This is a genomic window from Rhizobium sp. 01L419 (assembly GCF_056400025.1).
On the sequence record NZ_JBFTSM010000013.1, the window covers coordinates 1 to 115,343 of the forward strand.

Consider the following 115,343-nt stretch of genomic DNA (forward strand, 5'->3'; position numbering starts at 1 on the left):
ACCTCATGTCCGAATGAGGTGAGCAGCCACCTCATGTCCGAATGAGGTGAGCAGCCGTGCCCAATGATGCGAACCACCACAGGCCTCGATCGCGACCAAAGTTGGCGGGCAGGTCGTGAAGAAGTCGATCATCTCCTTGCGCCGCATTTTCTTGCGCAAGACTGGTTTCTCTCCAGCATTCACGCCATGCAACTGAAAAACATGCTTTGACGTATCCATGCCAATACGAATAATCTTGTCCATGGGCGGCCCCTTCGATTGAGATCTTAACAGCTCATTCTGGCACATTTCGATGCCGTTCAGGGGCCGTCCACTCCAACATCAAGAGCGTCGCGAATTGCGTAGCGGCCAGCGATGCAAGCTGGCCGCTACGCGCCCTCATCCCGGTCATTCAATTGTGCTGTCGTCGATGCCGGCAGCTATCGTTCGCGGTTGTTTGGTGTAGCGTGGCCTGAAAGATCGGGTTACAGGTGACGATCCCGACACGCGACTCACTGGAAGGCATCCTCGCGCATCGTCATCCACGACATCGCCAGCATGGTCGAGAAATTGACGACGCCCTGATCGAAACTCGCTACAGGCTTCCAAGCGTAGCATTCGGTCGTCGGGGGCACCAATTGATGGGGAGAGGATAGGTCTGTTACGCGACCGCTCCCTACGATATTCTCGGCGGATGAAACTCAGCCAGACCATACGGTTTTGTACCTCCGCAGACGGCACCCGTATTGCCGTCGCGTCTTGTGGACAAGGCCAGGTGATCCTGCGGGCGGCGCATTGGCTCAGCCACGTCGACTATGATCTCGAGAGCCCGGTCTGGCAGCCCTGGCTCCGGGCGATGTCTGCCCGGAACCGGTTTGTACGCTACGACCCGCGCGGCTGCGGCTTGTCGGACCGACATGTATCCGACCTTTCGCTCGACGCGTGGCACGCCGACCTTGATGCCGTGGCTGCTTCTATTGAGGAGCCGCGTTTCGTTCTCCTCGGTCTTTCACAGGGCGGCGCACTCGCTATCGTGTATGCGCTGAGGTATCCAGAGCGGGTCTCGCATCTGGTTCTCCTAAACGCGTATGGCCAGGGCGCCAGGACGAGAGCTCAGACTGAAGCCGAGCGGCTGGAAGCCGAAACACTCGTCAATTTCGTTCGCATCGGCTGGGGACGAGAAAATCCGGCATTTTGTCAATTTTTCACCAACCTCTTCATCCCCGACGGCACACCTGAACAGCATCGCTGGTGGGGTGATTTGGAGCGCCTGACTGCAACGCCTGAAGTTGCAGCGCAATTGCTTTGGCAAATGCAGGGGATCGATGTGATGCAGCTTGCGACGATGCTTCGCGTACCGACGTTGATCGCGCATAGCCGTGGCGACATGCGCGTGCCGTTCGATCAGGGCCGCAAGCTTGCCGCTGCAATTCCGGGCGCCAGCTTCGTGCCGTTAGAGAGCAAGAACCACGTGCTCTTGCCAAATGAGTCCGCATGGAGCGTATTTCAGGCAGAACTCGCTGCTTTTCTCGGGCAGGACAGCCCCGTACGACCGCGCGCCGTCAGCGAGGCGGATCTCACACCCGCGGAGGCGGCCCTTCTCGACCTCGTGGCGGAAGGACTCGACAACCGTGCGATCGCAGAACGGCTTGGCAAAAGCGTCAAAACCGTACGAAATCAGCTGTCGGTGATCTTCAGCAAACTCGGGGTGCACAGCCGCTCGCAGGCGATCGTCATCGCGCTCTCCAATTAGTCCCCGACAGTTAGCTACTCTCGGTGCGGCGGACGGGACTTAAGTCCCTCCAATGAGCGGGATTGTTCGCCGCGGCGGGACGATCGCATCATGCTCCTGGAGTCGACTTATTTCATCCTCGACATCACGGATGGCAAGACGCCGTCCACGGATGAGGAGGAATGCGAGATGGTGGAATTCAACGAAACAGCTCTCAATGAGCTGGTGGGCAGGGTCCTCGGCGATCTTGGCGGGGCGGTCAGCGTGCCGCTGGTGCGTATCGGAGATGCGCTCGGGCTATATGCGACCCTCAAGGCGATCGGCCCAGCGAAGGCCGACGAACTCGCCGAGGCTGCGGGCGGTGCGCCGCGCTATATGAGCGAGTGGCTGGCAGCCCAAGCCGCCTCCGGCTATGTGCATCACGATCAAGGGCGGTTCTCGCTGACGCCCGAGCAATCTCTCGTATTTGCGACACCGGACAGCCCGGTCAATCTGATCGGCGCGTTCGATACCGCAGCTGCGATGGCCGAGAACCAGCCGAAAGTACAGGCCGCCTTCAAGACCGGTCGGGGCGTGGCCTGGGGCGATCAGGCCGGCTGCATGTTCTGTGCCGTCGCGCGGCTCTTCCGCCCTGGTTACGTCAATGCGCTTGTGCAGGATTGGCTGCCGGCGCTCGATGGCGTCGTCGGCAAACTCAAGAAGGGGGCGAAGGTGGCCGACGTCGGATGCGGGCATGGCCTATCGACGATCTTGATGGCGCAGGCGTTCCCAGGGTCGCGGTTTACAGGCTACGACTTCCACTCGGGCTCGATTGCCGCTGCGACTGCGCATGTCCAGGCGCACGGATTGACGAATGTCCATTTCGAGGTCGGCCGGGCGCAGGATTTCGAGGGTCGCGAGTTCGATTTTGTCACCTGCTTTGACTGCCTGCACGACATGGGGGATCCGAACGCGGCGGCGGCTCATATCCGACGTGCACTGAAGAACGGCGGCACTTGGATGGTAGTGGAGCCCATGGCCGGAGATACGCTGGAGGAGAATATCAATCCAGTGGGACGGCTCTATTACTCCGCCTCGACGATGATCTGCGTTCCGACCTCGCTTGCTCAGGAGACAGGTCTCGCGCTTGGTGCGCAAGCAGGAGAGCAACGTTTGTCGGACGTGATCCGGTCCGGCGGTTTCACGCATGTTCGACGGGCGGCCCAGACGCCCCTCAACATGATTCTCGAGGCAACTTAATTTTTGGGTCACCGTCCACGACCTTAAGGACGCGCAATCTCGTCGTTAAAGCGATCGATCTGTGATCAGCCCGGATATCCGGGTGTGTAGCTCTTTGCAGTCGCTCTCGTAATGATCCAGGATCATTTTGTGGTCTGCGCTGTCGGTCTGCCACTTCGCTCTCGATTTAAGTGCCTCGCCATATGTTTCGATGATCTCGGTCCACCGATGGGCCATCGACGCATGTGGCCGGAGTTCTGGGTGCTGTTCAAGCAGAGCCTTTAGGCCAAACTGAAAACTGTCAGAGCCGGGTTCTTAAACGCAACTTTCCCTATAAAGCTGCACTTTTCGCTCATTTTCGGAGGCAAGCCTGAATGCAGGATGAAAAGTCGGATAATGGTGCCGGCCCCGGCCTCTTCTGGCTGGCGTGGTTTGGCGGTCGCGCTGGGAGGAAGGGATTCGAGACCGGCAGAGGAATTTGACAAAATGCGCGTTCTTCAGGCAAGTCAGCAATAGGATGCGTTTGAAAACGCTTTGTTCACGTTCGAGATTTCCAAGATGATACAAACCCTTTATGGATCCTCCTCCTCCTCTCGCCAGGCGTGAGCGACGAGGGCGCCAAAAATACACGCAAAGATCAGGACCAGCATATAAACCAGATATTTCATGTTGATATTCAACCAGTCGTAGGCAAAGAGAAACGCACTTACAACCAATGCCGATGTAACGATATACTTCATAAAAATGTCCCTAACGTGCAGATCATGACCATTGGATTGCACTTGGACAAGCTGCGCTGCAGTATCGGTGTGCCTTTTTGCGCGAACAGGACATTGGCATAGGTTCGTAGCTCGGTGAGTGCTGCGAATGTTGATTGCACAAGTTGACCCGGCAATGCCGGATATGTCGTGCTTACCGATAATGCAATGTCGGTCACTCCATTGCTCCCTATTCTCATCGAGAATTGCTCCCGTATCATCATGGAAAAGCCCTTCGGCACGGACCTCGCCAGTGCCGTTGCACTGAACAAGAAGCTCCACGAAGTGTTCGATGAGAAGCAGATATTCCGCATCGACCATTTCCTGGGCAAGGAGCCGGCGCAAAACATCCTGGCCTTCCGATTTGCCAATGGCCTGTTCGAACCAATCTGGAACCGCAACTTCATCGACCATGTGCAGATCGACGTTCCGGAGACGCTCGGCCTTTCCACCCGTGCCGCCTTTTACGAGACCACCGGCGCCTACCGTGACATGGTGGTGACCCACCTCTTCCAGATCCTCGGCTTCATGGCGATGGAGCCGCCTACTGCCCTTGAGCCTGCGCCAATCTCGGAAGAGAAGAACAAGGTGTTCCGCTCCATGTTGCCGATTGAGCCGCGGGACGTGGTGCGCGGTCAATACATCGGCTACCGTAATGAGCCTGGCGTCGATCCTGAGAGCGACACTGACACCTTCATCGCTCTAAAATGTGCCATAGACAACTGGCGCTGGGCTGGCGTGCCCTTCTACCTGCGTACCGGCAAGCGCATGGCCGAGGGGCAGCGCATCATTTCGATCGCATTCCGCGAGCCCCCGAAATCGATGTTCCCTGCCGGCTCTGGCGTGGGGGCACAGGGCCCTGACCACCTCACCTTCGACCTTGCTGATGCCTCCAAGGTCTCGCTTTCCTTCTATGGCAAGCGCCCTGGACCGGGCTTCCGGCTCGACAAGCTGTCGCTGCAATTCGCCATGAGCGAAACCGGCCTGATTGGCGAAGTTCTGGAGGCCTACGAGCGTCTGATCCTCGACGCCATGCGCGGTGACCACACGCTGTTCACTACGGCCGAGGGTATTGAGCGGCTCTGGGAGGTTTCCCAACCTCTCCTCGATAACCCGCCGCCCGTACGCCTCTACGACCAGGGCGGCTGGGGGCCGAAGTCGATCCACCAACTCATTGCCCCGCACGCTTGGCGCCTACCGTTCGAGCGCGCCTGGAGGGATGCGGCAAAGCGTGATTGACGGTCAGTAGTTGGATCGATGCCTGCGACCAGAACGGCACCGACCAATTGCGAAAAATCCTAATACGGTGACGTTGTCAGAGATGTGCAGGAAACCGAGTTTCGACCGCGAATGCTCCAGAGTGGCATTGGTGCGTGGGAGCTGCATTTGTGCGGAATTCGGTCTTTGACATCTTTAATTTCGTCGCCGCGGTCGGGCCTTGCAGCGAACGGATCTCGGGCGTCCGCAGGCGGGTATTCGGTTCAGTATTGCGACGCCGATCACACAGCCTTTGTTTGCTGAGCGGCGAACGAGCTATGCAACCCGCTGCGACGTCGTCCTGACAAGCGCTCGCTCCAGAGCTTCGATACAGGCCGGATCGTGCAAATGCCCACCCCCGAAGGATCACTATCGCCTTGTTGATTGGCTGATACCGCCGGTCCGCCGCCTTGGTAAATTGGCTGGGCTGTGGTGATCGCATCAGGACTCAACGATTGGGATAGCGGTCAAGAAGAATGGTTTGGTACTGTGGATTAGCGCTTTTCTCTTCCAATCAGTGGGTTGCAAGAAGTTTTCAGCGTTTCAAGGCCGTGATAGAGCGAGTGATGGGTGCGGCCCTCATATTGCTCGGAGGCAATGCCAAAGCCTGGCAAGGGAGAGCAGGCGCGCCTTGCGACAATCGTCGCTGCCCCGCAAGCCTGAGAGGTAGATTAATGAAGGCTCTCAGGATGCAGTGATCGGCCCATTCTAGCTTTCAGGGCTTTAATGCCGGTCCAGTCCGCTCCCCTCTCAAGGATCTCTCGAGTGAAGAAATTGGCATGATGGAAGCCCTTATCGGAAAGCATCAGCGCTAGTAACCTTTTCAGGGGCCGCCGTCTTGAGATAGGCGGCCCTTTCACCGATCGGATCGAGGACAGATTATGACCGTCGATCAGAATCTCATTGCCGGTGAATGGACCGGTACCAATCCCGCCGAGAATATCAACCCGTCCGACACGAACGAGGTCGTCGGCGGATAAGGTCGGTGGCCTGAGCGTCATCGTCGAACGCGCCTTCCCCATACTTGCGCACCCAAATCCGGATCAAGTTGCGCGATACGCGGTGGCGCTTTGACAGAATATGTAGCATCTCGCCCGCGAGAAACTCCTGCGCGACCTGCCGTTTGAATCCATATCGTGATGCGATGTTTTGCCATGGGTTCCACTTTCGAAACCCGAAAAGCCGGTCAAGTCATCAAGCCCATCGGTCCGCCGAGGGGCCCACTCCGGTCAATTAATATCGCAGGCGTGAACATTGACTCTTGGATCGAGCTGGCAGACAAAGCCGCAATACACAGAGGACGAACAATGGCTGACGAAGAGATTCAGATCCCGCCCGTCGCTACCGGCGCGGCCGAAGCTGGACCCGCTGCTCCGAAAAAAGCTTCCAAAGCAAAGAGCGTAAAAGCGGAAAAACCCCGCGCCGACTCGTCCAAACCGGCGAAGCCGAGAACGCGTGGTCTCAGCGATCAGGAAAAACTGGAAAGGATCGCTCAGATCGAAGCTCAGGTCGCTGGCGGCGCCACCTTGAAAGACGCGGTTAAAATTGCAGGCATTTCCGATGAGACCTATTATCAGTGGAAGAAAGCCGCCGCTCAACCCGTCACACAGGCTTCGGTCGCATCAGTTGCTGTGGATGATGAACTCGCCGAGTTCATTCAGCTCGAGGAAGAAAATCGGCGGCTCAGAAAACTGCTCTCTGAAAAGCTGCGTGCCGAAAACGCTGATCTGCGCAAAAGACTCGGAATGAGCTAGCGGCTTTGGGAAATCCCTCGCTATACTACCTTCAAACGCATCCCACAGTGAAGGCGTGCCTTCGAAAATTGCCACGCGCTCTACTGCGCGCTATCATCCAATCCCAATTCTCCGGCACATGAGAACACCAAGATCCAATTTCGTCGTCGAATACAAAACGAACAGACGTCAAACCAAGGCGCGCCCAACGTCGATCTGGGGCAATCTGGATTTGCAGGCGGTGGCCCGTGCGGTCGAGGCCGACGGCGCCATGCCGGCAGTTGATCTGCCCCAAGTCTCTTCAGTCATGAAGAACGTCGCCGCGATTAAACTTGGAGAGGCCGCCTCGGATGTTCAGGTCGATGCTGACGTGAGTTCTACTGCGATTGCGCCGCCGCTTGAGACTCTCATCGAGCCTGTCACTGTTGAGAGCAATGGGTTCAACGCTGAGTCGTCCGCAAAGAAGCAGCCGGCTTCAACGCCAGCGCGGGCTTCGAAGTCTCGAGCGAAGCCGCAGACGAGGACGCAGCACGCGCGCATCCCAGAACGTCCGGCAATGCTCGATCATCGTCGAGATCCCTTCGGGCCTTGTGGTTCGGAGGAAGAGCTTGACGCTCTCGAGGCGGAAAACCATCATCTGAAACGCCTCATGATCGTGAGGCTCCGCGAGGAGAACGACAGGCTCAAGGTCATGCTTCGACGGTTCGGCGGCGCCTGAGCGCCAGAAGTGCAGAGCCCACGAATGCCGGACCTCAACGTCATACCGACGAGCCCTCGTTTTTGTCCGGAAATCACAGCGGCAATGCGAGCTGCGGCATCTCTGGATGTCGACGAGGCTTCAGCGACGAACACGCTGTTCCAAAGAGCTGGATCTCTTTTTGAACCGGAAAGGTCGGTTGCGGCGGCAGGCTCAAGCTTTTTTTCGTTCGGAGCTCTCCTATTGAAGCGAACGTGCCGGTGTCGTCTTGCTGCGGGTGAACTGTCGAAAATCGGAGTATTTGATCTTCACTCTGACCGTTTCGGCCGGGGTCGACTTAGACTCGCAAGAACCACGGATCCTTTTGATCAACGGCTGAATGCCCTGGAGGTTCTGATGGACGTCGCCCCTGAAGATGTCTTCAGCGCCAGCGAACTTCTCGCGGCTGGTTTTCGGGAAATGTTCGAAACGAATTTTTTCCCGAATCGGATATTAGCAAGGGCTATGATGAGCAAACAACGGCGCCTTGCGGCGCAAAAGGCCTTTGATCGTGTCCGTCGCGCGGGATTGCAGACGGAGGAGGATCCGCGTTTCCTCGGTTGGATCGAACAATGGATCCTGGGCGAGATCGACATGCAGGAGCTTCGAGAGCGATATCTCGGCCTGCTGCGGGAGCGGGCTCTCGAACGCAATACCAGTTCGCTTGCCGACGTCGCCAAAGCGCCTTTCGATCCACTACCCGAACCTCCCACGACAGAGGAAACCGACGAATTCCTGAGCGGGATCGCCGATGGTTAATCGACCGTCAGATTATTGGACGATGCCAGCGCGGTAGTTGCCGAAGATGACTGCGCTGGGATCTAGCTGGCGAGCGGCGTAAATTCCCGGCAATGCCGCGTTGAAGACCTCAAATGCGTTGGCGATGGCAATATCGCCGGTACATCAGGTCACAGCTCTGTGTTTGCAGCTACATCGCGAGCTCGGTGATTGGGTCGCCTTGATTTCCTTGGAGGTGAAATGCGTCAGCTTCATCGTCGGAGACAGAATCGTCATGCCATCGGAAAGCTGACGCCCTGGTTTGTAGAAGCCGGAAGTCGGGGCTTTCTCGGATTTCATAGCAGGGCTGGAGGCGCCTCGTTTCGTCATGTTCTCTACATGACCCTTCCCTTTCGCAAGGTGCTCGCTCGCTACAACGGTGAGCTGAGCAGACCGTTCTCGAGACAGTTCTTTAGATCCTCGCAAACCGAAAAAGAGGGCCGCCGGAAGACCGGGGCCCTTTAAGGTGTGAAGGTCAAAACCTCCAGAGGGGAACAGCCAACGCGATGGCTCTGGGAGGACGCCATCAAATGCATCAGCTGATGCACTATATGCCTGTGTTTTGCCCGGTGCGCAATTATTTATTGTGCATGGCAGCTATGCGATAGGCAGGATGTCCCTTTGCAGCCCAGCCTCAATCATTACCGTGGACTGCTCCTCAATACCGGAGCTGTCACCCGAAATTGATTCGCCCTCATCGACGTTAACTACCGACAAGGCGTCATAATAAGTGCGGATCTCAGTTGCTTGCGAAAGCGCTCAGCTTCTGCCGAATTTCCTCGGAGATCTCGAATTGACGGGCTGTCCCGCGTCCCATGGAGTTCTTCACCATCGTTTCCTTGAGTATTCCACGCCTAACAAGAAGATCCACCGTCTCCTTCGCACCGCTCCGGGTCAGTTCTGTAATTTCGACGATGTTTGAGAGAGTTAACGTCTGATGGGCTTGGGTCATTGTGTAGAGGATCGTCATCATGCCGATCTGCTTCAACCGCGCCTGCGGGGTTTCGTCCTCAAGCGGGTGATCAAGGATCTCGTGAAGAATGAGTCCGGAGAAGGCAAGGTTGTGCCACTGTGTCTTGAGCGCTCTTGTCATGTCATTTAACTATGTTATATACGTCAGTAAAATGGCGCTTCGCTGGAGCTGGACACTGCTTCTGGAGAGGGCCGTCATCGTCTCGGAGGGTTCTGTCCATGAAAAGCCTTCTGCCGAATATCCTGCTTTCGATCTTGTGCATGTTACCACCCTACCTGATTTCCGGCACCAATGCGCGGGCTGATGATTGGGGATGCCGGGTCATCCTGTGCCTTTCCAATCCCGGCGGGCCGAGCCAGTATGCGGAATGCCGGCCGCCGATCCAGAAACTCTGGAGTGAGCTTGCAAAGGGCCACTCGTTTCCAACGTGCAGCGGCGTCGGCTTTCACAGTTCGCGTCCGGGCTACGAGCCCTATTATTGCGATGCCGGCTTTCGGCTGTCGGGGCGCTACGGTCCCCGTGGAGAGCAGGCAACCTGTGTCTCGACCTCCCTGCAGCGTGTGAGCAATTTGTATTGCTCCTATGATCGTGACAACGACGGCAACGACTCGGCCTCGGTCTTGTCGCCGCGTTGGCAACAGGAGGGCGGCCGTCTTCAATGCATGGGCTATCCGATCGCGCGCCCGAGTATGCGGACGCAACCACATTATGTCGACGTGACCATCGACGGTGTCGGCCAGCAGCGCGTGTGGTACTGATCCATGGCCGCCGCATTCGTCGACATCGCACAGACCTGCGCACCGATGATTCAGGTCGAAATGCTGGCCAGCGTCGTGAGCCTGGAGAGCAAGTTTCTCCCCTTCGCCATCCGCATCGATAGCGGCTCACCACTCATCCAGCCTGCCAGCAAGGCGGAGGCGATCGAGCTCGCTACATCTTTGATCACCGAACACCAGGATATCCAGCTCGGCCTTGGTAGTCTCGGTGTGGAAGAACTCCGCAAACTGAAGCTCTCTGTTTCGGATGCGTTTGATCCTTGCCAGAACCTCAAGGCCACCGCGACCCTTCTCGACGGCTACTATCGCCTTGCCCTGCGCCTTGGCGCCGATCCGGCACAGGCGGAGAAGGTGATGCTGCAGTCCTACTATGGACGCAATGATCCCTCCGTTGGTGCGATGGTCAAATACGACGAGCAAGTGCGGCGGCAGGCAAAACGGCTCTCGTCGAAACTCGCTTCCATCACCATCGCGGGGCCGGACGATCAAGCCGCTCCCGTTGATGACCCTCGGGATCAAGTAGAACAACCGATCCCGAGACAGCACCCCAAAACCGAAGAATCAGCATCGTGGGATGTGTTCACGTCCAGACGTCGATCCTGGGTTCTCGTGTTTCAGAACAATGACTGATCGGAGCAAAGCGAATGATCTCCAAAAACCGTATCCGCCCTTTCGCCGCTTCCGCGTTCATGGCGGTCGCCATCGTCGTCTGCATGGTTGAGCCGGCCTTTGCACAATCTGCCGGTATAGAAACGGTGCTGCAGAATATCGTCACCATGCTCACCGGCAACATTGCCAAATTGCTTGCGGTCATTGCCGTGATCATCATCTGCATCGCCTGGATGTTCGGGTACATGGACCTCCGGAAAGCCGGCTTCTGGATCATCGGCATCGGCGGAATTTTCGGTGCCACCGAACTGGTCAACACCATTGTCGGTGGCTGACCATCGATGGCGAGCGCTCCCACTCTCGAAGAAGACACGTTGTTCCTGGCCTGCACGCGACCGGCGATGATTGCCGGAGTGACGATGGAGGCGATGGGGCTCAACATCATGCTGACGATGATCCTCTACATCATCTCCGGATCGATCGCCTACGCGCTCGTCGGTGTCGTCTTCCATCTCGTATTCCGGGCGATCGTCAAGCATGACCACAACATGTTCCGCATCCTGCTCGCCTGGATCGAGACCCGCGGCCGCTCGTGCAACGCCTCCTATTGGGGCGGCGCAACACTCTCACCCTTAAAACTTGTCCGGCGCTACGACGAAAGGGACCTGAGCCTTGCCTAGCATAGCGACGCTGCAGTCCCGTGAGCTCGGGCCAGAGACCTTCATCCCCTATGTCCGCCACGTGGACGAGACGACCATCGCGCTCGATTCCCGCGCGTTGATGACCGTGCTCGTCCTCGAAGGCGTTTCCTTCGAGACTGCCGATATTTTGGATCTTAACGGCCTGCACCGGAGCCTGAATACGCTCTACCGCAATATCGCCGACGACCGATTGGCGCTCTGGACGCATGTCGTCCGCAGGCGTGACAACGACTATCCCGAAGGACACTTTGCCAATCGCTTTTCCGATGGCCTAAATACCAGATATCGCGAACGCATGGTGCGTGAGGACCTGTTTCGCAACGACCTCCATATCACCCTCGTCTGGTATCCGAGCCGGGAACCCGCCGAGAAGGCCGCCAATCTTCTCTCCCGCCTGCGTAGGGCGCGCCGATCCGGCTTCGAGCTGGACGAAACGGCGCTCAAGCACCTGCGTGACAAGGTGGTCGACGTCACCGCGGGTCTGAAGCGCTTCGCCCCTCGCGCATTGTCCCTCTATGACCGTGCCGGCCTCCTGTTCTCCGAGCCGAGCGAGTTTCTCCACCAGCTGGTCGGTGGGCGCCGAGAGCGCTTGCCCCTGACGGAGGGCCGAATTTCATCGGCGATCTACTCGGACCGGGTGATCTTCGGCCGCGAGACAGTCGAAATCCGCCACGAGGCGCAGAGCCGCTACGCCGGCATGTTCGGTTTCAAGGAATATCCGGCGACAACCCGCAGCGGCATGCTCGACGGCATCCTGACCGCGCCGTTCGAACTCATCCTGACGCAGTCTTTTGCTTTTACCTCGAAGGCTGATGCCCGCACGATCATGGGCCGCAAGCAGAACCAGATGGTGAGTGCCGGTGACAAGGCAGCATCACAGATCGAAGAACTCGGTGACGCGATGGACGATCTGGAGTCCAACCGCTTCGTCGTAGGAGAACACCATCTTGGCCTGACGGTCTTTGCGCCGTCGGTCAAGGAGCTGACCGACCATATGGCGAAGGCACGCGCCCATCTCACCAGCGGCGGCGCCGTCGTCGCCCGCGAGGACCTCGGGCTCGAGGCCGCCTGGTGGGCGCAACTGCCCGGCAATCTGCGCTATCGGGCGCGTTCGGGAGCGATTACCTCCCGCAACTTCGCAGCACTCTCGCCCTATCATTCCTATCCGACCGGCCAGAAGGACGGCAACGAATGGGGATCGGCGGTCGCCATGCTGAAGACTGCGTCCGGTTCGCCGTTCTATTTCAATTTCCATCACAGCGATCTCGGCAACACCTTTGTTTGCGGCCCTTCGGGCGCGGGTAAGACCGTGCTCCTGAACTTCATGCTTTCGCAACTCGAGAAGCACGATCCCCAAATGGTTTTCTTCGACAAGGACAGGGGCGCCGACCTGTTCGTTCGCGCCGCAGGCGGCACCTATCTTCCGCTCAGAAACGGCGTTGCAACTGGCTGCGCGCCGTTGAAGGCGCTCGACCTGACAGCGGAGAATAGGATCTTCCTCGCACGTTGGGTCGGCAAGCTGGTGGGAGCGGCCACGCGGGAGCTGACCGTCAGCGAGCTGCGCGACATCGCGACGGCCGTCGACGCTCTGGCGGACCTTCCTGTCGAGCGCCGCTCAATTGGCGCATTGCGCACTTTCCTCAACAACACCGATCCTGAAGGCATCGCCTCGCGGCTTAGACGGTGGGAGAGGGGAGGGCCGCTCGGTTGGGTGTTCGACAACGAGGCAGACGATATCGGGATCGGCGCCAAGTTCATCGGCTACGATATGACCGACTTCCTCGATAACGAGGAAATCCGCACGCCGCTAATGACCTACCTTTTTTATCGGATCGAGCAGCTGATTGACGGTCGACGCATCATCATCGTCATCGACGAATTCTGGAAGGCGTTGCAGGACGAAGGTTTTCGCGATCTCGCCCAGAACAAGCTGAAGACGATCCGCAAGCAGAACGGCCTCATGCTGTTTGCGACCCAAAGCCCGCGCGACGCGATCGTGTCACCGATCGCCCATACGATTGTCGAGCAATGCCCGACGCAGATCTTCCTGGCCAACCCCCGGGGTGACCGCGCCGACTATGTCGAGGGCTTCAAACTGACCGAACGCGAATTCGAGCTGATTTCACGCGAGCTGTCTGTCGAAAGCCGTCGGTTCATCGTCAAGCAGGGCCACAACAGCGTCGTCGCCGAGCTGAACCTGAACGGCTTCGACGACGAGCTCGCCATCCTGTCTGGGCGGACGGCAAATGTGGAGTTGGCAGACGCCATTCGCGTCGAGCTCGGCGAGGGACGCAAGGACTGGCTTGCCGTGTTCCAGGAAAGAAGGAGGAAAGCATGATTCGCAAAGGTAGCATCCGGCTCTGTCTGGCATCGACCGCCTTTCTGGCAGCAGTCGGTCTGGCCTTGGCGCAGGGCATTCCCGTTATCGACGAGACGTCGATCGCTAAACAGATCGAGAGCATCACGCAGCTCAAGTCTCAGCTCGACGCGCTGAACCAGCAGCTCCAGCAGGCCCAGCAGCTCTACGGTTCGCTGAACAAGGTCACCAACATGGCTGATGTCGCTGGTTTGCTGAACGACCCTTCGATCCGCAAGGTGCTGCCGCAGGACTTCGACGCCATCGAGGGTCTGTTCAAGGGCTCGGGAACTGGTGTCTTTGCCGACTCCGCCTCGAAATTCCTGCAGGACAATTCCACCTATCGAACCAGCGCGAACGATTTCTACGCGCAGGAGCTTTCACGCATCCAGAACCAGAACGCCGGGCAGATGAGTCTCGGCCAGCAGATCTATGATGTCGCCACCAAGCGCATCGATGGCATCGACCAGCTGCGTCGGCAGATATCGAGCGCAGCCAACGCCAAGGACATCGCCGATCTCCAGGCGCGCCTGCAAGCCGAAACCGCCTTCCTGCAAACCGACGTGCTTCGCATGCAGGGCCTGCAGATGGTTCAGCAGGCCCAGGTGCAGGTCGATGACCAGCGCAAGGCCGAGGATTGGCGCCAGCGCATGGACACCATGGGAGCGGCGCTCAAATGAAGTGGTTTTCTTTCGGCGTCGCGATGCTTCTCCTGTCCTCCTGCTCCCCGCAGACAGAGAAGGTCTACACCGTTGATGAGCCGGTCGCCGACGAGGCGTCGCTGACGAAGATCATCGGAAAATGCCGAAACAATCCCGGCGAGCTCCACGATACGCCCAATTGCCGCAATGCCGAGGCCGCCGGCGGCAAACTGCGCCTCGAACGTATGCGCAAATCGCTCGGAGGTTGATCAATGTATGAGGTGTTCAGCTTCGTCGACGGGCAGTTCAAGGCACCACTGGAGAACTTCATTTCATCCGGGACTTCGAACATCGCCAATTGGATCAGCGGCCCGCTGACCGCGGCGCTCACGCTCTATGTCGTGCTCTATGGCTACCTTGTGCTTCGCGGTTCCGTGCAGGAGCCGATCCTCGAATTCGCTTTCCGGGCGATGAAACTCGCGATCATCGTCATACTGGTGAGGAACGCCAGCGACTACCAGTCCTACGTCACCAATATCTTCTTCGATACGCTGCCCCGCGAGATATCGCAGGCGTTGAACTCCGGGACCGCGCCGAGTGCCTCCACCTTCGACAGCCTGCTGGATAAGGGTCAGAAATGCGCCTATGAGATCTGGTCCCGCGCCTCCTGGCCGGTCGACATCGTGACCGGCGTCGGCGGCATGCTGGTGATCGGCGCGAGCTTCCTCGTCGCTGCGATTGGCTTCATCGTTTCGCTTTACGCGCGGCTGGCGCTTGCCATCATTCTGGCGATCGGGCCGATCTTCATCGCACTCGCCATGTTCCAGCCGACGCGCCGGTTCACCGAATCCTGGATCGGCCAGCTTGTAAACTTCGTCATCCTGCAGGTGCTTGTCGTTGCAATCGGCTCGCTGTTGATCACCTGCATCGACACGACATTCACAGCGATCGAAGGCTACCGCGACGTCATGATGCGCCCGATCGCACTCTGCGCTATCTGCATCGCCGCCCTCTACGTCTTCTATCAGCTGCCCGGTATCGCGTCGGCGCTCGCCGCCGGTGGCGCATCGCTGACCTACGGCTATGGCGCCGCCCGTGACGCGCACGAGAGCACGCTGGCCTGGGCTGCCTCACGCACGGTCAGGGCGGTTGGCCGCGGGACCCGCGCCGTTGGCCGGCGGCTGACACCGAACCGCGCGGAATGACAGCCTCGCTATTCATGAAATTGGACAGGTTATTTTTAGATGATCCGTATGTTTTTGTCGCTTTTGCTGACCTTAAGCCTCGCCGGCTGCGCTTCGATCTCCCATCCACTCCCAAAATGTGATGGCTATTCTCGCCGGCCGCTCAACCGCTCCATGTGGCAATGGGAGAGCGATGGTAAAACGGACCAGTCGACCACCGGAGTTATCTCCGCGGACCCGGCGAGGCATGTTGCTTCCTTTGCAGACCAACCCGCCCCCGTGACGCCTGTTGCCTTCACACATTTCGATATCGCCGGCTCCTATCGTCCCTGCGAGGGCAAATGACATGGTGAGCACGGATAGTCTGAAGAACTATTTCGAGAAAGCCCGCCGATTCGATCAGGACCGGTTGATTCAGGTTGAGCGCTCTGCCCGGATCGCCTGGTGTGTTGCCATTTGCGCCAGTATTATCGCCGTCGTCTCCGTCTTCGCCATCGCCTGTCTCACGCCGTTGAAGACGGTCGAGCCGTTCGTCGTGCGGGTCGACAATTCAACGGGGATCGTCGATGTGGTCTCTGCGCTGACCTCGACTGCCGGCACCTACGACGAGGCGGTGACCAAGTATTTCGCGGCAAAATATGTGCGCGCCCGCGAAGGGTATGTGTCGAGCGAGGCCGAAGACAATTTCCGAACCGTGGCGCTACTGTCAACCCAGCCCGAGCAGACCCGGTTTGCCGCCGCCTACCGCGGCAGCAATCCGGATTCGCCGCAGAATATCTATGGCAGGAGCGCAACCTCGCGGATCAACATCATCTCGATCTCGATGATCAACGCCAGTGTGGCTTCCGTCCGATACATGCGCACCGTCACGCGCGGCGACGATGTGCGCATCACGCATTGGGTGGCGACACTCACCTTTTCCTATGTCAACGCTCCGATGTCTTCCACAGACCGGCTGGTGAATCCCCTGGGCTTCGTCGTCAGCGACTATCGCGCCGATCCGGAGGCCATCAATTGAGACTGCATCTCCTCATTTCCATTGCCCTGGCTGCTGGAGTTTTTTCGCCGGCGCTTGCGCTCGACACGCCGCGCCGCGCGCAGCAGGACAGCCGCATCCGCTTCGTCGATTACCAGCCCTATAATATCACCAGGATCGTCGGTACGCTCAGATCATCGGTCCAGATCGAATTCGCTCCCGATGAGGAAATCGCCCACGTGGCGCTCGGTAATAGCGTCGCATGGGAGGTGGCGCCGGCCCGCAACATCCTGTTTCTGAAACCCCGCGAAAACCAGCCGGTGACGAACATCTCTGTTGTGACGACACGACGGGATGGCTCGACCCGTAGCTACCAGATGGAACTCACCGTCCGGGACGGAAGCGTCGAAGCCGGGCAGAACACCTACTTCTATGTAAAATACCGCTATCCAGCCGATGAAGCGGAGCGGCGAAAGCTGGAATCCGCCGCCCGCGTCCAGGCCGCCCAGGCAGGCGAAGCCGATCGCGTCCTTTCCCTGCACGAGGCCTATGGTCCGCGCAACTGGCGCTATTCGGCGCAAGGATCCCAGGCTCTTGACCCACAAGCCGTCTACGACAACGGCAAGGTCACGACCTTCGCGTTCGTCGGTAACCAGGAAATGCCGGCGATCTATATGGAAAATTCCGACGGCACCGAAAGCCTGGTCCCGAAGTCGGTCGATGGCAATCTCGTGCTGGTCCATGCGATCAGCCGCAAATTCATTTTGCGCAGAGGCGGCGATGTCCTCTGCGTCTTCAACGAGGCCTACGATCGCGTCGGCATCAATCCCGAGACGAATACGACGTCACCATCGGTCGAGCGTGTCGTCAAGACAGAGCCCCGCGCTGCGCAATAGGAGGTGTCATGGCCGATGAAGAAATCACCCGGATTCCCGGCGAGCGCGCCGAGACGTCGACCGGTCGCCGGCTCGATAACAATCCGTTCCTCAAGCGCGGCGCGGTCGCCGCGGCAATCGTTGCCTTTGTCGCTTTCGCTCTTTGGTCGATGCGCGGGCAAAACAAGCCGTCTGATAGCGTTCAGCCGGAGCGGGTCGTCATTCGTCAGACATCGGATTTCGAGCCGGCTAAGGAGCCGGTCCAGCCCGTGACGACGCCAAGAGAGGTCCAGCTTCCGACACCCGTCGTCACCGAGAAAGCGCCCACCGATGATGACAAGTTACTCGACGCAGCGCGTCGCGCTCCGGTCATGGCGTATGGTGCAGAGAAAACGCCGACCGCCAGACGACAGCAGGATGATGCGAACACCGACGCCACCTCGAACTACGTGCCTCTGGGAAACACGCCTGGCAGCTTTACCGGGCAGGGCGAGAACGAAGACCAGCGCTTCAACCGCATGCTGACGCCGACGCAATTGCAGGGATCCCGCGCCGGCACGCTCGGCAATCGCGATTTTATTGTCGCGATGGGGAGCTCGATCCCATGCGCGCTTGAGACAGCGCTTTCTTCTGATCAGCCAGGGTTCACGAGCTGCGTCATCAGCCGGGACGTCCTGTCCGACAACGGCCGCGTCGTGTTGATGGAAAAAGGCACGCAGGTCGTCGGCGAATATCGCGGCGGTCTCCGTCGCGGCCAGAAACGTCTGTTCGTGCTCTGGAGCCGGGCGAAAACCCCAGAGGGTGTGATCATCACCCTGGCGTCGCCGGCGACCGATGCCCTTGGTCGTGCTGGCGTCGATGGCTATGTCGACACGCATTGGTGGGAGCGTTTCGGCAGCGCCATCTTGCTATCGATCGTTGGCGATGCGACCTCCTATGCTAATAGCCGGCTGCAGGACAGCGACGTCGAGGCGCAAAACACGACGGGCGCCGGTCAGCAGGCCGCGGCGATCGCCGTGGAGCAATCGATCAACATTCCGCCGACGCTTGAGAAGCACCAAGGCGAGCTCGTTTCGATCTTCGTGGCGCGCGATCTCGATTTCTCCAGCGTTTACCGGCTTCGCGTCACGGAACCAAGCAATCGCATCTACGATCGCGCGGTGCTCGGCGACTTTCGTCCAGCTTCAACACTTGTGACAAAGTAGGGCTGAGATGACTGAGGCTGCAGATGCCGGTGTGGTGCGAGAATTGCTGCAGCCGCTTTCGCGGTTCCTTCGCGACAAGACGCTCTATGAGGTCATCGTCAACCGGCCCGGCAAGGTCGTGACAGAAGGAGCAGACGGATGGCAGACCCACGACATGCCGGACCTATCCTACGACAGGTTGATGCGCCTCGCGCGAGCGGTCGCAAGCTTCTCTAGTCAATCGATCGATGAAACCCACCCGATCCTGTCGGCGACCCTGCCCGACGATGAGCGTATCCAGTTCGTGATCCCGCCGGCGACGACGAAGGGCACCGTCAGCATCACCATCCGCAAGCCCTTGTCCGTCTCTCTCAGCCTCGACGATCTCGACCATGGCGGCTTGTTCGCCGACGTCCTGCGGACCGAAGGGGATGGCAACCAATCGGACCAGAGGCTATTGGAATTATATCGGACCGGCGCCCACAAGCAATTCCTTAGGGAGGCGGTGCTGGCGCGGAAGAATATCATCATCTCCGGCGCGACCGGATCGGGCAAGACGACCCTATCCAAAGCGTTGATCCGGCACATTCCGGAGAACGAGCGGATTATCTCCATCGAGGACACGCCGGAGCTGGTGATCCCGCAGCCGAACCATGTGCGGCTCTTCTATTCGAAAGGTGGCCAGGGAACGGCAAAAATCGGCGCCAAGGACCTTCTCGAATCCTGTCTGCGCATGCGGCCTGACAGGATCCTGCTGCAGGAGCTTCGCGACGGGACGGCCTTCTACTACATCCGCAATGTGAACTCCGGGCACCCCGGCTCGATCACGACTGTCCATGCCGACTCCGCTCGTTTTGCCTTCGAGCAGCTGACATTGCTCGTCAAGGAGTCGGAAGGCGGCGGAGACCTCGAACGGCACGACATTCGCGAGATGCTGACGATGACGATCGACGTCATCGTTCAATGCAAACGGATCGACGGACGGTTTCGTGTGACCGAAATCTACTACCGGGATGCTTACGAGGCGGAAAAATAACGCGGTCTGATCGACGGTTAGTGTGTGGCTACAATCTTTGTCGTATTGTAGTATTTTCGAACATGCTGCCTGTCCTCTTGGATAGGTTCAAATCCAAGTCGGTCACGAGGTTGCGCGCATCGCCAGGAGTGGCTTTGTGTTTGGTCGCCACCACGTCGCTCTATAGTTCCTGGAGGGGAATACTCGTTTGACGCACGGTCCGAGCAATTAGCTTCGGTCCGCAAGCTCCTTCTTCGAAAGCGTCTTCAAATCGGCGAAACGCTTTCGGAAGGTTTCACCGTCCGGTCTCGCGCTCGAAAGATCGTCTTCGACACTCTTCATTTTGCTTCGCAGGTCGGCTTTTGTGTTGGCACGTTGAGCGATTGACTGCGCCTCCTGCCAAAACGACAACCAATCCTGCTCGACCTCATCTGAAACATACAGGAGGTGACTACTTGCCGCGATCATGAGGATTTCAGCCTTGTCGAGTTCCTTTTCTTCCCATTTGTGAATGGCTGCCGAACGAAGCGCGTAGAAGTATTGTGCAGCTGCGCCCATGATTTCGCGATTGGCTATCGCATTGAAGTCAAGTGATCGTTTGAGCCGCTCTAGAGATGAGTCTGACTTTTCATCCATGGTCTTAATTTGTAGGCTTAACGTGTGCTGGAGTTTCGCCAAATCTTCAGTGGAAGTCTTTCGCGACATCTCGATACGCGAAGAAACCTCGGCCTGCCGGTTCACTGTGTAAAGTGCCCCGAGCGCTGTTAAACCGGTTCCCACGACCGCTATCAAAGCGCCGATGGCCGCTTTGTCGAAATCGGAAACGCTCGTTGCAGTCATCGCCCCTTTCACAACAACATACGCAAAGGCGAGCGTCATTCCGATATAAGCGATTAATGCCAAGAACAGTAACGCGTTGAATATGCCCAGCAATATTGTGCGGACCCACATCACCACGTTCTCTTGCATTCACCGGAGATGCATCGGCACGCGGGGTTGACGCAATCGTTGTCGGTTCTACAGAGGCCGCCGGATTTTGCTTGGATCAAAGTGCGGCCGTCCTGGAAGCTCTCGGGAACCCATCGGTAGGCGTCCACGTTGCCTCGCGGCAAGGTGTCCAGATCGCCTGCAATCTGTTCTGCGTCCTCCCGTTTGATGTACGGTACGAACAACTGACGCATTTTTCCGCTGCCATCAGTAAACCAGTAAATGCCAGTCCCGGATGCCTGATCGGTCGCGCCTTCGAGCGTTCTTGGGTTTGTAATGTCGACTGCCGGTTGGGTCATAAATTCCTCCATTGCGACGTCGGTCAAATCTGCCTGATCAAAAAGGGGCGATCAGTTTATTCGCCTCGACCATGAATCCTCCACCGAGTGCGGCGATGGAAACCATACTCGGGGTCCATTCGATGCGTGCTCAGCATCATGGCCGCTGCGTCGAGTTCTGCACAGGCTCGCTGTACGCCGGATCGAGTGCCTGGTTTATCAGATGTCCCAGCCGAAACCCTGCCCGACGCACTCGTTCTTGGGCGATGTCCTTGAAAGCGTCCCGGTAGTCCTGGCGGATGTCGACGGATCGTTTTGGCTGGCCTTGTTTGTAGACAACACGATCCTGCGAATATTGGCAGCTGTCGCCAACCTCGATGCAGTACATCACGTCGGGGCGCAGGGTGATCTGAAAGGACTCGTTCGCCCACTGCCACGGGTCTCCGCCGACGATGCCCTTTTCGGCGGTAAGCGTCGTGTTCGCCTGAAGACTATCTACGGCTCGATAGGTGATTGTACGCTTTCCCCAAGTTTTCTTGAAGTCGGCACGCTGTCTGACGTGTTCGAACAGACCGGATTCCAGCAGGCAATTATCCCACACGGCGTGAAGGTTGTCGGGCTTCGGGGAAGTTCCGCCACACTTTCCCTGCAGGTCGACCACGATCCAATTTCCACCGCGGTCATCGGCAAACGAGATATGTAGGGGCTGGTGAATGTCGCCGACCCAGTGGCCGATCGCCATCAGCGCAAATACCCTTTCCTCTTTGGATTTCGACGTGTCCTTGAGAACGTCTAGGTCTCGCTTGATACCTGAGAGCACGCACTCGCCGTTTGCCGGGCAACTGCCGTCCACGATCGACTTTGTTGATCGCTCGACGTTTATGAAGTGATCGTCAGGATGTTGGCGAGGCATCTCATCTTCTTCGAGGCATCCGAGATTGAAGCTTGTATAGTGGCGGTCGGGGAGCTTTCCGCGCCCCTCGACGTCGATGCCGCCTTTGTCGATCTCAAAAAGCGTGCGGAGTTCCTTTCGTGTCGCATCGGTGAAATTGCGATATGCTAGATCGCATACCGTCAGGTGACCGAATTGACCCCAGGCTCGTGCGGGCGCAGTGACCCCGAACAGTGATGCGGCGAGGATGCAGGCTCCCGATATCAAGTTGAAAACGCGCATGTTTACTGATCCCTCATGGTAAGAACAGCAAGCATCAAGCGCCGCGCATAAAAATGCTCGGTGCGTGGGGTCTCAATTGAATTGTAAAACCGAAATGTACGTGTGTAATGCCGTATAACTCGTATCACGAGTGCTGAAGTTGTCAATGCATCCTGTTTGTGGCGCTGAAATACTTGAGGTATTCGGAGGAATACTCGGGCTGCGGTTTGATTGTGGACAATCGCGTCTGCTTCAATTCGCGTACCCCCGCCAAATCCATCGCCGCCGGGATTACATGATCGAAGACCCGAGGATATCTGCAATCCGCGGAGATACCCGGACGAGAGTTCATTTTCTTCTTTCGCCAGTGGAGTTGTTGTCACAATCTAGGCGACGACGCTGCCAGCATCTATCTAGCCTGGACAGGCAGGCAGAAACCCAGGCCCTAGTGCTGACCGGGCCCTCCCATTGCGACCTCTACGTCACGTTTTGTCCGTCAATGCCCAAGTACTCGTCCTGACCCGATGCCCAGCGTATTGACTGCTGTCGCAAAAAAATCGAGTAATTTACTGTGGATACAAGAACAAAGCAAGAATATTAGCTGGCGCGGACGCGTGGGAATGGCTACGAAAATCGACCAACAGATGAGGCTCTGCATTGGTCTATCGTTTCATCCACACCGCCGACATTCATCTCGATTCCCCGCTGAGAACGCTGGCCCTACGTAATGCCGAGCTTGCCGAACTGATTGGCCTGGCGACCCGGCGTTCGTTTGTTCGGATCATCGATCTTTGTCTAGAGGAACAAGTAGACGCGTTGGTCATCGCCGGCGATCTCTACGATGGCGACCAAACGTCGATGAAGACGGCGCGGTTCCTAGCCGAGCAGCTTGCGCGCCTGCACCAGGCAGGCATCAGGGCGTTCATCATCCGCGGCAACCATGATGCGCTTTCTAAAATCACTGCCGAACTTGTAATGCCGGAGACGGTCAAGGTGTTCGATGCCGTGGCTGAAGCCGTCGCCATCGACCGCGCACCGGGCCATTTCCCCGTCGCAATACACGGACTGAGCTTTGCCAAGCCGCAAGCGCCCGAAAGCCTCCTTCGACACTATGCCCTTCCTGTTCCGGACGCAGTGAACATCGGGATCATGCATACCAGTCTCGGAGGCTCGGCGGGGCACGATCTATATGCCCCGTGCAGCGTCCCCGATCTACGGCAAGCAGGGTTCCGGTATTGGGCTCTTGGCCACATTCACAAGAGGTCGTCAGTTGAAGATGCGTCTTGCGCGATTGTCATGCCCGGCATACCTCAGGGGCGTGATATAAACGAGGATGGTCCCAAATCCGTCTCCCTGGTGACAATTAAAGATGACCGCTCGATCCTCATCGAGGAGCGCCAGACAGCCGTCGCCCAGTTCGGGAGACTGGTCGTGAACATATCCAAAGCAGGTGACTGGAAGGACGTGATCCTTCAAGCCAAAGGCAGATTGGAAGACTTTTCTTCCGCGGTCTCGGCCGACCATCTTGTCGCGCGAATCGAAGTCACCGGGTCGAGCGAACTCGCCTGGCGTATTCGACGGGATACCGATCTCCTGCGGGCTGAGCTAGACACGCACGGTGCGGCAATCGGGAATGTCTGGATCGAAAAAGTCGTGACATACCCAGTTGCGCCCCTGCGACCGGATGCACGACCGGGTGCGTTGGATGAACTTGCCGCGATCATCGACAGCGAAGTCCACGGCTCGACCGAATATCGCGAGGAGGTACGCTCGATCGCCGACGAACTGCGGGGTCAGCTCCCGGCAGAACTCCGGGATATCTTCGGCAAGGACGAGGCGTCTTTCGAAAACCTCCTAGCGCAATCCGCCCAAGACGGTGTGTCGCAGGTCTTGGCGCGTTTGCGTGGAAGCGAAGGAGAGTAGTGTGCGCATCAATCGCCTCGACCTCACGCGTTATGGCAAGTTCACCGACGCCGTCATCGATTTCGGATCGTGTCGGGTCGGATCGCCCGACCTCCACGTCATCTACGGTCCGAACGAGGCGGGGAAATCAACCACGTTCGATGCGATCCTCGACCTGATCTTCGGGATCGGCAATACGACGAAATACGGGTTCCTGCATCCCTACAATACCATGCGTATAGGGGCGAACGTTCACGTGGCAGGTCAGGACAGAGACTTCGTTCGCATCAAACGGCCGCAGAACAGCCTGCTCGATCGCGAGGAACGCAGTCTGGCCGACACGGAGATAAGGGCCGACCTTGGCGGGATCGACCGCGAAGCGTTCTCGACGATGTTCTCGCTGGACGACATTACGCTCGAAAAAGGTGGCGAGAACATCCTTGCAAGCAAGGGCGATCTCGGCGAACTGCTTTTCTCTGCCAGCGCGGGCCTTTCCGATCTCAGCCGTCAACTCGTGGCGATCCGCGGCGATGCGGATAGCTTTTACAAATTTCGTGGACGCAGTAGCCAACTGAGCGATCTCAAGGCACGATTGACTGAGCTGAAGCATAAACGCGAGGCTCTCGACCTCCAGGCCACCGAGTATCGTAAAAGGTTGGCTGAACTGCATCGCCTGGACGGACTCTACGATCAGGCATTAGTCGAGCGCGCGAACACCCAGCGGCGAGCTGACGAGATCAACCGTATCCTTCGTGCGCTTCCGACGATGCGGAGGATTACCGGGCTTCGAGGACAGCTCGACGCCCTTGAGTCCGTGTCCGATCCACCGGGATCGTGGAAGCTCGAGCTCCCGGTGATCCGCAAGGACGAAATCGAAATCCGCGTCAAGCTGGACGAGGTTGCCCGCACCGTCGCGGAGATCGAATACGAGATCGGCGAGATCACTGATGACGCCCTTGCTCTCGGCCTTGCGGCGCGCGTCGGAGATCTTACGAAAACGCTGGAGCCAAGATATCTTACGGCACAGGCCGACATCCCAAAGCTTCGTGGTCGGGTTGCGGAGCTCTCAGTCGAAACCCTTCTCCTGCAGCTTGGCAAAACCAACGAAAAAATGCCAGCGCGGCTCGTCCTGGATGCAGCCACCGTTGGCAAGTTTAGAGCGCTCATAAGCTCCAAATCGGGTATCGACGCTCGCCGGACCTCTGCCGCAGAAGAACTTACCCGAGCTGAGCGCGCACTTCAGGAGGAAGACGAAAACATCTCCCGCTTCGAGGAATTCCGTTCTCCGGCGCGGATCAAGGCGTTCGAGATTCTTTCCGTGACAGTCAAAGCGCTGCCGAAATCTGACGACGAGGTTGCGCTCCGTTCCCTGATGCGGCGACGCGAAAACGCGAATGTCGTATTGGCGGAAAGCCTGGCGCAGCTTGCCCCTTGGCGCGGTAATCCGGCCGACCTCGCGGCCATGAGTCTACCGTCGGGCGCAAAGCTGGACGATTGGAAAACACGATACAGGGAGGACCGGGACCGGTCGAAGACGGCGCGCTCCGAACTCGCGCGGCTGGAGCCGCACGCTAAGCGGATGGACGCGGAGATCAACGTCCTGCGCGCGCGGGCAGGGGAGATCGATGAACCTTCGGTCGCGGCGAGCCGGGCCGCTCGTGAGAAGGCATGGATTTCGCATCGCCAGATCATGGACGCACAATCGGCTGACGCTTTCGAACATGCCATGAGAGCCGACGATCAACTCGTTTCGCAGCGGCTTCTGCACTTCGCGGAAGCCAGCAAGTTGGCGCAGTTGATGCTGACCCGAGCTTCCGCGGGTTCTGATATCGAAGCAGCCCACGAGCGCATTGAACAGGCCGCACGTTCACTTTCGGAGCTCGGAAGCGAGATGTCCGCAACGTTCGCGTCGATTTCTTCCAGCGCCGATTTCGGCATTGATCCGACAGAGCTGGAAGAATGGCTGCGCAGGAGAACCGTCGCGGTGAGAGCCCGGGACGACATGTCGGCCATCGATCAAGAAGTCGCAGATATTCAGGATAGGGCTCACCAATCGAAGAAACAGTTGCTTGCCGCCGTCAAGGGAGCAGGACTGACGGTCAGCAGCGACGCCGATCTTGCAACGCTGTTTGCCGTCGCCGAGGAAGGACTGGATGCCTTCTACCTAGCCATGGATCAAGCAGACCGTCTGGAGCGACTGAAAGAAGATAGCGTCGCTCGCAGACGCGCGATGAACGATGCACTGAAAGCCGCGCACGAATGGGACTCAAGCTGGTCCGAACTGTGCAGCGGTTGCTGGCTGGGGGAGGCATCCGCATTTCCGAAGGTCGATGCAGTCAACGGAATCCTCCACGTTCTCGAGAAGCTCGCGTCCGCGATCGAAGCCAGAGACGGCTTGGTCGATCGAATCCAGAAAATGGAGAAGGATAGCGCCCTGTTCGAAGCTGCGGTCTTCGAGCTGTGCGATAGACTGGAAATCCAGAAATCCGCCTCCCTCACCGAGCTTACCCGGATGATCTCAGACAGGGTCAAGGCGGCCGAGCGAAGCCAGGAGCAGCGCGAAAAGCTCGCGCGTGATCGCGATAAGAAGCACCAGGAAGAGCGTGCAATTCTGGTCGGCAAGGACGTACTCGGTATCCAGATAGGGAAGATGACAGCGTTCTTCGGCTGCACCACCCTGGACGAAGTCGAAACCTTCATTGAGCTGTCGTCGAAACGGCAGGCGCTGCGGAATTCCACAGCCGAGCTGGAACAGGAACTGGTCGAGATCAGTGTTGCGAACGACATCGGCGACGTCGAGGAACGGCTCGCATCGGCGGATAGAGAGGACTTGGAAGGTCAACTCGCACTGTTGACACCAATCCTGGAAGACCAGGACAGAAAATGTCACGACGTCTTCCATGAGCGGTCCACTATGCAGAAGGCACTCGATGCGATCGGAGGGGACTCCGTCGTCGCGGAAATCGAAGAGCAGCGACGCACCATTTTGCTGGAGATCGAGGAGCGAGCCGGTCGTTACCTAGAGCTTCGCGCGGGGATAACCGCTGCCGAGCAAGCATTGAGGCTCTACAGGGACCGCCATCGAAGTGGGATGATGACAAGAGCCTCGGAGGCTTTCCGGATCATCAGCCGCGGAGCCTACACAGGTGTCGCCGCGCAACCCGGTAAGGATGGCGAAATCCTGATCGCGATATCTGCGAGCGGAGGTTCGAAGGCCGCCGACGAACTATCCAAGGGCGCGCGCTTCCAGCTCTATCTTGCGCTGCGGGTGGCCGGGTATCACGAGTTCGTGGCCAACCGTGCTCCCATTCCTTTCATCGCAGACGACATCATGGAAACATTCGATGACTTCCGCGCCGAGGAGGCCTTCCGATTGTTTTCAGAGATGGCCGGGCACGGGCAAGTGATCTACCTTACCCATCATCAGCATTTGATCGATATCGCCAGAAAGGTTTACCCAGGTGTCCGGCTGCACGATCTGGCGACGATCCAGTCGGCATCGAGGCTTGGCGGGATTGCGGCGGAGTAGCCGGTCCTTTGACACAAGCCGCCTCCGTTTAGGGATCCGTCGTCAGAAGGTCCAACAACTCCGCATTCTCCGGCCTGTGCAAATCCTGGTCGAGGGGCTGGCGTGAGATGAGCGCTGTCAGCTCGCACGTTGACCACGATGCTCTATGCCGTTTCGAATAGTGTCGCCATCTTGGGGACGGAAATGCGGCTAACGGTCTTCCCCTGGTGTTTTTGTCGACATCGCGCATCCAGTCCGATCGACGTCCACTGCATGGCCGTCAGCCGTTCATCCAGGACAAAAGCGGCGACGATCGCGGCGATGGTAGTGCGCGCCGGCTTCGCGCTGGCTACCTTCATCTGACTAGAACTTTGGTTGGCTCGATCCATTCTGCGCTTTATTCGCTGTGTTGTTGTCGCCGACGGAGGCGGCACTGGATCACGACTTCATCGCATCGATATACGAAGCAGCTGTCGTGTGCCCGAACTCTGGAAGGGGCGGGGCTTGCTGGATCAGTTGGCGCGCCGCAGCTACGCGCATGACGCCGTGCTGATGAGTGTTTCGCCTGACCGCGATTTCCGATGGATTGGAAACGACTCCGCCATTCCGAAAATGCACGTTTATATCGAGGAAGGCTGGGGCGCCAAGAACCCCGTACCTGCTGAGTGAGCAACGAAACCGGAGATTTTCCGAACCGCGCCTTCTTATGGACACCGACATCATGACTCAAGAGGAAATGATGGCGAGCGAGTACTATCAGGGGTTCATGCGTCCCCACGGCTGCTTCTGGCACACCGGACTCAAGGGTCATGGCAATGCCGGTCGCAAACGGTAAGAGCGGTGGGTGTGGCTGGAGGGAGAGGGGGAGGGGTGTTCGTGGCGGGTTGAGGTTGTCGGAGAGAGGCTCTGGCAAGCCCGCCACGGACAAACGATATGGCACAGCCCATTCAGAAAATCACGCTCAATGCCGGACGGGACATCCCTTTCAATAAGCTCGTTCTCAGCCAACAGAACGTGCGCAAGACCAAGGCGGGCGTTTCGATCGAGGAACTTGCCGAGGACATAGCCCTTCGCGGGCTGCTGACCAGCCTGAACGTGCGCGCCGAAGTCGATGGCCACGGCAATGAGACCGGCATCTATCGTATTCCGGCGGGCGGTCGCCGCTATCGCGCGCTGGAGCTGCTGGTCGCACAGAAGAAACTGTCGAAGACGGCGGCCATTCCCTGCATCGTAAGCAAGGGCGACACCCTCGAAGTGGAGGATTCGCTTGCCGAGAACGTCATGCGCGTGGATCTTCATCCGCTGGACGAGTTTCGGGCCATCATGACGCTCCGCGAACAGGGGCTCGACGAGGCAGAGATCGCCGCCCGCTTCCATATGTCGGTCGCAACGGTCAAGCAGCGCCTGCGGCTGGCTTCGGTCTCGCCGCGTCTCCTCGAGCTCTACGCCAACAACGAGATGAAGCTCGGGCAAGTCATGGCGTTCTCGATCAGCAATGATCACGTTCGACAGGAGCAGGTCTGGGACACGATCTCGCGGTCGCACAATCAGGATGCCTACTATATCCGCCGGATGTTGACCGAAACCGCAGTCCGAGCTTCCGACCGCCGAGCGGTCTACATCGGTATTGACGTCTATGAGGCAGCCGGCGGGGTCGTCATGCGCGACCTGTTCGAACAGGACAATAGCGGATGGCTGCAGAATCCGGCGCTGCTCGAACAGCTCACGCTCGAAAAGCTGACCATTGAGGCCGAAGCATTGAAAGCCGAAGAGGGCTGGAAGTGGGTCGATGCGGCGTTCGATTTCCCCTATGGCCATACCTCCGGTCTTCGCCGGTTCTACGGCGAACGCGCCGACTATAGCGAGGAAGAGCTTGCGCGGCATGGTGCATTGAAGGCGGAATACGACAGGCTCGACGCAGAATACGCCGAGGCGGAGGAGCACTCCGAGGAAACCGAGATGCGGCTGGAGGAGCTCGGTAGCGAGCTGGACGCCATCAACGACCGGCCCTACGTCTTCGATCCGGAAGACGTTGCCCGCGGCGGCGCCTTCGTCTCGCTCGCCGCCAACGGTGAACTGCAGATCGAACGTGGTTTCGTGCGGCCCGAAGACGAACCCGTCGCCGAGCCGGAAAGCAGTGATATCGGTGACGGCGCCGGTGATGGTCAAAGCGACAATGACGCCGTTGCGGTCTCGGTAAACGGCGCCATCTCGATCAACGGCAAGCCTGTCGGCGTCGAAGAACCGGAGGAGGACGACGATAGGTTTCGTCCGCTCTCCGACCGCGTCATCGAAGATCTAACGGCCGCCCGCACCGTTGCGCTGCGCAATGCGCTGGCGAACGATCCCGTGATGGTCTTCATCGCCGCCCTGCATGTCGCGGTCCTGAAAATCTTCTACAGATACGGGGCTGACTCGTGCCTTGAGATCACGCTCCAGCACACTGCGTTCGGCCAGACGCAGGGGCTCGGCGACACGGTCTGGGCAAAGGAGATCGAACAGCGGCAGGAATCCTGGGGCTATGATCTTCCCGGCAACGCCGACGAGGTCTGGAACTATCTGACGGCGCTCGACCAGGATAGCCGTATGGCGATGTTTGCCCATTGCGTCTCGCTGTCGGTGAACACAACCGTGCAGGCGTGGAACCGGCGCGCCAAGGAAAATGTCCACGCCAGGCAGCTTGCCCATTCGCTCGGCTTCGGCATGGTCGCGGCCGGCTGGACGCCGACGGTGGACAACTATCTCGGCCGCGTGACCAAGGCGCATATCCTGCAGCCGGTCCGCGAGGCGAAGGGCGAGCAGTCGGCGCAACTCATCGATCATCTGAAGAAGCCCGACATGGCGCGCGAAGCCGCCCGGCTTCTGGAAGGGAGCGGATGGCTCCCCAAAGTGCTGCGGCTTCCAATGGATCAACTCCCCGCAGAGGCAAAGGTCGATGCGGCGGCGATCGACGCCATTGTCGATGACAATATCGCCGAAGTCGCCGCGGTCGATCTGCCAGCCTTCCTGACGGAAGCTGGGGAAGCTGAGGAAACGGTCACCGACCCGATCGGGGACGAAGACGAACATCTCGAGGCCGCCGAATAGCCACCCCACCCTCGCTCGCGAAGCCCGGCCGCTGCGCCGGGCTTCTCCGTTTTCAGGAGCAGAGTGACGCCTGCCTATGCAATTGCAACGACCTAAACCTGCCAACAGGGCGACGACCCGCCGTCCGCATCAATCTTCCTGCGCGGCCGGCAGGGGGACGGATGCGGCCAGCCAAAAAGGGAGAGCCGGGCCGGGGAGAAGGGCGAGCCGGTCGGTGGAGAGAGAGCTGCTCGGCCTCAACTCTGTTGCCTCTCTGGAGAAAGATCGATGTCGATATCCGAAGTCACACCCCAAACTGCTTCCATCGTCCCCGACGAGCGCCGCCTGGAATTCCTGCCAACCCTCTTCGGGCGCTCGCTCCTGATCATCGGCGAGAACGCGGTCTACAGCCTCATGGAGCAGCTCAGCCCTCTCGACTATGGCGGCGGGTTCTGGGATTTCTACGAGCGTGAGGGCAAGCCGCTGTTTCTGGCTCCGAGATCCAAATCGCGTTTCAGGATCACCGGCGAAATCACCGGGTTTCAGGGGGAAGTCTCGGCGGAAGCTGCCGGGATTATCGCCACGCTTTTTGCCTTCTCGCATCTCTCCTTCCAGCATCAATCCGAGCATCTCTCGGAAGGTTATGGCCGCCTTTACTCCTATTCGGCTGACCACCCCGAAGCCGCGGAGATCTTCCAGGCGATCGATTGACCAGTGCCCTGCGTCGCCCTCCGCCGGCGCGCTTGTTTGTCCAGCCCGGATTGCCCTGTCGGCCAGGTCTTACAGCCGCAATCCATCATCCACCTCACCAGCTCGGTTGTAGCAAGAGCGGTCAGCCGGGCTCTTTCGTTTCAGGAGACTTCATCATGAACACCGTGATTTCCTACCCGCCACCGGCATCGTCTGGATTCAAGGTCGATATTTCCCGCGGCGAACGCATCAGCCGTGTTTCGTCGGAATGGTTTTCGCGTCCTGACGACGAGCGCTATCTGTCGCTTTCCGATCTTCATTGCGCAGTCAGCGCGAGAACGGAACGCGCTCGCGTCCGCACGGTCGGGGCCGCCGAAATCCGCGTCGAGGCAACCCGCGACAATGCCGAACGCTTGTCCTTGGTCGTTCCCGGCGAGCGCGAGCCGTTGGCACCGACGCACTGGAGCTACGGTCAGCTCTGCAGCCTGGTTGGCGCACCTGCGAGCTATATGCGCCAGCTGCCCGCGCCGCTGGCGGCGATTAATCTCCAGCACGGGCTCCTCAATCATAACGCCGAAATGGTCAAAACGCTCGAGATGGACGACGGCCGCCTTGAACTGCGGGCGGTGACCGGTCCGGAATATGGTCGCATCTGGGATAGGGATTTGATCGCCGCGATCATGAACATTGCCGGGAACGGCACAGGCGACACGATCTGGAAAGTTCCGGGCCTGCTCGACTGGTCTGCGATGACCCACAATCCCTTCGTCGACATCGCGAAGGACACGACGACGCTCTACGCCAGCGATCGCGACGTCTTCGTCTTTCTTTGCGATGACACCCATCCGATCGAAGCCGGTCGATTGGCGAATGGCGAACCTGATTTGTATTTCCGCGGATTCTATGCCTGGAACTCAGAAGTTGGTTCGAAAACTCTAGGAATTGCAAGCTTTTACCTGCGAGCAGTGTGCGCCAACAGGAATCTCTGGGGGACCGAGAATTTCGAAGAAATCACCATCCGCCACTCAAAATTCGCGAGCCAGCGTTTCGCCCACGAAGCGGCGCCGGCGTTGACGAATTTCGCCAAGTCCTCGCCCGGGCCGTTCGTCGCCGGCATTCGTGCCGCCCGTGAGCGCATCGTCGCTCGAAACGAAGACGATCGCTTGGAGTTCCTGCGTAAGCGCGGTTTCTCGAAGGCCGAAACCGGCAAGATCATCGAGACTGTTCTCAGCGAGGAGGGGAGGCCGCCCGAGAGCATTTTTGATTTTGTTCAGGGTATCACTGCGCTGGCACGGGGAAAGTCGCATCAAGACACGCGGCTCGAACTCGAAGGCAAAGCGAAGAGACTGCTCGAAAGCGCCGCCTGACTGCCGGCTCGGCCGCATGCGAAGCAGGAGGCTTATATCGCGCGCCGCAAGGCGAAGCGACATTTCTACATGGATGGATGGGTGGTTCTGAAGCCGGTGTATGACGTGATCAAGCGCTGATGTCGGCGCCGCTCTTTTCCGCCACCGCTTCAACGCCGAGCAGGCGTCGGGGAATCATCCTCTCCGATCGCCTGTTCGGCGGCGACTTGGTCGCCGGCCGCTTTCAGATCAACCTTTTCCCAGATTGACGGTTCTAGCCGGGACAGGTGATGCCGGTTCTTGATCTCCACAGCGAACGGTTTCTTCTCATGTCATAGCAATCCACTGCACAGAGCTTGAAAAGGTCGAGGTGCTCTTATTCGCTCCGTTCTGTCAACGCCCTGCCAATCGGCGCATTTCCGGCATATGGAGCAAACGGCGGCGTTTCCCACCGCTCGCCGTTGCCGGAGACAAGCAAATTAAACATGTGACACCCCCGGGCTTCACGCCGCCTTCTCCATGGACCACTGCACGCGCGCGGCGAGAAACGCGGCAAACGTTTTCACATTCATATTGCCGCTCGCCTCCTCCAGCCCTGCGAGATAGGCCTTCCTGTCATCGACTCTGACGACGGTCCAGGGATAGCCGCCCGACGCCAGCATCGCGTTCATGAGGAACCGCGCCATTCGCCCGTTGCCATCGGGATAGGGGTGGACATAGCCTACAAGCCAATGCCCCAGCACCGCACGCACTGACGCCTCATTCTCTGCTTCCAGTAGGTCGAACAGCCCATTCATGCCATCGGCCACCGCTTCGGTACGCGGCGGCACGTGCTGCGAGCCGCGCAGGTACACAGGGTGGTTGCGATATCCCGCAAGCGCGCTGGCCTTGAGGATGCCGGCCGTCACTGATGGCGCGAACAGCTCCCGGTACCACTCCCGGTGAGTGTCCCGCGTCAACGTGCCGGCCGGCTTGCCGTTGATGATCGCGGCAACTGAATCTTTGACCTTTTGGAATGCGAGGTAGTAGCCACGCGCGGCGAGTGCATCCCGGTTCTTGCGGTCCTCTTCATCGATCTCCGGATTCCAGCTCCCCTCGCGCACCCGGTCAATGAGTTCCGGGGTGACGCTGTACCCTTCTATCGAGAGCGAATGGTAGGCATCGTTCTGATAGATATCCTCGACGAACTTCATGTAGGCGTCTTTGTCCGCCGGCAACCCCGGCGCTTTCGGGAATATCTCAATCACGGCTTCGCGCTGCGATTCCCATATCGCGCGCAGGCGGGCCGCCAGCGGGGGTACTCCTGCTGCAATGGTTGTCACGCCCGTCTGCCCGGCGAAGGGGTCTGACTCGCGAACGTCGTACCCGGTCGCTTTGAAGGCCGCCAGGATTTCATCGGCAAAAGCATCGCGCCCGACGCGGCGGAAGGCGCCCGCAAGCCGTCCCGCCACGGTAGAATGGCCACCATCAAGCAGCAGGGCCAGCACGGTTGATACGTCGCGCACGGACGCCATGGCGACCTGCATCTCGATAGGCGCGCGCTGAAAGAACGCTTCCGGCACTCGAATAAGGGCGGCCTCGACAGTGAACACACGCTGGCCGTTTTTCTCTGTCAGTTCGGCTGGCATCTCCTTGACCTTGAGGTCATAGAGCGAAGTGCCGAACAGCAGGTCGATTTTGTTGTTCGTGCCTTTTGGGGTGTTCACCACCACCTGAGGCGGAATAGTGGGCGCTTCCGCGTGCAGAAGCAGCGACTGCTCCGGTGACAGGAACCAGTCCTTGCCAAACCGATCATTGCAGTAAAGGGAGCAGAACTTCCAGAAGCTCGCATACCAAGGGGTGGTGTCCTGCTGCTGTGCCTGCGGGCCGGTCGACATGAGCCAGCCCTTGATGACATCGCGCAGGAACCCGTTCTGCAGCAGCCGCTCCCGGTGGACCCGGGTCAGTTCATCTGACTTGAATATGCGCCGCCCGCCGCCCTGCAGCGCTTTGAGGACGGCCAGTGATTCCGCGAGTTTTTCATGGGGCTTTGCCATGGGCCGTGCCTTTGCAAGTTTTCAGCGTTGTGTATTTACAAGTATATAGTGCTGATACGTGATAAGTCAATGATGATGTGTATTTGCAAGTTTTTTAAGTCGTGAGACAACAAGTTTTTTATGCGATAATCGAAAATGTCACAATGAAATTATAACTTTGATAGTGTTTCTATAGCTAGTTCTGCGCGAAGGATCGTCACCCTTTCGGCGTAGCCTCCCAGCGGAGCAGAAGCTCGGGGCAGAGCCTAGAGCCTGACCCTCTGAAGCCCTTGCGAAGAGGGACGCGCCTCTTTGAAAAACTGTCTCTTTGTGCACCGTAGGTACCCGCAAACGAGAATTCTCAAAGAAAAGACGCGCCCTACCTCTCCCTTCCGCCACTATCATTCCTGCCACGCCCCAGATGCTCTTTGCTCACCTCAAACGCATTCTACGAATGGCCCGTCTGAGGCTGAGAGGACCATGCGGTGCGCGCGACGAATTCCTGCTTGCAGCAGTCGCTCAAAACCTCAGGATGCTGGCGAAACTCAGGCCCCAAAGGTCGCCGCACCCCGTCATAGCGGCATGGCTCAACACCTTGCGCTGGGCGTAGGGTCAATAACCGATAGCTACTCACGAAAAGACGTCCGCACAGTGCGACGAGCGAATAATCCGCCGAGTTTTCAACGATATCCGCCGAGAGCGGCAATGTGCAGTGCGCGCCCCGCATTCATCGACGACCGCGCGCCCGTCGGCCAATGACCGCAAAGGGTGCCGCAAGCGGTCGTTGGTGGCAATTGCTACAAAATTCCGCGCATTTGCGGATCAAGGCAGGCGGGGGATTTCGCCTTCGGCCACCCGCCAGACCCAAGGTGTAATCTCGGGCCGCGCCTCGATCATGTCCGCAAGGGCTTGCTCATAGTCGTCTCCGGCGCTCGCCGGCACGATGAACATCGCGATGGGAGCGGGTTTCTGTTCCGGCAATGTCACCGACACGATCGGCGCGTCGCGCGGCAGATTGAAACGCAATCCTTTGACGCTCTTTCGCTTGAGGTGGCTCAGCTTTTCCAGAAGCCGCAGCTCGTGAATATCCTCGAACGGCAGCCATTGCTCGTTGACCACCATCAGCGCGACCTCTTCGACTCCCGCAATGCCGGCGGCCGAAATGCCAAAGGTGGCGATGACAATCAGATGGAACACCTCGTTCGAGCGCCACAGTTCGAGCTCTGCCTCATGGCGCGCGGCGAGCCGTCGCCATGCGCTCTCCTCGATCATCAGTGGAAAGGGCATATGCCGCACGACGATCCTTTGGCCCTCGCGTGCCGCGGAGAACTCCTTTACCTCGGCCACGATCATCATCAGCTTGCGTGGACCGGAGCCGGTCGCCTGTACGCCCTTGAGCGCCGCAGCGCGCCGGACGGCGATCCCATCCTTGTCGTCGGCATGAAACACTTCCGGCACGAAGAGCATTTCGCTCAAGATCGCGCCTCTTGCCGTCATTTGAGCGGCCGCATTGCAAAGGCTTGACCGCACCCGACCCCAGCCACGTTTGCCCGACCAAGTCGAACGCCATTCGGTCAGTTCACCCGCTTCCCAGAGATAGTGCAGCATCGCCCGTAGCGACAAATTCCTCGGCTCGCTGCGAATGCTGTGTTCAGACGATTCCGCCGGTGTTCTGGGGGTGGCACGAGGCCCGCGCTTGGTTAGCGAAAAGTCCAGTTTCAGGTTGGCCTTGCCGTTCGCATCGATCTGGATCGCGTTCCCGACCAGTGCCCCAAGGCCGGAAAGCTCGTAGGGGGGCTCATAGGAGTGGCAGGCAGGATCATGACCCCGTCCCGATAGCGGCATCCGCTTGATGAGATACAGGTCTTCGACCCGCGCTATATACATTGGCGCTGGCGGCTCCCTGCACATGCACACCGGACGCAGCCGCTGCTCGTAGGCATGCGAGAGGAAACCCCGCAAATCGGGCGAGGATTCCTCGATCACCCGATCGCCAATCTTGAATGTTCGCACCTCTGTTCTCTCCGTTCCTTCGGCGAAGCTACACGGCCATGACGCGTTTTACTATCGGAAATTCGTCAGTAAAATGTCGCGATGTGGGTGAGGCCTGCCTAGGGATGTGGCTTCCGCCTGCGCAAGGCGATGAAGGAGACACATTGGAGCCCCGCGGCGGAGAGTGAGAGATTGGCGAGGAGCGGGCCGGGCCGGAGGGGAATCTTTCGGGGCGCCAGCCGCAGGGTTCGTACCGATGGCGCGAATTGATCGTCCTTTTGCCCTGCGCAAGCCGGGCTTTTCCCGTTCCAGGAGGATAGAATGCCAATACCCAGTATGACGCGGCCAACTTCGATACCCTACAGTGCGCAGTTGCAGGCGGCCGCATGACGGTGAAGAACCGACGGCTGGTCTATACCCATCCGCTCACCGGGGCGCAGTCGCACCTATTGACCATCGAGCGCATGGACGGCAACCAGCCGATGCAGCTCCCTGACGCGTTGTGCGTCCGGGTGATGAACGACTATCGGATCGGGCTCGTCGGCTTCAGCGACGGTATGCGCGACAGGCTGCGATCCCTCGGCCTGTTCTCCGAGATGGTTGCCTGGAAGGTCCGGTTGTTCGTCCTGGCGTCAGATGACGGGCAGGCGGCGCTGGCGCGCCTCATCGAATGACATCGCATCATCGATGTCACCGGCCGAGGTTGACCGCCATGCTGTCCGCGTCTGAACTGGCGGATCGTCTCGCGCATCATGCGGAGGCGGTCTGCCGTCATTACCTCTCCGCCGGCCGTAAGGCCGGCAATTACTGGATCGTTGGTGACGTCGTCAACAGCAAGGGCAAGTCGCTTATGTCCATCTCACCGGCCCTCGCAGGGGCCGGTGGACGGACGCTGCGACGGCTCAATACGGTGACCTGCTCGATCTGGTGCGCGAGACCTGTGGACTGGTCGATTTCCGGGACGTCGCGGAGGAAGCGCGTCGCTTCCTTTGCGAACCCAATCCGGCGTCGCCCGAAAAGGGCGATACTCTGACCGACCAGTCCATCGACAGACCGGCGGCGGAACGCGCAAGACGCCTGTTCCGCATGACGCTGCCGCTCTCCGGCACGCTGGCCGACAGCTATCTGCGCCAGCGCTGCATTCTGCGCGCGCCGCTGCATTCCGCGCTTCGCTTCCACCCGTCTTGTTACTACCGGGATCTCGTCAGCGGCAGCACTAGCACCTACCCGGCGCTAATCGCCGCCGTGACCGATCACGCCGGCACGATCACCGGCGTGCATCGCACCTGGCTCGACCCAGATGGCGAGGGAAAGGCGAAGGTCGACGATCCCCGCCGCGCGCTCGGCGGGCTGCTGGGTAATGCCGTGTGCTTTCGCTTTCCCGTCCATGCTTCCGTTCCGGTAATGGCCGCAGGCGAGGGGCTCGAAAGCATCCTGTCCCTCTCACACGTGATGCCCGGTATGCCGATGGTCTCGGCGCTGACGGCCAATCACCTTGCCGCCTTCCGGCCGCCAACCGGGTGCCTGCGCCTTTACGTCGCCGCCGACGCCGATGCGGCCGGCCGGCACGGCATTGAGGGATTGAGCCGCCGTGCGCAGGTGCTCGGCATCCTGCCGCTCGTCTTGACCCCGGAACTTGGCGATTTCAACGAGGATCTACGCCGGCTTGGCCCTGACCGGCTCCTTGCAAATCTCCGCGCCCAGCTCGCGCCCGAAGACGCGCAGGCCCTCCTGCCCGCGTGTGGCGGGCGTGAATGGAGGACGGGTGCGGAGGCGCCGTAGTGGGAGCGCTGGTGCCATGACGATCTCGGTTCCGGTGAGGCGCGCGCCTGCGGGCCTGCCGAGAGGCGACCCTTACCAGGCGGTTGTCGGGCCTTCAGCGGGTCGGTCAGGTTTCTTCCCCGCGCCGGCCTTTTGCTCCTCATCGGCTGCTGCGAAAATCGGTTCCCGCTTTTCGGCCGATGCGGGAGCCGGCGCTCCTCGCGGCCCAAGAAACCCGCCCTCAGCCGCCCGGCGCTCACGCTGGGCCACTTCGCTACGCTCGCGGTTCCGGCCCGCCCGCCGCCTGGACAGGGATCGCCGTCAGGCCGCGAGAGGCGTGGCCCAAACCGACGGAGATCATCATGAACCTGACGCTTCCCATCGACGACACTTTCGAACCCCATCACGCGTCTTCGCCCACCGACCGCTTCATCTACGAGATGCAGATCTACGGCCACCGTCCGTTTCAGGACGAGCCGGACCCGCGACCACTGCCCGAGGAGCCGGTCGTGCAGTCGGCGCTGACCGCGATGTTTTCCGCCATGTTCGAGATGCTCGGCGATACGCGGCTGGAGCCCGATCTCGAAGACCTGCTCTGGTCGACGGTCAACCTCTTCCACCGCGCCGGCGAGCGCATCCAGCGCGAGCTTCAGCGCAACGAGGATGCTCAGCGCACGGGTCAGCGCGAGCAGGACGGTTCCGAGGTGAAAAGCGTTGAGCTTGAACGCTATGTCGCCGAAGGCATCACGCTCCTCGAGCGCCGCAACGCCTTCGAGTTCATGCGCGACTATGCAGCCGATCTCTTCGAGGCTCAGACCGGCTCGGCATGGCGGCCGCGCACTGGCTCCAAGGTCAACCACGCCAACATGACCGCGGCGATGATCGCCTCCAGAGATTTCCTCTCTGCCCGCCGGCACGCCGAAAACACAGTGTTGATCCCGGCTGGTACCAAGATCGCCTTCGGCGGCGGCATGGACTACAACGATCACGACAGGATCTGGGCCGCCCTCGACAAGGTCCATGCCAAGCACGCGGACATGATCCTGCTGCACGGCGGCTCGCCGAAAGGCGCCGAACGCATCGCCGCCTGCTGGGCGGAAGCCCGGAAGGTCACTCAGATCGTCTTCAAGCCCGACTGGAACAGGCACGCCAAGGGCGCTCCATTCCGGCGCAACGACGAGATGCTTTCGGTTATGCCATCAGGCGTCATCATCTTCCCCGGTTCCGGCATTACCGACAACCTTCGCGACAAGGCCCGTCGATTGGGCATCAATGTCTGGGAACTCAAAGGAGACGGCGCGTGAGCGCTGTTTTCTTGCAAATCTGGATATTATGGAGATGGATGAAGGAGCAAGGTTATGAGGCAGTTCACAATAGGCGATTTCAACAAGCAGGTGGGCGACGTCACCGACGCCGCTGCCCGCGAACCGGTCGTTGAGTTTGCGGAGAACCATGTGCCGGGAAGCGGCTGCCGCCTCCTCAGGCTTATCATAGAACTCGATCATCTGCCGACCCCTTGTTCCGATCCGGCAGCAGTTGCGCACCAGAGAACTGCTGCCGAACAGCGTCGGCTGGATCGAGAGCCGATAGAAGCGGGCCATGTTCCGTGTCGGGTCAATTCGGTAGAGTAGTGTGATCTCGGTTTGTGCGTCCATGGCTGGATCATGGCTTCGTGCCATTTGGTCGTCCAACGACTTTCCTGAATCGGCCGCGCTGGATCGATTCATGTCTGTGATCGATCCACGCTCGCCTCTCCGCCTCAAGCCAGCGGCGACCTTGTGGTCGCTGCCTGCCGTGATCATCGAAAGGGAAGGCCGGTCTCGGGGATCGTGACAGCCTGCATCGTGCGGGTTCGTCCGAAGCAGCTCACTGTTCGCAGGCCAACTGCCTCCGACAACGGCACGCGTTATCGAAGGAACCGCACAGAAGCAGTGGTTTCCGGTCTTCAAAACATGCTCGCAGAGGGATGCGGACGAAGCGGCTTCAGCGGCAATTCGGCATGGTAGGTCTTTGGAGGATGACGCCGGTCGGGTGCAGCGCTCGCCCGTTGGCGGAGACCAGCGAAGGCGACGTTACACGGATCGTGCCAGCTGCCGGTTGCAGGTACTCGCGGCGCCGGGTGGCAATCGGATGGCCATGAGTGGTTCTTCCGTTTCGGCCGCGGTTCGGGACCATTCCCGTTCTCTTGTGTCGCCTTTCTAAGGGACCGGCCGCTATCAGCGTCAACCCGCAAGGGGTTCCCCTCCGCTTCGCTCCGGTGACGCCTGCGGCACGGCCCCTTCTTCGGGCGCCATCGGGAATGGTCCCGAGCAACCGAAGGAGAAAGTCCCATGGCCACCACGATCGCAACCCTGACCACCAAGACTGACGGCACCCTCGAAGGCGTGTTCGCGACGATCCGGGTGAACGCCCCCATCGCGCTCATCCCCAATGCCAACAAGGCAAGCGAGGAAGCCCCCGACTACCGCATCATCCATCGCCGCACCGGCTTCGAGATCGGTGCCGGCTGGAACCGCATCGCTCGCCAGACCGGCGAGGAATACCTCTCGGTGAAGCTGGAGGCGCCCGAGATCGGCGTCATCTTCGGCAACGTCGCTCCGGCTCCCGGCGGCGACCCGAACCGGAAGGTCATCCTCTGGAACAATCCGGCCTGATCCAAGCAGCCGGCTCCGATCCCCGGGGCCGGCTTTCCCTTTCGATGATCAGAACAGGCGGCGGGCTAGACCCACCGCCTGTTCTTGTTCCGGTGCCATACGAGACGTGGGCTGTCTGCTCAGATTTGCAAAGTCTGCCGTGAGGATCGGGCCGCATCAAGGTCACGCGGCCCCTCCAATTTTGCCTCCGCTGCGTTTCACGCCACTCCGGCAAAATCGGTTCCTCCGCGCGCCGGCTCCGCCGGTCGCGTTCCGCGAACCTTGACCCGTCCCGATCCTCACGACCGCCAGCGTCATCTTTCACGTCAACCAGGAGATGACGACGATGACGAACGAACACTACTTCAACATTGCCTGCACCATCGAGGAACTTCGCCGTGAAGCGAAGGAGGCGCAGACCACGGAAGAGCGCCTGGAGATCGAGGTGCAGATGGAAGCGCTTCGGGCCGAGCTTACCGAGCATGCCAAGGAACAGGAGCTGCCATGAGGCAGCTCTTTTCTCATCGAGGGCGAGCCAGACCGACCGGATATCATTCCGTCGACCCTGTCTTCTCCTGTGCAGTCTTTCTGGTGCTTGATGCCTATCGTTAATTCCTTACAAAGCGGTTGGGCCTCGCTGCCCCATCCATGTCTTTCCGCCGGAAGTAGATCGCACGCCCGCAGCGGATTGGGCTATGCCCCTGCACGATGATGATCTGCTCGTCCTTGCGCATCGATTGGGTGATCTCATGCGGCATGATCAGTGGTCGCCGTTGGAAGTTGACGTTCTCCGACTTGCGCGATGCGCCGTTCTTCGCATCCCAACCGATGTTGCGTGAGCTTCCCTTCACCTCGACCGTCATCTCGCCGCACTGCGCCGACACGTTTCGGGCGGTGTCGAGCGCCTTGATTGCCGCATAGGAGGCGAAGGCGCAGCCGTCGATCCATGAGGTCGCGCCGTCCCTTCCGAAGTGCCGCTCCAACTGCCCGACCGACTGGTACATGAGCATCATCGAAATCCCGTACTTGCGACCGCGATCGCGCGCCTCTTCGAGAACCCGCATGTAGCCGAGCAGGTCGCCCTCATCGAGCATGAAAAGCGCCCGGCGCCTGAACCCGCCATCGGCTTGGATCATCGCATTGATCAGGGCGCCGATGATGACCCGGCCGATGCCGGGATAAGACCGCAGGATCGATGCCGGGATATTCAGAAAAACGTCCTTCCTCCCGCTGACGATGTCGCTGGACTTGAAGGCATTGCCGCAGACCAGTGCCGCATAGCTGTCGAGCGAGAGCCATTGCGTATCCTTCGACGCGGTCGAATAGACGCCGGAGAACGTCTGTTCGGTCATGTTCGTGAACACACCCAAGGTTTCGCGGATAAAGGCGGACGCGGAATTCTCCTGAATGTCGCGCAGCATCGCCAGTACCGACGGCTCGGGCTCGGAAACGATCAGGCGCAGGCTGCGCAGGTTTCGCCTTCCGGCATAGTCCGGTGACAGCATGACGTGGGCGAGCAGCCCCGTCAGCAGATTGTGCGCCTGGCTCTGGAAGTAAGAGCCGGTCGAGCTTTCGAAGCGCATGCTTTCCGACAAGAGCATGTGGGCGACACCGACGATGTCTTCTTCTTTCTGTTTCGACGTCTCGATCCCGTCGAGCACGTTAAACCCCATGATCGGGTTCGTCGGATCGAGCACCATGACCTCGCGGCCGAGCACGCGGGTGCGATGTTCGACTACCATCGGCGCGACCTCGGTGGAGGGGTCGAGGCAGATCAGCGGCCCGGTATAGCGTAGCGCCGTCGGCACGACATTGCTGGTGGTCTTGTAGCCGCCCGATCCGGCAAAGAAGAGCATGTGGGTGGAATCGAAATCCTGCCCATAGGTGAGCAACGGGGCCTTGCCACCTTGCCCCCATGTCGAACTATCGTTCGGATCGAAGGGTAGATCATGGACGATTTTCTTGTCGACGCGATAACGCTCGCCGACGACGATCTCACCATCCGGTGGAAACAGTTTTCCGGCCGCTGACATCGAAAGCCAGTCCGCATCGCCGAAGGTCGCACGCCGCGCCCGTTTGACTTGTTCAGGAACGATTGTGGAAGTGCGGGCCGAGACTGCCACGGCCATGAAGCCGCACAACGCGCCTATCACGACAACCATGTCGAGATAGGAAAGAGCATAGTTCCAGGTTGCGACGCCACGCTGAACAGACGGAGCAAGCCGCCTATACTCTCTGAGGCTGTAGAAGCCGACCACAGCCAAAAAGCATAACAGGCTTGTCATGGCGACCGGCCGGCGGCGGTGCATCGGTAAGGCCCAAACCGCCAACAGTCCGGCGAGCGGCCCGAACAAAAGCATGGGCATCGGCGCCGCACGCAGAAACCAATATTCGGCCTTGCCCGACATGCCGGCAGCCAGTCCCGACCATCGCCAGCCGACGATGTAGACGGTGATCGCCGTCACAGCGATTGGCACGAGGACGAGCACCAGGCTCGGATGCATTTTTCCCTTCAATGCCATTCCGCCATCTCCTTGATGCACGCTGTCTCGCCATTCGCGGAAGGCGTCTTGAACGCCTCTACGCCGATATCGCGCAGCCGCCGATGCTCCGGCGAGCCCATTACCACTCTCGCCAGTTCGAGCAGGCCGCCGAGCAGGAACGCCCGGTCGGCCATCGACAGGCCTGTTTTGACGACGATGCCGCCGAGCAGGAATTTTTCCCGCGCCTCCCGTTTGCGGTCAACCGTCATTTGAAACCGCCTCCGGCGTTCCAGTCCCATTATCCGTTGATCGACGCGCCGGAGCAGGTACGCCACCAGACCCCTTCTTCTCTCGGCTGCGAAATCGCGCCGCGATCTCTTCGAAGATCCGATCCACCTCATCGTCTGAGATCTCCATCTCCGCCAGCCCCGACTTCGTGGCGGCTTTGGCAAAGCGCTCGGCGGATTTAACTATCAGAAATCGTCTGCGCTCCCGAAGTTTTTCAATCTGGGCATTGAGATCAGAAATCGATGACTTTGCGGCCATTGGCGATTTTTTCCTCTAGCAAAAATAACCTCAACACGCCGATTATACTAACTAGTATACGGTAGTTAAATAAGCTATTTTGCATTACCCTAAAAACGTCGCAGCCGGAAGTCTTAGCCGTGGCCGTGTTCCGGAAAGGCGGCATCGGCCCTTCGGTCCGATCGGTTTTGAGGGCGCAATATACGTCGCTGTCGCGACGTGCTTGGTCGATGTGGAGACGGCAGTGGCGATCATGTTCGTCAGAGCGCAGGTGATCAGCAGGGGAGCGGGACGCAGTATCGTCTCGGCGGCCGCCTATCGCCATCGCGCCCGGATGATGGACGAGCAGTCCGGCACCTCGTTCAGCTACAGGGGTGGGGCAACGGATCTCGTGCACGAGGAGCTGGCACTTCCTGAGGGTATACCGGTCTGGCTGAAGAGCGCGATCGACGGAAAATCCGTCGCCGGCGCCAGCGAGGTCCTGTGGAATGCGGTCGATGCTTTCGAGACGCGCGCCGACGCACAGCTCGCGCGGGAGCTGATCATTGCGCTGCCGGAGGAGCTGACGCGAGCCGAAAACATCGCGCTGGTGCGGGAATTCGTCCAGGACAATCTGACGTCGAAGGGCATTGTTGCCGACTGGGTGTTCCATGACAAGGACGGCAATCCTCACATCCACCTGATGACGACGCTCAGACCTCTGACGGAGGAGGGGTTCGGGCCGAAGAAGGTGTCTGTCCTGGGTCAGAATGGAGAGCCGTTGCGGGTCGTCACGCCAAATCGTCCGAATGGTAAGATCGTCTACAAGCTATGGGCCGGCGACAAGGAGACAATGAAAGCCTGGAAGATCGCCTGGGCGCAGACAGCCAATCGCCATCTGGCGCTTGCCGGCCATGAGATCCGCCTCGATGGCCGCTCCTATGCCGAACAGGGCCTCGACGGCATCGCGCAGAAACATCTTGGGCCAGAGAAGGCCGCGCTCGCCCGCAAGGGGATCGAGATGTATTTCGCCCCGGCCGCTCTCGCCCGCCGGCAGGATATGGCCGACCGCCTGTTGGCCGATCCTGAGCTTCTGCTGAAGCAGCTTTCCAATGAACGCTCCACCTTCGATGAGCGCGATATCGCCAAGGCGCTGCATCGCTATGTCGACGATCCCGTCGACTTCGCCAATATCCGCGCACGGCTCATGGCCTCGGACGATCTGGTGCTTCTGAAGCCGCAGCAGATCGAAGCCGAGAGTGGGAGGATATCGGAGCCGGCGATATTCACCACGCGGGACATCCTGCGCATCGAATATGACATGGCGCAGTCGGCGCGCGTGCTTGCGGATCGCCGAGGGCTCATTGTGGCCGGCGAGCGTGTGTCCAAGGCAATCAGCAGTGTCGAGACCCAGGACCCGGAAAGGCCGTTCCAGCTGGATCCGGAGCAGGTCGATGCTGTCAGGCATGTCACGGGCGATACCGCCATCGCTGCCGTCATCGGGCTTGCGGGCGCCGGCAAGTCGACCCTGCTCGCGGCGGCACGCGTCGCCTGGCAAAAGGAAGGCCGACGGGTAATCGGTGCGGCGCTGGCCGGCAAGGCGGCCGAAGGGCTCGAAGACAGTTCCGGCATCAAGTCCCGGACACTGGCCTCCTGGGAACTGGCGTGGGCCGGCGGCCGCGAGTTGCTCGAACGCGGCAATGTGCTTGTCATCGACGAGGCCGGCATGGTGTCGTCGCAGCAGATAGGTCGCGTGCTAAAAATCGCCGAGGACGCCCACGCGAAAGTCGTCCTGGTCGGTGACGCGATGCAGCTTCAGCCGATCCAGGCGGGTGCGGCGTTCCGGGCGATCACCGAGCGGATCGGCTTTGCGGAACTTGCCGGCGTGCGCCGCCAGCGCGAAGAATGGGCGCGCGATGCCTCGCGGCTCTTTGCCCGCGGCGAGGTCGAGAAAGGTCTCGATGCCTATGCACAGCACGGCCATCTCGCCGAGGCAGCGATGCGAGATGAAATCATCGGGCGGATTGTCGACGACTGGACGGAGGCGCGTCAACAGGCGGTCCAGAAGTCAGCCGCGGCAGACAATGGTGGCCGTCTTCGCGGTGATGAGCTTCTCGTGCTCGCCCACACCAATGATGACGTGAAGCGGCTGAACGAGGCGCTGCGATCGGTGATGACGAGAGAGGGTGCGCTGGGGGACAACCGCTCTTTCCAGACGGAACGCGGCGCGCGGGAATTCGCCGTCGGCGACCGGATCATCTTTCTTGAGAATGCCCGCTTCGTTGAACCGCGGGCAAGGAGCTTCGGTCCGCAATATGTGAAGAACGGCATGCTCGGCACTGTCGTTGCCACGGGCGACAAACGCGGCGACGCATTGCTCTCCGTGCGTCTCGATAATGGCCGCGATGTCGTCATCAGCGAGGACAGCTATCGCAATGTCGACCACGGCTATGCGGCGACCATCCACAAGTCTCAAGGGTCTACCGTCGACCGGACTTTCGTGCTTGCCACCGGCATGATGGATCAGCATCTGACCTATGTGTCGATGACCCGTCATCGTGATCGCGCCGACCTCTATGCGGCGAAGGAGGACTTCGAGGCGAAGCCGGAATGGGGGCGCAAGCCGCGTGTCGATCATGCGGCTGGCGTCACCGGCGAGCTCGTTGAAACCGGGCTGGCGAAGTTCCGCCCCAATGACGAGGACGCTGACGAAAGCCCCTATGCGGATGTCAAAACCGACGATGGCGCTGTTCATCGCCTCTGGGGTGTCAGCCTGCCGAAGGCGCTCGAAGAGGGCGGCGTGTCGGAAGGTGACACCGTGACGTTGCGCAAGGATGGCGTCGAACGGGTCACGGTGACTGTCCCAGTCATCGACGAGAAAACGGGCGAAAAGAGTTTCGAGGAACGGACGGTTGATCGCAATGTCTGGACCGCCAGGCAGGTCGAATCCGCAGAAACCCGCCAGGAGCGGATCGAACGCGAGAGCCATCGGCCGGAATTGTTCAAACAGCTTGTTGAGCGTCTTGGCCGATCCGGTGCCAAGACGACGACGCTCGATTTCGAGAGCGAGGAAGGTTACCGGGCGCACGCGCAGGATTTCGCGCGGCGCCGCGGTATCGACACGCTTGCCGCGGTCGCGGCCGGGATGGAGGAGGGTGTTTCGGGGCGGCTGGCGTGGATTGCGGAAAAGAAGGAGCAGGTGGCGAAACTCTGGGAGCGGGCGAGCGTGGCGCTAGGTCTTGCGATCGAGCGCGAGCGGCGCATTTCCTACAATGAGATCCAGAACGAAAGGCTCGCATCCGAAATCCCGGTCGACGGAAAATATCTGATCCCGCCCACGATCATGTTTGCCCGCAGCGTCGACGAGGACGCGCGTCGCGCACAGCTCGCCTCGGAGCGGTGGAAGGAACGGGAAGCTATCCTGCGTCCGGTGCTCGAAAAGATCTATCGCAATCCGGATGAAGCGCTGGTCGGCCTGACCGCGCTGGCATCGGACGCGGCGATCGAACCCCGCAAGCTCGCTGACGATCTGGCTGCCGCACCTGATCGGCTCGGACGCCTTCGTGGTTCCGATCTCCTGGTCGACGGTCGTGTTGCTCGCGACGAGCGCGACGCGGCCACAACTGCCCTGTCGGAGTTGCTGCCGCTTGCGCGTGCCCATGCTACCGAGTTCCGCCGGCAGGCAGAGCGGTTCGGCATCCGCGAGGAGCAACGCCGCGCCCACATGTCCTTGCCGATCCCGGCATTGTCGAAGTCGGCAATGGCGCGCCTTGTCGAAATCGAGGCCATTCGCGAGCGCGGTGGCGACGACGCCTACAAGACCGCCTTCGCCTGCGCCGTCGAGGACCGCCTGCTGGTCCAGGAGGTCAAAGCCGTCAACGATGCCTTGACCGCACGCTTCGGCTGGAGCGCCTTTGCCCCGAAGGCCGATGCGATTGCCGAGCGCAACATGGCCGAACGCATGCCGGAAGATCTCGTTCCGGAGCGCGGCGAAAAGCTCGACCGCCTGTTCACTGTCATCAGGCGCTTTGCGGAGGAACAGCATCTGGCCGAACGGCAGGATCGCAGCAAGATCGTTGCCGGCGCCAGCGTCGAAGCCGGAAAGGAGGCGGTGTCCATGTTGCCGATGCTTGCCGCCGTGACCGAGTTCAAAACGCCGGTGGACGAGGAGGCACGAACACGTGCAACCGCGGTCCTGCACTATCGTCACTATCGCGCCGCGCTCGCCGAGACAGCGACGCGCATCTGGCGCGATCCCGCCGGTGCGGTCGCAACGATTGAGGAACTCCTCGTCAAGGGTTTTGCTGGCGAGCGGATCGCTGCGGCTGTCAGCAATGATCCCGCCGCCTATGGTGCGCTGCGGGGCTCCGATCGCATCATGAACAAGCTGCTCGCCGCAGGGCGGGAACGGAAGGAGGCACTGCTGGCGGTGCAGGAAGCGGTCGGCCGCGTGTGCTCGCTCGGCGCGTCCTGGATCACTGCCCTCGACACGGAGATCCAGGCCGTTACTGAGGAGCGGCGACGTATGGCGGTTGCCATTCCCGGTCTGTCGACACCAGCCGAGGACGCGCTCAAACAACTGGTGACCGACATGAAAAAGAAGAGGAACAAGGACAGGGTGGCGAAAGTCGACGTTACCGTCGGCACACTCGATCCGCGCATCCAACAGGAGTTCGCTGCCGTCAGCTGGGCACTCGACGAGCGTTTCGGCAGGAACGCGATCCTGCGCGGCGAGCAGGATGTCGCCAATCGCGTGTCGCCGGCACAGCGCCGCACCTTTGAAGCGATGCAGGGGCGGTTACAGGTTCTGCAGCAGGCGGTGCGGATGCAGAGCAATGAAGAGATCATTTCGGAATACCAGCGGCGCGCCATCGATCGTTCTCGCGGTCTCACCCGATAGGCAATTTGGGGAAGCGAAAGGAAAAGTACTCCTACGATGCGGTCGTCCGCGCCGAGATCGCGATAGAGATCCTCAACCAGGCGCGTGCGATCGTTACACCAGCATCAATGAACTCGAGGATACGGACGCCCAAGCGGCGGAGCGCTGCGCCGGCGGGATCTCATCGGGGCGTGGGGATCGCGCGTTCAGGATGAAGCCCGCTGCTGGGCGGAGTCCTGATCATGGTCGAGGCGCGATCCGGCCCGGGTGTGCCGGAGAGAACCGCCCTTTCCTTGCTGGATGTCCCCAGGCGTCCCTCAGACCCAAAAGCAGGAGGGGTAACTGGGTCCAAGGAGGCCCGTTTTTCAAGACGGGTCGATCGAGCGCGGCATGATGATCAACTCTCGAGCGGCCGTCCCATTGCTATGGCGCCGATCGTGTAGTTCAGGTCCACGCCCTCGAAGGCAAAGCCCCTGAATATCTCGCGGATGGAAAGCACGAAGCGGCTTTTCAGCTGCGCCAGCCTGTTAGCGATCTTTGTGAATGCTCTCGGCAGAACAGAGCCTTCCCGTAGTCCCCTCGCAGCCGAAGTAGGGTGGGTCAAGATAGATAGCGTGCCAGGCCGATCGTAGCGGTCTATGAAATCTAGCCAGTCCAGGTTCTCGATAACGACAGGCCAGCCGTTCGTGGACGTCCTCAAGCAACGGCGCCAGGCGCGTCAGGTTAAACCGTGCGCTTCCACTGTGCTAAACGCCGAAGTTCTGGCTCCCCCGCGCAGGCGGAAGGTAAAACCGCTCACGTGCACTGCGCTTCACGGCCAAGGTCGTTCGAAAGCCAAAATAGCCGAAAGGCAACGATCTGATCGGAACAACACTTCCTCGTAGCTGGAAAGCGGTGCGACCCGCCGATCTGCGAAGGAAGGGCTGCCCGATAGGGCAAATGATCCTTGGTCTTCCCGGCGTACCTTGGAAGCTAATCTTGGGAGTACTCCCAAGGATTCCCACCACCACAGCCCGCTCGCTTAGCCGAGGCGCGCTTTGTCGTAGCCAGCATTGGTGGTGGCCGGGATGAATGCGTTACTGCCGTTGGCTAGTGCGCCGCTGATCGACGATGCGCCCATCTCTTTGACGGACCCCGATCTCGTAGCGCACCCCGTTGCGGACTGCGCGATAGGTAAAGTACCTGCCGCGGCAATTAACCTGACGGACACCGCGAAAGCCTCGAGTACGAAGCAGCCTCGCGCCCTGAGGGCAGGATATACCTCGTCCGTGGTTTAGGCTGCTGCCGGAGCCGATGATAACCTGAGCGCTGGCCTCCGCGGGAACAGCGATCGGTGAGACGAAGACTGCCAGAGCAAGCGTACATGAGAGAAGCGAAGATCCAAGTAGAGCCTTGACACCCATAATCAACCTCCGGGTTAGCCCGCCAGAAAAGTCAGGGCATGAGAAAATCGCCTAAGTTGTGGATCAATACAAGAGGTGAACGTCATGCGGTCGTATTGGCTCGCTGACGGCGTCATCCAATTCGAGTCGCGTGCACCACCATGAACCACCCGGTCGAGATCTGTGACGGGCGCTTTGACAGAGCATCCCAAGTGCTACTGCACGGACTGACCGGTCGTAAAGAACACCAGGTAGGCCACCGCGACAATCATCGCGATGACGAAGATGGTCAGCACGAACTTGATCATGCCGTTGCTGGCTTTTTGTTCTGTGTTGCTCATTCTGCATGCAACATGATTTGAACCAGTTTGTTCCAGGCTTCTTCATGATGGAGTACGAATCGGCACCGATCGCTCTGCTGACCTTTACGAACTCTGCCGCGGCGAGGCGCCTTTAACCAAGCTCAAATTCTGAAACGAACGTTTGGCGCTGACCGATCCGCTGGCCCAGCTCGGCTTGGGGAACATCCGCGCCTTTTCAACGGGATCAGCCGAAGCTGAGATGTTGAACCGCTATTGAGGCGAGAACCGACAAAATAGTTGACAGCAAAAGAAATACCAGATGTTGCGAACAGCCAGACTGTCGCGCCTGGCTCGTGTACAATTCCAGCAACATGACCGATGAGAGAGGCAAATGCTGCTGCCATCGCGATTACGGTTGCCGCACTAAGTAAAATAATGACGGCTACCAAGCCATCAAGAACAACTTCAATAAGGGGGCAATCGTTCACGATTGAACCTTCACGCTCGACGCGTCATATGTCGCCACGCATTCTCCGCGAAAATTTTACAAGCTGCAACCCCCGGTCGTCAGGCTGGTGTGGTACGGCCGATGCATCATCGAGGATCATTCGGCACGTCTTCAAATTGCGCGCGCAACCCAGCAATGGCTTCGGTATCTCCACTGATCGATGTCATTTTGTTGGTGACATCAAGCCGGAAAACGCAGATGCAATGGACTCGCGACACTCGCCAGTTTTGCTGTCACCCTCTTCCCATCCACGGGTGTGAGGTGCCATTTCGTCCACTCGTTGCTTGCCGACACGATGCTCTCCTCTTCCGATCATGGCCGGCGGGGAAGACGGGATTCGAACCCGCGAAACGGCATCTTGGATCAATTCATGGATGATAGGGAACGCGCGTTCCTGAAGCATGGTGCGCCCTCCTACCGCCGTCGACGGCCGTACAAAATCGGGGGCACCTCAGGGGCAAGGTCACCAGGCCTGCTCACCGCGAAGTTACTCCGTTTTGGGAGGCTGGGCCTTTGATAAACGCCCCATCCGCCCGGCATGCCGGTCAGCCGCGCTGCTGGACATGCAGCATGCGCTCGCGCGTCGCGAACCATTCCTCGGCGTAATCGTCGTTCCTGTATTCGTCGAAATAGGGTCCGCCATCTGTGAAATGCACGATCTTCGCGTCATCGCGCTTGTCATATTCGTTGACGAGATAGTTCCAGGTGACTGACAGCTCGCCGATCAGATCGTCGCCGTCGAGCCACTTGAATTGGTGCAACTGCAGCCCGGTTGCGGTGTTGACATAATCAGGCGTCAGCGCCCTGCATTTCGCGTTGTTGAAGAGGATCAGGCTCGACCAATTCTTTTTTTCATATTTCGTCTGCACCTGGCCGAGAAACTTCGTTTCGACCTTCGGCTGGTAATCGTGCTTCACGCACATGACGGAATAGCGCTCATCGCGCAGCGCCCAGAGCTCGGCAATATCCGTGCGCGCCAGCATGTCGCAATCCATGAAGAGGCTCCATCCCTCATACTGGCTGAGATAGGGCGTCAGGAAGCGCGAGAAGGAGAACTCGGTCGACTGCAGGGCGTTGCGTTCACGCGTAAACGTGTTTTCGATATTGTACAGGTAGATCGGCGTGATTCTCACCGGTACGCTCGACTTTTCCAGAATACTTTGGGACAGCACGTGATGGGCGACAACTTCTTTTGAATCAAAACCAACGTAGATGTTGACGATATCGGTCATATCAATCTCTCCTTGGCACAAATTATGTATTGCATTCAGGAAGCTTGCTTCTTCTGGGAGTCGAGCGCGCGCTGCTTGCGGGTCTTTGGCCGCGCCTTGCGGAAGGCCTGATCGAGTGCCCGCTGCCATTTGGTTAGTGACATCAGGCCGTCGATGAGGGTCAGCGCATGATCGAGCCGCGTGGAGAGCGCATCGTTGGTCGCCGTCTGGATCTCCTCGCATTTAGCATCCGGAAAATGCTCGGTCAGAAGATCGAAGCGTGACGGCCTCGCATGTTCGGCGCTGGTGATGATACCCCTTCGCACCAGAAGCCTGAAATAGATACGCTCGAATGTCCAGTCATGAACGTCGAAGACCTTCCAGCGCGCACTCCGTTTCCCGGAAAATCCGGCGAGCACGATCTTCGGCGTCACCTGAAGCTCCCGCATCCACGCAACCAGCGCAAAGCCGCTCGTCGGGATCTTGTCCGGTGGATAGTGCCCCGACATCAGCGTCTCGAGGTCGCTGTACATGACTGTCGCCCCGTTGAATGCTTCGACGGGACTGAAGCGCTCCTCGGGTGCGGTACGGATATTCAGAACGCCGAGGAACTTGTCCGAAGTGAAGAATTTCAGGACCTCATCCACCTCCCGCCGATGGACGATATTGGCGCCCATCATGCCGCTGCGCGCCACAAGAATGGCATGCCCGGGGAAACTGTTGTCGAGAACCTTGTAGACCTTGTTGAAGAAGACGAACAACGTATCGCCGGGAAACTCCGTCCGCATCGACTGCGGGTCGAGCGCCTCGCTATTGGCGACAAGAACGATATACGAAAAGCGATTGAAGAATGTGCGCCAGACATCGGCCCTCTGTGTATGAAAGACGTGGCTTCCGGAGCTTTCAGGTCTGGGATTCCTTTCATCCATTGAGACCTCACTCGAGCCAAAATATGCCTTCAGCTGTTGGGAGCGGCCCATTGCGCCGGCGCGCTTGCCAAGCGACAGAAGATAATCGGCCGCCTTTCGGGAACGACTGCGACGGCTGACAAATCCCGACCACGACGTTTTCGAGAGCATGCTCGAATAGATCTCGGCATAGACCGACTGCCCTGTCTGCACCGACAAATGCCACGGCTTGCGACGTCCAGTGAAATGCAGCAGCACAGGATTGCGGATATAAGGCATGGTCCCGGTCTGGACATTCCACCGGTTGTCCAGCCGCTGCCACGTCCCATGAAAGGCGATATTGAGAATATCCTGGTCGTTAGAGGCAAAGCATCGCCCCGATCTGAGCAGCGAACGCGCCGTTTCGAAAAAACCGCCGGCCCGGATGACGGCGCAATCCAACAGAAATACCCCAGCGTTGAAATATCCCGCGCCCCGGTCGAGGCCGAGTTCCTGCTCCCGCTGTCTGATTTTCTCGGGGAAGGCAACGACGTAGTCGTTAACGGCACCGATCGCCTTGCCGTTGAGATCGACATCGAAGAGCGGGCAGACATTGCCGACAGCCAATATATCCGCATCAAGGTAAAGAACCCGCTCCAGCACCTTGCCCATCAGCTCGTCGAGATAGAGGCGCGCAAGCGTCGATTTGTGCCAGCGGCCTGCCGTTCCAGGTGTATCGGCGGGAAGGGTAAAATCGACGACGTCGATATCGATGCCGTTCACCGCGTTGAAGGTAGCAACGCCAGCTTTCTGGTCCTCAGGCAAATCGATGCCGACGATCACCAGCTTGATGTCGTTCTCTTGACTATTACGTGCAACAGATAAAAGCGTGCAGCATGCTGCCGGAAGCATTCGCGCATCTGTGCATACGTATATGGCTTTGCTATGTATGCCAACCGACATCCCATCCCCCAGAGAAATGCAGTATTGAACGACGACAGAAGCCTGATTTATCTTGGTTGTTCAGTGAAAATGCAGGAAAATCCATCCGCACTCAACTATGTTAACGATTAGACATTGCACGCGAGAGTTTTGTCAATGCCATCAGGGATTTTTACTTTTGGGCATTCGCCGTAATGTCACTGACGAGGCGGCGCGGTGTGGAACGTCAGGCCCGTGAGTTCAGGCGTCGGCCACCGACGCCCACGTCAACCCCTATTCCCCTCACACAAAAGCGAGGGCGGCGATGACTGTTCGTTGGCCAAGCTCTTGATATCGCCGGCAATCGAAATATTGTCTCTTCAGGGTTGCGGAGTCCGCCTTCGATTGTTGCCGCCTCCTCGGCTTGTCTTTTCATCCGATCGTCCATTTCATGGACCATGCAATGGACGCCATCGGCATAACAGCCTTCAGCCCCGCGACGATCTCGTCCGTCTCGATCGCGCCCTTGCCTTCAGGCTCAATTTCGCTCCGCTCTTCCTCGTCAGCACGAACGAAGAACCGATGATCGGCGCCCGCCACTTCTAACGAACTGGCCATCTATAGCGGGCCAGTTAGAGTGTCATCACAGTCAGGTCCGCACAAAGTAAGGTGACTGCACGAACGCTACCAGCCTGACGCTTGACGACAACCTTTCTTTAGAGCTTTCTGAAGTAATCCACAGATGATCGACCGACCCCGTTCCAAACCCCTTCTCGCCGACGACCGGTCGCTAAAAGGACTCGTTCGCGGAAGCACGATCCCGCGCAGCATATGCGGGCGCTCCATCACCGGGTCGAGCGCCCTTCGGGAGGCGCAGCTTCGGCAAGCTCTTCGGCATGCGCGCTTGCCCTATCGGGCACTCCTCACGCAGACGCGCGCGACCTCGATCTCAAACACGCGATCAACATGAAATTCAGCAAAGCCCTGCGCCTCTCGCTGTCCGGTCCAGCTCCTCGCGAAAATCGGGGTGCGCGAGCCCGATCAGCGCTCTAGCCCGCTCGGCCACGGACTTGCCCTTAAGGTCCGCCCATCCATACTCGGTGACGACGATATGCGTGTCGTTGCGCGCTGTTGTCACCGGTCCGGTTAACGCCGGAACGATCCGCGAGAGCGTGCCTTTTGCCGCAGTCGAATGACAGGCGATGATCGATCGTCCCCCACGCGAGGCATAAGCGCCACGCACGAAATCAACCTGGCCGCCGGACGCGCTGAACTGCCTCCCGTTCATGAACTCGGAATTGCACGCGCCGTTTAAATCAATCTGCAGCGTCGCGTTGACCGAGACGACGCGATCATTTCGGGCGATAACGAAGGGATTGTTCACATAGTCGACGGGATAGGCCTCAACCGCCGGATTGTTGTTCAGGAAATCATAGAGCGCCTGATCTCCAAGCGCAAAGGTGAAGATGGAGCGTCCGGTATGTGTCTGCTTGCGGCTATTGTCGACCACGCCCGCCTTGACGAGGCTGGCGAGACCCGGCGTCATCATTTCCGTGTGGATACCAAGGTGGCTGTGCCGGGAAAGCCCGGAACACACTGCGTCGGGCAAAGCACCGATCCCCATCTGCAGGCAGTCGCCATCCTCCACCAGACCGGCAATGATCGCGCCGATCGCATCATCTACCTCATTGCGCGCGGCAGCCGGCAACACGGGCAGGCTGATGTCGTTTTCGACCAGCGCTGTCACGCTCGACAAAGGGATCATGCAATCGCCCCGCACATAAGGCATATTGCGATTGACCTCGAGGATGAGGCGGATTCCAGGCTTTCGCGATACCGTCAGCGCATAGTCGGTGCTGGCGCCAAGGCTGAAATTGCCATCGGCGTCCATTGGCGACACAGTCGCAATCAACGTGTCCACGCCAACATGCTCGACCAACGAGCGCGGCACCTGACTGAAATGACAGGGCACCAGCTCGACGGCGGGCATCGCTTCCGCCAATCTTCTCTTGTCGAGCGCACGCTCCACGCCTGAATGAAAGTAGCTCATCGGGACAATCCGGTCGCGCAGCTCGAAATCGAACACACTGGTGCCTGCAACGCCCGTGCAGAGAAGATAGTAGAGCCGCACATTCTCGATGGCGCGCGCGCGGGCCTGTTGCGCAAGCGCGGCAAGGACAGCCGGTGGCTGACCGGCGGCCAGTGGCATCGCGACCTTGGCCCCGGACGGAACCATTGCGACCGCCGTGTCTGCAGATGTCAGCCGCTCGCGATACAGCCTCTGATGGATCGTGGTCATTGGGCCCTCCTCCCAGTGCACACAGGACGCACGATTTGAACGCACGCCTCCGCAACGCCATTATGCGCATTGTCCACCACCAAAGCGAGAGCGTTCATCGCATGACAATGCCGATCTTTCAGTTCGGCTTGATATGTTCCGATCTCGTGGGCCTGTGGGGTAGAAGCAAAAGCGGCGCAAGCCATCGGGCGCACGTTCAGACGATGAAGCGACGCCGGTTTTGTTCGATTGCCCGCCAGCTGGACGCTCCTAGACAGCAAGTGTTGTTGCGAGGACCGGACCGCTTCAAATGTAAGCTCACCGTATGCAGTTTGACAACCAGCATAGACAACCTGACGAAGTCTGAAACCGCTCCCATCGCCGCGATCGAAAGCGGCGTTCCTTTGCTCGTCATGGCTCGCGATATCATCGCAGACTTCCATCTTGTGATCCGGTGCAAGGCAGAAAATGAGCTCACGCCGTGGATCGACCGCGCCCGTGACAGCCTGGTTTCCTCGTTTGGCAATGGAGTGGCGAAAGACATACAGGCTGTCCGGGCAGCGATCGTCTCACCGTGGTCCAACGGACAAACCGAGGGGCAGATCACCAAGCTCAAGCTGGTGAAGCGCCAGATGCACGGTCGCGGGAAGCTTGATCTTCTTCAAGCCCGCCTGATCGGTGCGACATGAGAGAATTGCACCAAACCCGCGTCAGTCAATATTCCACGCCGAAGCACACCAGCGCCTACGCCGTGGTCAACCAATCCCATGCTCGGTGCGGCAATACAGTGCAGCTGGGCAGCTCAAAAGAAATCCGAGAAAGCGCGTGGTTTTCATCGCGCATCCTACCGCTCCATTATCAAGGGCGTTGTGCTGACCTTACCTCGGAAACAAAGAAGCCACCGAGGGGTGTCGGCGGCTTCTCAGGAGAAAGTGGGTGAAGGGCTCACTCTCGAACGAAATGATGCCCTTCTGCTGAGTTTGCAGCATCAGCAAAAGGAGCTAACCACGGCAACAGTCACCAGTCGCGTGAAAAAGGCGTGACAGGGGCAGAGGCCCGATCCCTCGTGCTGACCGGGCCTCCCCATTGCCACCTCGTCAAAGCTGAGCATGGCGGTGGGCCACGTACCTTGATCATAATTCGTCGTCAATCACTGGCCGCTGTTCGGGCGGCTTTCGCATGGGCATAGCATTCGCGTTGGAAGGGCAGGGCATAAAAAGGATGTCGGACGATATGAGCAACAACAGCGATGCACGCCGGCCTGTACAGATGCCATCACTGCCCAGCTCGGCTCTGCATCGCAGCTTCCGTCATCTTCTGGCTGTGATTAACGAGTCCTAACCCTAGACGGGTTTCTTGCTTGTCAAGCAGACACATATAGGCCGCCTGAGCTGGTTCGGGAAATTTGAACAGCGGGGATAAGTGGAATTTCTGCCTGGCTTCGGCTTAAATGCCAGGAACAGGAGATACCATGACGAAATGACCGCGCGGGAACCATAGCCCGGCTGTCCGCTAAACGTTATGGATCGAGCGCACGTCGATTGGCAATCGAGATCAGATCCTTGAAGTGAACGAGAATCTTACCTTCGCGACTGGCGTCCTCCACTTCCCAGCCGAATTTCCATGCATCGTGACGTGCAAGCCAATCTCCGAGAGCGCTGGTATCACCACTAGGCATCCTATGGGCCGCGAGGTATGGGTTCTCGTGAACCTTCAGTCCGAGCACCCGCCCCCTTGAGCCTGCTTCCTGCAAATCTATCAATTCTTCGATTGTCATAATGCGCCCCCACGGTGTCGGCGACGGTAGCATCGTAGCTGGCGCATGCAAGTGAATGCTAAAATATGGGTTAACTTGGCACAGTTGCGGGGGGGGTGACCGCTCCTGGCTACTGTTCGTCCTATCTGCAGGACGACAGACCGCCGCATTCATATGCATGCCGGACTGGTAGGCCTAGCGCCGCGTCCGGCGATTTCTGACTCACTGAAATCAACGTTTGTCGACCCTTATCGGCAAAGATCATCATATTGATTTTCAGATGTAATTTAAAACCTCGGGAGGTCGTGGCCAGCGCCGATTATGACCCAAAGCGCTAAGGCCTTCCACTGGGACCCTCGGCGACTTTCGAATCCGTAGTGGACGAATACCCAGTGTGGCGAACGTCGCCGATCTGCGAGGAGTACGATGCTCCAGAAGGTATCCGGTGGCCCGTCCGATCAACTACCGGCTTTGTCCCGCTTTCGTGCATTTGAAGGCGTCTCGCCGACGCGTAATCCCACAACTCATGCTCCAGAAGAGATCGCGATCGCCAATCCGTCGCCACGTGGATCATGCGCGCCCGTCGCCATGCCATCCTCGTCGATAGTGATTGCGCCGGCCTGCCCCGCAAGCGGGCTCTGCGCCTCGATCGGTGATAGTACATGGCCTCGTGCGGCCAGTTCGGCAAGAACCGCTTCGCCGGCATCTCCTTCCAGTTTCAGGCTGTCGCGGGTGTCAGAAAAGGTCTTGCCGAGAAGGAACCGCGGGCCGGCGAGTGCTGCTGCCGGCTGTTCGCCAAAATCGATCAGCCGGGTCAGTAGCATCGCCAGTGTCTGCGGTTGGCCGTCGGCGCCCTGCGTGCCATAGAGCAGGGCGGGCCTGCCGTTGCGCAGACCGAGGCCGGGGTTCAATGTATAGAAAGGCCGTTTGCCGGGGGCGATGCCATTGACATGCTTGAGATCTGGCGAAAAGGCTGCACCACGGTTTTGCCAGAGAATGCCCGTATCGCCGACGACCACGCCGCTGCCCCAGTCGAAATAGGTGCTCTGCAAGACGCTGACGCTGCCGCCCTCGGCATCGGTTGCGGCGAAGAATACCGTATCGCCATTGCGAAAGGGTGCCGGCCATTCGAGCGCTCGTGCAGGATCGATGGATGCCGCCGCCAGTGCAAGATGCCGCATGCTCAGCCATTCCTCCACCGGCTGCGGCGCGACATCGGGGTCGGCAATGTCACCGCGGTCGAGGAAGGCGCGTTTGACGGCTTCTACGCAGAGATGCAGATGGTCGGCGCTGCCGGCTGGATAGGCGGCGAGATCGAAATGGGCGAGAATGCCCATGATCGCAAGTGTCGACAGGCCCTGTGTTGGCGGTGGCGGCGCAAGCAGCTCGAAATTGCGATAGGAGAGACTGATGGGGGCGACCTCGCGCGTGCGGGTGGCCTTGAGATCATGGCTGGTCAGCGGAGAGCCCGCAGCCTGCAGCCCCGCAGCAATCCTCGCACCGAGTTCGCCCTCGTAGAAGGAGCGTGGCCCATCGTGGGCGATCAGCGAAAGCGACCGTGCCAAGTTCTCCTGCCGGAACAGGCTGCCTGTTTTCCGTGCTGCGTCGTTCGGCATGAAAAGGGCGGCAAAACCGGGCCAGTTGGCGGCTTCCGCCTGCCGGAAGGCAAGCCAGAAACTTTGCGAGCGTGTGATCGGAAAGCCCTCTTTCGCATGACGGATCGCATCGGCAAGCAAGACAGGAAAATCGATCCTTCCGCCCCAGTGCCGCGCGGAATAGTCATGCGCGTGCTGCCAGGCATCGACGGCGCAGGCCGAGGTCAGTGCGGAAAGCGGTCCGCGTAGCGGAATGCGTCCGTCGAAATCCGGCAATTCTCGTGCCGCTTGGCCGATGCCGAGAAAACATGTTTTCCGCCCGTTGCGATCGGCAACGATCCAGACGGAGTCGCCGCCGAGCCCGCAGAAATGCGGATAGACGACGGCAATCGTGCTGCCGATGGCGATCGCAGCTTCCAGCGCGTTGCCGCCGCGCCGCAGGATTACCGCACCCGCCTCGCTCGCCAGAGTATGCGGAGACGTCACCATGCCGCCGCGTCCGACCGCCTGTTTTGTGGAGTTCCGGTTTTCCGCTGTCACCAAGCTCAAATCCCGACCCGTCTATGGTCTGTAAAGCGCACGATAGGTCCGATAGCCCTTAGCATAAATCGCCGCATTGTCAGGATTGGGTACGATCCTTTCACCTTGGCCGACAAAGGCGGTCACGCCGGACCAATCCTCGGTCAGTCCGGCGCCGATTGCCGCCGCCCAGGCGACGCCGAGGCAGGAGCCGGGATGGCCAGTGAGGCCTTGCAGCGGCTGCTGGAGCACATCGGAAACGATCTGCATCCATATCCGGCTCTGTGAACCCCCGTCTGAAACGATGAAACGCGTCGTCGGATGGCCGATGTCGTTCAGCACGTCGATATGATGACGCAGCGCATAGGCATAGGCTTCCAGCATCGCCCGCCAGAGATGGCCGATATGATGCGATAGCGTCAGTCCTTCGATCAGCCCGCGCGCGCCGGCATCGTGGATAGGCGTCTTTTCGCCGAGAAAATAGGGCAGGATCGTTAGCCCATCCGCGCCAGGGCCGCATCCCGCGGCCAGCCGGTCGAGATAGCGGTGCACGGATATTCCCTCCGTCTTCGCCGCGATCTCCTCGCGTCCGGCGAAGGTGCTAATGAACCAGTTAAGCGCCGAGCCGCCGGTCGACATGCAGCCGTTCGGCATATAGAGCCCCGGAACCAGGTGATAATCGAGGAACATGCGTGGATCCGGTCGCACGACATTGGTCGCCGTCAGGATATCCACCGCGCCCCCGAATTTCAGCAGCACGTCGCCCGCCTTGTTGATCCCCGCGCCGAAGGCCGACGCGATCATGTCGGCCGCCCCGCCGATGACGGGCGTTCCGGGTGCGAGCCCCGTCACCTTGGCAGCTTCGTCCGTCACAGCGCCAAGAATCTTATGCGATACGGCCTTCCCAGGAATGGCGTCCCGCCGAATTCTGGCGAGCCGGATCAACTCGTCGTCGAGCATGTCGGTATTGATATCAACAAAACCCGCTTCAAGCGCCCAGTTCTGCTCGATGGCCCTCTCGCCGGTCAGTTTCCAGTTGATGAAATCGTAGGACCCCATGACCGTGGCAATACGCTCGAAAACAGCAGGCTCGTGCCGGGCGATCCAGCGAAGCTTCGCTGTCACCAGCTGCTGATTGATGCCGTTTCCCGCTCTGGCGAGAAAATCCGCCTCATCCCACTCGGCCCTAAGTTCCTCGACCTCCTCGCCGCAACGCCCGTCACTCTGCTGGATGCTGGGCCTCAGCACCCAGCCGGCGTCGTCAAGCAGCACGACGGCCGGCAGCATGCCGGTCACGCCAATGGCCGAGATTTGCCCGGCCTCAATCCCGCTGGTTGCAATCAGTTCCCTGGTGATCTTGCAGACATTCGCCCACCATTCGGCCGGGTCTTCCTCTGCCCAGCCATGCTGAGGCGAAAGAAGCGTCGAAGGCCGCGAGGTGAGCCCGAGCACGCGGTTCGGCAGCTCGATCAAGATGCCGATGGTGGAGGTGGTGCCGATATCGAGACCGAGCGTGATGGACATGGCGGCTCCTGTCGTTCAGCGCAGCGTTTCGACGATCTCCATGAAGCGCTTTACCCGGTCGCTGTCGACAGGGTTCCACGTATTGCCGTCAACCTTGAAATGCGTGCCGATGATGACGCCGCTGGCAACGCTCAATATATCGCGCACATTGTCTTTATTGACGCCGGTATTGGCAAAGACGGGAACATCCTTGGCCGTCTCGCAAACGCGCCTGAGGTCCGATTGATCGACGGCTTGTCCAGTCAGTGGTCCCGAAACCAGGATGGCATCGGCGAGCGACGAGAACACGGCGCTCTTCGCCCTGAGTTCAATCGGTCGCTGGTCCAGCGAATGGGCAAATTCGGCGTTAATGTTGAAGAGCATCTTCATGTCATCGCGGCCGAGGCTATGTCGCAGCCGTGCCGCCTTGGCGCAATCCGGCTGCCAGATGCCCATGTCTGATGCGAAAACGCCGGTGAAGATCTCGCGAACGAAGCTCGCGCCCGTCACTGCCCCGATCGCAACGCTTGCAGAGGGGTCCCAGAGATAATTGACGCCGAACGGCACGGTCAGATGCGGCTTCACCCGCTCGACGATCGAGGTCATCGCCGCCAGCCCTTCCGGCGGTGCCTGGAAGACGTAGGGCCGGTCATTCTCGTTGCCGAACATGATGGCGTCGACACCGCCCGCCTGCAGCTTCTCGATATCGGACAGAACGTCGTCGACGAGCTTGTTCAGCCCGCCGGCGGCATTATAGGCGGGCGAGCCGGGCAGGGCGCCGATATGCGCCATGGCGATGACCGCCTTCTTCTTGACGCCGAAAAAATCGAAAATCATGCGGAAACTCCCTGAAGCCGAATCTGTGGGACGTGCATCCGTGGGGTGGATGCGGGAAGGGCACATCAAAGCAGCGGCTGCTCCTCGGGCGCGATACGCAGCTCGACGCCGGCGGCGGCGAGCGCATCGGCAAGGTCGGCCGGTGGCATGGCGTCGGTGATCAGCATGTCGAATTGCTGCAGCGGCGCGATATGCACCAGCGACATACGCTTGAACTTGGTAGAATCGCAAAGCACCACCTTTTGCGTGGCGCGGCGCAAGTAGACCCGCTTCATGTCGGTGTCCTCGAAGGAATAGTCGTAGATTCCCTGCGCTGTGATCCCCGACACGCCGACGAAGGCGATGTCGAACCAGAGTTCCTCGAATTGAGAAACGGCCGACTGGCTACTGATCGCCATCTCCTCGCCACGCATGCGCCCGCCGGGCAGGTAAACCTCGCCAAAGCCGGTCCCTAGCTGCACTGCGTTGCGCACGCTGTTGGTGAAGATCTTCGTATGCGGCTGGTTGATCAGCAGGCCGGAAAGCAGATAGGTCGTGGTGCCGACGTCGAGCGCCAGGGTGCGCGCGCCGGCGGCAATGCCTGCCGCGGCCATCGCAATGGTCCGCTTCGAGCCGGCATTGCGCGTCAGCCGGGATTCGAAAGTCGGTTCCTCGCGGTCGACAGCCTCACTGGCGATCGGCTCGAAAGTCTTGCCGCTACGCACTGCGCCGCCGTGGGTGCGCACCAGTCTGCCGTCCTTTTCGAGTTCGATCAGGTCGCGGCGGACAGTCATTTCCGAAACGGCAAGCTGGGAGGCGACGTCACTGACGGAGACCGCGCCCTTGCGCGCCAGTGTCTCCAGGATGCGTGCATGCCGCACCTGGGCCAGAACTTTCGGTTTTTCCGCTGTCGCGACCATCTGATGTTCTGCGTCCATGATGCCGTTATTATCCTCCCGCGATCGCAACTCGTGGCTACGATTGTCTGATTGTTGCTTCCTGTGTATCGAATAATACGAACAAATTCAAACACAAATTTTTCTTGTTGTGTGGGATTTTGTTGATATATGATCGATGGTGTTTCCATTCCATGAGGGCGGGCAATGCAGTCTCCGAGCTTTCCAGAACTGTCCGGTAAGCGTGCGATCGTAACAGGCGGGGCGACAGGGATCGGGCGTGCAATTGCGACCGCTCTCTCTCGCCAGTCTATCCAGGTGGCGATCTGCGACATCAACCTGGCTGCGGCCGAACGGACGGCGGCCGAGATCGGCAACGGTGCCACCGCGCATGCGATCGACGTTCGCAGGCGCACCTCTGTCGAGGCGACCTTTTCCGAGGTGGTCGAGAGGACGGGCGGCTATGATATCCTCTGCGCCAATGCCGGTGTCTCCACTATGCAACACGCGCTGGAACTGACCGACGAGGAATGGGACTATAATTTCGACGTCAACATTCGCGGCATCTTCCTGACCAATCAGATTGCCGCCCGCCGCTTCACGGGCATGGGCACCGGTGTCATCGTCAACACCGCGTCACTTGCCGCAAAGATCGGCGCGCCGCTGCTGGCGCATTATTCCGCCAGCAAGTTTGCCGTGCTCGGCTGGACGCAGGCGCTCGCCCGCGAGCTTGCAGCTTCGGGCATTCGCGTCAACGCCGTCTGCCCGGGCTTCGTCAAGACTGGCATGCAGGAACGCGAGATTGCCTGGGAGGCGAGCCTGCGCGGCGTCACGCCCGAACGCGTCGTTGCGGATTATATCGCCCAGACGCCGCTTGGCCGGCTGGAAACGCCTGAGGACGTCGCCGATGTCGTCGTTTTCCTCTGCTCTAATTCGGCTCGCTTCATGACCGGGCAAGGCGTCAACGTCACCGGCGGGGTCTACACCACCTGATCCGTCCAGAATCCGCGACTGGCCTCCCGTTCAGCAAGGAAAAAGCATGGCTGAAATCGTCTTCGACCGGATCCGCAAAAGCTATGGCGATGGCTATGTTGCGATCAGCAACCTGAACATGACTATCCGCGACGGCGAATTCCTGGTTCTCGTCGGCCCCTCCGGCTGTGGCAAGTCGACGGCACTGCGCATGATCGCCGGCCTCGAAGAGGTCACCGATGGCCGCCTGACGATCAACGGCGTCGTCGTTAACGACCTTGCTCCGCGCGATCGTGATATCGCCATGGTCTTCCAGTCCTATGCGCTTTACCCGCATCTGACGGTCGCCGAGAATATCGGCTTCGGCCTTCGCGTCCGTGGCCTCGACAAGGCCGACATTGCCCGCAAGGTGCAGGAGACGGCGAAGCTCCTGGAGCTCGAGGACTATCTCGCCCGCAGGCCCGCCCAGCTCTCCGGTGGCCAGCGCCAGCGTGTCGCCATGGGCCGGGCGCTCGCCCGCAGCCCTCATGCTTTCCTGATGGATGAGCCGCTTTCGAACCTTGATGCCCGTCTGCGCAGTCAGATGCGCGCCGAAATCGCCCGCATGCAGAAGATGTCGGGCATCACCACAGTCTATGTCACCCATGACCAGGTCGAAGCCATGACCATGGGCGATCGCGTCGCCGTCATGAAAAGCGGCCTCCTGCAGCAACTCGGCATGCCGCGCAGCCTCTATGATCAACCGGCCAATCTCTTCGTCGCAAGCTTCATGGGCTCGCCGGCGATGAACCTGCTGGCGGCCGACCTCGTCGCGACGGAAAATGGACCCGAAGCCCGCTTCGGCCGAACCTCCATCCTTTTCTCGGGCGACGTGCTTGCCGAGCGGCCGCGGATCGCCTCCGCCGCAGGCCGTGCTGTCGTACTCGGCATCCGACCGGAAGCCTTCCAGCCGATCGATACCGGTGGTTTGGCCGGAACTGTCGCCATTGTAGAGGATCTTGGCGCCAACCTGCTCATCCATGTCGATGTCGAGGCAGCCGACCGGCTGAAATCGCTGTCGGCGGAGGAGGATGACGTGGCATTGTCTGCTCCGCGCCTGCGCGTCATTGTTGACGGCACCAAACGCGTGAAGATCGGCGAGCGCCTGTCGCTTGCCGCCGACCCCGCCCGCATCCATGTCTTCGATGCCGCGACGGAAGCGGCCATTCGCGGCTGAGGCGTGTCTCTTTAACGCGCGTCGCGCCGAGTCGGACTCATACGACGCGCTTTAGATCTTTGCTTTTATGCATGTCGTTGTCCCAAAACCGCTGCGCTTTTGGGCGACATGCATTAGTGAATGCCCTTCGTCAGGCCTTGCACGAAATAGCGGTTGAGGAAGAGCACGATCAGCACGATCGGGATCGTCGAAAAATGCGCCAGTGCGCCGAGCGTGCCCCATGTGATGTCCTTCGTTCCATAGGCTGAAAGCAGCGCCACCGAGATCGGCTTGGAATCGAGCCGGGTGAGGAACATCGGGTAGAGGAAGTCGTTCCAGGAAAACATCAGGCAGAACAGCGTGGAGGCGACGACCCCTGAGCGCACCGCCGGCAGCGCCACGCGCCAGAAGGAGCCGAACAGCGTGCAGCCATCCGTCAGCGCCGCCTCTTCCAGCTCTTTCGGCAGGCTGCGGAAATAGGAAAACATCATCCAGGTGACGAAGGCCGAATTCAGCATCGCGTTGATGAGGACGACGGCGACCCAGCTGCCGAGCAGGCCGATGTCGCGCATCATCAGGTAGAAGGGGATGAGTGCTGCCACAGCCGGCACCATGCGGATCGCCATGAAGAAATATGCAACGGCAATGGCGTAGCGGCTGGTCGAACGCGCCAGCGCATAGCCCGCCGGCACACCGAGCAGCAGCGACAGGATGACGGAACCGCCGGCGATCAGCAGACTTGACGATACGAGACTCCAGACGTCGAACAGGCGGAAGACAGTCGCGAACTGTTCGAAGGTCGGCACGAAGGTCAATTTTGGCGGGATCGAGAAGATATCGCGCGACGGCTTGTAGGCGGTCGATGCCAGCCATAGGAATGGCAGCAGGAAAAAGGTGAGCATGACAAGGATGAAGGCACGCTGGCCGATGCGACTGAGGGTGGGTGTGCTCATCGCCCGTTTGCCTTTCTGTCCGCCTTGCGTATCAAGAGAATGAAGCCTGCCGCGATCACGGCGATGCAGATCAGTGTCAGGTTCGAGATTGCCGAGGCTCGGCCGATATTGAAGAATTCCAGCCCCTGCTTCACCGCATGCAGCATGAGCGTGTTGGTTGCATTGCCCGGACCTCCGCCCGTCGTCACGTAGACGCTGTCGAAGACCCGGAAGGTATCGATGGTGCGCAGCGTCAGCGCCAGCAGGATCGAAGGCAGCATAAGCGGAATGATGATGATCCTCAGACGCTGCAGCGCTGTTGCGCCATCCACTTCCGATGCTTCGAGAATATCGCCCGGCAGCGCTTTCAGGCCGGCAAGCAGGATCAGTGCCACCAGTGGCGTCCATTCCCAGATGTCGACGAAGATAAGGGTCGCCAGTGCCGAACTCGGATTGGCGAAAAGCCCGCGCGGATCGGAAAGCCCGAACTCGGCCAGATAATAACCGATGAGCCCATAGTCGGCGAGCAGCAGCGCCCGGAAAATCAGCCCGACCACAAGCGGTGTGATCGTCACCGGAATCAGGATCAACGCCAGGCAGATCCGGTTGAAGCGGTCGTCGCGCCAGAGCGCCAGCGCAATGGCGAAACCGACCAGCAGTTCGACGGTCACGGCGCCGACCGTGAAGATGACGGTATTGATGAAAGCCCCGCGCGTCACCGTGTCGGAGAGAAGATCGACATAGTTGCCGAGCCCGACGAAGTGCGTCCGTGCCGGCTTCAGCAGATTGTATTCGTAGAGGCTGAACCAGATACCCTGTGCCAGCGGCCAGACGCCGATGACGAGCACGTAGAGGATGGCCGGCAGCGTCATCAGGATGAAGAACAGCCGCCTGCGCTCGAGATAGGAAATGCTCAAGGCCGGAGAGGGCTTCAGCGCGGAAGTGAGGGATAGGGTCACGTCATGTCCATCAGGTTCCTGGTTCGATGTCCGTCCCAGAGGGTCGAGCCCAGGGCTCTCCCGATCATGAAGCCGGAGGCGCATCGGATCAATGGTCTGGAAACGGCAGGGGCCGCGACATAGGCCGCGGCCTCTGGGATAACTGACTGGCGGCAACTACAGTCAGAATAGCTTCACAGCAGCTTCCTGGGCGGCATCGAGCGCCTTTTTAGGGTCGGCGTTGCCGACGAGGACGTCGCTGACGGCGGTGCCGAGCAGATCCTGAATCTCCGGATATTGCGGGATGCGCGGGCGATATTCGCCGTCGCCATGCTCGAAGGTCTCAGCGATGACGGGCAGGAAGGGGAACTTCGCGAGTAGATCGGCATCGGTCATCTCGCTCTTGCGCAGGAAGCTGCCGGCGCCCATCATGTTGAATTCCTTGTGCACCGGCGGGCTGACCAGCCACTTGATGAAGGCCCAGGCGGCTTCTTTCTGAGGCTCCTTGATGCCGGCGTTGATCGCCATGCCCCAGCCGCCGATGCCGTAGAGCTTCGGCAGGCCGGCACCGCGCGGCGCCGTCGTGATCGCCACCTTATCGACGATCTTCGAGATTGCGGGATCGTAGTAGCCAGGGGCGCCGACCGACCATGTCTGCATGGTCGCGGCAATGCCCTGGCGGAAGCTTTCCTCGCGTCCACCCCAGTCGTAATTAACGGCACCTGGAGGAGCCGCTTTCATGAATAGATCCTTGTAGACGGTCAGGCTCTTGATATTGGCTTCGGAATTCAGTGCCGGCTTGCCGTCGGAGCCGAGGATCGAACCGCCCATCTCGGTATTGTACTGCATCCAGTCCTGGGCGACCGCCGGGCCTTTCTGGCCATTGGCGACGAAGCCATAGGTCTTCTTGCTGGGGTCGGTCAGCTTATATGCCGCCTCGATCATTTCCTCCATCGTCGTCGGCGCCTTCAGGCCGGCGGCGTCGAAGAGATCCTTGCGATAGGCGAGCACGTTGGCATAACCGGCAAAGGGAAAGGCAACCTGCTTGTCACCCCAGTGGCCCAATGCGTTGAGAAGTGTCGGATAGATGTCATCGAGTTTCAGTTCGGCGGCGTCGCGTTTCATCCACTCGGTGAGGTCGACGGTGTATTTGTTTTCCGCATATTGGCCCGCCCAGACGATATCCATCGTCACCAGGTCATAGCCGCCGGTGCCGCCGACGAAATCGGTCGTGGTCTTGGTCAGCAGCGAGCCGTAGTCGAGAATGTCGACTTTGACGGCGGCGCCCGTCTCCTCAGTAAATTTGGGGGCGATGGCAGCCAGAACGGCTGCGAACTGATCGTTCTGCGAGGCAAGCGTGAGGGTGATGCCTTCATATTTCCTGTCGGCGCCGATGGCGGAGCCCACAAATGCGACGGAGACGAGGCTCGCGATCGCCAATTTTCGTGTGACACTGCTGAGCGATTTCATGTCTGCTCCCCTTTTTTGATTGCTTTGAGGCACTATACATCAAACAAAATCGCACTCAAGCGCACTTGACAAAAAATCGTAAACATTAAAAATCACAAATTAGAACATATTCGCGCATAAATGTCCATATTTTATGCGCGTTGCATAAAAAATAGCAGGGAGCTGATCATTCCCTGCGCGTTTATACTGTCCTGTCCAACGCGCGTGAGCTGCATATTCATGACGACCCCACCGGATGAGCGCCTGAGAGAGCTGGAACGTCGCGCCCATGATGAAATGGCGCGCATCGAAGCGCTCTGCGCCGACTGGCCGAAGCTGGGCGATGAAGACCGCAAAGACCTGCATTCGGTTGTGATCTGCGGCGCCGGCCTCTCCGGTCTCTCGATCGCCTTCGCCCTGAAGCGGCGCGGTATCAGGTCCGTTCACGTGATCGATCAGCGCGAGGAGGGCCGGGAGGGCCCTTGGATCACCTGCGCCCGCATGCAGACCCTGCGTTCGCCAAAATATCTCTCGGGTCCGGACCTCGGCATCCCGAGCCTGACGCTGCGCTCCTGGTACGAGGCACTGAATGGTGGCGACGCCTGGGATGCACTCGACAAGATCAGCCGCCAGGACTGGATGGCGTATCTCATCTGGTTTCGGAGGACTGTCGGCATCGACGTCGAAAACCGCACGACGCTTTCCTCGATAGATCAGGCGGAGGGCGGACTTGCTCTCACCTTGACGAACGCTGGCGGCACCAGCCGCACAATCACCTGTCGTCATCTGGTAATGGCGACCGGTATCGACGGCTGCGGCGGGCCGCGCATACCCGCGATGGTCAAGACGCTGCCGAAATCCACCTGGACGCATAGCAACGAGCCGATACCGATCGATTTCCTCAAGGACAGGAATGTTGCGATCCTTGGCGGTGGCACGTCGAGCTTCGACTGGGCGGTGGCGGCGCTCGAAACCGGGGCTCGGGACGTGACGATGTTTGCGCGAAGCGCCGATCTGCCGCGCACCGAGGTTCTTGCCTGGACAAACTTTCCCGGTTTTCTCGGCCATTTCGCCGACTTGCCGGATCTGGAGCGCTGGCGCTTCGCAAATCTCTACTTCAACTTCAAGGTGCCGCCGACCCAGGAGCAATATGACCGGGCCTGCCGCCACCCCGGTTTCACGATGCAGCTCGGCTGTGGCGTCCGCGAGCTCTCGATGGACGGCGGCAGGATCAAGCTGACGACCGAAAATGGCATCTTCCATGCCGATCACCTCCTCCTCGGCACCGGCTATGAAGTTAATTTCGCGCTCAGGCCCGAGCTTGCCGGCCTCGTCGCGACCGCTGCGCTTTGGAAGGACTGTTTCCAGCCACCGCAGGGAGAGGAGAATGCCATGCTTGCCGGCCATCCCTATCTCGGCCCCGGTTTCGAGCTCACGCCCAGATATGCCGAAGCCAGCTGGGTCTCGCGCATCCATATGTTCAATGCCGGCGCGCTGGCGAGCCTCGGCCCGATCAGCAACGGCGTCACCGGTCTCAAATACGGCGTGCCGCGCATTGTCGACGCCCTGGTGAAAGCGCTGTTCATCGGGGATTCCAACCGGTATCTTGCAGCATTGGCCGCCTATGACGAACCGCATTTCGATCCTGGCATAGACGAGGACGCCACGACACCAAGGGAGGTTTTGGCATGAGACAGGCTGCCGCTATTCAACTTTCGGGATTGGAGACCATCCTTTTGCGGGCACGCGAGGACAGCGTCGAATTTCCCTATCTGCTGGCCAACCACGTTCCGATGGTGCTGATCGCGCTTGATCGCCTCGGCGCCTCGCCGGAACGGCTGGAACAATGGTACGAGCAGTACCGTGAGAGCCATGCACTCCCGCCTGTGCCGCCATCGGTTGCCCCGATTATCGGGGCAGCCTGGACCGAGGCGCTCGGCGACCGCACGCGTGAGGCGGATTACCGTGCCTTCTTCATCGGCGAAACCCGCCGGCTCGGCATCGATACGGTTATCCGCACCTATCTGGCCGCCATGGTGAACGGCCTTGCCGGCAGCGCCATGCATCCTCTGATGCGTCTTGCCTATGGTGTCCTCAAGAAGGACGACGAGGAGGTCGGCACCGCGCTCGGCTACTGGGCGGCCTGTTATCTGCCGCTGCCATCAGCGACCGGTGCCGCTCCCGATACGGACGATCCGGGAAAGATCCTTGCCGATGTCGGCAATATCGAAGGCATCCGCGATTATGAGCCTGAAACCGATCTGCTCTGGCATAATATCCGCGCCGTCGCAGCACTTCCGGGCTTCCGTCCTGTTATCGATCGCCTGGCTTTCGGCGCCGATTCACCGCGCCGCATGGCCGCGACCTCGCTCGCGCTCTTTGCCGGAACCATGGATTTCTCCGCACTTCATTCCGTCACCGGCATGCACTGGCTGCGCCTCGTCTCTCCGCACCTCGAAAATGCCGAGCCGTTTTATCGCGCCTTCTGGCAGGTGATCGCCTCGCTGGTGCCGAAGATCGGCTTTCCGGCACTCCCCACCGCCGAGGCGCTGGAAGAAATGCGTAGCCGACAGGCGCCCGCCTGGGCTGAGATCAAACGCGCCGCGGTTTCCTCGGACGACGAACACGATGTTAGCCTGGTCTTTTCCGCCCTGCAGGAGGAAGAGGTGTGGAAGGATCCGCTCTATCGCGTCGTCGCGGCGCGCAGGGTCGGGCTGATTGCATAGCGAATGATGGAAGAATTGATGACGCCGCGCCTCGTAGTCGAAAACGCCAGGACCGAAGCTGGCGAGATCGTCTCACTCGTTCTGGAGAATGACCGGATCGCCGCGCTCGGTCCGAATGCGGCCGCCGGCATCGACCCCGCAGTGCCGCGTTTCGATGCTGCCGGCGGCCTGCTTTGCCTTCCCTTCGTTGACGGTCATATTCATCTCGACAAGACGCTGATCGGCTTGCCTTTCATCCCACACATCCCCGGCGATACGGTCGCCAAGCGCATCGAGGCGGAAAAATCCCTGCGGCGCACGGTGGCTCTGCCGGTCGAAGCCCGCGGCGGCGCCCTGCTGGAGAAACTTGCAGCCTATGGCACGCTCTCCGTGCGCAGCCATGTCGATATCGATACCGAAGTTGGCCTGAAAGGCCTCGAGGCCGTGCTTTCACTGAAGCAGAGCCATGGTCATCTCGTCGACATCCAGACCGTTGCCTTCCCGCAATCCGGCGTGCTGCGCGATCCCGGTACCGCGGGGCTGCTCGATGCGGCCATTGCCGCCGGCGCCGATCTCGTCGGCGGCCTCGATCCGGCCGGCATAGACAATGACGTGACCGGCCATCTCGATGCGATCTTCGCCGTCGCCGGCAGATACGGCGTCGGGCTCGATATCCATCTGCATGACGGGGGCGCACTCGGCGCCTTCGAGCTTCGCCAGATCGCTGATCGCACGGCCGCACTCGGCCTTGAAGGCAAGGTGGTTGTCAGTCACGCCTTTTGTCTCGGCGAGTTGGAAGATGCCGATTTCGGCCGCACGGCCGCCGCACTCGCCAGGTCGGGCGTAGCGATCATGACCAGCGCGCCGGGACCCGTGCCCATGCCGCCGATCAAGCGGCTTTCCGCCGCAGGCGTCCGGCTCTTCTGTGCCAACGACAATATCCGCGACGCCTGGTCGCCTTTCGGCAATGGCGACATGCTGGAGCGTGTCGGCATTCTCTGCGATCGCCAGGATTTCCGTTCGGATGAGGATCTGGCTGCGGCCTTCCGCCTGGCGACGCAGGCGCCGGCCGAAATCCTCGGCCATGCCGTCGGGCCGCTCCAGGCCGGTTCGCTCGCCGATTTTGTCATCCTGCCTGCCGCGTCGCTGGCAGAGGCCGTCGCTGCCCGTCCCCTCGATCGTACCGTCTTCCGCGGCGGCGCCATCATCGCCCGCGGCGGCCGGCTCGTCGTCTGACTTTTCCATTCACGCATGGCGCATGGGAGCATCGCTGATGAAGGGCCGACTCTGGATACAATCACCGCTCGCTATCATGGCCGAGGACGCTGGAGGCGGCATTGTCATCGAGAATGGCCGCATCATCGAGCTGGTCGCGGCGGGACGGCAGCCTGCTGCCTCGGTTGATGCACGCTTCGACGCCAGCCGCCACGTCGTCATTCCGGGTCTCGTCAACACCCATCACCATATGTTCCAGACGCTGACGCGCGCCCATCCGGCGGCAATCAACAAGTCGCTCTGGCCGTGGATCCGCGCACTTTACCCGATCTGGGCGAAGAGCATGACGCCCGAAGCCTTCCGTCTTGCCGTCCGTCTCGCGCTGACCGAGCTGCTTCTCTCCGGCTGCACCACCACCTCGGACCATCATTATCTCTACGCAACTGGCCTCGAAGACGCGATGGATGTGGAGGCCGAGGAGGCGGCCCGTCTCGGCATGCGCATTACGCTGACGCGGGGCAGTCTCAACATCAAGGATCAACAGGGTGTCATTTCGCCCGCCAATGTCGTGCAGGATGACGACACGATCCTCGCCGACAGCGAGCGCGTGCTCAGGCGCTATCACGACCGCTCCGAAGGGGCGATGACGCAGGTGGCGCTCGCGCCCTGCGCGCCGTTCGACGTCACGCTGGAATTAATGCGCGAAACGGCGGCGCTGGCGGAACGCTACGATTGCCGGCTCCACACCCATCTGGTCGAGACCAAGGCGGAAGCCGAATTCTGCCGCAGCAAATTCGCCTGCACGCCGGTGGAATATCTCGACCGCTGCAATTGGCTGAACGCCCGCACCTGGCTCGCCCACGGCATCCATTTCGACGATGCCGAGATCGCCGAGCTCGGCCGGCACGGCGTCGGCATCTGCCATTGCCCGACCTCGAACATGGTGCTGGCATCGGGCATGTGCCGCACCTGCGAGCTGGAGGTTGCCGGGGCGCCAGTCGGTCTCGGTGTCGACGGTTCGGCCTCCAACGACAATTCCAACCTGATGGAAAGCGTGCGCCATGCCCTGATGCTGAACCGCCTGACCTATGGCGCCGAAGCCGTCACCCATCTCGACGTGCTGCGTTGGGGAACCGCCGGCTCGGCAAGACTGCTCGGCCGTAACGACATCGGCACCATTGCGCCGGGCCGCCAGGCGGACCTTTCCTTCTACAAGCTCGACGAATTGCGTTTCTCCGGTGCCGGCGATCCGCTGGCTGCCCTGGTGCTCTGCGGTGCCACCACGGCCGACCGCGTCATGATCACAGGCGAATGGCGCGTCACCGACGGTATGCCCGCGGGCGTCGATATCGAGGCGCTGATCGCCGATCACAACCGCGTCGCCCGCAATTTCCTTTTGTCCGTCTAAGGAGGCTTCATGGCAATCGACTTCGTCATCCGCAATGCCCGAATGGCCGGCTTGAGCGAACCGACCGACATTGCCTTCGAGGTGGGCCGCATCGCGGCGATTGCGCCTCGTTTCGTCTGCGATGCGCCGCACTATGATGCCGAAGGGAAATTCGCCTGCGCAGGCCTCATCGAAACCCACATCCATCTCGACAAGGCCGGCATCATCAGCCGCTGCAACCTCCGCGCAGGAACACTCGCTGAGGCTGTCAGCGAAACCTCCCGAGCCAAGGCCCTCTTTACCGAGGAAGACGTCTATGCCCGCGCTGCTGCGGTCGTCGAAAAGGCGATCCTCAACGGTACCACCCGCCTGCGTACCTTCGTCGAGATCGACCCGCGTGCCGGTTTCCGCTCCTTCGAGGCGATCAAAAAACTGAAGGCCGACTATGCCGCCCTCATCGACATCGAGATCTGCGCCTTTGCCCAGGAGGGCCTGACGAACGATCCCGGCACGGAGGATATGCTCGAACAGGCGCTGAAGGCGGGTGCAGATCTGGTGGGGGGTTGCCCCTACACCGATCCAGCGCCGGTCGAACATATCCGCCGCATCTTCGATCTCGCCATTCGCCACGACGTTGCCGTCGATTTCCACCTCGATTTCGACCTCGAGCCCGCTGGCTCCAACCTCCCTGTCGTCGTCGCCGAGACCCTCGCACGCCGTTACCAGGGGCGCGTCTCGGTCGGCCATGTCACCAAGCTCTCTGCTCTGCCGCCGGAAGAGCAGGAGCCGATCGGCCGTCGTCTTGCCGAGGCCGGCATCGCATTGACCGTCCTGCCGGCCACCGATCTCTTCCTGACCGGCCGTAATTCGACCCATCTCGTCCCGCGCGGCGTGACACCCGCTCACCGGTTGGCAGCACTCGGTGTCGTCACGACCATCTCCACCAACAATGTCCTGAATCCGTTCACGCCCTTCGGAGACGTCAACCTGATGCGCATGGCCAATCTCTTTGCCAACGTCGCCCAGATCGGCACCGCCGATGGCTTCGACACTGTCTTCACCATGATCACGACGCAGGCTGCCACCCTCCTGGGAAGAAAGGGTTACGGTATTGCGATCGGCAGCGCGGCAGATATCGTCCTCTTCGACGCCCCCTCGGCTGTCGACGCCGTCGCGACAATCGCCCCGGCGAGCGCCGGCTGGAAAAATGGTCGCCAGAGCTTCCTTCGCCCGCGGCCGCAGCTTTTCCTGGGACAAGGCTAGCACCGCACACGCTTCGCGTTAGGCGTCCGGAAGACCATTGGACAAAAGGCCGGCGGTCCCTGGACTGAAACCTGGCCGCGATCGCTCGACAGCGGCTGGCAGGACGGCGCACGGAACGCTTTCGCGCCCTGGCGCGAGGGCGACATGGGCAGATCAGTTGCGGTCCGGAAACCCCCGCGGGTGTTCAGACCTTGTCGCGATAGGCTTTTAGCAGAGCGATGTTGGAGGCGTGTACCTCCTCGTAGGCGGGAATGTAGATCAGCGCGCCGCTCTTGACGTCCTGGCCAACGGCCTCGGACAGGGCCTGGTTCCAGATTTCCGGTTCGGTAACATCCTCGTTCATCGCCTCGACGTAGCGGATCGTCGCGTCGATGAAGGAAGGCTCGTAGCCGCCGGCAAGGATGCGGTCCGGGTCGCCGTGGCAGGGAAGGATTTTTGCGATGGGGAAGGAGCTCAACCGCCTCAGTTCATCCAGATGTACCGGTAGGGCGGCGGGATCTGTCATATAGGTAACGGTGTCCTCCAAAGTATCGCCTGCAAACAGTAGTCGTTCTTCCGGCAGCCATAGGACCGTCGCGTCCGGGCTGTGGATGTTGAATTCATGAAGCTCGACCACGCGGCTGCCGACTGTGATCATCAGGCTGCCGTCGAACAGGGTGTTCGGCATGACGACGGGTTCGATCTTCGGCAGGCGGTTAGCGATCCGCGGCTTTTCCGCTTCGAGAAGGCTTTCAGTCGCGCTGTTGGCGACAATTTCGCAATCGGCAAACACCTCGTTGCCGGCGATATGGTCGTTGTGGAAATGACTGAGGACGACGGTAATCTTCGCCACACCCAGACCTTCCAGATGAGCGCGAATGGCGCGGGCGTGGTCAAGGCTGATATGGGTGTCATAGACCAGCGCTTCGTTTCCATCGACGATCGCATAGGAGGCGATGCCGAGGCTGAAGGCGCCGTCATCCAGCCAGTTCGGCCCTTCCGAATAAAGCCGCTTGCCGGCGATACGGCCGTCATAATAGGCAAAAATGCCCGGATAGGGTTCGAATATCCTGAAGTCGTCCAGCATTCCCGTCATTCGATCCTCTCCTTATATCGGCTCCAAGCTCTGATGACCGGGGCACCTATCGCGCCCAGGTCGCATCCCAGAAGGACTGCGGGTCCTTTGCCAGCACGTCGGAAATTGTCGGTGCCGGTCCGGTAATGTGTTTGCCGCCGGTACGTTCGGTGAGTTCCGCCTTGGCGGCGGCGACCGTTTCCGGCGATACCAGCAATGTAATCGCGGCCATGGCCAGCGCTTCGGATGCCATCAGCGGGCCGGGACTGCTCGACGAATGCCCCGACAGCGCCGTCCAGGCCCAGTGATGGATCGGCACATTGTCCGGATAGGCCCAGTTAACCCGGCCGAGCGGGATTTGCCAGCTGATGTCGCCGTCGTCCTGGCCGTAATAGTCGATGCCGGTGTCGAAATATTCCAGCTCGCGATGCAGCTTGAATGGCTTGCCGGGATCGCAGGCCGCGGAGAGTTCCTCCATCCATGCGATGTCCGCATCGGTCCAGCGCGGCGGGCCGAGTTCCCGAAGGCATTTATCCAGCACGCGGCCGACCGTGTCATTGCCGAGATAACCGCGGCAATTGGCGATCTGCTCGGATACCAGCTCGACACCCTGTTCGGCGGCGATGCGGCTATAGGTGTCATGCATCAGCTTGTAGCCCACCTGCACCATGTCGAAGTCGTAGTGCCGGACGGAAGACCAGAGGCGGACTTCTTCGGGTGTCACGCCGGGCGTGATACCGGCAAAACGATAGACATGCTTCAGCTGCAGGTCGGGCACGTCCTGGCGCAGGCGGTCGAATTCCGCATAAGCGGCTTCGGCGGCGAGCAGTGCATTGCGGGTGGCGGTCTTGCCGCCATGGGCACTTTCGCCAATGAACTTGAACTCGCCGCTTGCCATTGCATGACAAGGCCTTGCAAGTGAACCGTTCTGGTAATCGCCATGCGAGGTCAGCACGAGGTCGAGGCCGTCGAACACGCCGGCGGCCTGAAGCGCCAGCTTGCCCCAGCCGATCTCTTCGGCCGGGCAGCCGATGATGACGATTTCGCCCCCAAGGCCAAGCTCGACCATCGCCTTTGCCGCGGCGATACCGGCGCCGGTATTGGCCGGACCGATATGGTTGTGGCCGCAGCCATGACCGGGCTTGCGGCGGTTGCCCTGGCGATAGGGAACCGCATCATTGTAGAGGCTCGGCAGCGCGTCATATTCGATCAGGATGCCGACCTTCGGGCCTTCGCCACTAACAATGCGGGCGATGAACGCCGTCGGCACACCGCCGACACCCCGTTCGACGGTAAAACCGTGCCGTTCGATGAAGTCACAGAGGATCGCCTGCGACCTATATTCCAGTGCCGGCAGTTCCGGCACTTTCCACATTTCGGCAAAAAGCTCTTCGATCTCGGCGGCAAGGCCGGACCAGATGCGGCGAGTTTCCGTCGTCACGCGATCTGGCATATCAGGCTGCCTTGCCTTGCTTGAAGGAAAGGAAGGCCTCGTTGATCTCGGCTGCCGTGCGGCGGGCGCCGTGCTGAAGGTACTCCATGTTGGCGAGGGCTGCGTGATGCGCCTCGATGGAAGACCCGGCGACGCAATCCTCCACAACGCGGCAATGGTAATCCGACTGGTGACCGTCGGCGAAGGTATAGTGCACGCAGATATTAGTGAGGCCGCCGACGAGGATCAGCGTATCGGCTTTCAGTCCGCGCAGAAGGATCTGCAGGTCAGTGCCGATAAAACCAGAATAACGGCGCTTGACGATGACGTAGTCGTCGTCGCGCAGGCCGACTTCCTCGGCGGCGATCGCCGTGCCCGGCCAGTCTTCGCGCAGGTGCATGTCTTCGTCGCCATCCATCTCGCGGCCGTAATCGACGCCGCTCTTGCGGTGGCTTTCCTGCAGGAAGATGATCGGCACGCCGCCTTCGCGCGCTGCGTCGATGACGGTGCGGGCCATACGCATGCGCTCGACTATGCCCGGCATCAGGGGAATGGAGCCATCATCGTCGAAACCGACCTTCTGGATATCGACGACGATCAGCACCGGCTGGCCGACGATCATGGGGTTTTGCTTCTTTGGCATGGGATGCTCCTTGATCTTAAAAACGTGCACCGAGAAGTTTCGGAAGATTGCCCAGGCGGGCGACGGTGATGAAGCCGAGAAGGCCGATCAGCATGAAGAATACGGCGCCGACGCACATGGTCGGCGAGAAGCCGGTGCGCATGCTGGAGAAGATCTTGACCGGCATGGTCTCGGCGGTGAAACCGGCCACCATGAAGGCGATGACATATTCGTTGAGGCTGAAGATCGCGACGAAGATGAAGCTGGACGCGACGAAGGGCAGCACCATCGGTATCGCGACGGTTCTGAGGATGTCGTTGTCGCGGGCGCCCATCGTCCGGGCCGCCTCGACAAGCGACTTGTCGATGCTGGAGAAACCGAGCGAGATCATCACCAGCGGCACGGCAACGAAGGTGACGGCATGGCTGATGACAATGTTCTCGATCTGGCCGACATGCCGGACCGTGCCCCAGAAAAGCAGGAACAGGACGGCGATGACGACCGGCGGCAGGATGAAGGGAACGCCCGCCATTCCCGCCAATATCTTTGCGAAGCGCGAATTGGTCTTCCACTGGCTGTAGGCGATCGGGAAGGCGACGCTGATTGTCAGCAGCGAGGCGGCGATGGCGATGCCGACCGAGCGCATGAAGGCTGTGGTCCAGGCCGGGTCCTGCATGAAGGCAGAATACCAGCGCAGGCTGATATTCTGCGGAGGAAAGGTCATCTGTGCCGTGCTGTTGAAGCTGACGCCGGCGACGATGATCAGCGGTGCCGCCAGGAAAAGGGCCAGGCAGACGAGGAAGATCTGACGCAGGGTTTTCTGGATGAACCGGCTCATGACCTATACCCCTTTCCGCCGACCTTGCCGATAATGAGGATCATCGCGCCCGTGACCAGCATGAGGAGAACTGCGATGGCTGCTGCCTGCGGCAAGTTCTGGGCGGAATTGGCGACTTCGCTTATGATGACGCCGATCGTCCAGTTGGCCGGACCGCCAAGCACGAGCGGCGCGACATAGGCGCCGATCGCCATTACGACGGTCGTCAGATAGGCGGTGGCGATCGGCTTGCGCATCAGCGGCAGGAGCACGTTGAAAAAGGCCTGGATCGGCGTGGCGCCCATGGTAGAGGCGGCTTCCATATAAGAGGCATCCATGCGCGACAGGCCTGGATAGATGGTCATCACGTTGAAGGGGATGACGACATAGATGAGGCAGCTGACGACGCCGTAAAAGCTGGGCGTCAGCGAAACGGCCTTGTCGAGCAGGCCGAGGAAGACGGCGATATTCGAGATGCCGACCCGTTTAGAGAGGATGATCTGCCAGGAGAAAGTGATCAGTACCTCCGAGAGCGCCAGCGTCGTCAGAAGGCCGATCAGCCAGACGATCTGCGCCTTGCGGCTCATGCGGGTAATGAAATAGGTCGCCGGAAAGGCGATGATCATGCTGAACGTTGCGACCGTCAGCGCCAGCCAGAGCGAGAACGTGAGGCCATTCAGCACCATGGGCTGGAACAGGCTTGCCATCGCCTCGAGCGACCAGCCGCTTCCCTGGTAATAGGCGGGATCGACGCGGGCGACGCTGACGCGCAAGAGCAGCGCGAAAGGTACGCCGAAAAAGGCGACGATCATGAAGAAGGGCCACGCGAGTCCGGTTGCCACGGAGAGGCGCCGACGGTTCAAACCTTCTTGTCCCGAAACGAGCGACATGGTCAGTCCTCCAGGACTGTCACCGAACCCGGTGCGAAGGAGACAGCAAATTCTCGTACGTCTTCAAGCTCGGCCCAGGCAGAGGGCGCGAGCGAGGCGACGACCTGCCGGCCGTTCCTGTCGAGAAACACCTCGACGCTGGAGCCGAGGTCGCGCACGAAAGTGACGGTTGCGTTCGGTGCGGTGCCGCCGGATTGCTGTCGCGACAGGAGCGTGCTTTCCGGGCGGGCGCAGATCGTGATCTTGTCGCCGGGCTTGAATTGGGAGGGCGCGAGGCAGATGGCGACGACGTTTTCGCCGATCCTGACATGCTCGCGGTCGACGAGAACGCCTTCGGCAAGATTGCTCTGACCGATGAAGTCGGCGACGAAACGGTTGACCGGCCTGCGGTAGATCTCCACCGGGCTGCCGACCTGCTGCACCTTGCCATGCGCCATGATGACGATCTGGTCGGCGATGGTCATCGCCTCGCGCTGGTCGTGGGTGACGAAGATCGTGGTGATCTTCAGCTTCTGCTGCAGCTGCCGCAGTTCGACCTGCATATGGTCGCGCAGTTTCGCATCGAGTGCGGAAAGCGGTTCGTCCATCAGGAAAAGGAGCGGCTCCTGCGCCAGCGCGCGGGCGATCGCGACACGCTGCCTCTGGCCGCCCGAGAGCTGGTCGACCCGGCGCGACTGCATTCCGGGCAGATCGACGAGCTTCAGAAGCTCGTCGATCCGTTCCTGCTTATGGTGCTTCGCCATCGTGCGATAGCGAAGGCTGTAGCCGATATTGCCGGCCACATCGAGATGCGGAAACAAGGCAAGGGCCTGGAACACCATTCCGAAGTTGCGTTCGTTGGTCGGAACACCGGTAATGTCGCGACCGTCAAGCCGCACCGTGCCGCTGGTCGGTTGCTCCAGACCGGCGATGATGCGCATCAGGGTCGTCTTGCCGCAGCCGGACGGACCGAGGAAGCAGACGAACTTGCCCTGTTCGATCGCAAGCGAGACGTCGGAGACGACCGTATTTGCGCCAAAGGACTTCGTGAGGTTTGAGATTTCCAGGCCTTGCATCATTGCGTCCAGACTTACTGACCAAGCATCTTGAGCATTTGCGCGGAGATGTAGTCGGCGTGCTTCACCTTGGCGTCGGAGGCGACGACGATCGGCTTGCCGGTGCCAGACACCGCGTTGAATTCGTCAGCGGTCAGGTTGAGCTTCGACTTTTCGATCAGCGGCGCGGCGCCGACATTGCGGGCGATCAACTCGTGGCACTCGGGCGTGGCGCTCCAGTCAAGGAAGGCGATGGCAGCATCGCTGACGTCGCCGACCTTCGGCACGCACCAGGCGTTGTAGCCGAGGACTGCGCCCTCCTTCGGGAAGATCGAGGCGACGTCGGTGCCTTCCTTCTTCATGATCATCGAGACGTCGTGGAAATAAAGGCCGCCGACGACTTCGTCGTTCTGGTAGGCGCTCTGCATCGAACCTTCGTCGGTCCACCACAGTTTCGCATTCGGCTTCAGTTCGGCGATCTTGGCGATGACTTTGTCGATACCTTCCTCGGTGTCGAGCACGGACGGGCCGCCGAAATAGACGGAAGCGACGATATCGAGAAGCACGCTGTTGCCGCCGCCCTGCAGGCCCCAGGCCGAAGCGCGCTGCTTCCACAGTTCGGTCCAGCTGTCCGGCAGCGTTTCGAATTCAGACGGGTTGGCGATCAGGGTGATGTACCAGGCCATGGCGCCGACGCCGTCGACCTTGCCGGCGTCCTCATAAAGGAAGCCGTCCATCAGGTTGCCGATATTCTTCAGCTTGGACTTGTCGACGCTTGCCCAAAGGCCGCGCTGGCGGCCGCGGATGACGTCGGCCTGGCCGGCGCAGCAGATATCCATCGGAGCCGAGCCTGCCTGGATCGCCTGACCGAGCTGGACGAGGAACTGCGCGCTACCCGATTGCGCAATCGACTGGACGGCGATGCCGGTCTGTTTGGTAAAGGCCGGGTAGACGCTCTTTGCAAAAGCTTCCTCGAAAAAGCCGCCGAAGTTCGAGACCCTGAGCGTCGTTGCGGCATAGGAGGGGCGCACGAAAGGCGCGGAAACGAGCGTCGCCGCGGCAAGGCCACCGGCGGCCTTCAGGACCGATCTGCGCGATATCAACGAGTTCATGTCCTGGCCGAAAGGCGCGGAGGGCTTCCTGGATGCCATGCTGTGTTCTCCTTTGCTGTCCCCTTGAGTGGATGCTGAAGATCTATGCAACGACCATGCCAGTTTTAAAAAAACATTAAAAAACAGTAATTTAATGGTGCAGTTGTGATTTGCTGATTGCTGAAAGTCGACCTGAAATCTAAGAAGTAATAGGCATATGCACAAATTATGATCGTATTGTATGCAATATTGCATACTGTACTCTGTCGTGTATAACGGAGGCGGTAAACGCCACTCCGACCGGATTTGATGACGGAGAAAGACGGAGCGGCGGCCGTGTTTATCGATAAGCAAGCGAGTGTAACTGATGGCTGGAAATCCGATCGTCCCGAAGCCCCTGATCGTCGGGCGCGCCGCCCTGATCGTCGTTGATATTCAGAAATCGGGCTTCATGCCCCGTCCGACGACGTCCCGTCTGGAATTCATGGGTGACCATATTGAGCGGAACTGGCGCGCGAAGTCGGTGGTCGATGCCGCACGCAAGGCCGGCATTCCGGTCATCTTCGTGCAGGAAGCGCATCGCGACAGTCTGATTGATTTCGGTCGCGAGCTGGATGGTTCGGAAAGCATTCACTGCCTCGAAAGCTCGCCAGGCACGCCTTTCCCGGTCGAGGAAATGGAGATGAAGTCGGATGACCTGCGCATCACCAAGCGCCGTTATTCGGTCTTCTACGGTACCGAGATGGAAATCCTGCTGAAGGCCGTCAAAGCCGAGACGCTTTTCTTTGTCGGGGGTTTTACCGACGTCTGCATTCATTACAGCTTCGTCGATGCGCATCAGGGCGATTACTACTGCCGCGTCATCGAGGATTGTGTTTCGGGTTCCGGAACGGCGGCGCATGACGCGGCGCTGGTCGCCATGGAATATCTTCAGGCGGGCGCACGGCGCAGCGCCCAGGAGGTCATCGGTGCCTTCGCCGCCCAAGCAGTCGCAGCCTGATCGGAACAGGTATGAGCCGTATGAGATGGAAAGAGCTGCGATCGCTCGGCGGTATCGCGGCTCCGCTGGCCGTCACCCAAGCGAGCCAGCTGATCATGAGTCTGTCGGCGAGCGTGATGCTCGGCCGCCTCAGCGGCTCTGCGCTTGCGGCCGGCGGGCTCTGCGCGATCTTCATTCAGGCGCTGACCGTCGTTTCCCAGGGTGTGATCGCCGGTGCCCATCCACTGATGGCGGCCGCCAAGGGCAGGAGCGAAACGGAAACAACTGAAGGCGATGAGGTGGCCTATGCCTTTGGCGGCGCGGTGTTGGCCGGTCTTGCCCTCTCGCTTCTGTCGATGGCGGTCCTCCTGAACCTGCCTGCGATCCTCGCCCCATTCGGCGTTGCACCTGAAATTCTCGACGATGTGGGAGAGTTCATCGGCAGGGCCGCCTTTGCGCTGCCGGCCATTCTCTGGATCGCGCCGATTCGCCTTTATTGCTCCGTCAGCGCAAAATCCTGGCTGATCATGGCCTCGGTCGGGCTTGGTGCGCTTTGTTATATGCCGCTTCTGTCTGGCCTGACCTTTGGCGCTTTCAATTATCCCGGTCATGGAGTTGCCGGTGCCGGTCTTGCCTATGCCGTCGCCTGGTGGCTGATCGCCGTTGGGTTGACAGCTTATGCGATCATCGGAAAACATCTCCCGCTCGCAACCTTCCGTGCCGCCATCCCAACTGCGGCCGGGGCTGTCCGGGATGTCTGGTCGATCGGTTGGCCGATCGCGCTTGTCTATGCGGCGGAGCTCGGCATGACGCTGGTCCTGACCTTGGTCACCAGCGGTTTCGGCACGATCGCGATCATTGCCAACCAGATCGCCTATACCCTGAACAGCATCGCCTTCAATCCAATCGTCGCGATCGCCCAGGCGGCGACCGTTCGGGTTGCCTACCATCGCGGCGCGGGCAGGGACGCTGCCGCCCGGCTGGCAGGCAATCTTTCACTGATCACGGTAGCCGGGTTGATGGCGTTGTTCGGCGTGATCCTGCTCGTCGGTTCCAAGCACATTATCAATCTCTTCCTAGCCGGGGAGACCGCGGATTTTGCAGCAATCGCAGTGCTGACGCAAAAGCTGATCGTGATCCTCGCCGCCTTTCTGATCTTCGATGGCCTGCAATCGGCCGCCAACGGAGCCCTTCGTGGGCTGAAGGATACGCGCGTGCCGATGGTCATCGGTGTCTGCGGCTACTGGCTGCTCGGCGTGCCGGTGGCCATCGTGCTTTCCTTTGGGTTCGGCATGGGTGTCGTCGGCGTCTGGTTCGGCGTATTGGTCGGTATTACCAGTGTCGCCTGCACGCTTGTCTGGCGCTGGAAAACCATGGTCGGAAACGCTGCGTCCTCAACGGTGGATGTGTCCGGCACACGTCGAGGCTGGAGCATATTGCGCAGGCAGACCAGTCCGTCATAAGAATACTCGAAAAAAGATGGCCCCTTTGGACGCAATAATGAAGAAAGAGCCTTCGGGTAGCGAAGACATCTCTGCTGCTAAGGAAGAAGGATCGCGTCGCAAGCTGACCCGGGCCGAGGAAGTGCGCGCACGGCTTGCAGACGATATCGTCGACGGCAAGCTGTCGCCCGGAATGCCTCTCGACGAGACCGAGATTGCCGCAAGTTATGGCGTTTCGCGCACTCCCTTGAGGGAAGCGATCCGAGATCTGGCGGCCATGGGCCTCGTCGAGACGCGGCCGCATCGCAGCGCCATCGTCACTCGCCCGTCGCCGGAACATCTGCGGCAGATGTTCCATGTCATGGCAGAACTTGAAGCGCTCTGCGCCAGCCTTGCCGCTGCCAGCATGACGCTTTCGGAGCGGCGCAACCTCGAAATCATCCACGAGGGTCTAGCGCGCATCCTCAAGGAAAACGACCCGAGCCACTATCACGTGCTCAATGAGAAGTTTCATGCGGCCATCTATGCCGGTAGCCAGAATGCCTATCTGGTCGAGATCACGCTTGCGACGCGGCGGCGGCTTTCGCCGTTCCGCCGGGCGCAGTTCCTGACCGCCGGGCGGCTGGCAAAATCCTACAAGGAACATGACGCGATACTCGTCGCGATCCTGCAGGGCAATCGCGAGCTTGCGGCGGAGTCGATGCGCAGACACATTCTCACGGTCGAGGATTCCTATGAGGAATATGCCGGCCTTAAATAGGGTGGGCTGCTTAGCGATAGCAGCAGGTTAAGCGGTCGGAAATACAAGGCGCAGCAGCGGCATGCGGCCTGGGATAGTTACCAGGAGCGTTGTCATGACAGCTCAGCCCGATAGCTGGTGCAACGGCTCATAGCAGTTCAAGCTAACGGACCTTCTATCAAAGCATGCTTTGTAGACCTGTTTTCTGAGCGAGTGCAAGTAACTATCGCCACAACAAACGGCTGAAGGCATATGGGCGGGATCGATCCTCTTTTAGCAAAGGTGCATCCGTCGCGACCGATGGCACCGAGCTCAAAAAACAGGCTCTTTCCGTTGAAAAGCGATGACCAATGCATTCCTTGCATAGGTGGACTGACGGATTGTCGCTGTTTTTAACCGATTGAAATGCCTATATTCCAATCATCGAAACGACGCCGGAGCCAAGCAAGGCTGCTGACGTCAGAAGCCCTCAGGAAAGGGGATTATCATGAACGTCGCACGCTCTTTCAACAATTGGCGCAAGTTCCGTCAGACCGTCAGCGAGCTTGGTCGCATGTCCAGCCGCGAACTGCAGGATCTCGGTATCGACCGCGCCGATATCCGCAACGTCGCCCGCGCATCGATCGCCCGCTGACCGCACAGCATTCACTCTTTGAAGCTGCTTGACGCCCGCTCATGATGCGGGCGTTTTTGCGTCGATGTCCACTGTCTGCGATCGAGTCCTGCCATCGATCTTTCCCGATCTTTTCGACTTGCCGTTCTTGCATGGGTGCAGTGCAACATCAGCAATAGTAAGTGGTTCGTAGTCGGCGTATAGATTACCGCATCGAAGCGATGCATCTCCTCCCGCAGAGCTTCGAGGTTCAGACGGCCCACTCCTCCTCCCAGGGCTGTCTGTATGAGCAGCGGCACTCCTCCCAGTCGCTGTTCAATTCTTTTCGAAAGCCTGCCGCACCTCCTCCCGCGGCAGGCTTTTTCGTTTTGGGCTATTCTCCCGATGGTCAAGATTGAGTTGCAGTCGACATACGCTGCCTTCGAGATTCGCGTCCGCCAGCAAAAAAGCGAGGGGCGCTCTAGTTGAGCAAATTTGCAGGAGGTTGTTCTCCTTCAGCGGGTTCTGAAAGAAGCTCGCAAATCTGCATCCAAGCACGCCCGCTATCTTTCCCAGGGAGTCAATCCCGAGGTTGCTTCCGTTCGATCTGAGAGATCGAGACCCTCTCTAAGTTAGCTTCCAGCGCAAGACGCTCCTGTGAGAGGCCGCGCGACCCCAACTTAGGCGCATTCCAAGTGACCTGGGCTTCTGCCTACCGCTGCCCCCATAGGCAGCGGCGAGATTGGAACGGTTCGTGCAAAGTATGCGAGAGCCGCGCGCTGTGGTCTCTCTGATCAGGCTGTGGTCATGACGTCTGTCATAAGCCTGACAGTCTCGTCTGGATATCGTTTGTAAGCAGGCCCGCATAGGGGTAGAGCGCTGGCGAGCCGCCGCAATGAATGAAGAGGACGTGTGAGCCCTTGGCGATCGAGCCGTTCTCGACGCAATCGATGATGCCGGCGACAGCCTTGCCGGTATAAACTGGGTCGAGCAGCATGCCCTCGCGGTTACCGGCGAGCTTGATCGCCGCGTTGCCGGCTTCCGACGGGATGGAATAACCAGGGCCGATATAGTCGTTCTCGATGCGGATTTCGTCAGCGGTCCAGCGCTTGTCGAAGCCCAGCAGTTCGGCGCCAGCGTTGGCCATGACGGCGATACGCTCGCTGAAGGGAACGGCGCTGCCGGTGACCGCAATGCCGACGACTTCGGCCTTTGGCATGAACATGGCGCAGCCGATATGCAGGCCGGCCAGCGTGCCGCCCGAGCCGACGGGGGCGACGATGTAGTCCGGCGTTGGGGTGCCGGCGGCGTGATACTGTTCGGCAAGTTCCTTGACCGCATTGACATAACCCATCGCACCAAGCGCAGAGGCGCCGCCGAGCGGAATGATATAGGCCTTTTCGCTGCGCGCCTCGGCCTGGTCGGCGTGGTACTTCATGCGCGGATTGATCTCGGTGAAATAGGCGTCCGGATCCAGGAAGTCGATCTCGGCACCGAACAGATGGTCGAGAAGCAGGTTACCCTGGTAGAGATCCGGGCGGTCGCCGCGCAGGACGAGGATCGGCTTCATGCCGTATTTGCGGGCGGCCGCGGCCGTCATGCGGGCATGATTGGACTGGTGGCCACCGGTCGTGATCAGCACCTTGATGCCCTGCGAGACTGCATCAGCCATCAGATATTCCAGCTTGCGGACCTTGTTGCCGCCACCGCCGAAGCCGGTGAAGTCGTCACGCTTGACCGACAGGGAGATCTCCAGCTCGGCGCTGAGGCGCTCCAGTTTCTCGATCGGGGTCGGCAGGAAGCCAAGGGAAAGGCGGGGGATCTCTTCAAGCTTCATGAATTCGCTTCTTCCATTCTCACCCGCAGCAATCCCGTGGGCGATTTACTGATAGAGATATATCATATATCCTGTATCCGCGGTGGCAAGGCGCTTTTATTTGTGGCATGCAACATGGGGTAGGCGGTGAGGGTGTCGCCGCCCAGGAGTTCGAAGGATCGGGCCATGGCAGAGACAGTGATCAGCGTTTCCAGCCTGAAGACCTCTTTTCGCCGGAAGGGGCTGTGGCTGCCGGTGGTGCGAGACGTCTCGTTCGACGTCGCCGCCGGTGAGACGGTGGCGCTGGTCGGTGAATCCGGCTCCGGCAAGAGCGTGACCGCCATGTCGATAATGCAGCTCTATGAGCGGGATGCCTGCCGCATCGAAGGTTCCGTCAGGCTGGAAGGCCAGGAACTGCTCGGCCTGCCGGAACGGAACATGCGCGACATCAGAGGCAATCGCATTGCGATGATCTTCCAGGAGCCGATGACGAGCCTCAATCCGTCATTGAGGATCGGGGACCAGATTTCCGAAGTGCTGGTAGCCCATCGTGGCCTCTCCTTCTCGAATGCGGCGAAGGAAGCGCTCGGCCTGATGGAAAAGGTGCGCATTCCCTCCGCCGCCAGGCGCATGCAGGAATATCCGCACCAGCTTTCCGGCGGCATGCGTCAGCGCATCATGATCGCGATGGCACTTGCCTGCCGTCCTAAACTGCTGATCGCCGACGAACCGACGACGGCGCTCGACGTGACGATCCAGGCGCAGATCCTTGAACTCATCAAGCTCCTGCAGGAGGAAGAGGACATGGGCGTGCTCTTCATCACCCATGACATGGGCGTGGTCGCGGAAATCGCCGATCGCACCATTGTCATGTACAAGGGCGAGGCGATCGAACGCGGCCAGACGGAAAACATCTTCGCCGAGCCCCAGCGCGCCTATACCAAGGCACTGCTCTCTGCCGTACCGAAGCTCGGATCCATGAACGGCGCCTCCGGCCCGGCGCGCTTTCCGATGATCGACGTGGAAAGCGGCGCTCCGGTCGAGATGCCGCCGGTCGAGGATACCGTTTCGACAAAGCCGGTGCCGCTGATGCAGGTCCGCGATCTCGTGGCACGGTTTGACATTGGCGGCGGTTTCCTGGGTTCCACCTCCGGCCGGGTGCATGCCGTCGAAAACATCTCCTTTGACCTGAAGGCCGGCGAGACGCTGGCGCTGGTCGGCGAAAGCGGCTGCGGCAAGTCGACTACCGGCCGCACGATCATGCGGCTGCTCGATGCCAATTCCGGCTCGGTCAAGCTCGATGGCAGGGAGATCCTCGGCCTCACCGGCCGGGAAATGCGCGACATGCGCCGGCATATCCAGATGATATTCCAGGACCCGTTCGCCAGCCTCAATCCGCGTATCGAAGTGGGTGACGCGATCGCCGAACCGCTGCTGGCGCATGGCATCGCATCGGGCAGGCGCGACGCGCGTGAGCGGGTTGCCGACCTGATGGTCAAGGTCGGGCTGCAGCCGGACATGGCTTCCCGCTTCCCGCACGAATTCTCCGGCGGCCAGCGGCAGCGCCTGTGCATCGCCCGGGCGCTCGCAATGGCGCCGCAGATCATCGTCGCCGACGAAGCGGTCTCCGCACTCGACGTGTCGATCAAGGCGCAGGTCATCAACCTGATGCTCGACCTGCAGGAAAACCTCGGCCTCGCCTATCTCTTCATCTCCCACGACATGGCCGTGGTGGAGCGGATGAGCCATCGGGTGGCGGTCATGTATCTCGGCGAGATCGTCGAGATCGGCCCGCGCCGGGCGATCTTCGAGAACCCGCAGCATCCCTACACAAAACGACTTCTGGCCGCCGTACCGATCCCAGACCCGACGCGGCGCGGCATCCGCCGCGGGCTGAGCAACGATGAGATCAAGAGCCCCGTCCGGCCGCTCTCCTACGTGCCGCCGAAGCGCGATCATATCGAGGTCTCGCCGGGGCACCGGGTACAGGCCTGGGGCGACGAGTGGGGCACAGCGGTCACCGCGGCTTAAATTCTCCGGGGCGGAAGATTTGACGCGATAACGGCCGCCGAATTGGTTGAAACCATCAGGGTCCAGGACTGGCCTCAAGCCAGCCTCAGACCTCCTCGGCCTGGCCGATCTCGATCGGCAGCGCCGCATTGCCGGCCCATTCGTGCCAGGAACCGGTATAGATCTTCACCTTGTCGTAGCCGGCGAGCCTGAGGCCATAAAGCGCCGTGGCGGCGCGGGCGCCACGATGACAATAGGTGATGACCTCGCGTTCCGGCGAAAGCCCCGCTGCTTTGGCAATCGCACGGATCTCGGCGGCCGAACGGTATCTGCCGTCCTGCAATAGATCCTCGTAGAAGGCGAAATGCGAATGCGGGATGCGGCCGGGCCGGGCGCAGCAGGGATGGACGAAAGTGCCTTCGAACTCGGTGCTGCGGCGCGTGTCGAAGACGTCGGCGCCATCGGCCTCATGGGCCAGGACTTGCTCCGTGGACGCGACGAGCTCGCGGCGGAACGGTATAGCCGATGCTTTGGCCTGGCGGATCGCATCCGCAGCGCCGGTTCCCGGCGCGGTCTCGCCGCCGGCGGCTTTCCAGGCCTGGATGCCGCCGTCGAGGATCAGCCCACCTTCCAGACCGACGAGTTCGTAGAACCAGAGGCCACGCGGCGAGATCATGCCGGTCTGTTCTTCGAAGAACACCGGGAAGCAGTTCTTGCTGAGGCCGAGCCGTTCGAAAGCGCCGCGCGCGCCGGCGGCCATGCCGGCGATACCGGCTTCGTCGCTCTCGGGGATGAAGTAGTCGTAGACGTTGAGGCTCACTGCCCCCGGCAGCGTCTCCTTGCGCCAGTCCGCCTCCGGGCGGACGTCCACCGGCACGAGTTTTCCTTGCGGCAATTGCGACATGAGTTCCGCGGCAGTGATGATCATGGCCGGATCCTTTCAGGGAATGCGTATCAGACGGAAGGCAGCACGGCGCCTATATTCAAGTCGGCCGCACGGTGCAGCAGGCGGGCGGCGAAGGCGATGTCGAAGACGTTGAGGCCGAAGCTGGAAAAATAGAGCGACGCGCCGGCAGGTGGTTGCCAGCCGTCCAGAAGGATAGCTGGCAGATCTGCTGCCACGCTGTGGGGGCTGAACTCCCCCGCGCGATACATTTGAAACAGGCTCTTGGCGCTCTTCTCGGCAAAGTCGCCCCAGAGATCGACGGCGACGACATCCGTCGCCGCGATCGTTTCGAACAGAACCTCATGGAAGCCGATCTGCATGATCAGCCGGCCGGGCCGGACTGCCGACGCACTGATGAAGGGGGTTGGCGCCGAGGTGCAGGAGATCACAACGTCAGCCTCGCCCAGCGCCTCGTCGAGATCGTCATGTGCGAGGATACGCGTGGCACCCGGTGTCACCTGATCCAGCAACCGGTCGAGATGGGCTTTCGTGCGGTTCCAGAGATGGATCTCCCGGAGGAAAGGGTACAGCTGCAGCAGCATGTCCAGATGGGTTTCCGCATGGGCGCCGGCGCCGAGCAGTGTGACGGACGTTATCCCGCTCGGTTTCAGCGCCCGTATGGCGATGGCGGAAACGGCTGCCGTGCGCATGCGGGTCAGAAGCGCGCTTTCGACGCTGCCGACCGGCGCGCCGTCCGAGAGCCGGTTTATGATCGTAGTGCTGCTGATGCTCGGCAGGTCGCCTGTCGGCTCTGCTCGATGGACCGTCCATTTCAGGCCGGCTGCATCGTAGCGGCCACCGACGAAGGCCGGCAGGCTATAGGCCTTGTTGCGGGGATCGGCGCCAAGCGGCATGACACTTTCGGCAACCATGCCCGCCTGTCCGTCGCGCAGGAGCCTGATCGTTGCCTCGACGTCCTCGACGGCTGCCGCCCAGTCCAGGGCGCCGGCCTTGATCGCGTCCGCGCGGGAAAGGTGGAGGATGGTATTCACGGCGTAGTCTCCTCGGCTTCGTCTGCAACCAGATCGAGCCACAAGGCGATAGAGTCGATGAAGCGGCGGAAGCCCTCGAGTGTCATGAACTCATCGATGCCATGGGCGTTGCCGCCACGGCCAGCACCGGCCAGCAGGAAAGATTTCGCATGGCGGGCAAAGGCGTAGGCCGGTGCTGCGCCGATTGCCCAGGGCCAGATCTGCGGGCGTGCAAGCGCCGTCTTTTCGTAACTCTTCAGAAGCGGCCCGACACCTCGCGCATCGGCCGCGAAGCGGGAACCGGGATAGCTGTCGGCGACCGCCAGGACCGCGCCGGGAACCGCTTCGATTATCTCTCGATACCGGGCGAGAAAATCGGCGGGGTCGAGAGACGGTGGGGCACGGAGCTCGAAACCGGCTCGGGCACCGTAAGGTATGACGCCGTCGGAGCCCAGAGGCATGCTTTCAAGGCTGGAAATATTGAAGGAAGCGGTCGAAAGGACGTGCTCGAGCAAGGTGCGGCCATCGCCTTCCAGCGCGAAGCTTTCCGTTCTGCGGAAGCGCAGCTCGCCCGCAGTATCGAAGGTCGAGGCCAGGATCGCGACGACGGCCTTCGCCTCCTCGTCTATCACGATCCTTGCAAGTTCGCCGGTCGGCGGCTTGCCGATCAGCGAAAGCACCTCGATCAATCGGCTGGCGGGATTGGCGATCCAGGGCGCGTTGCTGGAGTGGATTGCAGCCTTCGGCCCGCCCCAGGCACCGGATTTCACCTTTATTTCGCCCTTTGCGATGCCGGAGAAGCCGAGATAGATGCGCGGCGCTCCGCCGCCATATTCGCAGAAGGACGGAAAGATTGCCGACACGCTCGGCCTTATCGGGCAGGCGGTGTCGGCGAGATAGTCACGCATCGCGCCGCTGCCGCTTTCCTCTTCGCCATCAACAAGGATTTCGACATTGACCCGAAGTTTTCCCGCATCGGCCAGCGCCTTGAGGGCCAGAAGCATGCCGGCGAGCGGACCCTTGTTGTTCTCGGCCCCGCGGGCGACGAAGCTCTCACCGATGCCGGGCAGATCGACGATGCCGCCGCTGAACGGATCGACCGACCAGCCTGCCGGCGTCGCCGGCATCACGTCATACATGTTGTAGAGAATGACCGAGGCCTTGGCGCCGACATCGACGCGGGCGTGGATCACCGGCGGTCGGTCCCCCGACGGGTTGGAGCAGATGATCTCGGCGCCGAGCTGGTGCTGCAGCCAGCAGCGGATTTCGTCGGCCTGGGCGCGCAGTGCCCTGTCGTCGCCCTTGACCGAAGGGATGGCGCACCAGTCCTGCGTTAGTTGCAGCGCCTCGTCGACAGTCCAGTCGTCGATCATAGCCTTATCCTCGGGTTAAGCCAGACATAGGTGAGGTCGACCAGGAAGTTGACGACCACGAAGACGGCAGCGGCAAACAGCACGACGGCCTGCACGACGGGGAAGTCGCGATTCTGGATGGCTTCGACGGCAAGCCGTCCGATGCCAGGCCAGGCGAAAATGATCTCGGTGATCAGAGCGCCGCCGAGCAGCGAGGCGAAATACATACCCTGAACAGTGATAACAGGGATCAGCGCGTTGCGCAGCGCATGGTGGACGATGATGCGCCAGGAGGAGATGCCCTTGGCGCGGGCGGTCCGGATGTAGTTCTCGCCCAGCACTTCGATGAGGCTGGCGCGCACGAGCCGGGTGATAGCACTCAGATAATAGGCGCCGAGCGCGATCGATGGCATGATCAACTGGGCGGCGCTGCCGATGCCGCTCGACGGCAGCCAGCGAAGCTTTAGCGAAAAGAAGATGATCAGCAGCAGTGCCAGCCAGAAGACCGGGATCGCCTGGCCGAGCAGCGAAATGATGCGGATTGCGAAATCGATGGCGCTGTTCTTGCGGATGGCCGCGATGGTTCCGAGCAGGAAGCCGAGCAGCGAACTCCAGACGAGAGCCACGCAGGCAAGCAGCGCGGTGGCCGGCAGGCGTTCGATAATGAGATCGAGCGCCGGGCGATGGAAGCGCAGCGAGCTGCCCAGCTCTCCCGTCACGGCACTTGCAAGGAAGCGACCATACTGGACCCAGATCGGATCGTTGAAGCCCATCGCTTGGCGGAAGGCCTCGATTTCTTCACGCGACGCGTCCGGCGACATCATCAGCGCAGCCGGATCGCCGGTGAGGAACAAGGCAAAGAAGACGATCGCCGAGACGCCGAACATGACGACGATGCCCTGAAGCACTCGTCCGGTGATGAAACTCAAGGTCTTCATGGTCTTCAAGCGTTCCTGCTGTCGGCACGTCGCACGAGCCAGTCGCCAATAAGATTGCAGCCGACCACCAATGCGCCAATGACGAGGCCCGGATAAAGCACCAGCCAATTGGCAAGCAGGATATAGGAGCGGCCTTCGCCGATCAGGTTGCCGAGGGTCGGGGTGGGTGGCTGCACGCCAAGGCCGAGAAAGCCGACGGAGGCTTCCAGGATGACCAACCTCGGCAGGTCGAGCGTCATCAGCACCGTCTGCGGCCCGACGATGTTCGGCAGCACATGGCGGAAGATGATGACCATGTCGGACAGGCCGATCGATCGCGAGGCATCGATATATTCCAACTCGCGGATTTCCAGCGTCTTGGCGCGGGCGACACGGGCGAAGACCGCCCAGCCGGTGACGCCAAGCACGACGACGAGATTGCCCATGCTCGGGCCGATCACCGCTACGATCAACAGGATGAGAAGAATGAAGGGAATGGCGAGCTGCACGTCGACAGCGCGCATGATGATGATGTCGAACCAGCCGCGATAATAACCGGCGATCATGCCGAGCGTCGTGCCGAGCACGACGGAGATCACCGACGCAGCGACGACGATCGATAGAGAGATGGCTGTCCCGAGGCCGAGCCGGGCGAGAAGGTCTCGCCCGAGCTGGTCGGTTCCGAGCGGATGGAATTGCCCGCCGATAACCGAAAGTGGCGGCTTGAATGTCGCAGTCAAGGTTCCCCGTACTGCGTCGACCGGCCAGAGGAGCGGCACGAAGACGCAGAGCACCAGAACCGCGACCAGAAGGAACGTTGCGAACAGAGCATCCGCATTGTTCCGGACATTCCAGAACCGTGTCATGCTTGACTTACTGCTTCCTGATGTCGAAGACCGGGATACGGGCATCGGGGCGCCCTTCGAAGGTAACCGACTTCGCCTTACCGTACAGCGCGTCTTCCTGGTAAAGCGGGATCACCGGAGCCTGTTCGGCAGCGAGATCCTGGATCTGGGCCAAGAGAGCTTCACGCTTGGCAGGATCGACGATCGAGCGGCTTTCGTCGAGCAGCTTGTCGAGTTCCGGAATGGACGCCGTCGAATAGGGTTCACCCGTCTTGAAGATGGCGTAAACGGCCGCATCGGCATCCAGCGTCTGGGTCGAGCCCCAGCCCAGCATGAAGATCGGCCCCTTGCGCGGAACCTGCTGGACATAGACGGACCAGTCGAGGACTTCCTGTTCGACCTTGACGCCGATATCGCCGAACTGCTGGGCGATCGCCTGGGCGACTTCGCCGTCCTTCATGTAACGGTGGGTAGACTGCATCTTGATCGAGAAGCCGTTCGGGAAGCCAGCTTCGGCAAGCAGGGCCTTCGCCTTCTTCGGGTCATAGGGGGTGACTGGCAGATCCTTGTAGCCGAAGTCGGCCGCACCCACCTGCGTGCCGCGGGGCGATGCCATGCCCTGCAGGATGTTGGTGACGATCGATTGGCGGTCGATTGCGGCGTTCAACGCCTGGCGGACCTTGACGTTGTCGAGCGGCTTTTCGCTCATCACGAGGCCGAGATAGATGGTCAGGCCGCCGTTCTTGACCTGCACGAGGTCGGCGTCCGGGCTTTCCTTGATTATCGGTGCGATATCGACAGGGACGTTTTCGATCAGGTCGACTTCACCGGTGAGCAGCGCGGTGATACGGGCAGTCCCATCAGGGATGGCGCGCCAGGTGACCTTGTCGATCGACGGTGCGCCACGCCAGTAATCCTTGTTGGCTTCCAGAATGACGTGCTGGTCGGGAACGAACTCGACGAACTTGTACGGGCCAGTGCCGACCGGCTTGCGGGCGAAGACGTCGTTTCCGACTTCCTTCACGTATTTCGGCGGCACGATATAGGCCGGATAGCGGCTCATTCGGGTCGGTAGAAGCGGATCCGCGCTCTTGGTCTTGATGCGAACGGTTAGCGGATCGACCACCGAGACGCTGTCGATCGTCCGGATATAGGAAACCGTGGGCGACTTGGCATTCGGATCGAGAACGCGGTCGAGGGTGAACTTCACGGCTTCGGCATCGAAGTCCTCGCCGTTGTGGAACTTAACGCCCTCGCGCAGCTTGAACTCCCAGGTCGTGTCGTCGATCGCCTTCCAGGAGGTCGCAAGCCCCGGGACGAGCTTCATATCCTTGTCGCGCATGACCAGCGTATCGAAGATGTTGTCGACGATCGTCGCGCTTTCCCGCAGGAAACCGGGATCCATCGCCGTGGTGGAGGCGCCGCGTCCGACGACAAGATCGGCAGCGGCAGCGATTGCCGTGGTCAAGGGCAGCAGCATGGACGCCGCAAGTGCGAGGGCAGCAAGTCTTTTCATGGGGCCTTCACTTCCTTTGGAGTTCGTATTCATATCCGATTTCAGCCCCAGGCTTCCTACAGGGAAGGGCTGTTGATAGGTGAACGATATATGATATATCCTATCTGGACAAGATATAGGCAGTTTCGAATCCGTGGTAAAAAACGGGCAAATTTTCTACCTGCGAGGATGATGTGAGTACGGCTTTGTTCAATGTGGCTCCGCGAAAGAGCCTTGTGACACATGTCGAGGATGAGATCCGCATGGCTCTTATCGAAGGTCGGCTGGAGCCGGGGACACGGCTTGTCACAAAGGACCTGGCCGACTCGCTCGGAATGAGCATTACGCCGGTGCGTGAGGCGCTGGTGCGTTTCGCAGCCTCCGGCGTGCTGACGGCGGAACCTGCGCAATCCTTTCGGGTGCCGACGATGACAGTGGCGCAATATCGCGAGATTTCCGAGATCCGCAAATCGGTCGAGGGCCTTGCTGCATTCAAGGCTGCAAGCCAGATCAGCGGCAAAGAGATTGCGCAGATGCGGGTTCTTCTAAAAAAATACCTGGCAGCGAAGACGGCGAAGGACCAGCATCTGGCCCTTGCCCTGAACAAGGAATTTCGCTTCGTACTTTATGCCTCGGCTCGCATGCCGACCCTTCTGGGTGTCATCGAAATGCTTTGGCTGAAGGCGGGGCCGGGCTTTAATTACCTCTATCCGGAGACCCAGTCCGCTTCCGACGATCATCACAATTATGACGATCTGATGCAGGCTCTGCAGGAGAAGAGCGCAGAGGCGGCCCGCGCCGCGATCGAACATGCGATCTCCGACGGTGCGCAGATCGTCATAGAAGCATTGCGGCAGCGCGAAGCGCCATTGGCGGCGGCGAGATGAAGGACCACGCAAAAAGCTCCAACATCAAGATCCGTACTGCTGCCCACTGGGGCGTCTACGAGATCACGCCCGAAGTCACCGGCGGCGTGTCGATCCGCGGTGCGGCGGAGGATGCCGATCCGTCTCCGATTGGCCTCCATATGGCATCAGAAACGCTGAAGTCGGTGCGGATTGCAAAGCCTTCGATCCGCAAAAGCTGGTTGCAAAGTGGACCGGGCGCCAACCCGCATTTGCGCGGCCGCGAACCTTTCGTCGAGGTGGAATGGGACGAGGCGCTCGATCTTCTGGCGCGCGAATTTCAGCGTATACGCGAAAATTTCGGCAATGAGGCTATCTTCGGAGGCTCTTATGGCTGGGCCAGCGCCGGTCGGTTTCACCACGCGCAAAGCCACGTGCACCGTTTCCTCAACCTGTTCGGCGGTTATGTCGGCAGCGTCGACAATTATAGTCTGGCGGCGGGGCGGGTAATCCTGCCGCACGCGATCGCATCGACCGAGATCCTTCTCGACCAACACACGTCATTCGACGTGATGGCGCAGCATACCGAGCTGTTCCTCACCTTCGGCGGCGTGCCGGTGAAGAATGCCCAGATGTCTGCCGGGGGCGCCGGGCGCCATCGCGTGACGGCCGGCATGAAGGCGATGAAAATGGCTGGTACGCGCTTTGTCAATGTCAGCCCGGTGTCTGATAACATGCCGGTTGACAGCGAATGGCTGGCTATCCGCCCGAACACGGACGTGGCGCTGATGCTGGCGCTTGCCTATGTGCTGGATGCCGAGAAACTTGCCGATTTCTCGTTCCTGCAAAGCCATTGCGTCGGCTATGAGCGTTTCAGGCCCTATCTCCTCGGCGAGAGCGACGGCATTGCCAAGTCCCCGGAATGGGCATCCGTAATCTGCGGGATCGATGCCCGACGGATCACCTCGCTGGCGAGGGAAATGGCGACGAGCCGGACGATGATCAACGTCTCATGGTCGCTGCAGCGCGCCGTGCATGGCGAACAGCCATTCTGGATGACGGTGACCTTGGCGGCCATGCTGGGCCAGATCGGCCTGCCCGGCGGCGGTTTTGGCGTTGGCTACGGCGCCTTGAATTCCGTAGGCCACGACAATCCCCGCTTCAAGTTCGGTGCTTTTCCGCAGGGGCGGAACCCGGTTTCCACTTTCATTCCGGTCGCGCGTATCACCGACATGCTGCTCAATCCCGGTGACGGCTTCACCTATAATGGCAAGGCCTTTGTCTATCCCGATATCCGGCTGGTCTATTGGGCAGGCGGTAACCCGTTCCATCATCATCAGGATCTCAATCGCCTCTTGCAGGCTTGGCAGAAGCCCGAGACCATCGTCGTCAACGAACCCTACTGGACGCCGACGGCGAAGCTTGCCGACATTGTGCTGCCTGTTACCACTCCGCTGGAACGCAACGATATCGCATCCTCCGGCGGCGAAGACCTGATCGTTGCGATGAAAAAGGTCCAGGAGCCTTTCGGACAGGCACGCAATGATTTCGATATTTTCGACGATCTTTCCGAGCGGCTCGGCATCGACTACTCGGAAGGTCTCGATGAAAGCGGATGGATGAAGCGCATCTATGCACTGGGCCGCGACAACGCTGCCGCAAGGAGCATCGATTTGCCCGAGTTCAGCGATTTTTGGGAGACCGGCCTCGTCGATCTCGGGCCGCATGCGAAGCCGGTCGTGATGTTGGAGGCCTTCCGCCACGCGCCGGACGACAACCCCGTCCCGACCCCCTCCGGCCGTATCGAGATTTTTTCTGAAACCGTTGACAGCTTTGCACTTGAAGATTGCCCTGGTCACCCAAGCTGGTTCGAGCCACCGGAATGGCTGGGCGCGGCTTTGCGGGGCGACCAGGAACTGCACATGATTTCAGATCAGCCCGTGCGCCGACTACACAGCCAGTTGGACGCCAGCCCGCACAGCAAAGCAGGCAAGATCAAGGGCCGTGAGCCGATCTTCATGAATCCGGCGGACGCGCAGGCCCGAGGAATTATCGGAGGTGATCTTGTCGAGATCCACAATAAGCGCGGGCGGGTAATCTCTGGTGTGGTGATTTCTGACGCGATCATGCCAGGTGTTGTGAGGCTGTCGACAGGCGCATGGTTCGACATGGATCACGAGCGCGATCTGGAGCGGCACGGCAATCCCAATGCCTTGACCCTGGATATACCGTCATCATCGCTATCACAGGGTTGCAGCGCGCAAACCTGCCTTGTTCAAGTTAGAAAGATTGATGTCGAACATGCCGGAGTCGTCGAGGCGTTTGCTCAGCCTGATTTCGAAGCGAGATGAAATGCAAGCACTCGTGAACACGATCCCCCAGGTCGCGGCCACATTCGCATGGGCCGCCGTCGTCCCCGGTTCTTCAGGACTTGGACCTAGAAAGATGTGGTCGCCTGAACAGGGTTAGGACGTGACATTGTTTGTCCCACAGCTCGCGCGGACGAGAAATTCATATGGCACGAGCTGAGGCCCAGAGACTTCCTGATCCTCGCTCATCTGGCGCAGCAGCGTTTGTGCTCCCAGGAATCCGAGCCGCCGGCGTGGCACGGAAATCGTCGTCAACGCCGGACTGAAGGCTTCGCCAACCGGATGGTTGTCGAAGCCCATAAAGGCGACTTGGTCGGGCACCTTTATCCCGTGTTCCCTGGCGACCTGGATGGCGCCGAAGGCAATCTCGTCGCTGGCGCACAGAATTGCATCGGGTAGATCATGTCTGCCGAGGATTGTGCGCATGGCATCACGCCCTGCCGCAATATCGAAGGAGCAGAGATGTTGCACGTCGGCGCGATCTCCGAGGCCCGCCTGCTGCATCGCCATTCGATAGCCTAGCGCGCGGGCGGCGAAAATCGGGCTCTGTTCCGGACCGCCGATATGCACGATCCGACCACGGCCAAGTGATAGCAGATATTGTGTGGCTTCAATGGCTGCCTTTTTATTATCTATGCCGACGAAGGCGATCCCAGGGTTTTCCACCGGCCTGGAGATCGCAACGATTCTGCGATTGTAGTGCGACAGCTCTCCCAATTCTGTCGGCAGGTGGCCGTTAAGCAGGATGAGTCCGTCGGCTGTACCTGTGATCAATTGCCGGGCGAGGGCGATCTCCCTTTCTTTGCTTCCTTTGGTGCTGCCGACGATGACGCCAATATTGTGCTCTTCGAGAGCCTCCTCGATGCCTAATATGACATCGGGATGGGAGAAGGCGGCTATGTTGGGGACGATGACCAGGATCTGGCCGGCTTTGCGCGAGCGCAGCATGCGGGCATTATGATTTGCGACATAGCCGTTTTCCCTGGCAATGTCTGCGATCCGCGCGCGCGTCTGCGCCGTCACGGCCGATGACCCCGAAAGGGCTCGACTGACTGTCGACGGATTGACGCCTGCGAGCCTGGCGATATCGACGATCGTGACGTTCAAAGTCGATCGCGCTGCCTGTCCTGTCGACTTTTCTCTCGTCACGAGCGGCCAGCGCTACCGTTTGAAGGAAAACGAGCGCTTTCCTGACGACCTCGCGAACTCATTCGGGCTCCTCCTGAACCACATCGACATAAGGTGCGATGATCAAGTCAGCCACGACAGCGGCGTATTTTGCCCTCTCGTCGGCATTCAGACCCTCATCGGTAATGATGCGATTGATCCTTTCGATCGGCGTCGTTCGGTAGATTGCCCGGCTGCCAAATCGACTGCTGTCGATCATGAGGGTTGTTTCGACTGACGCGTCGATCATGGCGCGCTGCAGTTGGACCAACTCCAGCGACGTGTCGCTGGCACATTCCGTATCCACTGCCTGCGAAGACAGGAACAGATGGTCGCAGCGCAACTCGCGAACGAAATTGATCGCGGTTTCCCCAAGCAGGGAATAGGCGCCCGGACGACAGATCCCGCCCGGCACTACAAGCTTGATATGGTCTTTATTGACGAGAACATCGGCCACATGCACGTCGTTCGTCACGACGGTCAGCGGCGTCGTCAGTTCTGCGATCACATAGGCGAATTGGTGAAGCGTCGAGCGGGAATCGATGAAGATGCTCTGCTCAGGTTGAAGTAGTTTTGCGGCCGCGACTGCGATCGCCCTTTTCTCCTCGACAGCCGTCTGGCGCGCTTCGTCGACCAGCTGTTCGAATGTCGTATTGCGACGAACGCGCACGGCACCGCCATGGGTCCTTCTCACGACACCCTGGGATGCGAGGAAATCGAGATCGCGACGGATCGTCGAGATGGAGGTGTTGAGACGCTTGGCGAGATCCTGGCTCGATGCGACCTGATTGGACGAAAACCATTCCATGATTTTCTCGCGCCGCTCGGCGGGCAAGAAGTCTTCTGATTGCGGTGTTTCCGTCTCAGCCAAGAGCAGACCCTCTTTCTTTCTCAATGGAGCGCGACCTTACAGAAACAGCAGCAAAACTGAAAGCAGAGGCAATGCCTCGCCGCGTGTGATCGGCCGCCCGGTCGTGCCGGGCGGCCGGGATAGTTTCTAGAGGCTGACGTTGATATATTCCGAGCCAGCCGCGCCCACGCCCTTATATGCAGTCACCTCGATCTCGACACGGAAATCCGGGCCACCGAGCGGCGGGCACGTCACCGTGCTGCAGGGATCGACGCCGCGGAATTTTTCCCCGACATAGGCCATGACCGCCGGAGCGTCAGCAACGTTTGGTATGACGACGCGCGAACGCACGACATCTGCAAGCGTTGCGCCAACGGCTGCGAGAGCGCCTTCGATATTGTGAAAGCACTGCTTGGCCTGCTCGACTGGATCGGTCGACATTTCGCGGGTCTTGTAGTTGCGTCCGGCGGTATTTGACACGAACACCCAGTTGTCGACCGCGACCACGCGCGAATAGCTTTCCTTTTCCTCGTAGAGGCTGCCGGATTTGACTTTCGTTACCTTTACCACGGACAATATCCTTCCTTTGATGTGGGTTTGAGCGATCAGGCGGTTGCCGCCAGATTCGATTGTATGGCGCCGAGGCCGTAGACTCGTTCGGCGAATTCGGCCGTGATGCGCTCCTCCTTGACGTCTCGGCGGATGGCTTCCAGGGAGCGGCCGGAAGGCAAGCCGTAGCCGCCGCCGCCCGGTGTCACGAGCTCGACCACCTGCCCCGCCTTCAACTGCACGGTTCCCGGCAAGTTGTGCTCGCCGTTGCCGAAATCGAAATGTGACCCGCTCGCCTGCAGACCGCCCTCGAGCCCCCATGGGTAGACCGACAGCCTTCCGCCCTCGACGCTGAAGCGGCAATCGGCTTCGATCCGATAGACGCGCCTCAAGCCCATGCCGCCGCGCCAGGTGCCGGCGCCGGCCGAGCCGTTGACGAGTTCATAGCGCAGGAGCGTCAGAGGATATTCGAGCTCGAGCGCTTCGACCGGAAGGTTGGACGTATTCGTCATGTGGACGTGCACGCCGCTGAGGCCGTCAGCCGTCGGGCGCGCACCGCCCCCGCCGCCAATGGTCTCGAGATAGACCCAGAGCGAACCGTCCTCGCGCGTGCCGGTAAACAGGGCACCGGTGCACGCACCGTTGCCAGCAGCCGTCACCCGGCCCGGTAGCGCCTTTGCGAGTGCGCCCTGGACAAGGTCGGCAACGCGCTGGCAGGCGGCGATGCGCCCGTCGACGGCGGCAGGATGCTTGCAATTGAGCAGCGATCCGTACGGTGCTTCGACGCTGATGGGGCGCGACAGGCCGGCGTTCGGTAGGATCGTCGGATCGATGACGGCCTTGACTGCGTAGTAGCAGGTCGCCAGAAGCGCGGTATAGATGACGTTCAGCCCGGCAGGCACCTGCGGCGGCGCATCGAAAGCGATGTGCATGGCATCGCCGTTGATGGTGATGTCGACGTTCAATTTCATCACATCGGCGAACTGGTTGCTGTCGAAATAGTCCGTAAAGCTGTAGACGCCATCCGGGATTGCGGCGATCCCAGCGCGCATCTTGCGCTCCGCATAGTCCTGCAGGGCATCGCCGGCGGCAAGGACGAGGTCTGCTCCGTATTTCTTGCACAAATCCTGCATGCGTTGGACGCAGAGCCGGTTTGCCGACATCTGGGCGCGAAGATCCGAAAGCCGCTCGTGCGGAACCTGGCAGTTCAGCAGAAACATGTCCTGCAGATCCTGTTGCAACTGTCCCTGTCGATAGAGTCGTACCGGCGGGATGCGCAGGCCTTCCTGGTAAATATGGGCGTGGCCGCGATCGGCAAAGTCGGCGTGGTGGGCCGTATTGACGGCCCAGCCGACCATGATTTCGTCATGGAAAATAGGTTCGGCCAATACGATGTCCGGCAGATGCGTTGCACCTCCCTCATAGGCATCGTTGCCCATGAATACGTCGCCTGGTTTGATATCCTCAGCGGCGTAGCGCTTGTTAATGTGCGGGATGATACCGATGAAACTGCCGAGATGCATGGGAATATGCTCGGCCTGGCAAAGCGTGTTTCCGTGTCTGTCGAAGAGCGCAGTCGAGCAATCGCGTCGCTCCTTGATATTGGTGGAATAACTGGCACGCACCAGCGCTTCGCCCATCTCTTCGACGATCGACGTCAACGCGCTGCCGATAACTTCCACGGTGATCGGGTCGATCTTGCTCATGCCCGTGTCTCCAGAATGAGGTTGAGATAAGGGTCGACTGTCGCCTGCATGTCGGGGAGGATAACGGTGGTTGTGTCCATCTGCTCGACGATGGCCGGACCGGCGATGCGGTTGCCGGGCTTCAATTTTTCGCGGGCATAGACCGGGCAGGAGAGGAAGTCCTTTGCCTCATCCATATAGACCTGACGCGAGCCGATGACGGCCTCCTCACAGGTGGGGCCAGCATCCGGCAATGAGGCGAGTTCAGCCTTGTTGACGACGCCGGCCGCCTCAAGCCGCAGGGTCACGATCTGGATTGCCTCACCCTCGGCGACGAAGCCGAAGCGCTGCAGGTGAGCCTGTTCGAAGCCCTTCACCAAGGCAGCAAGGCCGTCCGGTCCCAGCGGACCCGCAGGCGCCTGGACCTGCAGTTCGTAATTCTGACCGACATAACGCATGTCAGCAGTACGATTGACGACACGCCGATCCGTCTCGATTGCCTCCTGATCGAACCACGCCACAGCTTGCGCTTCGAGCGTCTGGAAACCGTTGACCATTGGCTCGACAGCGCCTTCGTCGACCTTCATCAACCGGGATATGGCGAAGTCGGAGCGAAGGTCGGTCAAAAGCAGGCCGAGCGCGCAGAGCGTGCCGGGTGTGAGCGGCACGATGATGCGGCTCATATCAAGTTCCTTGGCGAGCCGGGCAGCGTGGAGGGGTCCTGCACCGCCGAATGCCATCAGCGTGTAGTCGCGCGGGTCGTGTCCGCGTTGAACGCTGATCAGGCGGATGGCCTTTGCCATGTTTGCGGTTACGACCGAAATGATGCCCTGGGCCGTTTCCATCAGGCCGAGGCCGAGCTGATCGGCAAGGCGCTGGACGGCTTCGATTGCAAGGTCGCGGCGCACCTTCATGCGTCCGCCGAGGATTTCGACCGGGTTGAGTGTCTGCAGGACGATGTTGGCGTCGGTGACCGTCGCCTCCGTATTGCCACGCCCATAGCAGACCGGGCCGGGATCAGCACCCGCCGAACGTGGACCGACCTTCAGGAGACCACCGCTGTCGACGAAGGCGATCGAGCCGCCGCCGGCGCCGACCGTATGAATGTCGAGCATCGGCGCCTTGATCGGATAACCGTGGACATTTGCTTCTCCGGTCAGCTTGCAGATGCCGCCCTGCAGCAGCGCCACGTCGCTCGAGGTGCCGCCGACATCGAAGGTGATGATATTGTCGAAGCCGGCCAGTCGTCCGACCGCCTGGGCCGCAACGACCCCGGTGCTCGGACCGGACAGCACGGTGCGAACTGGAAGCTGTGCCGCCATGTCAAAGCCAATCACGCCGCCATTCGACTGCGTCAGTTGCGGGGCGACCGGCACGCCGAGTTCGCTCAGGCGCAGCTTGAGCCGGTCGATATACCGCTGCATGACCGGACCGAGATAGGCATTGACGACGGTCGTCGACATGCGCTCATATTCGCGAAATTCCGGCGCCACCAGATGCGAGGCGCTGACGAAGACGTCGGGCATTTCTTCACGAAGGATCTCGATCACGCGCTGTTCGTGGGCGCTGTTTAAAAACCCATAGAGGAAGCAAACGGCAATTGCCTTGACGTCTTCCTCTGCAAGCTTGCGCACGGCCGCTCGCAGCTTCTCCTCGTCGAGCCCGCGATCAGCCGACCCATCGCACTTGAGGCGTTCGGGAACTTCCTGGCGTCGGTCTCGGCTGACCAGCGTTTCCGGCTTTTCGGCATTCATGTCATAGAGGCTTGGGCGCTTCTGGCGGCCTATTTCCAGGAGGTCGCGGAAGCCGTCGGTTGTGATTAAGCCTGTCGCGACACCCTTCAGCTCGATGAGCGCATTGGTGGCGACCGTCGTTCCATGGCCAAGGAAGACAACATGGGCCGCGGTGCTGCCGACGGTGGCAAGTCCTTCGGAAACACCGTCCGAAATGCCACGCGAAGGGTCGTCGGGGGTCGACGGCACCTTCCAGATGTCGAGCTTGCCGGTTTCTTCGTCGAACAGGCAGACGTCGGTGAACGTGCCGCCGGAATCTACGCCAATTCTCAATGCCATGTCTTCACCCTCTTTGGCCAAGGTTTACGCGGGCGGATCAGGCCGCCTTGGTCTTCTTGAAACGATCGAAGCGGAATGGTGCCGGATCCACGCTCGGCTGCGCGCCAGTTACGAGATCGGCCATCAGCTTTCCAGCGCCGGGACCGATGCCGAAGCCATGGCCGGAAAAGCCGCTGGCAATGAAGAAACCGGGAATGCCGCCGGCCGCACCGATGACGGGAACCGCGTCCGGCGTCACGTCGATCAGGCCGGCCCAGCTTTGCGTGATGCGGCTTTCTGCAAAGGCTGGAAAGGCCTTGACGAGATGCGCAAGGCCCTCGCGGTTGAAGCGTTCAAAGGGGACGGGATCGAGAATGCGCACCTGCTCGAACGGAGAGATGGCATCTGCTGCCCAGGAGCTCGGCGTTCGCCATTCCTGGATGAAGCGGTTGCCGACCCGCAATTTCAGTTCGCGCCAGCTTTTGATGAAGGTCGGAACGAAATCGGCAAAGAGGCGGAAGCTGTCTGGCACGATGGGCGCAATATTGGCATTGCGCATGGCGATCGAGAAACTGCCGTCCAGCCGTCGCCGGAATGAGAAATTGTCCGCACCGACCGGTAGCTCGGGCACGCCGTTGACCGATGTCGCGCGCGCCACGGAACCGAGGATCTTCAGCTGGGGAAAATCAACGCCGATGTTTCCGCTGAAGAGACGTGACCAGGCGCCGCCGGCAAGCACGACGGAGGAGCAGGCAATGCGCCCGCGTTCGGTGATCACGCCGCTGACGGCACCTGCGGAGCGTTCAATAGACCGAACCGCACATCCCGTTATCACGTGGGCTCCGGCGCGGATGGCGCCACGGGCAATTGCCGGGGCCGCCTTGAACGGTTCGGCACGGCCGTCGGTGGACGTGTGCAGGGCGGCCGTAAACCCACCGGTCATGCCCGGAAGGTGCTGGCGCAATTCCTCGCTTCGCAGCAGCCGGGAATCGAGGCCGAATTCGCGGGCGTGCACCAGCCAGGCCTCATATTCGGCCTCCTGGCGTGCATTGCGGCACAGATAGGCGATACCGGTCTGTCGAAAACCGGTTTCCTCGCCAATACGCGTGTTCATGCCCTTCCAGAGTGACAGGCTTTCCATCGCGAGCGGCAGTTCTGAGGGGTCGCGGCCCATCTGCCGCACCCAGCCCCAGTTTCGGCCTGACTGCTCGCCAGCGATCAGTCCCTTTTCGCAAACCGCAACCGAGATGCCGCGTTCGGCAAGCTCCAGTGCTGTCGATATGCCGACGATTCCGCCGCCGATGACGACGACATCCACCTTTGCCGGCAGGGCCTGCGTGGAAGGGACGGCGTCGGGAATGATACGTGACATGGTTCTATCTCGCCGGCATTGATCAGAGCGTGTCTTCGAGCCGGCAATTTACCAGCATCTCGGCCATGGCCGCATTGTTGGGAAGTTCGATGGCGGTGCGCACGAGAGATGCAAGCGTCTCAGGCTGGATCATGTCCTCGGGCTTGACCTTGTTGGTGTAGGAGCTCATCTCCGTGCGCACGAAGCTCGGACATATGGCCGTTGCACGAACGCCCTTTTCCCAAGCGACATGACGGGTCGTGTGGGTCAGCCCCATCACCGCAAACTTGGTCATGTTGTAGCCGACGAAGGCGTTCCTGACCCGTTTTCCTGACAGCGAGGCTATGTTGACGATGCGCCCCGCGCCTGTCTGTTCGAGATGAGGCATGCAAAGGCGCGTGAGGCGCAAGGGAGCCTTCACATTGACGGCCCAGAGCCGGTCAAGGGCCTCGTCATTGTCGTCCATCAGCGAGACATGCTCGCCGAGGCCGGCATTGTTCACGAGAGCATCGATCCTCTGGAACTTTTCGGCAGCTGCAGCCACCCATCGCTCCGATGTGGCCGGTTCAAAAGCGTCGAAATGCGCATAATGTATCCTGCCGCTCTCAGGGCCGAGGTCGGCTTCGAGCGCCTGGATGTTGCGCGCGCCGAGGCTGAGACGGTAGCCGTGCCCGATGAGTTCGCGGGCGATCGCCAGACCAATGCCGCGGCTTGCGCCCGAAATTAGCACCACGCGTGAATGTTGTTGCGTTGTCATTGTCCGTTCCCCTGTCGCGACTGCGTGGTCACGCATTCGTTTGCATGAACGGTATGCGTGCTTTCGGTTTCTGACAAGCCGGTATTTGATAGAAATTCCAAAAAAGCTTCAAAAACTATCATCAACGGAAAGTTTCTACCAAAATACAAACGTATGCTTGACGGAGTTTGGCGCTTTGTGCCTTAATAAACCAAAATATGCGCATAAGCGCTCAAAAACTACGGGAACGGGTCCGCCGATAACGGTGGGCAGAAATCGCAGATCGGATGTGCGGTATGCCGGGTAGGGAAATTCTGAAAATCGACAATCTTTCCGTCGCCTTCCAGACGGGCGAGGGCCTACGCGCTGCGGTCAATGGCGTGTCGCTTTCGCTGGTCGCGGGTGAGATCCTGGGTCTTGTCGGCGAAAGCGGTAGCGGGAAAACCATTCTGTCGCTTGCGGCAATGGGGCTTCTGCCGCCCAATGCCGTCGTCACAGGCGGACGCGTCGAGTTCGACGGCGAAAACCTACTGACGGCTCGTCCGGACATCCTGCGAAAGCTGCGCGGCAAGCGCATCTCGATGATCTTTCAGGATCCGATGGCCTCGCTCGATCCGGTCTTTTCATGCGGAAGTCAGATCATCGAGGCGATCCTTTTGCATGAGCGGATGAGCCGTCGCCAGGCTGGCGAGTGCGCCGCCGATCTGCTCGCAAGGGTCGGGATCGTCGATCCAGCGCGCTGCATGCGCTCCTATCCACACGAGCTTTCCGGCGGCCAATGCCAGCGCGTCATGATCGCCATGGCGGTGGCCTGCAAACCGGACGTCATCATCGCTGACGAGCCGACGACAGCACTTGACGTTACTGTCCAAAAGCAGGTGCTCGGTCTGTTGCGCGACCTCAACAGTGAGATCGGCGCCGCTGTCCTGCTCATCACGCATGATCTCGGCGTCATCTACGAGGTCGCCGACCGCGTTGCCGTCATCTATCGCGGCGATCTCATGGAGGAAGCCGTCACGGGCAACCTCTTTGCAGCACCCGGCAGTCCTTATACCAAGGCGCTGATAGCCTCGATGCCGTCGGTTTCCGCGCCGAAGAGCCGGCTACCGGTCATCGGAAGAGACGCAAGCGGTGCGATCGCGAGCGTTGTGGCAGCGCGACCTGCCGAACGCAAGCTGCGGGCGCCGGGACCGGAAAACGGCATACTCCTCAATATCCGCAATCTGACGAAGACATTCTGGACACGCGAGAGCGCGTTGTCGCCGCCCCAACCCTTCCGGGCCGTCGATGCTGTCAGCCTTGCTATCCCGGCGCGCTCCACGCTCGGACTTGTCGGCGAATCCGGTTGCGGGAAATCGACGCTCTCCCGGCTGGTCATGCGCTTGATGCAGCCCGACAGCGGTGCCATCGAATTCGATGGACGCGATCTCGCCTCGCTCGACCGCGACCGGCTACGCGCTGCACGGCGCGACTTTGCGCTCGTCTTCCAGAACCCATATGGCTCGCTCAATCCGCGCCAGACTGTAATGGACCTTGTCGCCGCGCCGATCGACATCCACGAGAAGGGGCGCAATCGCCAGGCGACGGTCGCAAGGCTGCTGGATGCCGTCGGGCTGCCGCGCGATGCCATGCGTCGCTATCCTCACGAGTTTTCGGGCGGACAGCGCCAGCGTATCGTCATTGCCCGGGCTCTTGCCCTCAATCCGAAACTTCTCATCTGCGACGAGGCGGTCTCCGCACTCGACGTGTCCGTCCAGGCGCAGGTCCTCAACTTGCTTCAGGATCTTCAGGAAGAATTCGATCTGACCTATCTGTTCATTTCCCACGACATGTCGGTCGTGCGCCACGTCAGCGATACGATTGCCGTGATGCAGAAGGGCAGGATCGTCGAGACAGGCCCTGCCGCAGATGTCTTCGACAATCCCAGGGCCGACTATACCCGCACGCTTCTCAATGCCGTGCCCAAGATCGGCGCGACCCAACCAAATGCTCTGGAGGCGCGCTGATGGAAACCCTGTCGACATTCGTCATCACGCTCGGATCAAGGCTCGTCACGGCGCTGATCCAGCTCTGGGTCATCGCGACGCTCGTCTTCTCCATCATGTACATCATGCCGGGGGACCCGGTCCTGCTGCTGCTCGGGCCGGAGAGCAATCCTTCGCCTGAAACTGTTGCCGCCATGCGCCATCAGCTCGGTCTCGACCAGCCAGTCCTGTCCCAATATTTCAAATGGCTCGGCAATGCGGCAACCGGCGATCTCGGCAATTCTCTCGACGGCGTTTCCGTCATGGAATATGTGTCCTCCAGTCTTCCAAAGACTATGGAACTTGCGAGCGCTGCAATCGTCCTTGCCGCCATCATCGGAGTGCCCGTCGGCATCGCTGCCGCCCTGCGGCGCGGCCGATTCCTCGACGGTCTTCTGACATCGCTTTCGACTCTCGGCATTTCGGTGCCGGTCTATATTCTCGGGTCGCTTCTCATTTTGCTGCTGAGCCTCAAGCTCGGTTGGCTTCCCTCGAGCGGCTATACGGACATTTCGCGCAACGCCTTCCTGCATTTCCAGAAACTGATCCTACCGGCGCTCACACTCGGCCTCGGTCTCGCTGCCTCAATCGCCCGCATGACGCGCTCGTCCATGCTGGAAATCCTGGGGCGCGATTTCGTGCGGTCGCTTCGGGCGAGAGGCATGCGCGAACGGCGCGTCATCTGGCTCCATGTTCTGCGCAATGCAGCGATCCCGATCGTGACGATCATCGGCCTGCAGCTTGGCAATCTGATGGGCGGCACGGTGCTCGTCGAAGCTCTCTACAATTGGCCCGGGCTGAGTACCCTTCTCGTCACAGCCGTCTCCAACCGCAACTATCCCCTGGTGCAGGGCAGCATCCTGACCATCGCGGCCCTGTTCATCCTGATCAATCTGTGTGTCGACATCCTCTACAGCCTGCTCGATCCACGAATCCGCCGGAAGCGCGCCTGATGACGAACATCCTCTTTCGCCGACCGCTGGTCGCATCCAGTCTCATTGTCGTGGTGGCGGTGCTCGCGATAGCAGCGGCCGGTCCTCTGCTCGCCCCCCACGATCCCCTCGCCATCAACCAGAATGCGGTCAACCAGGCGAGTTCGACGCAATATCTGCTCGGCACCGACGAGTTCGGTCGCGATATCCTGTCGCGTCTTCTGGTCGGCATCCGCCCGACCATCCTGGTAGCCGTCATTTCAACCATAATCGCCGCCATCGGCGGCACGGCTTGCGGCATCGTCGGCGCCTACAGTCGGCCGGTGTTGGCCTTTTTCGTCATGCGCGGCGTCGATATCATGCTGAGCTTTCCGGCAATCCTGCTGGCCTTGCTTGCCGTCGGTTTCTGGCGCAGCGGCGTCGTCAGCCTCAGTGTCGTCATCGGCATCATTTTCATCCCGCAATTTGCCCGCGTCGCGCAATCGGCCGCCCTTCAGGTGATCAGACAGGAGTTCGTCGAAGCCGAACATGCAATGGGGGCGCGCTATCTTCGGGTCGTCTTGCGGGCGATCCTGCCCAACATCCTCTCGCCATTGGTCGTTCAGGCCACATTGACGATCGCAGCGGCGATCCTGCTCGAATCCGGCCTGAGTTTTCTCGGTCTCGGCATCGTGCCACCCGAACCCTCATGGGGCCAGATGATCGGCACGGCGCGTGGTTATCTCAGCCAGAATCCGATGTATGTCGTCTGGCCCTCCCTCTGCCTTGCGGTCACCGTTCTCGCCATCAACGTCCTCGGCGACGCGCTTCGTGACCATCTCGATCCGAGACTTCGCGAAAACTGACAGTCATCAACAAAGAAAGGGAACATCATGAAGAGAATTCTCCAAATGGCTCTCGTTGCAGGCCTTCTGGGCTTGACCGCGACAAGTGCGCTCGCCGGCGGCACCCTCTATTTCGGGCTTTCGGGAGAGCCTTCGACCCTCGATACGGTCATTCAGCCCGGCACATCCGGCCGCACCGTCAAGCTCGCCATCCATCGCGGACTTGTTAATTATGGCGTCGATGGAAAGATCACGCCGGAGCTTGCCGAAAGCTACGACATCAGCCCCGACGCGAAGGAGTTCACTTTCCATCTCCGTCAGGCCAAGTTTCACGATGGTTCGCCGGTGACAGCTACAGATGTGAAGGCATCGCTGGAAAGAATTCTCGATCCAAAGGGAAAGGCGGCGTTCCGCAATGAGCTTTCGATCATATCGAAGATTGAAACCCCGGATGAAAAGACCGTAAAACTGACCCTGTCGAGCCCATCGGTTGCGCTTGTCGACTATCTGGCGCTACCGGAATCCGTCATTGTGCCGGCGGCCTGGCTTGCCAAGAATGCCGACAATCCGACCGCCTCGCCAATCGGCGCCGGTCCCTTCAAATTCGCAGGCTGGACGCGCGGACGGGAGATCGTCGTCAAGAAATTCGACGACTACTACAAGCCAGGAAAACCGGATCTCGACGAAGTCCACTACGTCTTCTACAGCGACGAAAATACCCGTGTGAACGCCCTGAAATCGGGTGACGTCGACATCATTGATTATGTTCCGGCCAAGGATGCAGCGGATCTTGAAAAAGGCCCCGATACTGAGCTTTTGAGAAACACGGGTCCCTTCATGGGGCTTCAGTTCAATACAAAATTTGAACCGTTTTCAAAACCAGAAGTTCGTCAGGCGATCGCCTATGCCGTGGACCGCAATGTGATCATCAATACTGCCTTCAACGGCCTCGGTAGCCCGATTTACGGCATCGCCATTCCAAAGGGCTATATGGGCTATTCCGAATCCAAGGCGAACTATTTTTCACACGATATCGAGAAGGCAAAAGCACTGCTTGCCAAGGCTGGGTATCCGAACGGCTTCGAGGCGCGATTGCTCGCATCCTCTCAATATAGTTTCCACCAAAATACGGCGATCGCCATTCAGTCGGAGCTCGCCAAAATCGGCATCAAGGTCAAGCTCGATTTGCCGGACTGGGCTAGCCGCATGTCCAAGGCAACCTCTGCCGATTACGATTTTACGGTGCTCGGCAGCCTCGGCGAGATCACTGACGCCGATTGGCTGAGCAACTACTACTATGGTGGCGACAAGCTCGTTCGGACCAACAATTCTCCATATTTCAACGATCCGCAAATCAACGAGCTGCTCGACAAGGGCAGGGCGACCGTCGACAAGGACGAAAGAGCGAAGGTCTATGACGCCTTCGTCGACAGAGCGCTTGAACTGTCGCCGCTCGTCTATTTCATGTGGCGCGAACAGAATTACGCAGTGAAGAAAGGCGTGACCGGCTTTACGAATATGCCGGGCTTCCTGACGTTCCAGTCGGGCCTCAGCATCGAGAACACCAAAGTGGAATAAGACAACAGCTACCGGACGCTTTGGCGTCCGGTAGCATCAATCTTTGCCGTTCTTCATGGTCCATCATTTTAATCGGGGCTGGACGTTCGCCGCGGAGCAAGGACGAGCTTTCGCGGATGACGAGTGCGCCCGGAAGGAGCGTCAGGGTCGGAGGGGGCAAGGGACCGTCCGTCTCCATGAGTGTGATCAGCGTTCGACAGCCGCTTTGGCCAACGTTGCGCCGTTGTTGCGAACGCTGGTGAGAGTCGTATCAGAGAACTTTCCGAACTCGATGTTGTCATAGCCCACGGTGGACAGCTCTTCGGGAACGGACACGCCATTGACCTTCGCCCAGCGCGAGCTGCTGCACTCGGCCACGACACGGTATCGGCATTTTCCTACGACCTCTCGGCGCTTGCCATCGCGCTTGCGGTTACGATGGCCTGCATCGGCTAAGACCGAAGCATGATCATCGGTCCTTGCCCTGCATCATACACGGGACTTTCTTGTCCGCCGGCGAACCCAGATCGGCAACGAGCTCGCGCTCAGGCTGCGACGACGCGTTCGAACATCTCATACAGATCCTCAGCAAAGCTGCGCAGCACCGTGAGCTCGAAGCGCGTCGCCTGCGTGCGCGTCAGCTGGACGGAGACATGTCCGAAAAGTGTGACGGCCGATTGGCCGACGGGGAAGGCGGCGCGATCGAGATCGACTGCCGTTCCCCGAGCGAGCACGTCCGCAGCGCGGGGACCGGAAAGAGCGATGCGGATGCGGCCATGGCTCTGGTCGCAGACAAAGCCTCTGCCTCTCAAATGATCGGCAAGGAGCGCAATACGCGAGGGTGGCAGGCTTTCCTCGCCCGTTATGTACCATTGCTGATAACCGGCCTGCCGCACAGCGCTCGTTGCCAGTCCAGCGGCAGAGAGCGCGTTGATGAGGCTATCGCCATCGATTGCGCCCATGACATGCAGGAGATGGCCCTCCGGCAGCGGCTCCAGCCGGATGCCGGAGCCTTCAACTGTCTCCTTGCCCGTGAGGGCCGGCTTGTGTTCGGGACGTTCAGGCATGGAGCTTCTCGTTATCGGGATCGATGAAAACGGGACTGCAGAGCACCGCCTCGGTGAATTCGTTTCTCAGGCCATTCCAGATTAAGACCTTTTCGCCGATTCGCTCCGGCCCGTGCTTGACGAGCGCAAGGCCGATCGTATGGCCAAGACTCGGCGAAAAAGCGCTCGAGGTCACATAGCCCTGGTCGTTTTCAAGGGTGGCGGCGGCATGTTCGGCAAGGATATGGGAACCGGTGCGGAAGCTCGTCGCCGGATCGAGCGGCTTGACGCCGACGAGGCGGGGGCGGTCCGTGGCCTGCAAACCTTCGCGGGCGAGCATCGCCTTGCCGATGAAGTCGGGCTTGGTGGCCGAAACCATGCGGGCGAAGCCGAGATCGCCTGGCGTGACCGTCCCGTTGATCTCGGCATGGGTGACATGGCCCTTCTCGATGCGCATGACCCCGAGCGCCTCGGTGCCGTAGGGGCAGATGCCGTGCCTTTCACCCGCCTGCATGATCCGGTCGGCGACCCACTCGCCGTAGCCGGCCGGCACGGCGAGTTCATAGGCGAGTTCGCCGGAGAAAGAGATCCGGAAGAGCCGGCCTTCGAGCGAGCCGCCGAAGAGCGAGACCACGCGCGCGCTCATGAAGGGGAAGGCGGCATCGGAAATATCCTCGTCGACGATCTCGGAAAGGATCGCGCGCGATTTCGGGCCGGCGACCGCCATCTGCGCCCATTGGTCGGTCGAGGAGGCAAAACGGACGTCGAGCTCCGGCCAGAGCGTCTGCGCGCAGAATTCGAGATGGGTCAGCACGCCGGCGGCAAGCGCCGTCGTCGTCGTCATGAAGAAATGGTCCTCGGCGAAGCGGCTCGTCGTGCCGTCGTCGTAGATCATGCCGTCCTCGCGCAGCATGATGCCGTAGCGCGCCCGGCCGACCGGCAGCTTGGCAAAGCCGTTGCAGTAGACGCGATCGAGGAAGGCAGCGGCATCCCTGCCGAAGACCTC

Annotated in this window: 96 protein-coding genes and 9 pseudogenes (1 of these 105 running past the window's edge); 53 read left to right on the forward strand and 52 right to left on the reverse strand. The window is 60.2% G+C overall.

All coding sequences use genetic code 11. The features are described 5' to 3' along the window. Positions 1 to 27: 27 nt before the first annotated feature. Positions 28 to 243 (reverse strand): annotated as a pseudogene (locus AC1DUP_RS23600) (IS110 family transposase); the annotation flags it as partial. A gap of 430 nt (positions 244 to 673) precedes the next feature. Here AC1DUP_RS23600 and AC1DUP_RS23605 point away from each other — a divergent pair. Then, positions 674 to 1,732: an alpha/beta fold hydrolase gene (locus AC1DUP_RS23605; RefSeq protein WP_477834857.1), complete on the forward strand. Its 1,059-nt coding sequence runs from the start codon at positions 674 to 676 to the stop codon at positions 1,730 to 1,732. 168 nt (positions 1,733 to 1,900) lie between these two features. Further along, positions 1,901 to 2,950 carry a class I SAM-dependent methyltransferase gene (locus tag AC1DUP_RS23610; RefSeq protein ID WP_477835072.1) on the forward strand — a complete coding sequence of 350 codons (1,050 nt, stop codon included), beginning with the start codon at positions 1,901 to 1,903 and terminating at the stop codon, positions 2,948 to 2,950. A gap of 551 nt (positions 2,951 to 3,501) precedes the next feature. On the opposite strand, the gene AC1DUP_RS23615 is transcribed toward AC1DUP_RS23610, so the two are convergent. Next, positions 3,502 to 3,669 (reverse strand): hypothetical protein, encoded by a 168-nt coding sequence (locus AC1DUP_RS23615; RefSeq protein WP_477834859.1) that lies wholly within the window; start codon positions 3,667 to 3,669, stop codon positions 3,502 to 3,504. Next, positions 3,666 to 3,866 carry a hypothetical protein gene (locus AC1DUP_RS23620; RefSeq protein ID WP_477834861.1) on the reverse strand — a complete coding sequence of 67 codons (201 nt, stop codon included), beginning with the start codon at positions 3,864 to 3,866 and terminating at the stop codon, positions 3,666 to 3,668. Before AC1DUP_RS23620 ends, AC1DUP_RS23615 begins: the two co-directional genes overlap by 4 nt. A 31-nt stretch (positions 3,867 to 3,897) precedes the next feature. Here AC1DUP_RS23620 and AC1DUP_RS23625 point away from each other — a divergent pair. The 5 genes and pseudogenes from AC1DUP_RS23625 to AC1DUP_RS23645 all read left to right on the forward strand — a co-directional run. After that, positions 3,898 to 4,926 (forward strand): annotated as a pseudogene (locus AC1DUP_RS23625) (glucose-6-phosphate dehydrogenase); the annotation flags it as partial. Between the two features lie 734 nt (positions 4,927 to 5,660). Beyond that, positions 5,661 to 5,759 (forward strand): annotated as a pseudogene (locus AC1DUP_RS23630) (5-dehydro-4-deoxyglucarate dehydratase); the annotation flags it as partial. Between the two features lie 492 nt (positions 5,760 to 6,251). Further along, positions 6,252 to 6,698, forward strand: a complete 447-nt coding sequence (locus AC1DUP_RS23635) for a transposase (RefSeq protein ID WP_113297736.1) — start codon at positions 6,252 to 6,254, stop codon at positions 6,696 to 6,698. A 118-nt stretch (positions 6,699 to 6,816) separates the two neighbouring features. Next, positions 6,817 to 7,395: a hypothetical protein gene (locus tag AC1DUP_RS23640; RefSeq protein WP_477834863.1), complete on the forward strand. Its 579-nt coding sequence runs from the start codon at positions 6,817 to 6,819 to the stop codon at positions 7,393 to 7,395. 24 nt (positions 7,396 to 7,419) lie between these two features. Then, complete coding sequence (locus AC1DUP_RS23645; protein ID WP_477834865.1) at positions 7,420 to 8,172, forward strand: hypothetical protein; 753 nt, start codon at positions 7,420 to 7,422, stop codon at positions 8,170 to 8,172. A gap of 757 nt (positions 8,173 to 8,929) precedes the next feature. Here the strand turns inward: AC1DUP_RS23645 and AC1DUP_RS23650 are convergent. Then, positions 8,930 to 9,283, reverse strand: a complete 354-nt coding sequence (locus AC1DUP_RS23650; RefSeq protein WP_113310839.1) for a MarR family transcriptional regulator — start codon at positions 9,281 to 9,283, stop codon at positions 8,930 to 8,932. Positions 9,284 to 9,381: 98 nt separating this feature from the next. Here AC1DUP_RS23650 and AC1DUP_RS23655 point away from each other — a divergent pair, with 98 nt between their 5' ends. The 13 genes from AC1DUP_RS23655 to virB11 are packed head-to-tail and all read left to right on the forward strand — an operon-like array spanning position 9,382 to position 19,501. After that, positions 9,382 to 9,921, forward strand: a complete 540-nt coding sequence (locus tag AC1DUP_RS23655; RefSeq protein ID WP_477834868.1) for a hypothetical protein — start codon at positions 9,382 to 9,384, stop codon at positions 9,919 to 9,921. A 3-nt stretch (positions 9,922 to 9,924) separates the two neighbouring features. Further along, positions 9,925 to 10,569 (forward strand): lysozyme family protein, encoded by a 645-nt coding sequence (locus AC1DUP_RS23660; RefSeq protein ID WP_477834870.1) that lies wholly within the window; start codon positions 9,925 to 9,927, stop codon positions 10,567 to 10,569. A 14-nt stretch (positions 10,570 to 10,583) separates the two neighbouring features. Next, positions 10,584 to 10,883 carry a TrbC/VirB2 family type IV secretion system protein gene (locus AC1DUP_RS23665; protein WP_113310842.1) on the forward strand — a complete coding sequence of 100 codons (300 nt, stop codon included), beginning with the start codon at positions 10,584 to 10,586 and terminating at the stop codon, positions 10,881 to 10,883. Between the two features lie 6 nt (positions 10,884 to 10,889). Next, positions 10,890 to 11,228, forward strand: coding sequence for a VirB3 family type IV secretion system protein (locus AC1DUP_RS23670; protein WP_113310843.1), 339 nt, complete (start codon positions 10,890 to 10,892; stop codon positions 11,226 to 11,228). Next, positions 11,221 to 13,587, forward strand: a complete 2,367-nt coding sequence (locus AC1DUP_RS23675) for a VirB4 family type IV secretion/conjugal transfer ATPase (RefSeq protein WP_477834873.1) — start codon at positions 11,221 to 11,223, stop codon at positions 13,585 to 13,587. The genes AC1DUP_RS23670 and AC1DUP_RS23675 overlap by 8 nt, the downstream gene beginning before the upstream one ends. Then, the gene (virB5, locus tag AC1DUP_RS23680; RefSeq protein WP_477834875.1) at positions 13,584 to 14,285 is read left to right on the forward strand and encodes a P-type DNA transfer protein VirB5; all 702 of its coding nucleotides are present in this window, start codon (positions 13,584 to 13,586) and stop codon (positions 14,283 to 14,285) included. The genes AC1DUP_RS23675 and virB5 overlap by 4 nt, the downstream gene beginning before the upstream one ends. Continuing rightward, positions 14,282 to 14,515: an EexN family lipoprotein gene (locus AC1DUP_RS23685; RefSeq protein WP_477834877.1), complete on the forward strand. Its 234-nt coding sequence runs from the start codon at positions 14,282 to 14,284 to the stop codon at positions 14,513 to 14,515. The genes virB5 and AC1DUP_RS23685 overlap by 4 nt, the downstream gene beginning before the upstream one ends. 3 nt (positions 14,516 to 14,518) lie before the next feature. Further along, a complete protein-coding gene (locus tag AC1DUP_RS23690; RefSeq protein WP_477834879.1) occupies positions 14,519 to 15,451 on the forward strand; it encodes a TrbL/VirB6 family protein in 933 nt (310 codons plus the stop codon). A 39-nt stretch (positions 15,452 to 15,490) separates the two neighbouring features. Continuing rightward, on the forward strand, positions 15,491 to 15,775 hold the full coding sequence (locus tag AC1DUP_RS23695; protein WP_113310848.1) for a hypothetical protein: 285 nt from the start codon (positions 15,491 to 15,493) through the stop codon (positions 15,773 to 15,775). 1 nt (position 15,776) lies between these two features. Beyond that, positions 15,777 to 16,448 carry a VirB8 family type IV secretion system protein gene (locus AC1DUP_RS23700; RefSeq protein WP_113297747.1) on the forward strand — a complete coding sequence of 224 codons (672 nt, stop codon included), beginning with the start codon at positions 15,777 to 15,779 and terminating at the stop codon, positions 16,446 to 16,448. Further along, positions 16,445 to 17,302, forward strand: coding sequence for a P-type conjugative transfer protein VirB9 (gene virB9 / locus AC1DUP_RS23705; RefSeq protein WP_477834882.1), 858 nt, complete (start codon positions 16,445 to 16,447; stop codon positions 17,300 to 17,302). The genes AC1DUP_RS23700 and virB9 overlap by 4 nt, the downstream gene beginning before the upstream one ends. 8 nt (positions 17,303 to 17,310) lie before the next feature. Further along, positions 17,311 to 18,486: a type IV secretion system protein VirB10 gene (virB10, locus tag AC1DUP_RS23710; protein WP_477834884.1), complete on the forward strand. Its 1,176-nt coding sequence runs from the start codon at positions 17,311 to 17,313 to the stop codon at positions 18,484 to 18,486. A 7-nt stretch (positions 18,487 to 18,493) separates the two neighbouring features. Continuing rightward, a complete protein-coding gene (gene virB11, locus AC1DUP_RS23715; RefSeq protein ID WP_477834886.1) occupies positions 18,494 to 19,501 on the forward strand; it encodes a P-type DNA transfer ATPase VirB11 in 1,008 nt (335 codons plus the stop codon). 207 nt (positions 19,502 to 19,708) lie between these two features. On the opposite strand, the gene AC1DUP_RS23720 is transcribed toward virB11, so the two are convergent. From AC1DUP_RS23720 to AC1DUP_RS23730, 3 genes are all read right to left on the reverse strand, one after another. Further along, positions 19,709 to 20,449 (reverse strand): hypothetical protein, encoded by a 741-nt coding sequence (locus AC1DUP_RS23720; RefSeq protein WP_477834888.1) that lies wholly within the window; start codon positions 20,447 to 20,449, stop codon positions 19,709 to 19,711. Further along, positions 20,431 to 20,766, reverse strand: a complete 336-nt coding sequence (locus AC1DUP_RS23725) for a hypothetical protein (protein ID WP_477834890.1) — start codon at positions 20,764 to 20,766, stop codon at positions 20,431 to 20,433. The genes AC1DUP_RS23720 and AC1DUP_RS23725 overlap by 19 nt, the downstream gene beginning before the upstream one ends. A 136-nt stretch (positions 20,767 to 20,902) precedes the next feature. Beyond that, positions 20,903 to 21,919, reverse strand: coding sequence for a S1/P1 nuclease (locus AC1DUP_RS23730; RefSeq protein WP_477834892.1), 1,017 nt, complete (start codon positions 21,917 to 21,919; stop codon positions 20,903 to 20,905). A 636-nt stretch (positions 21,920 to 22,555) separates the two neighbouring features. On the opposite strand from AC1DUP_RS23730, the gene AC1DUP_RS23735 reads away from it, so the two are divergent. From AC1DUP_RS23735 to AC1DUP_RS23760, 6 genes are all read left to right on the forward strand, one after another. After that, complete coding sequence (locus AC1DUP_RS23735) at positions 22,556 to 23,821, forward strand: DNA repair exonuclease (protein ID WP_113310854.1); 1,266 nt, start codon at positions 22,556 to 22,558, stop codon at positions 23,819 to 23,821. A gap of 1 nt (position 23,822) precedes the next feature. Then, positions 23,823 to 27,329: an AAA family ATPase gene (locus AC1DUP_RS23740; protein ID WP_477834895.1), complete on the forward strand. Its 3,507-nt coding sequence runs from the start codon at positions 23,823 to 23,825 to the stop codon at positions 27,327 to 27,329. A gap of 483 nt (positions 27,330 to 27,812) precedes the next feature. Next, positions 27,813 to 27,977, forward strand: coding sequence for a hypothetical protein (locus tag AC1DUP_RS23745; protein WP_477834897.1), 165 nt, complete (start codon positions 27,813 to 27,815; stop codon positions 27,975 to 27,977). Positions 27,978 to 28,241: 264 nt separating this feature from the next. Continuing rightward, the gene (locus AC1DUP_RS23750) at positions 28,242 to 30,395 is read left to right on the forward strand and encodes a ParB/RepB/Spo0J family partition protein (protein WP_115038093.1); all 2,154 of its coding nucleotides are present in this window, start codon (positions 28,242 to 28,244) and stop codon (positions 30,393 to 30,395) included. A 267-nt stretch (positions 30,396 to 30,662) separates the two neighbouring features. Further along, positions 30,663 to 31,085 carry an antirestriction protein gene (locus tag AC1DUP_RS23755; protein WP_113310857.1) on the forward strand — a complete coding sequence of 141 codons (423 nt, stop codon included), beginning with the start codon at positions 30,663 to 30,665 and terminating at the stop codon, positions 31,083 to 31,085. A gap of 155 nt (positions 31,086 to 31,240) precedes the next feature. Beyond that, positions 31,241 to 32,431: a DUF932 domain-containing protein gene (locus AC1DUP_RS23760; protein ID WP_477834900.1), complete on the forward strand. Its 1,191-nt coding sequence runs from the start codon at positions 31,241 to 31,243 to the stop codon at positions 32,429 to 32,431. 482 nt (positions 32,432 to 32,913) lie between these two features. On the opposite strand, the gene AC1DUP_RS23765 is transcribed toward AC1DUP_RS23760, so the two are convergent. Next, a complete protein-coding gene (locus AC1DUP_RS23765; protein WP_113310859.1) occupies positions 32,914 to 34,446 on the reverse strand; it encodes a Fic family protein in 1,533 nt (510 codons plus the stop codon). Between the two features lie 397 nt (positions 34,447 to 34,843). On the opposite strand from AC1DUP_RS23765, the pseudogene AC1DUP_RS23770 reads away from it, so the two are divergent. Next, a pseudogene (locus tag AC1DUP_RS23770) lies at positions 34,844 to 35,035 on the forward strand (hypothetical protein); the annotation flags it as partial. 212 nt (positions 35,036 to 35,247) lie between these two features. Here AC1DUP_RS23770 and AC1DUP_RS23775 read toward each other — a convergent pair. Continuing rightward, the gene (locus tag AC1DUP_RS23775) at positions 35,248 to 36,438 is read right to left on the reverse strand and encodes a DUF1173 domain-containing protein (RefSeq protein WP_477834902.1); all 1,191 of its coding nucleotides are present in this window, start codon (positions 36,436 to 36,438) and stop codon (positions 35,248 to 35,250) included. A 365-nt stretch (positions 36,439 to 36,803) separates the two neighbouring features. Between AC1DUP_RS23775 and AC1DUP_RS23780 the strand changes: the two genes are divergently transcribed. The 4 genes and pseudogenes from AC1DUP_RS23780 to AC1DUP_RS23795 form a co-directional block, all read left to right on the forward strand. Then, the gene (locus tag AC1DUP_RS23780; RefSeq protein WP_115038091.1) at positions 36,804 to 37,091 is read left to right on the forward strand and encodes a hypothetical protein; all 288 of its coding nucleotides are present in this window, start codon (positions 36,804 to 36,806) and stop codon (positions 37,089 to 37,091) included. Between the two features lie 38 nt (positions 37,092 to 37,129). Continuing rightward, positions 37,130 to 38,199: pseudogene (locus AC1DUP_RS23785) on the forward strand (DUF7146 domain-containing protein). A 341-nt stretch (positions 38,200 to 38,540) separates the two neighbouring features. Further along, positions 38,541 to 39,482, forward strand: coding sequence for a DUF2493 domain-containing protein (locus tag AC1DUP_RS23790; protein ID WP_477834904.1), 942 nt, complete (start codon positions 38,541 to 38,543; stop codon positions 39,480 to 39,482). A gap of 54 nt (positions 39,483 to 39,536) precedes the next feature. Continuing rightward, positions 39,537 to 39,614 (forward strand): annotated as a pseudogene (locus AC1DUP_RS23795) (type II toxin-antitoxin system prevent-host-death family antitoxin); the annotation flags it as partial. A 57-nt stretch (positions 39,615 to 39,671) separates the two neighbouring features. On the opposite strand, the pseudogene AC1DUP_RS23800 reads toward AC1DUP_RS23795, so the two are convergent. Next, positions 39,672 to 39,980, reverse strand: a pseudogene (locus AC1DUP_RS23800) (WGR domain-containing protein); the annotation flags it as partial. 528 nt (positions 39,981 to 40,508) lie between these two features. On the opposite strand from AC1DUP_RS23800, the gene AC1DUP_RS23805 reads away from it, so the two are divergent. Together AC1DUP_RS23805 and AC1DUP_RS23810 are read left to right on the forward strand one after the other, a co-directional pair. Then, entirely contained in the window at positions 40,509 to 40,832 is a 324-nt protein-coding gene (locus tag AC1DUP_RS23805; protein ID WP_113297764.1) for a DUF736 family protein, read from the forward strand. Between the two features lie 325 nt (positions 40,833 to 41,157). After that, the gene (locus AC1DUP_RS23810) at positions 41,158 to 41,319 is read left to right on the forward strand and encodes a hypothetical protein (RefSeq protein ID WP_477834907.1); all 162 of its coding nucleotides are present in this window, start codon (positions 41,158 to 41,160) and stop codon (positions 41,317 to 41,319) included. A 100-nt stretch (positions 41,320 to 41,419) separates the two neighbouring features. Here AC1DUP_RS23810 and traG read toward each other — a convergent pair whose 3' ends face one another. Genes traG through AC1DUP_RS23825 form a run of 3 tightly spaced genes read right to left on the reverse strand, consistent with a single transcriptional unit; the run spans position 41,420 to position 43,840 of the window. After that, positions 41,420 to 43,333, reverse strand: coding sequence for a Ti-type conjugative transfer system protein TraG (gene traG / locus AC1DUP_RS23815; protein ID WP_477834909.1), 1,914 nt, complete (start codon positions 43,331 to 43,333; stop codon positions 41,420 to 41,422). Further along, positions 43,324 to 43,563, reverse strand: a complete 240-nt coding sequence (locus AC1DUP_RS23820) for a conjugal transfer protein TraD (RefSeq protein WP_477834911.1) — start codon at positions 43,561 to 43,563, stop codon at positions 43,324 to 43,326. Before AC1DUP_RS23820 ends, traG begins: the two co-directional genes overlap by 10 nt. Continuing rightward, positions 43,553 to 43,840, reverse strand: coding sequence for a TraC family protein (locus AC1DUP_RS23825; protein WP_477834913.1), 288 nt, complete (start codon positions 43,838 to 43,840; stop codon positions 43,553 to 43,555). Before AC1DUP_RS23825 ends, AC1DUP_RS23820 begins: the two co-directional genes overlap by 11 nt. 223 nt (positions 43,841 to 44,063) lie before the next feature. Here AC1DUP_RS23825 and traA point away from each other — a divergent pair, with 223 nt between their 5' ends. Next, entirely contained in the window at positions 44,064 to 48,698 is a 4,635-nt protein-coding gene (gene traA / locus AC1DUP_RS23830; protein WP_477834915.1) for a Ti-type conjugative transfer relaxase TraA, read from the forward strand. A 1,576-nt stretch (positions 48,699 to 50,274) separates the two neighbouring features. On the opposite strand, the gene AC1DUP_RS23835 is transcribed toward traA, so the two are convergent. From AC1DUP_RS23835 to AC1DUP_RS23860, 6 genes are all read right to left on the reverse strand, one after another. Beyond that, complete coding sequence (locus tag AC1DUP_RS23835; protein ID WP_477834917.1) at positions 50,275 to 50,400, reverse strand: hypothetical protein; 126 nt, start codon at positions 50,398 to 50,400, stop codon at positions 50,275 to 50,277. Positions 50,401 to 51,032: 632 nt separating this feature from the next. After that, a complete protein-coding gene (locus AC1DUP_RS23840; RefSeq protein WP_162747126.1) occupies positions 51,033 to 51,272 on the reverse strand; it encodes a hypothetical protein in 240 nt (79 codons plus the stop codon). Positions 51,273 to 51,414: 142 nt separating this feature from the next. Beyond that, complete coding sequence (locus AC1DUP_RS23845) at positions 51,415 to 52,101, reverse strand: glycosyltransferase family protein (protein ID WP_113297770.1); 687 nt, start codon at positions 52,099 to 52,101, stop codon at positions 51,415 to 51,417. Between the two features lie 35 nt (positions 52,102 to 52,136). Continuing rightward, positions 52,137 to 53,930, reverse strand: a complete 1,794-nt coding sequence (locus AC1DUP_RS23850; protein WP_113310872.1) for a glycosyltransferase family 8 protein — start codon at positions 53,928 to 53,930, stop codon at positions 52,137 to 52,139. A 390-nt stretch (positions 53,931 to 54,320) separates the two neighbouring features. Then, entirely contained in the window at positions 54,321 to 54,506 is a 186-nt protein-coding gene (locus AC1DUP_RS23855; protein ID WP_113297772.1) for a hypothetical protein, read from the reverse strand. Between the two features lie 355 nt (positions 54,507 to 54,861). Beyond that, positions 54,862 to 56,187 (reverse strand): acetyl-CoA hydrolase/transferase family protein, encoded by a 1,326-nt coding sequence (locus tag AC1DUP_RS23860; RefSeq protein ID WP_113297773.1) that lies wholly within the window; start codon positions 56,185 to 56,187, stop codon positions 54,862 to 54,864. Positions 56,188 to 56,498: 311 nt separating this feature from the next. Here AC1DUP_RS23860 and AC1DUP_RS23865 point away from each other — a divergent pair. Next, positions 56,499 to 56,855 (forward strand): annotated as a pseudogene (locus AC1DUP_RS23865) (transposase); the annotation flags it as partial. An 830-nt stretch (positions 56,856 to 57,685) separates the two neighbouring features. On the opposite strand, the gene AC1DUP_RS23870 reads toward AC1DUP_RS23865, so the two are convergent. The 5 genes from AC1DUP_RS23870 to AC1DUP_RS23890 all read right to left on the reverse strand — a co-directional run bounded on the left by AC1DUP_RS23870 (position 57,686) and on the right by AC1DUP_RS23890 (position 63,293). Further along, a complete protein-coding gene (locus AC1DUP_RS23870; RefSeq protein ID WP_113297774.1) occupies positions 57,686 to 57,943 on the reverse strand; it encodes a CrpP-related protein in 258 nt (85 codons plus the stop codon). Between the two features lie 503 nt (positions 57,944 to 58,446). Beyond that, positions 58,447 to 60,006 carry a gamma-glutamyltransferase family protein gene (locus AC1DUP_RS23875; protein WP_113297811.1) on the reverse strand — a complete coding sequence of 520 codons (1,560 nt, stop codon included), beginning with the start codon at positions 60,004 to 60,006 and terminating at the stop codon, positions 58,447 to 58,449. 72 nt (positions 60,007 to 60,078) lie between these two features. Continuing rightward, positions 60,079 to 61,560 (reverse strand): FGGY-family carbohydrate kinase, encoded by a 1,482-nt coding sequence (locus AC1DUP_RS23880; protein ID WP_477834921.1) that lies wholly within the window; start codon positions 61,558 to 61,560, stop codon positions 60,079 to 60,081. 15 nt (positions 61,561 to 61,575) lie between these two features. Further along, a complete protein-coding gene (locus AC1DUP_RS23885; protein WP_113310875.1) occupies positions 61,576 to 62,376 on the reverse strand; it encodes a BtpA/SgcQ family protein in 801 nt (266 codons plus the stop codon). A 65-nt stretch (positions 62,377 to 62,441) separates the two neighbouring features. Continuing rightward, the gene (locus tag AC1DUP_RS23890; protein WP_477834924.1) at positions 62,442 to 63,293 is read right to left on the reverse strand and encodes a DeoR/GlpR family DNA-binding transcription regulator; all 852 of its coding nucleotides are present in this window, start codon (positions 63,291 to 63,293) and stop codon (positions 62,442 to 62,444) included. A 165-nt stretch (positions 63,294 to 63,458) separates the two neighbouring features. Between AC1DUP_RS23890 and AC1DUP_RS23895 the strand changes: the two genes are divergently transcribed. Further along, positions 63,459 to 64,244, forward strand: coding sequence for an SDR family oxidoreductase (locus AC1DUP_RS23895; protein ID WP_113297778.1), 786 nt, complete (start codon positions 63,459 to 63,461; stop codon positions 64,242 to 64,244). Positions 64,245 to 64,290: 46 nt separating this feature from the next. Next, positions 64,291 to 65,439, forward strand: coding sequence for an ABC transporter ATP-binding protein (locus AC1DUP_RS23900; protein WP_477834926.1), 1,149 nt, complete (start codon positions 64,291 to 64,293; stop codon positions 65,437 to 65,439). 113 nt (positions 65,440 to 65,552) lie between these two features. On the opposite strand, the gene AC1DUP_RS23905 is transcribed toward AC1DUP_RS23900, so the two are convergent. The 3 genes from AC1DUP_RS23905 to AC1DUP_RS23915 form a co-directional block, all read right to left on the reverse strand. After that, positions 65,553 to 66,371, reverse strand: coding sequence for a carbohydrate ABC transporter permease (locus AC1DUP_RS23905; protein ID WP_113297780.1), 819 nt, complete (start codon positions 66,369 to 66,371; stop codon positions 65,553 to 65,555). Continuing rightward, positions 66,368 to 67,309 (reverse strand): carbohydrate ABC transporter permease, encoded by a 942-nt coding sequence (locus AC1DUP_RS23910; RefSeq protein ID WP_477834928.1) that lies wholly within the window; start codon positions 67,307 to 67,309, stop codon positions 66,368 to 66,370. Before AC1DUP_RS23910 ends, AC1DUP_RS23905 begins: the two co-directional genes overlap by 4 nt. Positions 67,310 to 67,471: 162 nt before the next feature. Continuing rightward, the gene (locus AC1DUP_RS23915; RefSeq protein WP_477834930.1) at positions 67,472 to 68,758 is read right to left on the reverse strand and encodes an ABC transporter substrate-binding protein; all 1,287 of its coding nucleotides are present in this window, start codon (positions 68,756 to 68,758) and stop codon (positions 67,472 to 67,474) included. A gap of 219 nt (positions 68,759 to 68,977) precedes the next feature. On the opposite strand from AC1DUP_RS23915, the gene AC1DUP_RS23920 reads away from it, so the two are divergent. From AC1DUP_RS23920 to AC1DUP_RS23940, 5 genes are read left to right on the forward strand one after another with little or no spacing between them, the layout of a single operon-like run. Further along, complete coding sequence (locus AC1DUP_RS23920; protein WP_113310881.1) at positions 68,978 to 70,429, forward strand: flavin-containing monooxygenase; 1,452 nt, start codon at positions 68,978 to 68,980, stop codon at positions 70,427 to 70,429. Continuing rightward, a complete protein-coding gene (locus tag AC1DUP_RS23925; protein ID WP_113310882.1) occupies positions 70,426 to 71,463 on the forward strand; it encodes a questin oxidase family protein in 1,038 nt (345 codons plus the stop codon). Before AC1DUP_RS23920 ends, AC1DUP_RS23925 begins: the two co-directional genes overlap by 4 nt. 18 nt (positions 71,464 to 71,481) lie before the next feature. Then, positions 71,482 to 72,678 (forward strand): amidohydrolase, encoded by a 1,197-nt coding sequence (locus AC1DUP_RS23930; RefSeq protein ID WP_477834933.1) that lies wholly within the window; start codon positions 71,482 to 71,484, stop codon positions 72,676 to 72,678. Positions 72,679 to 72,715: 37 nt separating this feature from the next. Next, positions 72,716 to 74,065: an 8-oxoguanine deaminase gene (locus AC1DUP_RS23935; RefSeq protein ID WP_113310884.1), complete on the forward strand. Its 1,350-nt coding sequence runs from the start codon at positions 72,716 to 72,718 to the stop codon at positions 74,063 to 74,065. A gap of 9 nt (positions 74,066 to 74,074) precedes the next feature. Further along, the gene (locus tag AC1DUP_RS23940; RefSeq protein WP_113310885.1) at positions 74,075 to 75,307 is read left to right on the forward strand and encodes an amidohydrolase family protein; all 1,233 of its coding nucleotides are present in this window, start codon (positions 74,075 to 74,077) and stop codon (positions 75,305 to 75,307) included. Between the two features lie 184 nt (positions 75,308 to 75,491). Here AC1DUP_RS23940 and AC1DUP_RS23945 read toward each other — a convergent pair whose 3' ends face one another. Genes AC1DUP_RS23945 through AC1DUP_RS23975 form a run of 7 tightly spaced genes read right to left on the reverse strand, consistent with a single transcriptional unit; the run spans position 75,492 to position 82,307 of the window. Then, a complete protein-coding gene (locus tag AC1DUP_RS23945) occupies positions 75,492 to 76,382 on the reverse strand; it encodes an MBL fold metallo-hydrolase (RefSeq protein WP_113310886.1) in 891 nt (296 codons plus the stop codon). Between the two features lie 46 nt (positions 76,383 to 76,428). Continuing rightward, positions 76,429 to 77,814, reverse strand: coding sequence for a zinc-binding metallopeptidase family protein (locus AC1DUP_RS23950; RefSeq protein WP_113310887.1), 1,386 nt, complete (start codon positions 77,812 to 77,814; stop codon positions 76,429 to 76,431). Position 77,815: 1 nt separating this feature from the next. Then, positions 77,816 to 78,436, reverse strand: coding sequence for a cysteine hydrolase family protein (locus AC1DUP_RS23955; protein ID WP_113310888.1), 621 nt, complete (start codon positions 78,434 to 78,436; stop codon positions 77,816 to 77,818). Positions 78,437 to 78,452: 16 nt separating this feature from the next. After that, the gene (locus AC1DUP_RS23960) at positions 78,453 to 79,253 is read right to left on the reverse strand and encodes an ABC transporter permease (protein WP_113310889.1); all 801 of its coding nucleotides are present in this window, start codon (positions 79,251 to 79,253) and stop codon (positions 78,453 to 78,455) included. Next, positions 79,250 to 80,122, reverse strand: a complete 873-nt coding sequence (locus AC1DUP_RS23965; RefSeq protein ID WP_477834937.1) for an ABC transporter permease — start codon at positions 80,120 to 80,122, stop codon at positions 79,250 to 79,252. The genes AC1DUP_RS23960 and AC1DUP_RS23965 overlap by 4 nt, the downstream gene beginning before the upstream one ends. A 2-nt stretch (positions 80,123 to 80,124) precedes the next feature. After that, the gene (locus tag AC1DUP_RS23970) at positions 80,125 to 81,177 is read right to left on the reverse strand and encodes an ABC transporter ATP-binding protein (protein WP_113310893.1); all 1,053 of its coding nucleotides are present in this window, start codon (positions 81,175 to 81,177) and stop codon (positions 80,125 to 80,127) included. Between the two features lie 14 nt (positions 81,178 to 81,191). Further along, positions 81,192 to 82,307, reverse strand: a complete 1,116-nt coding sequence (locus AC1DUP_RS23975; protein WP_115038086.1) for an extracellular solute-binding protein — start codon at positions 82,305 to 82,307, stop codon at positions 81,192 to 81,194. Between the two features lie 307 nt (positions 82,308 to 82,614). On the opposite strand from AC1DUP_RS23975, the gene AC1DUP_RS23980 reads away from it, so the two are divergent. From AC1DUP_RS23980 to AC1DUP_RS23995, 4 genes are all read left to right on the forward strand, one after another. Then, complete coding sequence (locus AC1DUP_RS23980; protein ID WP_477834940.1) at positions 82,615 to 83,247, forward strand: cysteine hydrolase family protein; 633 nt, start codon at positions 82,615 to 82,617, stop codon at positions 83,245 to 83,247. 11 nt (positions 83,248 to 83,258) lie between these two features. Further along, positions 83,259 to 84,689, forward strand: coding sequence for an MATE family efflux transporter (locus tag AC1DUP_RS23985; protein WP_115038084.1), 1,431 nt, complete (start codon positions 83,259 to 83,261; stop codon positions 84,687 to 84,689). A 37-nt stretch (positions 84,690 to 84,726) separates the two neighbouring features. Continuing rightward, positions 84,727 to 85,428 carry a GntR family transcriptional regulator gene (locus tag AC1DUP_RS23990; protein ID WP_113312309.1) on the forward strand — a complete coding sequence of 234 codons (702 nt, stop codon included), beginning with the start codon at positions 84,727 to 84,729 and terminating at the stop codon, positions 85,426 to 85,428. Between the two features lie 466 nt (positions 85,429 to 85,894). Then, positions 85,895 to 86,041: a YjiS-like domain-containing protein gene (locus AC1DUP_RS23995; RefSeq protein WP_113318873.1), complete on the forward strand. Its 147-nt coding sequence runs from the start codon at positions 85,895 to 85,897 to the stop codon at positions 86,039 to 86,041. A gap of 775 nt (positions 86,042 to 86,816) precedes the next feature. Here AC1DUP_RS23995 and AC1DUP_RS24000 read toward each other — a convergent pair. Then, positions 86,817 to 87,836, reverse strand: coding sequence for a 1-aminocyclopropane-1-carboxylate deaminase/D-cysteine desulfhydrase (locus AC1DUP_RS24000; protein ID WP_477834943.1), 1,020 nt, complete (start codon positions 87,834 to 87,836; stop codon positions 86,817 to 86,819). A 165-nt stretch (positions 87,837 to 88,001) separates the two neighbouring features. Here AC1DUP_RS24000 and AC1DUP_RS24005 point away from each other — a divergent pair, with 165 nt between their 5' ends. Next, on the forward strand, positions 88,002 to 89,846 hold the full coding sequence (locus tag AC1DUP_RS24005) for an ABC transporter ATP-binding protein (protein WP_477834945.1): 1,845 nt from the start codon (positions 88,002 to 88,004) through the stop codon (positions 89,844 to 89,846). 85 nt (positions 89,847 to 89,931) lie between these two features. Here AC1DUP_RS24005 and AC1DUP_RS24010 read toward each other — a convergent pair whose 3' ends face one another. The 6 genes from AC1DUP_RS24010 to AC1DUP_RS24035 are packed head-to-tail and all read right to left on the reverse strand — an operon-like array spanning position 89,932 to position 96,372. Then, positions 89,932 to 90,753 (reverse strand): sulfurtransferase, encoded by an 822-nt coding sequence (locus tag AC1DUP_RS24010; RefSeq protein ID WP_477834947.1) that lies wholly within the window; start codon positions 90,751 to 90,753, stop codon positions 89,932 to 89,934. A 26-nt stretch (positions 90,754 to 90,779) separates the two neighbouring features. Beyond that, the gene (locus tag AC1DUP_RS24015; RefSeq protein ID WP_477834949.1) at positions 90,780 to 91,763 is read right to left on the reverse strand and encodes a hypothetical protein; all 984 of its coding nucleotides are present in this window, start codon (positions 91,761 to 91,763) and stop codon (positions 90,780 to 90,782) included. After that, a complete protein-coding gene (locus AC1DUP_RS24020) occupies positions 91,760 to 93,115 on the reverse strand; it encodes a M20/M25/M40 family metallo-hydrolase (RefSeq protein WP_477834951.1) in 1,356 nt (451 codons plus the stop codon). The genes AC1DUP_RS24015 and AC1DUP_RS24020 overlap by 4 nt, the downstream gene beginning before the upstream one ends. After that, entirely contained in the window at positions 93,112 to 94,032 is a 921-nt protein-coding gene (locus AC1DUP_RS24025; RefSeq protein WP_477835074.1) for an ABC transporter permease, read from the reverse strand. The genes AC1DUP_RS24020 and AC1DUP_RS24025 overlap by 4 nt, the downstream gene beginning before the upstream one ends. A 5-nt stretch (positions 94,033 to 94,037) precedes the next feature. Beyond that, complete coding sequence (locus AC1DUP_RS24030) at positions 94,038 to 94,877, reverse strand: ABC transporter permease (RefSeq protein WP_113309937.1); 840 nt, start codon at positions 94,875 to 94,877, stop codon at positions 94,038 to 94,040. A 7-nt stretch (positions 94,878 to 94,884) separates the two neighbouring features. Continuing rightward, entirely contained in the window at positions 94,885 to 96,372 is a 1,488-nt protein-coding gene (locus AC1DUP_RS24035) for an ABC transporter substrate-binding protein (RefSeq protein WP_477834953.1), read from the reverse strand. A 215-nt stretch (positions 96,373 to 96,587) separates the two neighbouring features. Here AC1DUP_RS24035 and AC1DUP_RS24040 point away from each other — a divergent pair, with 215 nt between their 5' ends. Both AC1DUP_RS24040 and AC1DUP_RS24045 read left to right on the forward strand, forming a co-directional pair. Continuing rightward, positions 96,588 to 97,238, forward strand: a complete 651-nt coding sequence (locus AC1DUP_RS24040) for an FCD domain-containing protein (RefSeq protein ID WP_477835076.1) — start codon at positions 96,588 to 96,590, stop codon at positions 97,236 to 97,238. Then, positions 97,235 to 99,547, forward strand: a complete 2,313-nt coding sequence (locus AC1DUP_RS24045) for a molybdopterin guanine dinucleotide-containing S/N-oxide reductase (RefSeq protein ID WP_477834955.1) — start codon at positions 97,235 to 97,237, stop codon at positions 99,545 to 99,547. Before AC1DUP_RS24040 ends, AC1DUP_RS24045 begins: the two co-directional genes overlap by 4 nt. A gap of 114 nt (positions 99,548 to 99,661) precedes the next feature. On the opposite strand, the gene AC1DUP_RS24050 is transcribed toward AC1DUP_RS24045, so the two are convergent. From AC1DUP_RS24050 to AC1DUP_RS24085, 8 genes and pseudogenes are all read right to left on the reverse strand, one after another. Then, positions 99,662 to 100,513, reverse strand: a complete 852-nt coding sequence (locus tag AC1DUP_RS24050; RefSeq protein WP_477835078.1) for a substrate-binding domain-containing protein — start codon at positions 100,511 to 100,513, stop codon at positions 99,662 to 99,664. A 24-nt stretch (positions 100,514 to 100,537) separates the two neighbouring features. Beyond that, positions 100,538 to 100,714 (reverse strand): annotated as a pseudogene (locus AC1DUP_RS24055) (LacI family DNA-binding transcriptional regulator); the annotation flags it as partial. Positions 100,715 to 100,772: 58 nt separating this feature from the next. Next, positions 100,773 to 101,627: a DeoR/GlpR family DNA-binding transcription regulator gene (locus tag AC1DUP_RS24060; protein ID WP_477834957.1), complete on the reverse strand. Its 855-nt coding sequence runs from the start codon at positions 101,625 to 101,627 to the stop codon at positions 100,773 to 100,775. 102 nt (positions 101,628 to 101,729) lie between these two features. Then, on the reverse strand, positions 101,730 to 102,152 hold the full coding sequence (locus tag AC1DUP_RS24065; RefSeq protein ID WP_113295909.1) for a RidA family protein: 423 nt from the start codon (positions 102,150 to 102,152) through the stop codon (positions 101,730 to 101,732). 35 nt (positions 102,153 to 102,187) lie between these two features. Beyond that, positions 102,188 to 103,837 carry a hydantoinase B/oxoprolinase family protein gene (locus AC1DUP_RS24070; RefSeq protein ID WP_477834959.1) on the reverse strand — a complete coding sequence of 550 codons (1,650 nt, stop codon included), beginning with the start codon at positions 103,835 to 103,837 and terminating at the stop codon, positions 102,188 to 102,190. After that, positions 103,834 to 105,888 (reverse strand): hydantoinase/oxoprolinase family protein, encoded by a 2,055-nt coding sequence (locus AC1DUP_RS24075; RefSeq protein ID WP_477834961.1) that lies wholly within the window; start codon positions 105,886 to 105,888, stop codon positions 103,834 to 103,836. The genes AC1DUP_RS24070 and AC1DUP_RS24075 overlap by 4 nt, the downstream gene beginning before the upstream one ends. 37 nt (positions 105,889 to 105,925) lie before the next feature. Continuing rightward, entirely contained in the window at positions 105,926 to 107,239 is a 1,314-nt protein-coding gene (locus AC1DUP_RS24080) for an NAD(P)/FAD-dependent oxidoreductase (RefSeq protein ID WP_113309941.1), read from the reverse strand. 22 nt (positions 107,240 to 107,261) lie between these two features. Further along, the gene (locus AC1DUP_RS24085) at positions 107,262 to 107,975 is read right to left on the reverse strand and encodes an SDR family NAD(P)-dependent oxidoreductase (protein ID WP_477834964.1); all 714 of its coding nucleotides are present in this window, start codon (positions 107,973 to 107,975) and stop codon (positions 107,262 to 107,264) included. 275 nt (positions 107,976 to 108,250) lie between these two features. On the opposite strand from AC1DUP_RS24085, the gene AC1DUP_RS24090 reads away from it, so the two are divergent. From AC1DUP_RS24090 to AC1DUP_RS24105, 4 genes are read left to right on the forward strand one after another with little or no spacing between them, the layout of a single operon-like run. After that, positions 108,251 to 109,960: an ABC transporter ATP-binding protein gene (locus AC1DUP_RS24090; RefSeq protein ID WP_477834966.1), complete on the forward strand. Its 1,710-nt coding sequence runs from the start codon at positions 108,251 to 108,253 to the stop codon at positions 109,958 to 109,960. Beyond that, the gene (locus AC1DUP_RS24095) at positions 109,960 to 110,931 is read left to right on the forward strand and encodes an ABC transporter permease (RefSeq protein WP_113295904.1); all 972 of its coding nucleotides are present in this window, start codon (positions 109,960 to 109,962) and stop codon (positions 110,929 to 110,931) included. Before AC1DUP_RS24090 ends, AC1DUP_RS24095 begins: the two co-directional genes overlap by 1 nt. Continuing rightward, the gene (locus AC1DUP_RS24100; RefSeq protein WP_113295903.1) at positions 110,931 to 111,755 is read left to right on the forward strand and encodes an ABC transporter permease; all 825 of its coding nucleotides are present in this window, start codon (positions 110,931 to 110,933) and stop codon (positions 111,753 to 111,755) included. The genes AC1DUP_RS24095 and AC1DUP_RS24100 overlap by 1 nt, the downstream gene beginning before the upstream one ends. Before the next feature lie 27 nt (positions 111,756 to 111,782). Then, a complete protein-coding gene (locus AC1DUP_RS24105) occupies positions 111,783 to 113,312 on the forward strand; it encodes an ABC transporter substrate-binding protein (RefSeq protein ID WP_113509918.1) in 1,530 nt (509 codons plus the stop codon). Positions 113,313 to 113,498: 186 nt separating this feature from the next. On the opposite strand, the gene AC1DUP_RS24110 is transcribed toward AC1DUP_RS24105, so the two are convergent. The 3 genes from AC1DUP_RS24110 to AC1DUP_RS24120 form a co-directional block, all read right to left on the reverse strand. Further along, a complete protein-coding gene (locus AC1DUP_RS24110; protein ID WP_477834969.1) occupies positions 113,499 to 113,669 on the reverse strand; it encodes a substrate-binding domain-containing protein in 171 nt (56 codons plus the stop codon). Between the two features lie 167 nt (positions 113,670 to 113,836). Next, positions 113,837 to 114,358: a sarcosine oxidase subunit gamma family protein gene (locus AC1DUP_RS24115; RefSeq protein WP_113309944.1), complete on the reverse strand. Its 522-nt coding sequence runs from the start codon at positions 114,356 to 114,358 to the stop codon at positions 113,837 to 113,839. After that, positions 114,351 to 115,343: the final stretch of a sarcosine oxidase subunit alpha family protein gene (locus AC1DUP_RS24120; RefSeq protein WP_477834971.1), read on the reverse strand. The gene runs 1,941 nt beyond the window's last position; 993 of the gene's 2,934 nt are visible here — the last part of the coding sequence; its start codon lies off the right edge, out of view — the gene reads right to left on this strand; its stop codon occupies positions 114,351 to 114,353. The genes AC1DUP_RS24115 and AC1DUP_RS24120 overlap by 8 nt, the downstream gene beginning before the upstream one ends.

Bases quoted from the DNA above. Each gene is read 5' to 3' on its own strand.
- AC1DUP_RS23660 (WP_477834870.1), top strand. From the start codon at position 9,925: ATGGCCGCCGCATTCGTCGACATCGCACAGACCTGCGCACCGATGATT.
- AC1DUP_RS23640 (WP_477834863.1), top strand. From the start codon at position 6,817: ATGAGAACACCAAGATCCAATTTCGTCGTCGAATACAAAACGAACAGA.
- AC1DUP_RS24090 (WP_477834966.1), top strand. From the start codon at position 108,251: ATGCCGGGTAGGGAAATTCTGAAAATCGACAATCTTTCCGTCGCCTTC.
- AC1DUP_RS23895 (WP_113297778.1), top strand. From the start codon at position 63,459: ATGCAGTCTCCGAGCTTTCCAGAACTGTCCGGTAAGCGTGCGATCGTA.
- traG (WP_477834909.1), bottom strand. From the start codon at position 43,333: ATGGCATTGAAGGGAAAAATGCATCCGAGCCTGGTGCTCGTCCTCGTG.
- AC1DUP_RS24105 (WP_113509918.1), top strand. From the start codon at position 111,783: ATGAAGAGAATTCTCCAAATGGCTCTCGTTGCAGGCCTTCTGGGCTTG.
- AC1DUP_RS24115 (WP_113309944.1), bottom strand. From the start codon at position 114,358: ATGCCTGAACGTCCCGAACACAAGCCGGCCCTCACGGGCAAGGAGACA.
- AC1DUP_RS23960 (WP_113310889.1), bottom strand. From the start codon at position 79,253: ATGAGCCGGTTCATCCAGAAAACCCTGCGTCAGATCTTCCTCGTCTGC.
- AC1DUP_RS23845 (WP_113297770.1), bottom strand. From the start codon at position 52,101: ATGACCGATATCGTCAACATCTACGTTGGTTTTGATTCAAAAGAAGTT.
- AC1DUP_RS23930 (WP_477834933.1), top strand. From the start codon at position 71,482: ATGACGCCGCGCCTCGTAGTCGAAAACGCCAGGACCGAAGCTGGCGAG.
- AC1DUP_RS24035 (WP_477834953.1), bottom strand. From the start codon at position 96,372: ATGAAAAGACTTGCTGCCCTCGCACTTGCGGCGTCCATGCTGCTGCCC.
- AC1DUP_RS23695 (WP_113310848.1), top strand. From the start codon at position 15,491: ATGATCCGTATGTTTTTGTCGCTTTTGCTGACCTTAAGCCTCGCCGGC.
- AC1DUP_RS23850 (WP_113310872.1), bottom strand. From the start codon at position 53,930: ATGTCGGTTGGCATACATAGCAAAGCCATATACGTATGCACAGATGCG.
- AC1DUP_RS23920 (WP_113310881.1), top strand. From the start codon at position 68,978: ATGACGACCCCACCGGATGAGCGCCTGAGAGAGCTGGAACGTCGCGCC.
- AC1DUP_RS23655 (WP_477834868.1), top strand. From the start codon at position 9,382: ATGAAAAGCCTTCTGCCGAATATCCTGCTTTCGATCTTGTGCATGTTA.
- AC1DUP_RS23760 (WP_477834900.1), top strand. From the start codon at position 31,241: ATGAACACCGTGATTTCCTACCCGCCACCGGCATCGTCTGGATTCAAG.
- AC1DUP_RS23725 (WP_477834890.1), bottom strand. From the start codon at position 20,766: ATGACCCAACCGGCAGTCGACATTACAAACCCAAGAACGCTCGAAGGC.
- AC1DUP_RS23790 (WP_477834904.1), top strand. From the start codon at position 38,541: ATGAACCTGACGCTTCCCATCGACGACACTTTCGAACCCCATCACGCG.
- AC1DUP_RS24025 (WP_477835074.1), bottom strand. From the start codon at position 94,032: ATGAAGACCTTGAGTTTCATCACCGGACGAGTGCTTCAGGGCATCGTC.
- AC1DUP_RS23900 (WP_477834926.1), top strand. From the start codon at position 64,291: ATGGCTGAAATCGTCTTCGACCGGATCCGCAAAAGCTATGGCGATGGC.
- AC1DUP_RS24005 (WP_477834945.1), top strand. From the start codon at position 88,002: ATGGCAGAGACAGTGATCAGCGTTTCCAGCCTGAAGACCTCTTTTCGC.
- AC1DUP_RS23870 (WP_113297774.1), bottom strand. From the start codon at position 57,943: ATGACAATCGAAGAATTGATAGATTTGCAGGAAGCAGGCTCAAGGGGG.
- AC1DUP_RS23985 (WP_115038084.1), top strand. From the start codon at position 83,259: ATGAGCCGTATGAGATGGAAAGAGCTGCGATCGCTCGGCGGTATCGCG.
- virB10 (WP_477834884.1), top strand. From the start codon at position 17,311: ATGGCCGATGAAGAAATCACCCGGATTCCCGGCGAGCGCGCCGAGACG.
- AC1DUP_RS23810 (WP_477834907.1), top strand. From the start codon at position 41,158: ATGACGAACGAACACTACTTCAACATTGCCTGCACCATCGAGGAACTT.
- AC1DUP_RS23905 (WP_113297780.1), bottom strand. From the start codon at position 66,371: ATGAGCACACCCACCCTCAGTCGCATCGGCCAGCGTGCCTTCATCCTT.
- AC1DUP_RS23925 (WP_113310882.1), top strand. From the start codon at position 70,426: ATGAGACAGGCTGCCGCTATTCAACTTTCGGGATTGGAGACCATCCTT.
- AC1DUP_RS23970 (WP_113310893.1), bottom strand. From the start codon at position 81,177: ATGCAAGGCCTGGAAATCTCAAACCTCACGAAGTCCTTTGGCGCAAAT.
- AC1DUP_RS23890 (WP_477834924.1), bottom strand. From the start codon at position 63,293: ATGGACGCAGAACATCAGATGGTCGCGACAGCGGAAAAACCGAAAGTT.
- AC1DUP_RS23615 (WP_477834859.1), bottom strand. From the start codon at position 3,669: ATGAAGTATATCGTTACATCGGCATTGGTTGTAAGTGCGTTTCTCTTT.
- AC1DUP_RS23860 (WP_113297773.1), bottom strand. From the start codon at position 56,187: ATGACCACGATCCATCAGAGGCTGTATCGCGAGCGGCTGACATCTGCA.
- AC1DUP_RS24080 (WP_113309941.1), bottom strand. From the start codon at position 107,239: ATGTCACGTATCATTCCCGACGCCGTCCCTTCCACGCAGGCCCTGCCG.
- AC1DUP_RS23975 (WP_115038086.1), bottom strand. From the start codon at position 82,307: ATGGCATCCAGGAAGCCCTCCGCGCCTTTCGGCCAGGACATGAACTCG.
- AC1DUP_RS23940 (WP_113310885.1), top strand. From the start codon at position 74,075: ATGGCAATCGACTTCGTCATCCGCAATGCCCGAATGGCCGGCTTGAGC.
- AC1DUP_RS23765 (WP_113310859.1), bottom strand. From the start codon at position 34,446: ATGGCAAAGCCCCATGAAAAACTCGCGGAATCACTGGCCGTCCTCAAA.
- AC1DUP_RS23950 (WP_113310887.1), bottom strand. From the start codon at position 77,814: ATGCCAGATCGCGTGACGACGGAAACTCGCCGCATCTGGTCCGGCCTT.
- AC1DUP_RS23645 (WP_477834865.1), top strand. From the start codon at position 7,420: ATGCCGGACCTCAACGTCATACCGACGAGCCCTCGTTTTTGTCCGGAA.
- virB5 (WP_477834875.1), top strand. From the start codon at position 13,584: ATGATTCGCAAAGGTAGCATCCGGCTCTGTCTGGCATCGACCGCCTTT.
- AC1DUP_RS23955 (WP_113310888.1), bottom strand. From the start codon at position 78,436: ATGCCAAAGAAGCAAAACCCCATGATCGTCGGCCAGCCGGTGCTGATC.
- AC1DUP_RS24100 (WP_113295903.1), top strand. From the start codon at position 110,931: ATGACGAACATCCTCTTTCGCCGACCGCTGGTCGCATCCAGTCTCATT.
- virB11 (WP_477834886.1), top strand. From the start codon at position 18,494: ATGACTGAGGCTGCAGATGCCGGTGTGGTGCGAGAATTGCTGCAGCCG.
- AC1DUP_RS23995 (WP_113318873.1), top strand. From the start codon at position 85,895: ATGAACGTCGCACGCTCTTTCAACAATTGGCGCAAGTTCCGTCAGACC.
- AC1DUP_RS24010 (WP_477834947.1), bottom strand. From the start codon at position 90,753: ATGATCATCACTGCCGCGGAACTCATGTCGCAATTGCCGCAAGGAAAA.
- AC1DUP_RS23885 (WP_113310875.1), bottom strand. From the start codon at position 62,376: ATGATTTTCGATTTTTTCGGCGTCAAGAAGAAGGCGGTCATCGCCATG.
- AC1DUP_RS23965 (WP_477834937.1), bottom strand. From the start codon at position 80,122: ATGTCGCTCGTTTCGGGACAAGAAGGTTTGAACCGTCGGCGCCTCTCC.
- AC1DUP_RS24020 (WP_477834951.1), bottom strand. From the start codon at position 93,115: ATGATCGACGACTGGACTGTCGACGAGGCGCTGCAACTAACGCAGGAC.
- AC1DUP_RS23980 (WP_477834940.1), top strand. From the start codon at position 82,615: ATGGCTGGAAATCCGATCGTCCCGAAGCCCCTGATCGTCGGGCGCGCC.
- AC1DUP_RS24075 (WP_477834961.1), bottom strand. From the start codon at position 105,888: ATGGCATTGAGAATTGGCGTAGATTCCGGCGGCACGTTCACCGACGTC.
- AC1DUP_RS24085 (WP_477834964.1), bottom strand. From the start codon at position 107,975: ATGACAACGCAACAACATTCACGCGTGGTGCTAATTTCGGGCGCAAGC.
- AC1DUP_RS23670 (WP_113310843.1), top strand. From the start codon at position 10,890: ATGGCGAGCGCTCCCACTCTCGAAGAAGACACGTTGTTCCTGGCCTGC.
- AC1DUP_RS23635 (WP_113297736.1), top strand. From the start codon at position 6,252: ATGGCTGACGAAGAGATTCAGATCCCGCCCGTCGCTACCGGCGCGGCC.
- AC1DUP_RS23835 (WP_477834917.1), bottom strand. From the start codon at position 50,400: ATGAGCAACACAGAACAAAAAGCCAGCAACGGCATGATCAAGTTCGTG.
- AC1DUP_RS23990 (WP_113312309.1), top strand. From the start codon at position 84,727: ATGAAGAAAGAGCCTTCGGGTAGCGAAGACATCTCTGCTGCTAAGGAA.
- AC1DUP_RS23820 (WP_477834911.1), bottom strand. From the start codon at position 43,563: ATGACGGTTGACCGCAAACGGGAGGCGCGGGAAAAATTCCTGCTCGGC.
- AC1DUP_RS23720 (WP_477834888.1), bottom strand. From the start codon at position 20,449: ATGCAAGAGAACGTGGTGATGTGGGTCCGCACAATATTGCTGGGCATA.
- AC1DUP_RS23730 (WP_477834892.1), bottom strand. From the start codon at position 21,919: ATGCGCGTTTTCAACTTGATATCGGGAGCCTGCATCCTCGCCGCATCA.
- AC1DUP_RS23650 (WP_113310839.1), bottom strand. From the start codon at position 9,283: ATGACAAGAGCGCTCAAGACACAGTGGCACAACCTTGCCTTCTCCGGA.
- AC1DUP_RS23915 (WP_477834930.1), bottom strand. From the start codon at position 68,758: ATGAAATCGCTCAGCAGTGTCACACGAAAATTGGCGATCGCGAGCCTC.
- AC1DUP_RS23840 (WP_162747126.1), bottom strand. From the start codon at position 51,272: ATGCTTCAGGAACGCGCGTTCCCTATCATCCATGAATTGATCCAAGAT.
- AC1DUP_RS23610 (WP_477835072.1), top strand. From the start codon at position 1,901: ATGGTGGAATTCAACGAAACAGCTCTCAATGAGCTGGTGGGCAGGGTC.
- AC1DUP_RS23665 (WP_113310842.1), top strand. From the start codon at position 10,584: ATGATCTCCAAAAACCGTATCCGCCCTTTCGCCGCTTCCGCGTTCATG.
- AC1DUP_RS24045 (WP_477834955.1), top strand. From the start codon at position 97,235: ATGAAGGACCACGCAAAAAGCTCCAACATCAAGATCCGTACTGCTGCC.
- AC1DUP_RS23700 (WP_113297747.1), top strand. From the start codon at position 15,777: ATGGTGAGCACGGATAGTCTGAAGAACTATTTCGAGAAAGCCCGCCGA.
- AC1DUP_RS24030 (WP_113309937.1), bottom strand. From the start codon at position 94,877: ATGACACGGTTCTGGAATGTCCGGAACAATGCGGATGCTCTGTTCGCA.
- AC1DUP_RS23690 (WP_477834879.1), top strand. From the start codon at position 14,519: ATGTATGAGGTGTTCAGCTTCGTCGACGGGCAGTTCAAGGCACCACTG.
- AC1DUP_RS23855 (WP_113297772.1), bottom strand. From the start codon at position 54,506: ATGGCCAGTTCGTTAGAAGTGGCGGGCGCCGATCATCGGTTCTTCGTT.
- AC1DUP_RS23805 (WP_113297764.1), top strand. From the start codon at position 40,509: ATGGCCACCACGATCGCAACCCTGACCACCAAGACTGACGGCACCCTC.
- AC1DUP_RS23875 (WP_113297811.1), bottom strand. From the start codon at position 60,006: ATGGTGACGTCTCCGCATACTCTGGCGAGCGAGGCGGGTGCGGTAATC.
- AC1DUP_RS23825 (WP_477834913.1), bottom strand. From the start codon at position 43,840: ATGGCCGCAAAGTCATCGATTTCTGATCTCAATGCCCAGATTGAAAAA.
- AC1DUP_RS24095 (WP_113295904.1), top strand. From the start codon at position 109,960: ATGGAAACCCTGTCGACATTCGTCATCACGCTCGGATCAAGGCTCGTC.
- AC1DUP_RS23945 (WP_113310886.1), bottom strand. From the start codon at position 76,382: ATGACGGGAATGCTGGACGACTTCAGGATATTCGAACCCTATCCGGGC.
- AC1DUP_RS23755 (WP_113310857.1), top strand. From the start codon at position 30,663: ATGTCGATATCCGAAGTCACACCCCAAACTGCTTCCATCGTCCCCGAC.
- AC1DUP_RS24070 (WP_477834959.1), bottom strand. From the start codon at position 103,837: ATGAGCAAGATCGACCCGATCACCGTGGAAGTTATCGGCAGCGCGTTG.
- AC1DUP_RS24000 (WP_477834943.1), bottom strand. From the start codon at position 87,836: ATGAAGCTTGAAGAGATCCCCCGCCTTTCCCTTGGCTTCCTGCCGACC.
- AC1DUP_RS23935 (WP_113310884.1), top strand. From the start codon at position 72,716: ATGAAGGGCCGACTCTGGATACAATCACCGCTCGCTATCATGGCCGAG.
- AC1DUP_RS23685 (WP_477834877.1), top strand. From the start codon at position 14,282: ATGAAGTGGTTTTCTTTCGGCGTCGCGATGCTTCTCCTGTCCTCCTGC.
- AC1DUP_RS24050 (WP_477835078.1), bottom strand. From the start codon at position 100,513: ATGCTGCGCTCGCGCAAAGCCGGCCAGATCCTGGTCATCGTCCCCAAC.
- AC1DUP_RS23605 (WP_477834857.1), top strand. From the start codon at position 674: ATGAAACTCAGCCAGACCATACGGTTTTGTACCTCCGCAGACGGCACC.
- AC1DUP_RS23750 (WP_115038093.1), top strand. From the start codon at position 28,242: ATGGCACAGCCCATTCAGAAAATCACGCTCAATGCCGGACGGGACATC.
- AC1DUP_RS23780 (WP_115038091.1), top strand. From the start codon at position 36,804: ATGACGGTGAAGAACCGACGGCTGGTCTATACCCATCCGCTCACCGGG.
- AC1DUP_RS23880 (WP_477834921.1), bottom strand. From the start codon at position 61,560: ATGTCCATCACGCTCGGTCTCGATATCGGCACCACCTCCACCATCGGC.